This window comes from Mixta mediterraneensis, from assembly GCF_030283135.1.
Classification (GTDB): Bacteria; Pseudomonadota; Gammaproteobacteria; order Enterobacterales; family Enterobacteriaceae; genus Pantoea; species Pantoea mediterraneensis.
Genome location: NZ_JASUAZ010000007.1, coordinates 57,672 through 140,011, shown reverse-complemented (window position 1 = coordinate 140,011; position 82,340 = coordinate 57,672). Strand labels below are relative to the sequence as shown.

Genomic DNA, 82,340 nt, shown 5'->3' with positions numbered 1-82,340 from the left:
GATGACAGCAACCCGCCAGGTTATTAATGATGGGGCATTCGGCGCCGTCATCGCCCGGACAGGCTTCTGCCAGCGCTAATAAACGTGCACGCATGGCGTGGAGTTCTTCAATGTGCACCGCAATTTCGTCTGCCTTTTGCAACGTGCGCGCTTTCACATCCGCGCTATGACGTGCGGGATCGTTGAATAACGTGACCAGTTCGCGGCACTCGTCAAGCGTAAAGCCCACCTGACGCGCCTGGCGCAATAAATTCAGCTCTTCGACGTGATGCGGATTGTAGCTACGGTACCCGTTCTCACTGCGCAACGGTGGTGTGACAATGCCCTTCTCTTCATAAAATCGAATTGCTTTGCTGGTAAGCCCGGTTGTTTTCGCTACATCGCTGATATTCATTTTCTCTTTCCCCTCCCCTCCCGAAGGCGGGTAACTGAATGACGCAACCCATAAAGGCGCTATGCCCGTTTAATTATTTACCTGCTGAATGTCTCCTGAAATCTCCCGATTTGCCACGCTTAAGTGAGCGCAAGGTAGACATACGACTAAAAAGGATTGTAGCCCACTATGCCTTGTAAACAGCAGGTGCAGCGTGAATACAGCTCCTGGCTTCCGATATAGCGGAGTGGTCGTTCGTTGCAGTGCAATATTGTTCCCGCCCTGCGATGAAACGAGTTGCGAACGGGTATTGCTATCCCGCGCTGCCTCCGTCTGGTAAGCCCGATGTAATTACTCAGAGGAACCGGGTATGCCCAATGCGAAACCCTTTACCCGGTTCGCCGTAATGTATATTCATTGCGCTGCCCCCAATGTTAACGCATCTGCCAACCTTGCAAGCTTCCGCCGAATGCGTTTTCCTTCGCACTCTCGCCGCCCTGTTTGCATTTCATCGCTATTCTTACGTTTTTTAACAGGTGTGCGGAAAGCCTCCAGCAGCCAGCCAGTTAAATGCTTGACCTTCCCCTTGATGGAAGGTCTAACCTTTAACACTCATCGAAAATGACCACACGGTCAAATAGCATGAAACGAGGAGTTGAATATGTCACAGACCATTTCCCTGACGCTGGACGGATTGTCTTGCGGTCATTGCGTCAAGCGCGTGAAAGAGGCGCTGGAACAGCGTAGCGATGTCGAACAGGCAGAAGTTACCCAGCAGGAAGCGCAAATTGTGGGCGATGCTGAGGCCGCTGAACTGATTGCGACGGTTGAGCAAGCGGGCTATCACGCCAGTCTGAAAGCAGATAACAGCCACCCAAAGTCTGAGCCGTTGACAGCAGCAGAGCCGCTGCCGGAGGCGCTGACAACGGAATTTACTTCTCAACCGGCAGAAAAAACGTTGCCGGCCCATTTTCTGTTAATTGATGGCATGAGTTGCGCCAGCTGCGTCAGTCGGGTTGAGAAAGCGCTGCAACAGGTAGAGGGAGTGAGCCAGGCGCGCGTCAATTTAGGTGAACGCAGCGCGCTGGTGCTGGGTAACGTCGAACCACAACAGCTGGTCGCCGCAGTTGATGGTGCCGGTTATGGCGCGCAGATCATAGAAGACGAGCAGGAACGCCGCAAGAAACAACAAAGCAGCGCCCGTAAAGCCATGCGCCGTTTCAGCTGGCAAGCTGCGGTTGCGCTGCTGTTTGGCATCCCGCTGATGCTTTGGGGCATGCTCGGTGACAATATGATGTTGACCGGGAATAACCATACGCTCTGGCTGACGCTGGGTATTGTTACGCTGCTGGTGATGATCGTTACCGGCAACCATTTTTATCGTAGTGCCTGGCGCAGCCTGATGAACGGCAGCGCCACAATGGATACGTTGGTCGCGCTTGGCACAGCCGCTGCGTGGATCTACTCCTTCAGCGTAGTGCTGTGGCCGGATTTTTTCCCGATGCAGGCACGCCACCTCTACTTTGAAGCCAGCGTAATGATTATCGGCCTGATAAATCTTGGCCATGCGCTGGAACAGCGAGCGCGTCAGCGTTCATCGAAAGCGCTTGAGCGCCTGCTCGATTTAACGCCGGACCAGACACGCGTCATCACCGATGATGGCGAAAAATTACTGCCCGTTAGCGCAGTGCAACCAGGCATGATACTGCGATTAGTTACCGGCGATCGCGTACCGGTTGATGGCGAAATTCAGGACGGCGAAGCCTGGTTAGACGAAGCCATGCTGACCGGCGAAGCCGTGCCACAAAGCAAATCTGCGGGCGATACGATTTTTGCCGGTACGCTGCTGCAAGATGGCGCGGTGCGCTTCGTTACCAGCGCGACCGGCAATCACACCACACTGTCGCGCATTATTCGTCTGGTTCGTCAGGCGCAAAGCAGTAAGCCAGACGTTGGTCGTTTAGCCGATCGGATTTCAGCTGTCTTTGTCCCGGTCGTTGTTGCTATTGCCGTTATTAGCGGGCTGCTCTGGTATTTGTTTGGGCCACAACCGCAAATTGCCTACACGCTGGTGATTGCGACCACGGTATTGATTATCGCCTGCCCCTGCGCCCTGGGTTTAGCGACGCCAATGTCAATTATTGCCGGTGTGGGTCGCGCTGCGGAACTGGGCATACTGGTGCGTGATGCCGATGCGCTTCAACGCGCCAGTAAAATCGACACGCTGGTATTCGATAAAACCGGTACGTTAACCGCCGGTACGCCACAGGTAACTGACGTTATCCCCCTCGGTCCTGCTGACCGTCAGGCTGTTTTGCAGGCCGCCGCCGCACTTGAGCAGTCAGCCAGCCATCCACTGGCGAAGGCGATTGTCGCAGCAGCGGGTGAGGCAAAACAATCGGAGGTAGAGCAGTTTCGTACCCTACGCGGTAAAGGCGTCAGCGGCCTACTCGACGGCAAAAAAATGCTGTTGGGCAATGCGATGCTAATGCACGAGCAAGGCATTGATTGCCCGTCTGTACAGGCCGACATCGATCGGTTGACACAGCAAGGCGCAACGCCCGTTTTACTGGCGCAGGATGACAAACTGACGGGCTTAATTGGCTTGCGTGATCAGTTACGTGACGAAAGCCACGCGGCTCTCCAGCGGCTGCATCAAGCCGGTTATCGGCTGGTTATGTTGACAGGCGATCATGAAAAAACCGCGCGCGTTATTGCCGCTGAAGCTGGAATTGACGAAGTGATTGCCGGGGTATTACCAGAAGGCAAAGCCGATGCGATAGCAAAAATGCAGCAGCAGGGCCGCGTAGTGGCAATGGTCGGCGATGGCATTAACGATGCCCCTGCGCTGGCACAGGCCGATGTGGGTATTGCGATGGGTGGCGGCAGCGATGTCGCCGTGGAAACCGCGGCCATTACCTTAATGCGTGCCGATTTAAACAGCGTTGCTGATGCCTTAGCCCTCTCCTCTGCGACCTTACGCAATATTCGGCAGAATTTATTCGGTGCGTTTGTTTATAACAGCATCGGTATTCCGGTCGCGGCGGGAGTGCTTTATCCGCTGACCGGCACGTTGCTAAGCCCCATTGTGGCGGGCGCAGCAATGGCACTGTCATCCATTACCGTGGTAAGCAATGCTAACCGACTGTTGCGTTATCATCCGCCGCGTCAGTAATCGCCACTACAACGCTATTTTTCACGTTCTGAAATCGCTAGCATGGCGTTTTAAGCGAATTAAGGACAGGGAATGACAGGTAGCGCTTGGCATACTTTGCGCAGATTAATGAGCCGACTGTTTCCCGTCAGCTATCGTTGGCCTGCCATCGATGTGCGGCTTGGCAATCGCACACTGCATCTGGTAGGCAGTATTCATATGGGCACCCGCGATATGCAGCCGTTGCCCGATCGTTTACTACGCCAGCTGCAACAGGCTGATGCGCTGATTGTCGAGGCGGATATTACTCAGGGCGGCTCGCCTTTTGAAAACAGCGGTGAGCGCGCGCCCTTAGCCGAACGTATTGATACTGACGCTCTGGCAAAGCTTGACGCTCTGTGTAACGAACTTAATCTTACTGTCAGCGTCTTTGACACCCTACCCGCCTGGCAAATAGCGCTAATGTTACAGGCGCAGCAGGCTCAACGATTAGGGCTTCGACCCGATTACGGCATCGATTATCAGCTCTTACAGGCAGCAAAAAACTGGCAGAAGCCGATAATTGAACTGGAAGGCGCGGAGACGCAGATTGCGCTGCTAAAAACGCTGCCGGACGATGGCATGATGTTGCTGCAGGATACGTTAATGCACTGGCACACCAATGCACGGCTGCTACAGATGATGGTGAGCTGGTGGCTGGATGCGCCGCCGCGTCAGTCACACATTGCCCTGCCGACCACCTTTAGTCAGGCGCTTAACGACACGTTAATCAGCCAGCGTAATACCCAGTGGCGCAGCACGTTACAGGCTCTGCCTGCCGGGGAATACATTGTCGCCGTGGGCGCGTTGCATCTCTACGGCGAGGATAATTTGCCGGATCTGCTTAAGATTTTATAAAAAAAGAGAGCCGATAGTTTTATCGGCCCGTCAAAGAGGAATTTGTTTATGATTTTGGTTATCGCTCAGCAATTGCGTTGCTGGCGCGGGGCCAATTTTCACCCAAAGAACAAACTTTCGCCATCTTTATTCACTATTTTTTGCCATAAGATTATGGTGATCACCTCAGCAAAACAGGTACAGCTATGACACCCGCAGTAAAACTACTTGAAAAACAAAACGTCAGCTTTACATTGCATCCTTATGATCACGACAGCCAGGAAACGCATTTTGGTGATGAGGCGGTCCGAAAACTCAATCTAAATGCACAACAGGTTTACAAAACGCTGCTGGTGGCGTTAAACGGTGATGCAAAACAGCTGGCGGTTGCGGTCACACCGGTTGCCAGCCAGCTTGATTTAAAGAAGGTCGCTAAAGCGTTCAAGGCAAAAAAAGCCGATATGGCCGATCCGCAAATGGCACAGCGCATTACCGGCTATTTGGTGGGGGGGATCAGCCCGTTAGGCCAAAAAAAGCGTCTGCCAACGGTGATCGATCATTCAGCCGCTGAATTTGCCACCCTGTTTATCTCTGGCGGCCGACGGGGTTTAGACATTGAGTTAGCTCCGCAGGATCTTTCTCGTCTGTTGGATGCGCCGCTCGCCGATATTGCTCGCCGCGACTAAACGCGCGGCTGAGCGCAGAGTTGATCGATCATCCAGCGTCCGGCGGGTCCTGGCGGATTGCGCCGCGACCAGATCACTTCTATCGCAATATGTTGCGGCCAACCCGCTAAAGGTAGCTCTTGTAAAACCCCATGACCAAACTGGTTTACCAGCCAGCGCGGTAAAATACTCCAGCCAAACCCCTGCTCAGCCATTTCCAGTAATAAAAGATAATTGGGTGCCGACCATACACGCCCCAGCGGCAGCGTCTCACGCTGATCAACCCAGGTGTTCAGGCGCAAATGACGCACTTCTTCTAGCTGGCTTTCGCGAAGAGTGGCTTGTTGCGCCAGAGGATGATCGCGATGCAGGTAAATCGCCATCTGCGCTTCAACCTGTAAACGTGCCATCGCAATATCCGCAGGCAAGCGTGGCTGGGTGCGAACCACGCCTAAATGCACCCGGCCAGTTTGTAACAGATCGAGCACATCTTCGTCTTCCGCCATCATGCATTCCAGCTCAATCTCCGGGTAACGTGCATCAAACTGCCTGAGAAGTTGTTCATGATGATCGGTTTGCCAAAAATCAGATACGGCAAAACTCAGACGAGGCTCAACGCCTTGCGCCAGCTGCACCGCCAGCGTATCCAGACGTTCACTGGCGGCCAAAATCTGCTGCACCTGCGGTAACGTCCGCCGTCCTTGTTCGGTAAGCAGCGGCTGCCTGCCGCTGCGATCAAACAGCATAAAACCGAGATCGTCCTCCAGATTCGCCACCGCCGTACTGATTGTTGACTGACTTTTACCTAGGATACGCGCAGCAGCAGAAAACGATCCGCTGTTCACGGTTTGCACAAAAGCTTCAAGAGATTCGGGGGAATATCGCATTTTATCCATCGCTTTTATCGATAGTTATTCATTTTATCCTGGCATTTTTTCGTGAGAAGCTGCACGGCTAATTAAGAGGAGATCATTATGCGTACCCGCTCAATGAAAGAACGTTTTTTACATGCCGCTGGATTTGAGATTTTAGCGATCCTTACGGTATCGCCGCTTGCCGCCTGGGTAATGGAAAAGCCGCTGTTTCAAATGGGCACGCTGGCAATAATGCTGTCGAGCGTCGCTATGCTGTGGAACATGGTCTATAACAGCGGCTTTGACCGCCTTTATCCGCCCGATCAGACTCGCCATTTCTCCTTACGTGCCCTACATGCGCTGGGTTTTGAGGGCGGATTTATCCTGATTGGTTTACCGATTGCCGCGTGGATGCTAAGCATTACGCTGTTACAGGCGTTTCTGGTGGAGGTGGCATTTTTCCTGTTTTTTCTGCCCTATACCCTTGGTTACAACTGGCTATGGGATAAGCTACGTCAGCGCTGGATAGTGCGTAAATCTTGCGAAGCCCGCTAAAAAGGAGGCGCTTACGCCTCCTTAAGTTCAATACGTTGACCCGTCCTTACGACCAAATCCACGCCAGGATCATCTTTGGATAGCTGCGTTTACGTGACTTTTCCGCCGCTTTGTCGCGTGCTTTAATCTGCGACTCCGTTAAATGAATAATCTCATCTTCCGGCATGTAATCGCTGGCTTTGATCGGTGAATGTGCGTTAATCCACGCGCGTAAGACTTGCGCATCGACATCGCCGCTATTCACATAACCGGCATGGTTATCCAGACGCGGATAGCCATCGCCGCCAGCCGCATTAAAGCTGTTAGTTGCCATGCGATAGGTTTGTTTATCATCGATCGGCTGGCCGTTAATCTGCACATCACTTACCGTGCTGCCGTCAGCAACCAGACTCACATTAGCAAACTGGGCAAAGCCACCAGAATCAGGTTTGAGGTTGGCAACCACCGCCAGGTACTTTTTAATCTCAGCCCCAGTCAGGGGGACCGACACCACCTGATTACCAAACGGCTGCACCTGCAACAAATCACGCCAGGTCAGCTTGCCCGGCTTCAGAGAAGTGCGAATGCCTCCGCCGCTCATCACGGCAAAATCGGCGTGAGTATGCGCCATCTGCGCCCGCAAAATAAGCTGCCCAAGATTGGTTTGTTCAAAGCGCACTTTTTCGTTTTCACCCTCGAATACGCCTTCAGCGCTGCCCACATTAATCTTCAGCTTCGTCTCTGCGCGTTTCTGGTACGGCATCAACAGCTTCATCATGGCGGTGTTTTTCGGGATCGCTTCCTGCCAGGTCAGCCAGGTTTCGCTGCCATCCATATTCTTAATTTTATGCTTAAGATTCACCGACACCAGTTGATACGACTCTAGCGAGATCTCACCATTTCGATAGGTAAAGTCGCCGCGACCCACATATTTGCCCCATTTATCGGCCTGCATAATCCAGACCCCGTTTTGTTTATCGGGCTGGCAGGGCTGGCCCGGCTGATAATTTTTGACGCTGACATTCTCTTTTTCCATGCACACTGCATCATGTGAATGACCGCCCACAATCATATCAATCGTGCCTTTCGGCAGGCTACGCGCCAGCGTCACATCGCCAGGCGCGTTGCTGCCGTGCTTGCCATCGGCGTAGTAGCCAAGGTGCGTCAGTGCGACGATCACATCGGGCTTTTCACTGGCACGCAGTTCAGCCACCGCTTTTTGGGCTTCGCTAATGGGATCGCGGAATTCGATGTCGTTCAGACCCGCCGGATTCGACAGCCGCGCGGTGTCTGGTGTAATCAAACCGAGCACGGCAATTTTTAATCCCATACGTTTAAACACCGCCCACGGCTTAAACATCCTTTGCCCACTGCTTTTCTGATAAACATTTGCCGCTAAAAACGGGAATTTCGCCCATTTCTCCTGCTTGCGTAGCACATCAAGTGGTTTATCAAATTCGTTTTTACCTAACGTCATGGCATCGTAGCCAATCAGGTTCATGCCACGAATATCAGGTTCGGCGTCTAATTCATCGGATTCAGGCACACCAGTATTCACGTCACCGGCAGACAGGATCAGCGCGCCACCGCCTTTGGCCTGTATGTCGTAACGCAGCGTATCCATTAACGTCTTTTGTGCAGCCAGACCGTATTCGCCCTGATCGTTAAACCAGAAATGGCCGTGTTCATCGTTGGTGTGAAGGATGCTGAAACGGTAAGTGCGATCCGGCACAGCCGCCTGAGAAAGCATCGGTGTCAGCGCCAGCAGCAGCGCGATTCCTTTTTCTGACCAGCGTGGTAACAACAAAGCCACTCTCCTTATTCACCCATTTGGCCCGTTTATCTGCGGGCTAGCTTGCTAAATCGACCTTCTGTTTCGCACATTCCTCTCTTTAACTCAAGGCCAAACGCGATCAGAAACCATTCAGCCCGTTATATCTTCACTGGCCGAAACAGCGCGAGCGTTAACAGATATTTGCCTTTATGCTGGGGCGACCAGGCGGGTGTTTACATGGCGGGCGATGGGGAATATGCGTTATTTATTTCTTACCGGCAGTCTGGACGCGGCAGCGCCTGCGTGCCAGCACATAGTTTTTACATTTACGGCTGACAGCCAGTAACGAGACGTACAACACCTTTCCTGCCTGTTAATCGTCGCAATTATCGCTTTTCCGACAGGAATATTTTTTCATTCCCTTCCTTTATAAACCCGGCTTACGGCCGATATTAGAGATAATGCGTTAAAACAGGCGTTAGATTGCGCTTTCATCTTAATTAATCACTTTTTTACCTTAAACCCATAAATTATTCAGCGAACGGCTGCGGGTTGCATTAAACTCAGTTGTTACAAGCGGATACATTTGCATACAAGGAGACAACCATGCATCACACCACACCGTTGATCACTACCATTGTCGGGGCATTGGTTCTGGCTTTTCTCCTTGGCATGCTGGCAAACCGCCTGCGAATATCACCGTTAGTGGGCTATCTGCTCGCGGGCGTGCTGGCCGGTCCGTTTACGCCCGGCTTTGTAGCCGATACCAATCTGGCGCCCGAACTGGCTGAATTAGGTGTGATTTTGCTGATGTTTGGCGTCGGCCTGCACTTCTCCTTAAAAGATTTGATGTCGGTAAAATCGATCGCCATACCCGGCGCCATCGCGCAAATTGCGGTGGCAACGTTATTAGGTATGGGCTTGTCGTGGGCGATGGACTGGTCATGGATGACCGGTCTGGTATTTGGCCTGTGTCTTTCTACCGCCAGTACCGTGGTGTTGCTGCGCGCGTTAGAAGAACGTCAACTTATTGATAGTCGGCGCGGTCAAATTGCGATTGGCTGGTTAATTGTCGAAGATCTGGTGATGGTACTGACGCTGGTCCTGTTGCCCGCAATTGCCGGAATGCTGGAACAGGGCAACGCCAGCGCGGGGTTGCTGGTCTGGGATCTGCTGCTGACCATCGGCAAAGTCGCGGCGTTTATGGTGTTAATGATGGTGGTTGGGCGCCGTGCGGTGCCGTGGATCCTTGCCAGAAGCGCCGCCACCGGTTCGCGTGAACTTTTTACGCTGGCGGTGTTGTCGCTGGCGCTGGGCATCGCTTTCGGTGCCGTTGAATTCTTTGACGTGTCTTTTGCCCTTGGCGCATTTTTTGCCGGGATGGTGCTCAACGAATCTGAACTGAGCCACCGCGCCGCACACGATACCTTGCCGCTGCGCGATGCCTTTGCCGTGCTGTTTTTTGTCTCAGTCGGCATGCTGTTTGATCCGATGATTCTGCTAACGCAGCCATTAGCGGTGCTTGGCGCCCTGGTGATTATCGTGGTGGGTAAATCCGTCGCCGCCTGGCTGCTGGTATCGCTGCTCGGTCATTCACGTCGCACCGCCTTAACCATTTCCGTTAGCCTGGCGCAGATTGGCGAGTTTGCGTTTATTCTTGCAGGCCTGGGCATCTCTTTGGGCCTGCTGAGCGCGGAAGGACGCAATCTGGTGCTCGCCGCAGCGATTCTTTCCATTATGCTCAACCCGATTCTGTTTACGCTGCTTGAGCGGTATCTGGCGAAAACCGAGACCATAGAAGAACAGACGCTGGAAGAAGCCATTGAGGATGAGAAACAGATCCCGGTGGACATATATAATCATGCGGTCATTGTTGGCTATGGCCGCGTGGGCAGTTTGATTGGTCAGAAACTGCTGGAAGCCAATGTGCCGATGGTAGTGGTGGAGAATTCTCGTCCCCGGGTTGAAGCGTTGCGTGAAAAAGGAATTAAAACCGTGCTGGGCAATGCCGCCCGGGCCGATACCATGGAGCTGGCGCGTCTGGATTGTGCTCGCTGGCTGCTGTTGACCATTCCCAATGGCTATGAAGCAGGTGAAATTATTGCGGCGGCACGCGAAAGGCACAAAAGCATTGAGATTATCGCACGGGCGCATTATGACGACGAAGTAGACTACATCTTAGAGCGTGGTGCTACGCGCGTGGTGATGGGGGAACGTGAGATCGCCAATAGCATGTTGCATATGCTGGCAGAAGAAATGGCGCAGGATCGCCAGGATCTGGCGGGTTAAGGCACGCCGTAGCCCGCTTTTGCACCAAAGCGGCCCCTGCACTTTCCCTTCTCCCGCTTCGGGAGAAGGAAAGGCTCGCACAACGTTATCGATCCCAATAAGACTCTTCCAGGCTGTCTTCTCGCTCTGGCAAGCCACGCATCAGGCGCGGTGAATGCTGATTTAGCACCTGATAACTTACGCGGTTGGCGTATTTACACACCTGGGCCAGCGAAGAGTAAGTCAGATAAGGCCGGGCGTGTTTACTGGAGTTCGGCACTTTCAGGCGGTGATAATTGTTTGCGGTGATGTCATGCAGCAACGCGGCCAGTGCGCCATCTCCTGCCCCGTTGGTATTCATAATTTTCTCCGGACCGCCCATGTAAGGTGCAATATGGGAAAAAATACGCAACGGTTGCTGGCAGTCTTGCTGGCGCATCACCCGACTGAATTCATACTGGTTAAATTCTGCAATCGCCCCCGGCAATAGTGGATGATTAGTTATGCGCTTGAATTCGTCTTCAGTGTAGCCTGCCATGTATAAGCCGGTCGGACCGGCGGTACACAGCACCACATCCACCCAATTCAGTGCCATATTGGCAGCTAACAGTGGATCCGCTTCACCGGTCAGCGCGAACGCTTCTTCTTCATTCATGGCGACAATTGAAACGTGATCGCGTAAGAAATCGCGCCAGAACGGCGGATTGGCGCCAATCACATGTTTCGTCCCCAGCGTCAGCACCACCGGCACGTTGTGTCGTTTGGCGTATTCAATCGCCTTGAGCGTAGCCTGCGGCATCGGCTCGCTGTCGTGGCAGCGCACCAGATACGATGTCAGCACCAGCGCCGAGGCCCCTGCAATCACCTCTTCAGGGATGCTGGCAGGCTGCAACTGGTTCATCTGCCCTGGACTGATGGCGAAGGTGCGCTCTCCCTGCTCGCTAATCAGTGTAAAGCAGCGACCGATTGCGCCATCAATTCCCTGCAGATAGTTGAGATCCATGCGGCTGGAGGTATTGCACAAATAACGATAAGCGTAGCCACCAATCTGAATGTTATTGCACATCACGCCCAGCAAGACTGAGCGATCATCGGCCAGCACCGAGTAGTTATGCAGCGTATTGCCGATAGTGCCGCCTGCAAACTGATGACTGATCAACGCGTCACGCATCAGCTCTGTATACAGCGCCTCAGCAACAGCATCCTCGATCACTGATGAATGGCCGGCGCTTAAACCGTAGCGCGCCAGAAAGGTGTCATCTACTTTGGCTTCAATATCGACCAGGGTCTGATCGATACCCACTACCCAGCAGCCCTCCTCAACTTCATGCTGAGTCGGCTGCAATAAGGGATCGCGTGCGCTTACGGGAAAATAGTGTTTGGATTTGCGTTTGCCAGGGAATTTCATGGAGGCTGCCGTAGGGGAAAAACAGGCAGAGAATGATACCACATTCTCTGCCTGTGCTTTAGCGGCGTGCGGTAATCAGTTGCACCATCATGTCGATATGCGCTTCATCATCATTTAAAGCCGGGATGTACTCAAATTTCTCACCGCCGGCATGCATAAAGAACTCACGGTTCTGCTCACTGATCTCTTCCAGCGTTTCCAGACAATCAGCGGAAAAGCCCGGACTCATCACCTGCACATGCTTCACGCCTTTGGCTGGCAGACCTTGCATGGTTTCGTCAGTGTACGGCGTTAACCAGGGTTCGCGACCAAAACGTGACTGGAAGGTCAGCTTAACTTGATCGTTGCGCAGCCCGAGCGCTTTTGTCAGAGCGGCGGTAGTATCGGCACAACGCTGCGGATAATCATCGCCTTCATCGGCAAAGCGCTGTGGAATGCCGTGATAAGACATGACCAGCAAATCTGGCTGCCCGTGCTTAGCAAAAGCGCGTTCGACCGAGGCTTTCAGCGCCGCAATATAAGCCGGATGATCGGCATAATCGCGAATAAATTCAACATCCGGCAGCGAGCGGTAATTTTTGAATACAGCCGTTAAGCCATCCCACACCGCAGCAACGGTGGAGCAAGAGAATTGCGGATAAAGCGGCAGAACGATCAAGCGTGTGACGCCTTGCGCCATCAGGCTGTCAACCGCGCTTTTCAGGCTGGGATTACCGTAGCTCATACCCAACGCTACCGGCATATCAAGTTGCGCGGCGAGCGCATCTCGCTGACGCTGGCTATAAACCATCAGCGGCGAGCCGCCTTCCATCCAGACCGATGCATACAGTTTTGAGACGCGCGGCGATCGGAACGGCAAAACAACGCCAGTGAGAATCGGCCACCAAAGCCAGCGCGGTGTATCGACTACGCGCGGATCGCTCAGGAACTGTTTCAAATAACGTTTAACTGCAGGTGTGGTTGGGGCGTCTGGCGTACCTAAATTTACCAGTAACACGCCGGGCTTATCTTGCCTCATTGTTATTCCTTGCTGACGACGGGGGTGCGTGAAAACGAGGGAAATTGTAGCGGAAATAAGAAGTGGTAACAGCGATTACTGCAAGAGGGGCCAGTTAAACCAGCCCCAACGCGCTTAACCGAGGATGTCGGCCAGTTCTGCGCTTACTTCAGATACGCTACGCGTACCGTCAATTTTGCGATAGGCGGTGTTGCCCGCTTTGGCTTCTTTGCTGTAGTAAGCAATCAGTGGCGCGGTCATCTGATGGTATTCCACCAGGCGCTTGCGCACGGTTTCTTCCTGATCGTCTTTACGGGTGGTCAGATCTTCCCCGGTCACGTCGTCTTTACCTTCCACTTTTGGCGGGTTGAAGGTGACGTGATAGACGCGGCCAGACGGCGCATGAACGCGACGACCCACAATACGTTCAACGATCAGTTCATCCGGTACGGCGAATTCCAGCACGTAATCCACGTTAATCCCGGCTTCCTTCATCGCATCTGCCTGAGGAATGGTGCGTGGAAAACCGTCTAACAGGAAACCTTTTTTGCAGTCGTCCTGCGCGATACGTTCTTTTACCAGCGCAATAACTAACTCATCGGTAACCAGCTTGCCCGCATCCATAATGGCTTTCGCCTGGTTACCAAGATCAGAACCTGCTTTCACTGCAGCACGTAACATGTCGCCGGTGGAGATTTGCGGAATGCCATATTTCTCCATGATGAATTGGGCCTGAGTCCCCTTACCTGCGCCCGGAGCACCGAGCAGAATAATACGCATTGCGTAAATCCCCTTGCGAATCGCATTGATCAATCTGAGAAGGCGAAGAACATACCATTATGATCCGCGCATCACAAGGAAGGCACGGATCCTGTTGCGGCTACTTTACTGGCTTTCTGGTCAGATACCAGTCTGCCGGTTCAGGGTGACGCCCTTTTCGGATTTGTGGCCAGCGGCAAACAAGTTTTGTAGCTGCTTACTGACATCATGCGTGACGTTAATGCTTTTTTTGCCGCCACCACGTACATTCGCGTTAATCTGTAAACTCTCGTGGTTCGGCCATATCACCAGTTCTTCTGAACTTTTTAGCGTGGCCAGCAGCGAGGCCGGTAAGGTAAAACTGGCAAACGGTAAGCCGGGCTGGTGGCTGGAATTTAGCATGACCGGTGAAGTAAGCGAGATAGTATCAATAATGGCCGTGTTATAGGGTCGCCAGTCATCTTCATCCAGACGTTTGAGCGTATTTTGAATGGCTGTTCCCAGCGTCAGGCCGTGTTCGAACAGGCGTAATTCGCTGCGCACCAGCGTGCTGAAATCCTGCGTGCGTAACGCCACCAGCACCAGCTCATTGCCCAGCTCAGCATGACGATCAAGGCGTGTAACAAACAGCTGTGCTTCATTTATCAACCGATGGTGCAACATGCTGGCGAAGCTTTCGCTGGCGTCGGTAACGCCCCGCTGCTGGCAATCGCTTAAGGATCGCACCATACCCTGTGGCACATCAATATGCGGCACCAGCGTAATGTTACCCGCCATCAGCGGTATCGCGGGCAGTACGTTAAGTTCGGTGACAGGATAATGAGAAGCATAACGTGTCTGATTGCGTGCCTGTTCCTGACGTAAAAAAAGTTGAGAGAGCAGGACGCGCGCCACATGTAACGATGGTGTGAAGAACAGATCAAAATGTTCCAGCTTGTACAGTCGTGACAATATGAGACGCAACCTATCTCGTGCCTCTGAAGTACTTTCAGATGAAGAAGATAAGGGAGCCATCGTATTTTTTTCTCATAATAATTGCGGTGTGATGGCAAGCGACTCGTCCTAAGCCAGGCGGAGCAAAGCCGAATAAAGGCACAAACAAACTTATCGGTCAACCCGCCAAAATTTGCTCAGAAGGGTAGGCCAATGCGACTAGACTTTAAAATGATATAAACTGACAATCCCTGTTAGGTTTTTACACAGGGGCTGAGTATGACCGGACTACCACCGCTGAGAGCGCTGCACTATTTTCACCAGGCAGCTTTAAACAGCAGCTTTAGTCTGGCGGCCGAACACCTGCACGTCACACACAGCGCCATCAGCCACCAAATACGCCAGCTTGAAAACTGGATGGGCAAACCGTTATTTATCCGTACTCATGGGCGCGTCAAATTAACCTCACACGGTGAACGCTTACTTATCAGCTGTCAGAAAGCCTTCAGTGAGTTGCACACTACCAGTGAAAGCATTCGTACCGGGATGCGTCACCATTTAAACGTGTCATGTTCACCCAGTTTTTTGTCGCAATGGCTGATCCCGCGTATTGCCACCTTTTATCAGCGCCATCCTGAAATCGAAGTTCAGTTTCAGGCGCTGGCAGAAATCGATCAGCTACGCAGTGAACATATCGATGTGTTAATTCTCAGCTACGAACGGCCCCCGGATGGCGATATTGATGCCACGCTGGTAAGCGAAGATTATATTGGCCCACTGTGTTCGCCGCACTTCGCGCAGCGTTTTCGCAATGTACATGACCTGGTGGAGTTACCGCTGCTGCATGCTGACACCCGCCTGCACGCCTGGTCAGAGTGGGCAAGCAGCGCCGGGGTGCGAGGAAATTTTCTTGCGGGTAAGCATTTTGAGAATCTGACGTTAGGTATTCAGGCGGCACGTAATGGGCTGGGCGTAATCATGGCGCCGCGTTTGCTGGTTCGTCAGGAGCTGGAGGATGGCACGTTGATAGCACCCATTGGTTTTGTCCAGGTTGCGCGCGCAACCTGGATGATGACCAAAGAGAGTCGGCGACACAACGCGGAGATAAGCCTGTTTCGCCACTGGCTACGCGAAGCGGCGCAGCCATAAAAAAAGCCGGTGAACCTTGTCACCGGCTTTTTTTTAGGCCGTCAGCAGCTGATTCATGCGACGGATAAACTGGTTCGGATCATCCAGCGTGCCACGCTCAGCCAGCAGCGCCTGATCCAGCAACAATTCGACCCATTCGCCGAAACGCGCTTCGTCCGGCGTATCAGCAACACGTTTCACCAGTTGGTGATCCGGGTTGAGTTCAAAGATGTACTTCACTTCCGGCACTTCCTGACCCGCCGCCGCAAACAGCTTCGCCATCTGCGTGGTCATTTCATTCGCGTCGGTGGTGACAATCGCTGGCGTATCGGTCAGACGATGCGTTAAACGCACCTCTTTCACGCGTTCGCCCAGCAGCGTTTTCACCCGCTCAACGAACGGTTCCAGCGCCTTTTCAGCTTCTTTCTGCTCTTCGGTCTCTTCATCTGCCAGCTTGCTCAGCGACTCATCCGCTTTGCTCACCGACTGGAAAGCATGTCCGTCGAACTCGGTCAGATAGCTCATCATCCATTCGTCAATGCGATCAGACAGCAGTAAAACTTCAATGCCTTTTTTGCGGAACAGTTCCAGATGCGGGCTGCTCTTCGCGGCGGCATAGCTGTCGGCGGTGATGTAATAAATCTTCTCCTGACCTTCAACCATACGGCTGACATAGTCTTCCAGCGAAATAGTCTGTTCTGCACCTTCGCTTTGCGTCGTTGCGAAACGGAGCAATTTGGCGATAGTTTGCTGGTTGGCATGATCTTCCGCCGGGCCCTCTTTCAGCACCAGACCAAACTCTTTCCAGAAAGTTTGATATTTATCGCTGTCATCCTTCGCCAGTTTTTCCAGCATTTGCAGTGCACGCCGGGTCAGCGCACCACGCAGGCTTTGGGTCACGCGGCTATCCTGCAAAATTTCACGCGATACGTTAAGCGGCAGATCGTTGGAATCAATCAGTCCCCGCACGAAGCGTAGGTAATTCGGCATAAACTGCTCAGCATCATCCATGATGAATACACGCTGCACGTACAGTTTCAGACCGTGTTTATGGTCGCGGTTCCACATATCAAACGGGGCGCGCGCCGGGATATAAAGCAAGCTGGTGTATTCCTGCTTACCTTCTACGCGGTTATGGCTCCAGATGGCCGGATCGCTGAAGTCATGCGCAATGTGCTTATAAAACTCGGTGTACTCTTCATCACTGATGTCAGCTTTATTACGCGTCCACAGCGCCTGGGCTTTGTTGATCTTTTCCCAATGAGTGGTGTCGTTTTCTTCGTCTTTGCTTTCGATTTCCACTGGCAGTGCAATATGGTCGGAATATTTACCGATGATATTGCGCACGCGCCAGGCATCAAGAAACTCATCTTCGCCTTCACGCAGGTGCAGCGTAATTTCAGTGCCGCGATCGTCTTTAGTGATGTCTGCGATAGTGTAGTCACCCTCGCCCGCCGATTCCCAGAATACTCCTTCGTCGGCTGATGCACCCGCCGCGCGGGTACGCACGGAAACTTTGTCCGCGACGATAAACGCTGAGTAGAAACCGACACCAAACTGACCAATCAGCTGGCTGTCTTTGACCTGGTCGGAACCCAGCGACTCCAGAAACGCTTTAGTACCGGATTTCGCAATAGTACCGAGATTCTCGATCACCTCGTCACGGCGCATCCCAATGCCGTTATCGCTTAGCGTGATGGTGCGGTTGTCCTTATCAACAGAGAGACGCACGCGCAAATCGCCATCGCCTTCATATAAGCTGGCATCAGACAGCGCACGAAAACGCAGCTTATCTGCCGCATCCGAGGCATTGGAAATCAGCTCACGCAGAAAAATCTCTTTGTTTGAATAGAGAGAATGGATCATCAAGTGCAGAAGTTGTTTTACTTCCGATTGAAAACCACGTGTCTCTTGTCCTTTCATGGTCATTGCTACCTCAACAAAACAGGTTGAACAAACGTTGAGGAAGATGTGGGGATGGGAGCGAAAATTTCAAGCCGGTGTCAGAGATAACACCGGCAAGCGTTTAAAATTTAATCTTGTGACGACCGGCCAGCGAATGCGACAGCGTGGTGCCATCCACCATTTCAAGCTCGCCCCCCACCGGTACACCATGTGCAATGCGGCTGGCATCAACACCATACTGCCCGCACAGCTCAGCGATGTAGTTAGCGGTTGCTTCGCCTTCCACGGTTGGATTGGTGGCGAGGATTACTTCCTGAATGGTTTCTTTTTCCAGACGCTGTTCAAGCCGATCCAGACCAATATCGGCCGGGCCAATGCCATCAAGCGGCGAAAGATGGCCCATCAGTACAAAGTAGCGACCAGCGAACTGCCCGGTTTGCTCAATGGCATGAATATCTGCCGGGCTTTCTACTACGCAGATCAGACCATTTTGCTGACGCCGGGGATTGGCGCAAATCGTACAGATTTCCTGTTCAGTGAAAGTACGGCAATCAGCACAATGACCGATTTCCGACATTGCCCGCGTCAATGCCTGCGCCAGCCGCATGCCACCGCTGCGATCGCGCTGCAATAGCTGAAAAGCCATACGCTGTGCCGATTTCGGCCCAACGCCAGGCAAACAGCGCAGCGATTCCATCAAAGATTCAAGCAGTGGACTGGTTTGCATCAGAACGGCATCTTAAAGCCAGGCGGCAGTTGCATGCCGGAAGAGACGTCTGCCATTTTTTCTTTCTGCGTTTCATCAATGCGGCGTGCTGCATCGTTGAAAGCCGCAGCGATAAGATCTTCCAGCATCTCTTTGTCGTCTTCCAACAGGCTTGGATCGACTTCCACACGACGGCAGTTGTGCGCGCCGTTGATCGTCACCTTCACCAGACCTGCACCTGATTCACCGGTGACTTCCAGTGCGGCGATCTCTTCCTGAACTTTGGCCATTTTGTCCTGCATTTGCTGGGCCTGCTTCATCAGGTTGCCCAATCCGCCTTTACCAAACATAGTTTTCTCTCTCAGCTGTGGCCACAACGCTATCTCCCGGACAGCGGCAGCGTGATCAAACGGGTCGGATACTCTCTTCATCCAGATCAGCGTCAAAAAAGCGACGCAGCGTCTGAATATGAGTATCACTAGTGATCGACTGGCGCGCCTGCGCCAGCTTCTCTTCATAAATGGCCTGACGCCACTCCAGTGGCGTCAACACCGTCGAATTATCATCTTCAATGACCGACAGTTCAACTGCCAGCCCGGCGGCCTGACTTAATGCTGCACTTAATGCCTGTTGCGCGGCGGACGAATTCAGATGTCGCTGGCTGGAACGCAGGTGCAAACATATGCCGTTGGCCGTGGTTTCTTTCCAGGCGTTTAACGCCAGCTGCTGCACCAGTTTTGGTAGCTGCAGCGCCGCAATTTCGGCGGCCCAGGCGTCGCGCTGTTGCGCCTCTTCCGCCAGCCGTGCCGCCAGCTCAGGGGTTTTCTCATGCTCTAGCGCAGAACGCAAGGCTTTTGGCGTCGCCACTGGTTCGGGGGTATTCACTGGCTGGGTTTGCGCTTTCCAGCGGTAGGCTTCTTTTTTTACCGGCGTCGTGGATGCGTTATCGCGAATGCGCTGTTGGCTACGCTCGGTAACCGAGGCCAGCCGCTCCAGCGCGGAGTTGGCCGGCCGCGCTCCAGGCGCCGCCGGCTCACTCTTTTTTAGTTTGTTCGCTCCCCGGCGCAGCAGCTGCGTGCGCGCCTGCAACAGCTGACTGGTGGAACTGGGTAACGAAGGATCCGGTGCAGCCACAGGCGATGTTTCATGATGCTGAGTAACGGATGCCGCATCATCGGGAGGGGCCATTTGCGGTTGTGCCGCTTGTGGCTGCGCAATGTTTGGTTGTGCCTGGGCCGTTTGCGGCTGCGTAGCGGCGAGTTGCTGCAGTAACGCCGGACGTGCTAATGGCTCAGCTACCTGCGCTTTTGGATGAAACGCGAGCGCACGCAGCAGCGTCATTTCAACCCCCATGCGGCGATCGGGCGCCATGGGCAGTTCTTTGCGCCCCATTAACAGCGTTTGGTAATAAAGCTGCACATCCGTGGGCGGGACTACACGCGCTAATTCGCGCAACCGTAATGCATTGCTCTCTTCATCATCATTTAAGGAGGTTGGCAGCAGTTGCACCATCGCAATACGGTGTAGCAAACGCAGCATTTCAACCAACAGGGCTTCCCATTCCACGCCGCGTGATGCGGCCTGACTGAGCAACGCCATCACCTGTTCACCGTTACCATCCACCACCGCTTCGATCAGGCCCAGCGGCTGTTCATCATCCAGCGTGCCCAGCATGGCGCTAACGGTTGCGCTACTGACCGCACCCTGCCCCATCGCGATGGCCTGATCGGTCAGACTTAACGCATCGCGCATACTGCCATCCGCGGCGCGTGCCAAAAGTTGCAGTGCTCGCGATTCGCTCTGAATCTGCTCCTGCTGTAAGACGTACTCAAGCTGCTGGCGGATTTGATCGACATCCAGCGCTTTGAGATGGAATTGTAAACAGCGAGAAAGAATGGTCACCGGCAGTTTTTGCGGATCGGTGGTTGCCAGCAGGAATTTGACGTGCGACGGCGGTTCTTCCAGCGTTTTCAAGAGGGCATTAAAGCTGTGGCGCGACAACATATGCACTTCATCAATCAAATAGACTTTGAATCGACCTCGTGCGGGCGCGTATTGCACGTTATCAAGCAGATCGCGCGTATCTTCCACTTTGGTACGCGAAGCCGCATCGATCTCAATCAGATCAACGAAACGGCCTTGTTCAATCTCACGGCAGTTGTCGCACTGTCCGCACGGCGTAGCGGTAATGCCGGTTTCGCAGTTAAGCCCTTTGGCCAGCAGACGAGCAATAGTGGTTTTCCCTACCCCGCGCGTGCCGGAGAAGAGATAAGCATGATGGATTCGTCCCAGAGACAATCCATTCGCCAGCGCCGTCAGAACATGTTCCTGACCGACTACGTCAGCAAAAGCCTGGGGACGCCATTTTCGCGCAAGTACCTGATAGCTCATGTGGATTCGACGAATTTAGATGGAAAGGTGAGCGCAGATGTTTTGCAACTCCTGTATAGCGTTGCAGTAGTCTAACAGCGAGAAATGTATCTGCCTATCACTGGTTATCTCGATGACCCGCAAGAAAGCCCTACCTTACGATAAGGCGCGCAAAATAGCTTAGTGGCCTGGAAAATTGACCAGGCTATAGCACTCAAGACCGAGCGCTTTCAGACGTGTTTCACCCGTCAAATCAAACAGGTTGATAATAAAAGCGGCATGTTTAACTTCACCACCTGCGCGACGGATCAGTTTTACCGTCGCTTCAATGGTGCCGCCGGTTGCCAGCAGATCATCCACCACCAGCACCACGTCGCCCGGCTGGATAGCATCTTTATGCAGCTCCAGCTGATCGGTGCCATATTCCAGCTCATAAGTTTCGCTGAAGGTTTCGCGCGGCAGCTTACCGGGTTTTCGCACCGGAACGAATCCTACGCCCAGGCCTAACGCTACCGGCGCACCAAACAGAAAACCACGCGCTTCGGTGCCCACCACTTTGGTGATGCCTTTATCGCGATAACGCTCCACCAGCAGCGCAATGGCCGTGGCATAGGCTTTTGGATCTTCCAGCAGACTGGTTACGTCACGAAACAGAATGCCTGGCTTTGGATAATCAGAAATACTTTTGATGCTGTTTTTAATGTATTCAAGCTGCTGCGCAGTGTCGGTCATAATGATACGCCTGGTAAAAAATTCTGTTTTGCGCAGCTCTCATAGCGCCAGTCTCTGATAAAAGGCTCAGCGGGAGAGTATTCACAAGGGAAAGCCACGCACGAAGAGGCCCAAATCTAAGCAAATGATCGCATAAATGCAACTTTATCGCGGCGGCTGGCGCGGCTCTGGCGTTTCAGCGACGACCGGGATGCGCCACATAAATGCCACCAGCAAAGCTAACATTGCCAGCAGCATGCTGCGAACCCAAAGGATCTTGACCAACGCAATCGAAATAGTAAAGGTAAGAATAATCAATGCGATAGCACGTCCTTTCGTCCTGGGCGGCATAGCGCGATGCTGCTGCCAGTGACGAAGATAGCGACCAAACGGCGAGCGCCACAGCAGCCATTCATGAAAACGCGGAGAGGAACGGGCAAAGCACCAGGCTGCCAACAGCATAAATGGCGTGGTAGGTAATAAAGGTAATACAATACCTAACGTGCCCAGCACAATTGCCAGCCAGCCGAGGATTAATAACACAATGCGTTGCATGAATATCGCCCAGAAATTTTCTTTTCCGCACACGTTAGCACAAATGACAGACGCGTTATGAGCCTCAGTTCCATTCAGTTACGACTGCAGCAGCGCATTCTTGGTTTGCATCAGGAGATTGCCGGTCACCCTGATGGACGCTGCCGCCAGCCCCGCTTCGATAGTCAGCTGTTTCGTTGTAAAGGCACACGACTAACGGATTATCTGCAGGAAATTGAGCAAAATTTTCAACGATTATGCGCCCACGCAAACGATTTGTCGCGCATCACCTGGCTGGCTGAACATCTTGTTGACCAAATCGCAGCCCTGCAACGGGAAGCCAGTACGCAACAGTTACGGCTCCCGCGTGAACAGCCGCACAGCAATCCGCGGGAAGCGAAGCTGCAGGAATATCGCGAATACGAGCGGCGCTTACAGGCAATGCTTGATCAGCGTGAACAGCGGCTGGCGCTGGCTGAAACGCTGGCGGTACAGCAGCAGTTAAAGCAGGATCTGGAGATCCTTGAAGGTCGTATGATGCGCTGTCGACAGGCAATTCGTTCCGTAGAATGGGGGTTATCGCTGCGCGCCAGCAATGAAAGGGAATAAGCGCAACAGCGGGCGCTGCTGTCTGTAAATAATGATGCGTTTGTGCTAATGAAAGTGCCGTGACGTAAAAACGTCTTAAAAGGAGTGGTTATGGCTTTAGAAAATGCCCCTGACGATGTCAAGCTGGCGGTGGATTTGATTCAGCTGCTGGAAGAACATCAGCTGCCTGTGGAAACGGTGCTTTCGGCGTTAGCAATGGTACAGCGAGATTATGAAAAGAAACGCGACGCCAGCCACACGGACTAATCATGAGCGGTTAAGGTCGGACTCAACCGTAACATATCAATAAAAGCGTTGACTAATTCCGGCGCATCGCCAGCTAAATCGAAACTTTCAGGCGTAAATAGCCAGCTTTCCATCATGCCATTGACATAACCGCGCATGATGAGCGCCGCCTGGCGCGTATTGAGGCGCGGCGACAACTGTGCTGCTTCAATACACTGGCGCAGGACATCTTCAATTCTGTCGTAACATTCAAGCAGTAAATTTTGCTGAATGTTTTTCAGCGTCGCCATTTCACCCACAAATTCACATTTATGGAAAATGATTTCCATTAAAGCGCGACGTTGCGGATCGTTTGCTGTTGCTTCAAAGATATAGACTAGCATGGCACGTAACACTGAAAGTGGATCGCCGGGATATTTTGTTTGATACTCAAGTTCCACGTTATCTAGCCCGGCGTCGCAACGTAGCCAGATTTCATGCAAAACGTCAGCTTTATTTTTGAAATGCCAGTAGATAGCGCCCCGCGTAACGCTGGCCGCAGCAGCAATATCTGCCAGTGAAGTGGCTGAAACGCCCTGTTGTGAGAACAGGATGATGGCGGCATCAAGAATTTGATGTCGGGTTTCAAGTGCTTGCGCTTTGGTTTTTCGTGCCATAGGGTACTTTTTTTACAAACGGGAAAGTTTACATACATTTGTGAATGTATGTACCATAGCACGACCCGCGATTTGACGCAGCAATGGGTTCTTCGGTTTGTGAGCCATTGATCATTTGTTATCGGACTCTAGAGGTTTATTTATGAATAAAATCAGAGGATTATCGCCTCTGGCGGCCGTCCTGATGCTTTCAGGCAGCTTTATGTTAACAGGATGTGATGATAATAAATCCCAACAAGCCGCCCAGCAACAGCCGCCAGAAGTCGGCGTTGTCACGCTAAAAAACGCGCCTTTAAAGATTTCCACCGAATTACCCGGCAGGACTTCCGCGTATCGCGTGGCCGAAGTGCGTCCTCAAGTTTCCGGTATCATTCTGAAACGTAACTTTGTCGAAGGCAGTGATGTAAAAGCAGGACAATCTCTTTACCAGATCGATCCGGCCACTTATCAGGCGGCCTACGACAGTGCTAAAGGCGACCTCGCGCAGGCTGAAGCTAATGCGCGCATTGCTCAGCTCACGGTCAAACGTTATAAGCCGCTGCTGGGTACTAAGTACATCAGTCAGCAGGACTATGACACCGCCGTTGCTACCGCCGCGCAAAACGATGCTGCAGTACAAGCCGCAAAAGCAAATGTCGAAACGGCTCGCATCAATCTTGCCTACACTAAAGTCACTTCGCCAATTAGCGGACGGGTGGGTAAATCTTCTGTCACAGAAGGCGCGCTGGTGCAAGACGCGCAAACAACTGCACTGGCCACCGTGCAGCAGCTTGATCCAATGTATGTGGACGTGACTCAATCCAGCGACGATTTTTTACGTCTGCGCCAGGAGCTGGAGTCTGGCAAGCTGAAACAGAATGATGGTAAAGCCAATGTCACTCTGCTGATGCAGAACGGCAAAAGTTATGCTCAGCCTGGTACGCTGGAATTCTCCGATGTAACCGTTGATGAAACCACCGGTTCTATCACTCTGCGCGCTATTTTCCCGAACCCCGACCACGCTCTGCTGCCTGGCATGTTTGTACGTGCACGTCTGGATGAAGGAACCAACCCAGACGCGCTGCTGGTGCCGCAGCAGGCTGTTGCCCGGACGCCAACCGGTCAGGCGACGGTGATGGTTGTTGGTGCGGACAACAAAGTAGAATCCCGCAACATAAATGCAGCGCAGGCTATCGGCGACAAATGGCTGGTGACCGAGGGTGTGAAAGCGGGTGAGCGTGTCATTAGCACCGGTTTACAGCGTGCTAAACCGGGTGCGAAGGTTACGCCACAAGAAGTCTCAGACGATGCTAAGTCCGCGCCAGAGTCCCAATCGCAGGCCCAGTCTGAAAAATCATCGTCATAACAGGAGCCGTTGATACATGGCTAAGTTCTTTATCGATCGTCCCATCTTTGCGTGGGTCCTCGCCATCATTATTATGATGGGTGGCGTGCTATCGATTATCAATCTACCGATTGAGCAATACCCCAACGTTGCGCCGCCGTCAGTTGAAATCCAGGCCACCTATCCGGGAGCGGATGCAAAAACGTTGCAGGATTCCGTGACGCAGGTCATCGAGCAAAACATGAATGGCATCGATGGGCTGATGTATATGTCCTCGAGCAGTGATTCATCCGGCACGCTGACGCTGACCATCTCTTTCGAATCGGGAACCGACGCAGATATTGCCCAGGTACAGGTGCAAAACAAACTGCAACTGGCAATGCCTCTGCTACCGCAGGAAGTGCAGCAACAGGGGATTCAGGTTAAAAAATCCTCTAGCAGCTTCCTGATGGTGGCAGGTTTCATCAGTGAAGATGGCAGCATGACGCAGAATGATATTTCTGACTATGTTGCGTCAAACATCAAAGATCCGATCAGCCGTACGCCAGGTGTAGGTGATACGCAGGTATTTGGTGCGCAATATGCGATGCGAATCTGGATGGACCCGCATAAGCTGAATAACTATCAGCTCACGCCGGTGGATGTCATTAGCGCCCTGGATACGCAGAATGCTCAGGTTGCGGCAGGCCAGTTGGGTGGTACCCCTCCTGCGCCAGGTCAGCAACTCAACGCATCGATTATTGCACAAACGCGTCTGACGTCTACTGAAGAGTTCGGCAACATTCTGCTAAAAGTGAATTCGGATGGCTCACAGGTACGTTTGCGTGACGTGGCGAAAATTGAACTCGGCGGTGAGAACTATGAGATCATTGCGCGTTACAACGGCAAGCCAGCATCCGGTATCGGTATCAAACTGGCCACGGGTGCCAATGCGCTGGATACCGCAGACGCGGTAAAAGCTGAACTGGCTAAGCTGCAGCCCTTCTTCCCTGCCGGGATGAAAGTGGTTTATCCCTACGACACGACCCCGTTCGTTAAGATCTCTATCTTCGAAGTGGTGAAAACCCTGCTGGAAGCGATCGTGTTGGTGTTCCTGGTAATGTACCTGTTCCTGCAAAACTTCCGCGCCACGCTGATTCCGACAATCGCCGTGCCGGTCGTGCTGTTAGGCACCTTTGCCATTATCAGCGCCTTTGGCTATTCGATAAATACCCTGACGATGTTCGGGATGGTGCTCGCCATCGGCTTACTGGTGGATGACGCCATCGTGGTGGTTGAGAACGTTGAGCGCGTCATGGCGGAAGAGGGGTTACCGCCCAAAGAAGCGACCAAACGCTCGATGGAGCAAATTCAGGGTGCGCTGGTCGGTATCGCGCTGGTGTTATCAGCGGTGTTTGTGCCGATGGCGTTCTTTGGCGGCTCGACTGGGGTTATTTATCGTCAGTTCTCCATCACCATCGTTTCTGCAATGGCGCTGTCAGTATTAGTGGCGTTGATTCTGACGCCTGCGCTTTGTGCCACCATGCTGAAGCCAATTGCAAAAGGCGACCACGGTAAAACCACCGGTTTCTTCGGCTGGTTTAACCGCCTGTTTGACAAGAGTACAAACCACTACGTTGACAGCGTGGGCCATATTGTCCGCAGCACCGGTCGCTATTTAGTGATTTATCTGGTGATTGTGGTCGGCATGGCTTACCTGTTCCTGCGATTACCCTCCTCCTTCCTGCCGGAAGAAGATCAAGGCTTACTGCTGGCTCAGGCACAGCTGCCCGCCGGCGCAACGCAAGAACGTACTCAGAAAGTGTTGGATCAGGTAACGGATTACTTCCTCACCAAGGAAAAAGACAATGTTAACTCAGTATTTACCGTAAACGGCTTCGGTTTTGCCGGTCGCGGCCAGAATACCGGTATTGCATTTGTCAGCCTTAAACCGTGGGATGAGCGTGCGGGTAGCGATATGAAGGTGCCGGCAATTGCCGGTCGTGCTATGAAAGCGTTGGGCAAGATCAGAGATGCGATGGTTATCCCGTTTAACCTGCCAGCGATTATCGAACTGGGTAATGCCACCGGCTTCGACTTCGAACTGATCGATCAGGGCAACCTGGGCCATGCCAAACTGACCGAAGCGCGTAATCAGCTGCTGGGTATGGTGGCGCAACATTCAGACTCGCTGGCGGGCGTGCGCCCGAACGGTCTGGAAGATACGCCACAGTACAAACTGATCATCGATCAGGAGAAAGCGCAGGCGCTGGGCGTGTCGCTAAGTGACATCAATACTACGCTGGGCGCCTCCTGGGGCGGATCCTACGTTAACGATTTTATCGACCGTGGACGTGTGAAAAAAGTGTATGTCATGGGCAAAGCAGATTCGCGTATGTTGCCGGATGATATTGGGAAATGGTACGTGCGCAACAGCAGCGGAACTATGGTGCCCTTCTCTGCCTTCTCGTCGGCGAAATGGCAATATGGTTCTCCGCGCCTTGAACGCTACAACGGCTTACCTTCTATGGAGATTCTGGGCCAACCCGCAGCAGGCAAAAGCTCCGGTGACGCGATGAATCTGATGGAACAACTGGCCTCGAAGCTGCCAACCGGTATTGGCTACGACTGGACCGGCATGTCTTATCAGGAACGTCTGTCAGGTAACCAGGCGCCAGCGCTGTACGCCATCTCGCTGATTGTGGTGTTCTTGTGTCTCGCTGCACTGTATGAAAGCTGGTCCATTCCGTTCTCAGTCATGCTGGTTGTTCCGCTCGGGGTAATTGGCGCATTGATCTTTACCACGCTACGTGGACTGAGCAATGATGTTTACTTCGTGGTGGGATTACTGACTACCGTTGGCCTCTCAGCGAAGAACGCCATTCTAATCGTTGAATTTGCGAAAGATTTGATGGAGAAAGAAGGCAAAGGTTTGATAGAGGCAACGCTGGAAGCATCACGTATGCGTCTGCGTCCTATTCTGATGACATCGCTTGCCTTTATTCTTGGCGTGTTGCCACTGGCAATTAGTTCCGGTGCGGGTTCCGGCGCGCAAAACGCCGTGGGTACAGGCGTGATGGGCGGTATGGTGACCGCAACAGCGCTGGCTATTTTCTTTGTTCCGGTGTTTTTTGTCGTGGTACGTCGCCGCTTCAGTAAGAACAAAACGGAGCTGGAAAAAGGCCATCCGGTTGAACACGACCAGTCACACTAAAGTGTGATGCCTGAAAGGCCGCGCAAGCGGCCTTTTTTATTGCCTGTCTGTCTTCATTTCTGCCTTGTTCCGAATCCCTTCCCCTTTATTTCCGGCCTTCCTTACGGTTGCATTCATCAGGAAGGAGGTGCATACTATTGTAATATTATAACATTACATTAAGGTGGGAATATGAAACCCCATCTCCATCCGCATTATCGGCAGGTTGTGTTCCACGACACTTCTGCCAACGCCTGGTTCAAAATCGGTTCAACTATCAAAACCGATCGCACCGTGGAATTTGAAGGAGAAACGCTGCCCTATGTCCCGCTTGACGTTTCATCAGCCTCCCATGTGCATTACACCGGTAAACAAAAAGATTTCACCAAAGAAGGCAGTACCGCACGCTTTAATCAACGTTTTGGCCGCTTTCTGGGCCGTAAATAGAGAGGGAAACATGCAAGTATTGAGCTCGTTGCGTTCAGCTAAAAATCGCCATAAAGATTGCAAAATCGTCCGTCGCCACGGGCGCGTTTATGTGATCTGTAAATCGAATCCGCGCTTTAAAGCGGTACAGGGAAGGAAATAAAAAGTCAGGACGTGTCGTGATGATATTGGCCGGGAAAATTCCCGGCTTTTTTTATGCTTAACGCATGCTGCCTAACATGGCGTTGACGTTGTGTTTGAACGCGGTTACATAGGTTGCTGCCGGCTCCGATGCGTCAGACAGTGCTTCAGGATAAAGCTCGCCGCCCGGTTGCGCACCGGTTGCGCTGGCAATCTGCTTCACTAAACGCGGATCGGTTTGGTTCTCAATAAAGTAACGGTTGATATGTTGCTGCTTCAGCTGTTTGATCAACCCCCCAACGTCGCTGGCACTGGCCTCAGCTTCAGTAGAGAAGCCAACGGGCGCCAGAAAATTCACCTTATAACGCTGACCGAAATAGCCAAACGCATCGTGGCTGGTTAATACTTTACGTTTAGCGGGTGGAACAGCTTCGAAAGCGGTTTTTGCCCAGCTATCCAGATTTTTGAGCTGTTGAATATAATTTTCGCCACGCAGACGAATATCGGTCGCATCCTCGGGATCGGCTTTAATTAATGCATTCATGATATTAGTCGCGTAGATCACGCCATTTTGCAGGTTGTTCCAGGCATGTGGGTCAGTGATATTTTTACCGTCCTCTTCCAGGGTGCGCGTGGTCACCCCTGTGGAAGCAATAACGGGTTGATTTTTGTATCCTGATGCCGTGACCAGACGATTCATCCACCCTTCCAGCCCCAGGCCGCTAACAAATACCACGTCGGCTTTCGCCAGCGCCTGGCTGTCCTGCGGCGTGGGCTCGAAAGTATGCGGATCACCATTCGGCCCGACCAGACTTTTTACGTGCACATGATCACCACCGACTTGTTTAACCATGTCCGCCAGTACAGTAAAGCTGGCTACCGCTTCCACGGTTTTCGCCATGGTTAAGGGACTAACCAACATCGCACCAAGCGCCAGACTAACCGGTAACTTTTTCATAAAAACTCCTTAATTTAATGGCGGCGTAAAAGACCGCCGCACGGCCCTGTCAAAATTGAGAGAAAGAACAGAACAGCAGCACTCAGTACCACCGCAGGTCCGGCTGGTAATGAGAAATGCCAGGAAAGGATTAAACCGATAAATGACGACGTTCCCGCCAGCAACATGGCTATGCCGAGCATGGCGGCAAGATGGCGACTCCAGAAGCGTGCGCTTGCGGCGGGTAACATCATCAACCCGACTGACATCAAGGTGCCTAACACCTGGAAGCCCGCCACCAGGTTCAGCACCACCAGCATCAGAAAAAGTCCATGCACCAGCGGCGCACTCCATTTGCCCTGGGCGCGCAAAAAGTCCGGATCAAATGCGTCAATGACTAAAGGCCGGTAAATAAGCGCCAGCATCAGCAAGGTAAAAGCAGCAATACCAGTCACCAGCAGCAGCGCCGGGTTATCCACCGCCAATAGTGATCCAAACAGCACATGTAAAAGATCTACGCTTGAACCGCGCAACGATACTAACGTCACACCCAATGCCAGCGAGCCGAGATAGAAACCGGCAAAACTGGCATCCTCTTTTAACGGCGTATAGCGGCTGACGGCACCGGATAACAGCGCAACGGCTAAACCCGCGATCAATCCGCCAATCCCCATCGCCACCAGCGAAAGTCCTGAAATGAGATAACCAATGGCGGCGCCCGGCAGCACCGCATGTGATAACGCATCGCCAATCAGGCTCATGCGACGTAGAGAGAGAAATACGCCAAGCGGCGTGGCGCTAACGGCTAAGGCGATACAGGCCACCAGCGCGCGTCGCATAAAGCCAAACTCTATGAAAGGGTGTATCACTATCACGACGCGACTCTCCGCAGCGGGGTGGGAGCTATTTGCGTCTGGCGATGAGATGCATCGTCCATTGACAGTACATCGTTAAAATAACGGGCAACCAGAGGACGATCGTGTAACACTACCAGCAGAGTCGTTCCCGCATGCTGCTGTTGTTGCAGGATCGACATTAATAGCGTGACGGTTTGGCTGTCGATCCCATTAAATGGCTCATCCAGCAGCCAAAGGCGGCTGCGCTGTAACATCAGGCGAGCAAACAATACGCGCTGTAGCTGGCCGCCTGATAATGTGGCAGGTTGCGCATCGGCATGCTCTGTCATGTGCACCGCTTCAAGCGCCTGCCAGATTTCTTTCCGCAAAGCGCGAGTGATGCCGCCGAACCAGCCGCAGCGCGGCCAGCAACCTATCGAAACCAGCTCAAAAACAGTCAGCGGAAATCGCGTTTCCAGCTCAGTACGTTGTGGTAACCAACCCAGTTCTTTGCGTGGTAAAAAAAGATCGCAATGCCCGGCGATGGGAGGCAATAAGCCAGCGATAGTCTTTAATAACGTCGACTTCCCGCTGCCATTAGCGCCCACCAGCGCTGTCATACTGCCTGAAGCTAACTGGCCATTGATGACAGGCGTTACCGTCTGACCCTGATAGCCGACACAGAGATCGCTGAATTTGATCATTTTTGCATTCCCCACCACACCGCTAACCCCAGCAATACACTCAGTGTCAGGGCGACACATAATCTGCCGCTTAGCGACAGTAGTAGTCCGCTGTGATTCATCACTGCACCTTATAATGTTATAACATAACACTAATCATACCTGTTTTTATGAGCAGCGAGAGGGAGTAAAATGTTTCAAAAAATAACGTTGCAGCAATAAAAAGGCGGGAGACATAATGATAAAATTAGGATAATCAACAAGTTAACGCATTGCGAATCCCAATGACAGGTCAAAGCAATCGTAAGTTACTTGCAAACTCCTTGCAGAACACTAATGATAGGATTATCAATTATTATTACAAACATCTGATATGCTACATCTTGAATGTGATATTGCGCCGGGTGAAAATGACTGCGCAAAATTAGAATCAATTATTCAGCGGAATATTCTCAAAATAGCAGAACCGTTAGCGGGCGATTTACAGTGGTATTCACAAAATGCCCGGATAGTTCCTGAAAGTTTTAAAATTATTTCTGTTGAGAATGGTGGGCCTAATAGATTTAAAATGCTTTACCATTTTGAGTGGAATGTATTTAACCCCTGCCTGGATCTAAACGAGACAGTAACGCAAAAAGAACAGATAACGTTTCGCGTTGTGCCTGGTGCGCTTGCGTTTGACGTCATCGATAATACACGCCCTTCTCCAGGCGATGAATTGTAATATTTAGTAATGGAGGTGAGCGTAACTAATGGTTTTACTCTATATTTAAAGCACTCCGTTTATTAATAGCTCTAATTATCGCTTCCTGGCCGCTTTACCTTATCTCGCCGCATCGCGGTACCTGTGCTAGCTACGGAGGGGAAAAAGATGGACGAATACTCACCGAAACGGCATGATATTGCCCAGCTTAAATACCTGTGTGAGAACCTGTTTGACGAGAGTATGGCGGTATTAACTGATAGCCATCACGGCTGGGTTAATGACCCGACTTCTGAAAGCAACTTGCAACTTAATGATCTGATTGAGCACATCGCTTCTTTCACGATGAATTACAAAATTAAGCATGTTGAAGATGAAGCACTGATTTCGCAAATCGATGAATATCTTGATGATACCTTTATGCTATTTAGTAATTACGGTGTCAATCCGCAAGACCTTCAACGATGGCAACGTTCAGCTAAACGCTTATTTAATCTGTTTACTGAAGAGTGCGCTTTTCTCCAGCAACCAAGCCATTCGTTATAGTACTTATGTGAGAACGGTTTATTTATGAACAAAGCCTTAACCAAAACGGATTATTTGATGCGACTGCGTCGTTGTCGCTCAATCGATACCCTTGAAAGGGTTATTGAAAAAAACAAGTATGAATTATCTGACAACGAATTAGCGGTTTTCTATTCTGCGGCTGATCATCGTTTAGCTGAGCTGACGATGAATAAGCTTTATGACAAAGTTCCCGGTTCGGTATGGAAATTCGTCCGTTAGTCCGTCAATACACTACGTCTTTTCGCGGTAATGCCTTTAATCAGCTAAAAAATCTCGCCTGCATACAAGGGATTGATCTCAGGCGAGCTTCGCCTGTCTGTCGTTTCTGAAGGGATTGTTTGAGGAAGCAGAAATGGTGGAGGCCCTGCCAGCTACATCCCGGCACACGCGTCACCTGCTGCGGCTGCTTCCTTCCGGACCTGACCGAGTTCACAAGCTAGCATTGCGGGAGAACCAACAGGGCCTCCATTGACAAGCCCTCATCACAAGAGCGCAGGCATTATCGGGGAAGGCTCCGGCAATTGCAAGTAAAGGCCGGATGACCGTTGTTTTCTTGAACAACAGACCTTTCCGCGCTTTCTACCCGCCCCGGCCATGCTAAAGTTGCAGCCATTTACTGAGACAGGATCAGCCGATGGATCAACCTGACAGCTTTCAACAACGTATCTGGCAAATCGTCGCTGCCATACCCCGCGGTAAAGTCACCACCTATGGTGAAATCGCGCAACTGGCAGGCTCTCCGCGCGCGGCGCGTCAGGTTGGTGGAGTATTAAAACGTTTACCTGCGGGCAGCACGCTTCCCTGGCATCGGGTGGTAAACCGCCATGGTTCAATTTCTTTGCAGGGAGAGGATTTATTTCGTCAACGTGATGCGCTGGAAGCTGAAGGCATTGAAGTCAGCGATGACGGGCATATTGAGCTGGAGAAGTATCGCTGGAAAGGTTAAGCGATGAAAAGGGGCGAACCCGTCGCCCCGAAATCATTACATATTAGTTGGTGCAGGTACTGAAGATGATGGCGTAACCTGCGTTGGGGAGGTAGAGGGCACGGTTGTTGCCGCTCCCGGCTGCGTTGGTATCGCCCTTTGTGGAACCGGAACCAGCAACAGCTCAGCCTTGGTGCCGCCCTGGTTGATAACCGGCTTCACGTTATCAGTGATAAAGGCCAGCTTACCGTCAACAGCAATCGCTGCGCTTAGCAGGATTCGTGCGTTAGGTTGAACATCGGCGGGGTTAAACGGCAGCACAAACTGGAACGGGGCCTGTTTACCTTCGGTACGCACAACGCGCTGCGACAGCACTTTCGAGGGTCCGCCCGCTACGGAAGCATCCGACAGCGTGACGGTTAAAACCGCATCCGGTGGCAACGCAACGCGTTGACGAATATACACCGAACCGCTAACGTTTGGCTGGGTAATGGCCGCTTGCTGCCCTGCTACTGCGGCACCTAAAGTTGGCGTCGGAACCGGCCTGCCTTTGTCGGCACACCCCCCGACAGCCACCGCCAATGCTAATCCACTGAACACTTGCCAGAGTTTCATTGATGTCGTCTCCATTTGATCAAAATGATTATCAGCAGCGAATCTGCGATACAGCGCTTCATTCGCTGTATGTTCCTAATACTGGCACAAATCTCGAAAACCTGCCTGGCTGGCACCAGCGTTAAAGACTGATTGACGACAACTGGTCGGATCTTTCAAACTGAACCAGACATTATTTTGAGGAATACGCGATGAGCCAGGCACTGCAAAATCTGCTGAATTTATTGAATCTGGAAAAACTCGAAGAAGGTTTATTCCGTGGTCAGAGCGAAGATCTGGGTCTGCGCCAGGTATTCGGCGGTCAGGTGGTAGGCCAGGCGCTGTACGCTGCGAAACAAATGGTGCCGGAAGACCGCATAATCCATTCATTCCACAGCTATTTTCTACGTCCTGGCGATAGCAAAAAAGCTATCATTTACGATGTTGAAACTTTACGTGACGGCAAAAGTTTTAGTGCCCGCCGCGTCAGTGCGATACAAAACGGGCAGCCTATTTTTTATATGACCGCCTCGTTTCAGGCGCCTGAAAGTGGTTTTGAGCATCAGAATCAAATGCCAGCCGTTCCCGGCCCGGATAATTTATTGTCCGAGCAGTTTATGGCGCAAAAAATGGCGCATATGTTGCCAGAAAAGGTACGCGAAAAATTTATTGCTGAGCGTCCGCTGGAGATTCGACCGATACAAATACACAACCCGTTAAAGGGACACGTAGATGAACCGGTGCGTCAGGTCTGGATCCGCGCGAATGGCGCTTTGCCGGACGATTTACGGCTGCATCAATATGTTTTGGGCTACGCATCCGATCTGAATTTCTTACCTGTTGCGCTTCAACCGCATGGCAAAGGTTTTTTAGAATCCGATATGCAGGTTGCTACCATCGATCATTCGATGTGGTTCCATCGCCCGTTTGATTTTAGCGAATGGCTGCTTTACAGCGTGGTCAGCACCTCGGCGTCTGGCGCGCGCGGGTTTGTTCGTGGGGAATTTTATAATCAGCAGGGAGTGTTGGTGGCATCAACGGTGCAGGAAGGAGTAATGCGTCAGCGCAGCGAGTAAAAAAGGAGGGCGATTCCTCGCCCCCCTTTTATGTTTTCGCGCACAGCTCTTTTTGAGCGGATGTATTATTGATTGTAAGCGTTTTCGCCGTGGCTGTTCACGTCCAGACCTTCGCGTTCCTGCTCTTCCGGTACACGCAGCCCGACAATCATGTCAGCCAGTTTAAAGCCGATAAATGCTGCCACACCTGACCAGACGATGGTGACGCCAACGCTGAAGATTTGTACCCAAACCTGATGGCCCATGGTTACACCTTCTGCATAGCCCACACCGCCCAGTGAAGAAGAGGCAAACACACCGGTCAGAATACAACCTACGATACCACACACGCCATGCACACCGAACACATCACAGGGATCATCAACGCGCAGCCATTTTTTCAACGTCGTTACGCCCCACAGGCCAGCCAGGCCCCCGACCAGACCAATGATCAATGCCCCGCCGACACCCACATAACCACAAGCCGGGGTGATTGCAACCAGACCACCAATGAAGCCAGAACATGCTCCCAGCAGGGAAGGTTTGCCACGCAGCGCCCATTCACCGAAAGTCCATGACAATACCACACCCGCGGTAGCCATTACCGTATTCAGGAATGCCAGCGCAGCGATTTCGTTAGCGGCTGAAGCAGAACCGGCATTGAAGCCAAACCAGCCGACATACAGAATGGCAGTACCGGTGAAAACCATTGGCAGGTTATGGGGTTTAAACGCTTCTTTACCGAAACCGGCACGCTTACCCACCAGATAAGCACCCACCAGGCCAGCAATGGCCGCGTTGATATGCACCACGGTGCCACCAGCAAAGTCCAGCGCGCCGTCCTGTGCCAGATAGCCGCCTCCCCATACCATGTGAGCGATGGGCAGATAAGCCAGCGTCAACCATACCACCACAAAAATCAGTACCGCTGAGAAACGAATACGTTCCGCTATCGCACCAACAATCAGGCCGACGGTGATACAGGCGAAAGAGGCCTGAAACGCAACGTGAATGTATTGATAGAAGCTGCCCATTACCGCAGTCAGCTGGATATTTTTCAGCATCGCCCACTCAAAGCCACCAAAGAAAGCGTTACCTTCGCTGAAGGCGAGCGAGTAGCCGTAAACCATCCACAGCACACAAACCAGAGAGAAAGTCACTGCAACCTGCGTTAACATTGACAGCACGTTTTTGGCACGAATCAAACCGCCGTAAAACAATGCTATTCCTGGAATCGACATAAACAGCACCAGCGCGGTGCAAATCATCATAAATGCATTATCAGCCTTGTCCGCAACGGCAGGTGCAGCCATCGCGAGCGATGGTAACAGTGCCAGGCTGGTCAGGCCCAACTTCGTTAAAATTTTATTCATTTTTTCCATCCCATCACATTACTGAATCTGGTTTACAGCGCTGCTTCGTCGGTTTCGCCGGTACGAATACGGATTACGCGCTGCAGTTCAGCGACGAAAATTTTACCGTCGCCAATTTTACCGGTGTACGCCGCCTTGCTGACTACATCCACGACTTCATCAAGCTGATCGTCAGCGATAGCGACATCAATTTTCACTTTTGGCAGAAAATTCACGCTGTATTCAGCGCCACGATAAAGCTCGGCGTGCCCTTTTTGACGCCCAAAACCTTTAACTTCGGAGACGGTAAGTCCCTGAATACCAATAGAGGATAAAGCTTCACGTACATCCTCCAGCTTGAATGGTTTAATCACGACGGTAACCAGCTTCATAGGATCCCCTCCAGCTATTAAATGAATGAGTCTTTCGGACACGCAGTGATATAAGCAAAGCGCGTGCCATAAATAAAAAAAGCGATGAATCAGTAAGGCAAGCGCGCTACAACTTGCTTCGTTTTGGGATGGATAAGACGGAGGATAGATGAAGCGGATTGAGAATGGGTGACTGTCGCACCTCTTTGGTGCTTCAGACCTCAAAGAAGTGCATTTATACAGAATATTCCGATAAAGACGGGCTAAAAAGGTGCAATTTACCCTTCTGTTGTTAAGGTTATGCCCGAAGCAAGTTCATCTCCCGCTTGCTGAAGTTGATACATTTGCCAGTAGCGGCCTTGCTGCGCAAGCAGCTGTTGGTGATTGCCCTGCTCCACTACTTGTCCACGATGCAGGACTAAAATGGTATCGGCCTCAATAATAGTTGAGAGACGATGCGCGATAACCACCAGCGTGCTGTGCTGGCGTAAGGCGCGCAGTGTTTGCTGGATCGCCTGTTCAGTGCCGGAATCAATATTTGCAGTGGCTTCGTCGAGGATCAAAATTTTTGGCAGCTCGACCAACACGCGTGCCAGTGCCAGTAACTGTTTTTGCCCGACAGAAAGATTATTGCCCTGCTCGCCCAGCCGGGTATGGATGCCTGCCGACATACTGCGGGCTAAAGGTGCGAGCTGGACCTGCTCCAGTACCTGCCAGACAGCCTCTTCGCTAATAGCGCGCCCTAAGCGCACATTCGCTAACAGCGTGTCGGCCAGTACCACCGGGTCCTGCTGTACCATGGCGATACCACGTCGCAATACCGCATGGGTTAACTGACTTATCGGACGTTCATCAAGGCGAATTTCACCGCGCGTTACTGGATAATATCCCATCAATAAGTTTGCCAGCGTACTTTTGCCGCTGCCGGTATGCCCCACCAGCGCGACAAATCCACGGGAAGGCACATCCAGATTGATTTCACTCAGCACATCACGATCTTCACGGTAGGCAAAACTCAAATGGTTCAGCGTGATGCGGCCTGAAGCCAGCGGACGATTATCCTCCCCGTATTGCTGCTGCGCAGCGTCCATCAGCTCAAAGATACGCTCGCCGGAAACCACCGCCTGTTGCAGCATTGATTGCTGCGTGGTGAGCTCAATCAACGGCTCATTCAGACGCCCCAGATAAGTGATAAAAGCGTAAAGCACGCCAACTTCAAAGGCGCCCGGCACCGAAAAGCTAAACAGCAGCAGCAGGCCGCACAGCACCAGCGCTGAAAACAGGCTTAACAAGGGTCGCAACAGAAAACCATCTAACCGCAGCGTTTCCATGCGCGCCAGATAGTGCGAGCGGCTCGCCTCCCCCATACGTCCACCAAAACGCGCCTGCTGGCGGAATTGCTGAATTACGCTCATGCCGCTGATCACTTCGTTGAAACCATTATTGATTTCGGCGAGATAGCTGCGCACGCGTCGTGCAATTGGCGTGCTGTAGCGCTGATAGATCAGCATGACCACCAGCACCATTGGAAATATCAGCATTGCCACCAGTGCCATGCGCCAGTCGAGGCTAAACATCGCTACCATCATCGCGCCAACTAATGCCGCGCTGCGCAGTACTGTTGCAACGACGGTAACGTAAAGATCACGGATCACTTCGGTATCGTTAGTGACACGCGAGATGATCTGGCCAACCGGCTGAGTATCGAAAGCGCTCAGTGGCTGGCGCAGCGCTGCATTCATCACGTCGCTGCGAAGCCGCTGCACTACGCCAATCGCGGCACGGTTAAATAGCAGCGCCTGCCCATAATGCAGCGCCGCAGCCAGCAGTTGTAACAGAACAAAACTCACCACCAGACCGGCCACCAGCGCCCACGGCATCTGATGTTTCGTCACCAAATTATCGATAAAGTAGCTGACCAGAACCGGGCCTGTGACTTCGGCGGCCGCGGCGATCCACAACATCGCCACCGCTAACGACAGCGATCTGCGCCAGGGTTTGCCGTAACTCAACAAGCGTTTTAAGGTTGGCCACAAGTGCCGCGACTTAGTCATGTGGCACTCCTTTTTCATGCTCATCCTCATCCAACGCGGCTTCCAGCTGCTGATAACGATACATATCGCGATACCAGCCAGGCTCTGTGGCCAATGCATCGTGGTCGCCGCGTTGTGTGACCGCACCGTGTTGTAACACTAAAATTTCGCTGGCTTCGGTTAAAGCGGACAAGCGATGAGCGCTGATAATCAAGGTGCGGCCCTGGCCCCAGATCCGCAGGTTATGCAGAATTTCATGTTCCGTTCGCCCGTCAACCGCCGACAGCGCATCGTCAAGGATAAGCATCTCCGCGTTAAGCAATAACGCATGGGCAATGGAAATACGCTGTTTCTGCCCGCCCGATAACATCACGCCACGCTCACCGACTTCGGTTTCATAGCCTTGCGGCAGACGCAAAATATCATCATGAACGCAGGCCATTTTTGCCACGCGCTCAAGCTCTGCCTGAGTGGCACTGGGTTTGCCTAGGGCAATATTATGCGCCACGCTATCCGAGAACAGGAACGGCGTTTGACTCACCACCGCCAGACGACTGCGCCAGCTATCAATGCGTAGCTGAGATAACAGTGTGTCGTGATAGCGAATATCGCCTTGCTGAATATCAAAGTGGCGCTGAATAAGGCTGAGCAGCGTGCTTTTTCCGCTGCCCGTTGGCCCACACAACCCCAACATTTCGCCCGGCTTTAGCTGAAAATTCAGATGGCTTAACACCGGGCCAGAACTGGCTGGATAGCGAAACTCGCGAATGGCGGCCTGAAGAATGCCCGGCTCTGAAGGCAGGGTTTTTTGACCGTCCTCTACCGCAGGCGCTTCCGCCAGTAAGGTGCGAATACGGCTCCACGCTGCGCTACCGCGTTCAACAATATTAAACATCCAGGCCAGCGCCAGCATCGGCCAAATCATCAGGCCAAGATACATGACAAAGCTGGTAAGCTGGCCCAGGGTCATCTGATCATGCCAAACCAGCCAGCTTCCACCGCCGACGGCCAACAAATTAGAAAAGCTAATGGCAATGTAAATGGTGGGATCGAAACGCGCATCAACGCGCGCCACGCGCAGATTTTTTTCTCCCGTATCACGTGCGATGTCGGAAAATTGCTGCGACTGATGTTCTTCGAGGCCAAAAGATTTGATCATGCGGATGCTGGTCAGGCTTTCCTGCGTCTGATCATTGAGGCTGGAAAAAGCGGCCTGTGCCCGTTTGAAACGTTGATGAAGCTGATTACCGTAACGATGGATCACCAGCGCCATAATGGGCATTGGCACCAAAGAGAGCAAAGTGAGTTGCCAACTGATTTGCGTGCTCATCACCAGTAATACCACGCAGCCCATCACCAGTGAGTCTACCAGGGTTAAGACGCCTTCACCCGCGGCAAAGACTACGCGATCAACGTCATTTGTGGCACGCGCGATTAAATCCCCGGTACGATGACGCAGGTAAAAGGCCGGGTGCTGACGGCTTAGCTGGCGATAAAAATCCTCTCGCAACTCAACAGCAAGCTGATAGGAGGCGCCAAATAACAGCACCCGCCAGACGTAGCGCAACAGATACACCACAACCGCCGTGAGTAACATAATGCCAATCCACATGATAATTTGACCGGCACTCATACTGCTGCGCGTTACGCCATCTACGATGATGCCTACCACACGCGGTGGCAACAGTTGCAGGACAGCAATGATGATCAATAAGGTGACGGCACCGAGATAGCGTCGCCATTCACGGATAAAATACCAACTTAACTGGCTGAATAATCGCACAACGCTGTTCTCAATCTTTTGCCCTTACGGGGCGACAGGTAAAGCCGTGGTGTATTTAATCTCTTCCATGGCAAAGCTGGAGGTGACGTCAATCAAGCCCGGCACGCCGTTAACTAAGCGCTTATAAAAGTTGTCATAACTTTTCATATCTGCAACCTGCACGCGTAACAGGTAATCGTGTTCTCCAGCCATACGATAAAAGGCCATCACCTCGGGCATGCTTTGCACTACCGAGACAAAAGTCTGATACCAGTCGCTGCTATGCTGCTGGGTTTTAACAAACATAAAAGCAGTTAAGGATAAGCCGAGCTTCTCGCCATCAAGCAACGCGACGCGTGCGCGAATAATGCCATCAGCTTCAAGCTTTTTCAGGCGTTTCCAGCATGGCGTTGTGGTGAGGTTTACCGCATCTGCCAGCTCCTGCAGCGATAATGTACAATCCTGCTGCAGCAGCGCCAGCATTTTAAGGTCAGTTTTATCTGGCATTGGTGAATTCCGGAGAAAGGGTTTCTCTATTAACGCCATTTTAGCGGCAATATAGCCAACCCTTTTTTCCGTGCGTGCCTTAAACTAACTTTGCTGAATGCGCACAGGGTGCGCTTACTGGGCTCACGAGGTCATAAAAGAGACGAATATGGATCGTTAACGTCTTGCTGAAACACATTCGATTCGCCTGGATCAGACAGATGTTAACAGCAAGAGGTAAGCGTCCATCCGCGCGAAGACTGAAACAGAGCCTGGCGCGTAATCAACAGATCGCTGGCGCAGTTTTAATCATGGCTCATCGTCTTTTCACAATCTTCGTTTATCCTTGCGCCATAACAGTAAATTGATCCGCAATGATAACCATGCTGGCGGCCTCAACAAGGCAAAGCATACATCGGCGACTCATCAGTACCCTGCCGACTTTTTCTGTGGCAATAAGCCCGCTCGCGCTTTTATAGCAACGTAAGCAACAGCTGATGACCTGTGGCTTATAGTTGCTGCGATGTAGCTCTCGCTAGCAAATTTTTGCGCCACCGGATATTGAGAAGCTCCGGCTTACTTCCCTGGGCTGGTTCGATTTCAGCCGCGCCTGGTTTCCGCCGTCGATTAACGCTTCACACAGCTGTTCAGCAGCGAACGGAAGCATTACCATACGCACAAATTGCTTAACAGGAAAACACCATGAAACGCGCTGTCGTCGTTTTCAGTGGTGGACAAGATTCCACCACCTGCTTAATTCAGGCGCTTCAGCAATATGATGAAGTACATTGTGTGACCTTCGATTATGGTCAGCGCCACCGCGAAGAGATCGAAGTTGCGCATCAACTTTCGCTGCAGTTAGGGGCTTGTGCGCATAAAGTGCTGGATGTCACCATGCTAAACGAACTCGCGGTTAGCAGCCTGACGCGCGATAATATTCCGGTTCCCAGCTATGATCCCCATGCCAGTGGCTTACCCAGCACCTTTGTTCCCGGACGCAATATTTTGTTTCTGACCCTGGCGTCAGTTTATGCCTACCAGGTAGAGGCTGAAGCGGTTATTACGGGGGTTTGCGAAACCGATTTTTCAGGCTACCCCGATTGCCGCGACGAATTCGTTAAAGCGCTCAATCATGCTGTGAATTTAGGTATGGCGCGCAATATCCGTTTTGAGACGCCTTTAATGTGGCTCAACAAAGCCGAAACCTGGGCGCTGGCTGATTACTGGCAACAGCTGTCACTGGTGCGTAAACAAACCCTGACCTGCTATAACGGCATTAAAGGTGATGGCTGTGGCGACTGTGCGGCCTGTCATTTACGCGCTAATGGTCTCAACGCTTATCTCAATGATCAGGCCGGTGTTATGGCATCCATGAAAAGTAAAACCGGTTTGAACTGATTTATTTCGAACAGATGACAAGCGGCGAGATTTCGGTTTTGCCGTCTTATCATCGTTCCATTAAATCGTGTAAGCGTTGACGCAATTCGCCATTAAGCGGCACCGCTTTCTGACTATGCAAATCAACGCATACAAAGGTCAGCGCCGCGTCTGCAATCACTGTTTCATGTCCGGCTAACAGTACACGCTGCGCGAGAATACCGCTTTTACCGTTCAACTGCGTTAACTCACTTTCAATTTCTAATACGTCACCCAGCACGGCCGGGCGACGATAATTGATATTAATATTGACCACGACAAAAGCCAGCTTCTGCGTTACCAGCCAGTTGAAAGCGTTGACTTCCTCCAGCCATTGCCAGCGCGCCTCTTCCAGGAACTCCAGATAGCGCGCATTGTTAACATGTTGATAGACATCCAGATGATAGCCACGTACTTTAATAGCGGTTCGCATTTTCTGCTCCTGTCACAGCGAATAACTGGTTGGACCTGCTCACTCTAGCAAAGTCCAACCGCTGCGGCTGGCTATATCGTCAAGATGTGTATCACCTCACAATTTCAGACGCGAAGCATTTCTTTCTACTAAGGCATTGCCGATACCGGGCACTTCTTTTAGCTGCTCAATCGCCGTAAAGGCGCCATATTGTTCGCGATAATTCACAATCGACTGCGCTTTTTTCAAACCGATACCATTCATCCCGGCTGACAGCTGTTCTGCCGTAGCGTCATTGATACTGATTTTTTCCTGCTGCGGCACTGAAACCTGAGCTGCCTGATCTTCGCTTGTGGTTTCTGCGGCCTGCAGTGCAGTTTGAAACAGGGCACCGCCAAGCGCCAGTGAAAGACAAAGTGCATATAAAGTAGGTTTTGCCATGCTGTGTTTCTCCTTGTGTTTAACAGCAGGCTCAGAATGTCACGGCGAAAAGACAGGCTCAAAAGGCGAAGTTTAAAAATGGAAAAGGCCGCGAAAGCGGCCTTTGTTTATTTCAGCGATTACTGATTTTTTGCGAGGCTTACTGCATTTGTGCCGCGGCACCGTATTTAATTTTTGCCTCTTTACGCAAGTTTTGCAGCAGCGCTTCGAAGGCTAACTGAGCATTATTTTGCGTCACGCCTTTAACCATTTCGGTAATCTGTGGCTGAGGCATACTGCCGGCGCTGACTTTATCGACAGCCACCAGTACTACATTGCCTTGCATATCTTCGCTAACGCCCCAGGAGGGTTTGTTATCGGCAGGCTGTGGCAGATTGAAAGCTGCCTGCGCAACGGGATCTTGCGCGTTACGGTCCACCGTTGTCACGCCGCTCAGCGTTAAGCCAGCGACAGATAACGCATCCTGCTTACCGGCTTTCAGGTCTGCCAGTAATTTATTCGCCTGCGCTTTCGCCTGCTGTTGCGCTTTATCGTGCTTCAGCGTATCGGTGATTTGCGCTTTAACCTGTTCTAATGGCTTCACCGCTTCTGGTTTATGCTCGCTGATACGCAGCACAAACGCGCGATCGCCCTCAACACTGATAATGTCAGAGTTATTGCCCGGCGCACCGTTTTGACCAACCAGACCGCCGTTAAAGATGGCCTGTTTTACCGCATCGAAGTTAAGTTCTTTCGGTAGATCGTCATGGCTGAACCAGCCCGTTTCAGTGGCTTTTATACCTGACGCTTGTTCAGCACCTGCCAGCGATTCATTGTCATTGCTGGCTGCTTCACTGACTTTCTGCTGCAGTTTATAGAAGGCATCAACGCCTTTTTCCTGCTTCACTTTGTCTGCCACGCTATCGCGTACGTCAGCCAGCGATTTAACCTGCTCTGGCTGCACGTCATCAAGACGTACGATCAGGAAGCCAACCGATGATTTGATTACGCCGGATAGCTGGCCTTTTTGCGTCAGCGCGGCATTTTTTAGCTCATCAGGTGTGGTTACGGGTTCCAGCCAACCCATATCGCCGCCTTTGCGGGCTGAAATGGGATCGATAGATTTGCTTTTCGCCAGTTCGGCGAAGTCAGCGCCGCCTTTCAGCTGCGCTAAAAGCGCATTCGCATCAGCTTCAGTTTTGGTCTGAATCACGCTATAGCGATTACGCTGCGGCTGAGAATAATCAGCTTTGTGTTGATCATACCAGCTCTGGATTTCTGCCTCGCTGGCGGCTTGCTGCATACTGGCTGCATCAAGTTTGATATAGCTGACACGGAACTGCTCAGGCGCCATAAAATTGCTTTTATTTTGCTGGTAATACTGACTTATTTCCTCATCAGTAGCGGCCTGCTTAGCGGCAAGGGCATTTACATCGATTGTCGCCTGGCGGATAGCACGCTTCTGTGAGACCAGATCTACCAGCTTGCTGGTTTCGCCTTTCAGCATAAAGTCGGTATTCGCTACTGCATTGATCAGCTGCTGATTCGATAACTGTTTGCGCAACGCTTCCGCATATTGATCGGCGGTATAACCCATGCTGGAAATCAAACCGTTATATTTGCCGTTATCGAATTTGCCATTGGTCTGGAAAGCCTTCTGATTAAAGATGGCTTGTTTAACCTGGTCATCACTGATGTCGATATGAAGATCTTTGATATATGCTTCAAGCAACGCCTGATCGACCAGCTGAGACAGCGCCTGTTGACGTATCTGCTGCATATATCCATCGTTGCTTGCCAACTGAGAAAACTGATCGCCCAACATTTGCTGTTGACGATTACGCTCATTATTGAACGCCTGCTCCAGCTGTCCCCGACTGATCTCCTGACCATTAACTTTGGCCGCATAATCATTGTTGCCGCCAATCAGGTAGTTGCCAACCCCCGTCAGCACAAAGGAAAAAATGATCAATCCCAAAATAATCTTGAGCACGACATGGTTCGACGCCGCGCGTAAATTGTCCATCATGGTATGACAGCACTCCGCTATAGTGTGAATATAAAGCTCGGCCATAATGCACCGTTTTGCTGGCACATTACGAAGCTGCAAGTTTAGCTGGCAGCATTAATCCTGCTGAGATGCGTCTCACGACCTTTTTCTGCGCTACAAAATAAAAAAGCACATCTCAAAGATGTGCCCGTATATTACATGAGAACGCGTTAACCGTCCTCTAATCCACTGAAGAAAATGCTTCAATGAATGGATTCGTTAACATTAATTGACCGCGTCTTTCAATGCTTTACCCGCACGGAAACCCGGTACTTTACCTGCTGGAATGGTGATTTCTTTACCCGTTTGCGGGTTGCGACCGGTACGTGCAGCACGCTCGCGCACAGAGAAGGTTCCGAAACCAACCAGCGCCACTTCATCGCCGCCTTTCAGCGCGTCAGAAACAGAACCCATGAATGCATCTAAAACACGTCCCGCTGCTGCTTTAGAAATATCAGCGTCCGCAGCAATTTTGTCGATCAATTGTGACTTATTCACTCTCTTCATCCCCTCTTTATTATTTCACTTCGTATCCGTGCTTCCCGCCGGGTACGAACGCGCAGCAAGTTATATCAAGCCTGTTGAGCCGAAACAACGGTAATTCTCTTAGAACGTTGCTCCTGCAACCACCTAAAGTAGCGGCACAAAAAAAAGCTGGCAAGCGCCAATTGCCTTGCCAGCTCTGCTTTTTAACGGTTTTTGCCGTTAATCACTATTTCGCGGTTGCGACCTGCATACCATAAGGCGCATTTTCCAGTGCCAGGTTAAGCACTTCTTCAATACGTTTCACCGGATGAATATCCAGATCGGCAATGACGTTTTGCGGGATCTCTTCCAGGTCGCGCTTATTGTCATCCGGGATCAGCACAGTTTTAATGCCGCCGCGGTGCGCTGCCAGCAGTTTTTCTTTCAGGCCGCCAATAGGGAGCACCTGTCCACGCAATGTGATTTCACCCGTCATCGCAACATCAGCACGCACCGGGTTGCCGGTCAGACAAGAAACCAGTGCGGTGCACATAGCGATACCGGCGCTCGGGCCATCTTTCGGTGTCGCGCCTTCAGGTACGTGAACGTGAATGTCACGTTTCTCATAGAAGTCGCCGTTGATTCCCAGTTTTTCTGCGCGCGCTCGCACCACCGTTAAGGCTGCCTGAATGGATTCCTGCATAACTTCACCCAGCGAACCGGTGTAGGTCAGCTTACCTTTGCCCGGTACGCAGGCAGTTTCAATCGTCAGCAGATCGCCGCCTACTTCTGTCCATGCCAGACCCGTTACCTGACCAACCCGATTTTCGCTGTCAGCACGACCATAATCGAAGCGCTGTACCCCGAGGAAATCCTTCAGGTTCTCACCATCAATGGTGATGTGCTTCGTGGCTTTATCCATTAATAGCGATTTCACTGCTTTACGGCAAAGCTTTGATAATTCGCGCTCAAGGCTACGCACACCGGCTTCACGCGTGTAGTAACGAATAATGCCAACGATAGCGCTGTCTTCAACGGTAATTTCGTTTGCTTTTAAAGCGTTACGTTCAATTTGTTTCGGCAGCAAATGCTGTTTGGCAATGTTAAGTTTTTCATCTTCGGTATAACCCGACAGACGAATCACTTCCATACGGTCCAGTAAAGGCGCCGGAATGTTCATTGAGTTCGATGTTGCCACAAACATAACGTCTGAAAGATCGTAATCAACTTCCAGATAATGATCGTTAAACGCAATGTTCTGTTCTGGATCAAGGACTTCCAGCAGTGCGGAGGCGGGATCACCACGCATATCCGAGGACATTTTATCGATTTCATCCAGCAGGAATAGCGGGTTTTTCACCCCAACTTTCGCCATTTTCTGGATCAATTTACCCGGCATTGAACCGATGTAAGTACGACGGTGCCCACGAATCTCTGCTTCATCACGTACGCCGCCCAATGCCATGCGCACATATTTACGGCCGGTTGCTTTTGCTATCGACTGGCCCAGTGAGGTTTTACCTACCCCCGGTGGTCCAACCAAACACAAAATTGGCCCTTTGATTTTGCTAACACGGCTTTGCACTGCAAGGTATTCAAGGATGCGATCTTTCACACGCTCAAGGCCGTAATGATCGATGTCCAGCGTTTCCTGGGCTTTACGCAGGTCTTTTTTCACTTTGCTGCGTGCGTTCCAGGGAACCTGAACCATCCAGTCGATATAGCCACGCACAACGGTCGCTTCGGCTGACATCGGTGACATCATTTTCAGCTTTTGCAGTTCAGCTTCCGCTTTTTCACGCGCTTCTTCCGGCATTTTTGCTGTATCAATTTTACGCTTCAGCGCTTCGTACTCGTCTGGCGCGTCATCCATTTCGCCCAGCTCTTTCTGAATGGCTTTCATTTGCTCATTCAGATAATACTCACGCTGGCTTTTTTCCATCTGCTTTTTAACACGGTTGCGAATGCGCTTCTCAACCTGTAACAGATCGATTTCAGATTCCATCATTGCCATCAGATATTCCAGACGCTCGTTCACGTCTGACATCTCCAGCACTGATTGTTTATCCGCTAATTTCAGTGGCATATGCGCAGCGACGGTATCGGCAAGACGGGCCGCATCGTCAATATTGTTTAGAGAAGTAAGGACTTCAGGCGGGATCTTTTTATTGAGTTTGATATAGCCTTCAAACTGGTTGATCGCCGTGCGTACCAGAACTTCTTGCTCACGCTCTTCAATTTCTGGCGAAGCCAGATATTCAGCCTGAGCAACAAAATGATCGCCATTGTCTGCCAGCGTCGTGATGTGCGCACGCTGTAAACCTTCGACTAATACTTTAACCGTGCCATCAGGCAGCTTCAGCATCTGCAAAACAGATGCAACGGTCCCTACCGAAAAGAGATCGTTAATGCCAGGTTCATCCGTTGAAGCCTCTTTCTGCGCGACCAGCATGATCTTCTTATCATGATCCATTGCGGCTTCAAGGCACCGAATCGATTTTTCCCGACCGACAAACAACGGAATTACCATGTGCGGATAAACCACCACGTCGCGCAGCGGCAACACGGGGATTTCAATGCGTTCAGAACGCTCAGGATTCATAGAGCTCTCTCTTAGTTTAGTGTCCGCCAGGTGATGGGAACCGCATCATGCAGGAAGTATGCAATTACCCACAGGTAACTGAGTATATGGGGTTGATCGTCCGACATTCAACGTCACGGAGGCGAGAAAAACAAAAGGGGAAAGAATTTTCCCCTTTTTTAAGATAACAACGTGGACGGATTGTTTATTTATTCACCAGAAGCCTGGGCTTCGTGCTTACCATAAATCAGCATCGGGTCTGACTGCCCCTCAATAACTGACTCATCAATGACCACTTTTTCAACGTCATCCATTGAAGGCAGGTCATACATGGTTTCCAGCAAAGCCCCTTCAACGATGGAACGCAGACCACGTGCGCCGGTTTTACGCGACATCGCTTTTTTAGCGATAGCGGTTAACGCCTCGTCACGGAATTCCAGCTCAACGCCTTCCAGGTTAAACAGCGCCTGGTACTGTTTAGTTAATGCATTTTTCGGCTCACGCAGAATCTGAATCAACGCTTCTTCGCTCAATTCGCTCAGCGTAGCAACGACCGGCAAACGACCAATAAACTCAGGAATCAGACCGAACTTGATCAAATCCTCTGGTTCACATTGAGCCAGGAGTTCGCCTTCGGTTGCTTTCTGCGATTTGCCTTTCACCGTTGCGCCAAAACCGATGCCTGATCCGGTTTCTACACGCTGTGAAACCACTTTATCCAGCCCTGCGAACGCACCGCCACAGATAAACAGAATCTTTGAGGTATCAACCTGCAAAAACTCCTGCTGTGGGTGTTTACGACCACCTTGCGGTGGCACCGCAGCGACAGTGCCTTCAATCAGCTTAAGCAAAGCCTGCTGGACACCCTCGCCGGACACGTCACGCGTGATAGATGGATTGTCAGACTTCCGTGAAATTTTGTCGATTTCATCAATGTAGACAATACCGCGCTGGGCTTTTTGCACATCGTAATCACATTTCTGCAGCAGTTTCTGGATGATGTTCTCAACATCTTCACCCACATACCCGGCCTCTGTCAGGGTCGTTGCATCGGCCATGGTAAATGGCACATCAAGCAGACGCGCCAGGGTTTCCGCCAACAGCGTTTTACCGCTACCGGTTGGACCAATCAGTAGAATGTTACTTTTACCCAACTCAATGCCGTTGCTGGTGTCACCGTTACGCAGACGTTTGTAGTGGTTATACACCGCCACAGCCAGCACTTTTTTCGCCCTTTCCTGACCGATAACGTAATCGTCGAGGTGATGGCGGATTTCATGCGGCGTAGGCAATGCGCTACGTTCGCGATGCGGGGCGACTTCTTTAATCTCTTCGCGAATGATGTCGTTACACAGATCAACACACTCATCGCAGATATACACTGACGGCCCGGCAATCAGCTTACGGACTTCATGCTGGCTTTTGCCGCAAAAAGAGCAGTACAGCAACTTTCCTGAACCGTCTTTGCGCTTATCTGTCATCAGTTAACCTCTTCTAGTTCTCAGGCCATACCGGCGTACGGCGCTGGCCGTGTAGTCACGGCCGAAATTCATTCAACCCATAATATAACCGTTATCCTGATAACTATAGCGTAAGGATAAGGGTAAGTTGGGTCTTATTGGCGATGCGTCAGAATAGAATCGACTAATCCATACTCTACCGCTTCACTCGCTGAGAGGAAACGGTCACGCTCAGTATCGCGCTCAATTTGTTCCAGCGATTTGCCGGTGTGCTCTGCCATCAGCTCATTCATGCGCTGTTTTACTTTAAGAATTTCGCGCGCATGAATTTCAATATCCGTTGCCTGGCCCTGATACCCACCTAAGGGCTGGTGAATCATGACGCGTGAATTTGGCAGACAGAAGCGTTTACCTTTTGTCCCTGCCGTCAGCAGAAAGGCCCCCATTGAGCACGCCTGACCCATACAAATGGTACTGACGTCCGGCTTGATAAACTTCATGGTGTCATAAATTGACATGCCAGCGGTAATAACGCCACCCGGAGAGTTGATATACAGGTAGATATCTTTTTCTGGGTTCTCTGCTTCCAGAAACAGCATCTGCGCAACAATCAGGTTCGCCATATGGTCTTCAACCTGGCCGGTCAAAAAAATCACACGCTCTTTGAGCAGACGGGAATAGATGTCGTAGGAGCGCTCGCCACGCGAGGTTTGCTCGACCACCATTGGCACCAGCGCATTTTGCGGTGCAGTAAATTCACGATCGCCACTGTATGACATTACCGTCTCCTGATTAAATTTCATTGGCAACATTCTGTACCGATTTTACGTAAGACGAGCAGGGAAAACGATGCTCCGTCTCTTTCCGACACCTTCAGGACGGTTAATCAGCCAGCTCAACTGTTTTATTTGCATACTCCCTCAATCTGGGGATGCTGCCCAGTTGTTTCAAGCATAACAACCTTTTCCTTAATCGCTAACCCGGAAAAAGCAATGCGCGAATAATTTGCCGGTTAATTAGACAAATAGCGATAAACTCTGTGCGCTCAATCGCTAAAAACAAAAAACCCGCGACTTTACAGCCACGGGTTTAGCACGTCCGGTTAAATCTGAAATCAGGCTGTTTGAGTCTGATTCATCAGATCCTGGAAGTTAGCGGCTTTTTCGGTCACTTTGGCTTTCGCCAGAACCGCTTCAACCGCTTGCTCTTCCAGCGCAACGTTGCGCATATTGTTCATCAGCTCATTATTTTTGCTGTAGAACTCGATCACTTCCTGTGGATCTTCGTAAGCAGATGCCATTTCTTCGATCAGCGTGTTTACGCGTGCTTCATCAGCTTTCAGCTCATGAGTACGGATCACTTCGCCTAACAGCAGGCCAACAACAACACGGCGTTTTGCTTGTTCTTCAAACAGTTCGCGTGGCAGTTCCAGCGCTTGCTGCTCGTTGCCACCAAAACGCTGGGCAGCCTGACGACGCAGAACATCAATTTCGCTGTCGATCAGCGCAGCGGGTACGTCGATTTCGTTGGCATCAACTAAGCCATCAATGACCTGGCTCTTAATGCGGTTACGGATTGCACCTTTCAGTTCACGATCCATATTTTTACGTACTTCAGTACGCAGACCAGCAACCGAACCATCTTCAACGCCGAAACGCTTGATGAACTCTTCAGTCAGTTCCGGCAGTTCGCGCGTTTCAACTTTCTTCAGCACGATCTCGAACTTCGCCTCTTTACCTTTCAGGTTTTCAGCGTGGTAATCGTCCGGGAATTTCACGTCAATGGTGAACGTTTCGCCCGCTTTGTGGCCCACAACGCCTTCTTCGAAACCAGGGATCATGCGGCCCTGGCCCATCGCCAGCACAAAGTCAGACGCCTTGCCGCCTTCGAACTCTTCGCCGTCAACAGAACCGGTGAAATCGATGGTTGCGCGATCTTCAGCTTCTGCGGCAGCTTCTGTTTCGATCCAGTTAGCCTGCTGCTTACGCAGGGTGTCCAGCATGGTATCAACATCAGCGTCGGTCACTTCAACCAGCGGTTTTTCAACTTCGATGTTTTCCAGGCCTTTCAGTTCAACTTCCGGGTATACTTCAAATTCAACCGAGTAGGTGAAATCCTGGCCTTCTTTATATTCACCCGGCACGTAGTTAGGCGCGCCAGCTGGATTGATTTTTTCTTTAATGATGGCATCAACGAAGTTGCGCGTCATCAGATCGCCCAGCACATCCTGACGTACAGACGCACCGTAGCGCTGTGCCACGATGTTCATTGGCACTTTGCCTTTACGAAAACCATCGATACGGACTTTTTTTGCCACATCAACCAGTTCTTTTTTTACAGCGCTTTCGATGCTGTCAGCAGCGACAGTGATCGTAATGCGACGGCCCAGGCCTTGGGTGGTTTCTACTGAAACTTGCATCTTGTTACCTCAAAAATCACGTGCTCGGTCAACTTCAGACACTACACATTGTAAAATGCACCGTATCTAACAACCGGGACGGCTTCCGTGAAGAGTACCTAGTCCCTGTTACCAAAAGCATCCCGAAGACATTACGGAAAAATAGACGCAGCATTATAGCGACATCGCTGAGGTGAGTCGAGGCTGCTAACTCACCACTTTTTATCAGGTTTGCTGCTTTTTTGCGCTGGAGATCGCGTTTATGTCTAAACCGAAAAGAAAAACGACCCGCAGGCCGTTTTTATTAGGAAGGAATTAAGCGAGGGTTCCGGCTCCGCGACAGTTCGGTGAAGCAAGCACCGTGTCTTGTAAACCTTCCCACTCTTTAACTGTGTAAGTATGTAATGCTAACGCATGAACGCTACCCGCCAGTTCCGCCGCCAGTTCACTGTAAATGACACGGTGGCGAGCCAGAAAACGTTGCCCCGTAAAACAGTCGCTGACGATCACCACCTTGAAATGGCTTTCGGAGCCGGCAGGGACATTGTGTCGATAACTTTCATCGTGTACTTCCAGATGAGCCGGCTCGAAGGCCAGGCGCAGCTTTTCTTCTATTTGTTCGCGAATCATTGTTTTATTCCTCAATGGCGAGCGCTGTGCCCCATCTGTTTAAATATTAGTAGGTTTTTCGACGCTTTTTGTAGCGAAGCGCGGAAATATTCCCGTTAACAGCGGCATCTTAACGTAGCTTGTGTCCAGAACAAATGGGCATAATAATCAGACACAATGAAAAAAGCCTTTACAATCAACTTCCCGCTGACCGGGGCTTTTTTCACTGCCGCGCAATGCTATGATGGCGACAGTTTTTGCAATCCAACCCACTATGCTAATGAGAACAAGTATGTTGAAAAAACTGTTATTCCCGCTGCTGGCTGCGTTTATTTTGGCCGGCTGTGCCTCCAGTAATAATACATTAACTATTCAACCAAAGATTCAGTTGCCACAGCAAGATCCAAGCCTGATGGGCGTCACAGTAAGTATTAATGGTGCCGATCAGCGCAGCGATCAAGCCCTGGCAAAAGTGAATCGTGATGGCCAGCTCGTCACCTTAACGCCTTCACGTGACCTGCGTTTCCTGCTACAGGAAGTGCTGGAGAAGCAAATGACCGCACGCGGTTATATGGTTGGTCCAAACGGGGTCGTTGACCTGCAAATCGTTGTAAACAATCTCTACGCCGACGTAACGCAAGGCAGTGTGCGCTACAGCATCACCACTAAAGCGGACATCTCGATCATCGCTACAGCCAAAAATGGTAACAAACAGGTTAAAAATTATCGTCAAACCTATAGTGTAGAGGGTGCCTTCAGCGCAACGAACCAGAAGATCACCAATGCCGTTAACGCCACCATGAGTGATGTCATCGCCGATATGGCCCAGGACACCAGCGTGAATAGTTTCATCAAGCAAAATTCGCATTAATTCTGTTCTTCCCCTGCCCGGCTTATCGCCGGGCAACGCCTTAAGGTCAGCATGAATCACTATCTCCGCATCTTTACCCAACGAAATGCCGCCGTGTTGTTGCTGCTCGGATTCGTCTCCGGTCTGCCGCTGGCGTTAACCGCAGGCACGTTACAGGCATGGATGACGGTCGAAAATGTTGATCTGAAAACAATCGGTTTTTTCTCGCTGGTTGGTCAGGCTTACGTCTTTAAATTTCTCTGGTCGCCGATGATGGATCGCTACACGCCGCCATTCCTGGGCCGTCGACGCGGCTGGTTGCTGGTGACACAACTGGCGTTAATTGCCGGTATCGTGGCCATGGGTTTTATGCAGCCGAGCCGCGACTTAACCTTAATGGCCGCGCTGGCGATGCTGGTCGCCTTCTGTTCGGCTTCGCAAGATATTGTTTTTGACGCCTGGAAAACCGACATTTTACCCGCAGAAGAACGCGGCAGCGGCGCGGCAATCACCGTTCTGGGCTATCGCCTGGCGATGCTGATTTCCGGCGGGCTGGCGCTGTGGCTGGCTGACCGTTATTTAGGCTGGCAAATGACCTACTGGTTGATGGCGCTCATGATGCTGCCTGGCATTATCGCCACCTTTATTGCCAAAGAGCCTGACACGCGTATCTCAACGCCACACTCTTTGCGTCAGGCCGTCGTTGATCCACTAAACGATTTCTTTCAACGTAATAATGCCTGGCTGCTGATTACGCTGATTATTCTTTATAAGCTCGGCGATGCCTTTGCTGCCTCGCTGACGACGACGTTTCTCATTCGCGGCGTTGGTTTTAACGCCGGTGATGTTGGTTTAGTCAACAAAACGCTTGGCCTGACGGCCACTATCGCTGGCGCCTTATACGGCGGAGTAGTGATGCAGCGTCTCAGCTTATTTCGTGCGCTGATGATTTTTGGGTTACTGCAGGCGGTGTCCAACTTCGGCTACTGGTTACTGGCAATAACCGATCAACATTTGTGGAGCATGGCCAGTGCAGTGTTCGTTGAGAACTTATGCGGCGGCATGGGAACGTCAGCCTTTGTCGCATTGCTGATGACGCTGTGTAATAAATCTTTCTCAGCGACTCAGTTTGCGCTGTTGTCAGCGCTATCGGCTGTAGGCCGTGTTTATGTGGGTCCGGCGGCAGGTTGGTTAGTGGAGCTTTGGGGCTGGCCGACGTTTTATGCCTTCACCGTTTTAGCTGCCCTGCCTGGCTTGCTGCTGTTAGCATTTTGCCGTCAAACGCTGGATGCGATGCAGCATAGCGGCGAATTTTTACCGCGCAGCGGGTATCGAAATGGGTATCGCTGGGCGCGCCGTTTGTTTTCCACGGGTTGCCTGCTGTTAGCGGTTTGGCTGGTAGCACTGGCACTAAAAGCGGCAGGTTTGCAGCTTGTACCGCACCTTTTATCGCATCTGTTTGAGCCTAGTATCGCCCTAATTTTACTGGGTGTATTGTGTGGCGTGGTGCTGGATTGCCGGGCGATGAAAAAATCATCCATTAGTGAGGCCGCGTTACGTTAAGAAATAATCATTTCTGACTTCACTGGCTTAATTTTCATCAAAAATGGCGAATGTGCTATTTTACACATGCGTGTTATTTTTTTAATACAGGCAAGAGATGAGGAAATTAATACTCATCAGGAATATTAAAAACCCGGCCGCAATTACATTGTTTCTTTTTGGTCTATAAAATGATGCGTATTTGTTAAATAATTGAGAGGTAAAAGTAAGGGTTATTCCTTTCCCTGTTTTTTTTACGGATACCTCCATCATCTTTTGTTATATTAGAGCCAACTACTTGTCTGCGTTAATAATTTATCACCTTAAGTAACATCTGTGACCCCCTTAGCAAAAGGTGTCAACATACCTCTGACACATCCTTAAGCTGGTTTACACTATCTAAACCTTCCCGTAAAATGCGCGCACACTTAAACGACAATAGAGCCCTTTGTCATTGAGGTCGTTAAATGAGACTCAGGAAATACAATAAAAGTTTGGGGATTTTGTCATTAATTGCAGGCACTTTATTAATGAGTGGCTGCAATAGTGCATTGTTAAATCCCAAGGGACAGGTTGCACTGGAGCAACGTTCGCTGATACTGACCGCCTTCGGCCTGATGTTGATCGTCGTTATTCCCGCAATCTTGATGGCGGTGGTGTTTGCCTGGAAATATCGGGCTTCCAACACTAATGCGAAGTATAGCCCTAACTGGTCACACTCTAATAAAGTGGAAGCTGTGGTTTGGACCATTCCAATCCTCATCATTCTCTTCCTTAGCGTATTGACCTGGAAATCAACTCACTCACTCGAGCCCAGCAAACCGCTGCAGTCCGATGTGAAACCGATTGAGATCGATGTGGTCGCGCTGGACTGGAAATGGCTGTTCATCTACCCGGAACAGGGTATTGCAACCGTGAACCAGATTGCCTTCCCGGCAAACACGCCAGTGAGCTTTAAAATCACGTCTAACTCCGTCATGAACTCCTTCTTTATTCCGACGCTCGGAAGTCAGATCTACGCAATGGCTGGCATGCAGACTAAATTGCACCTGATTGCCAACGAACCGGGAATTTTCGACGGTATCTCTTCGAACTTTAGTGGTCGCGGTTTCTCTGGTATGAAGTTTAAAGCCATTGCAACCCAAAACGAGGCGGAATTCCAGCAGTGGGTCGCCAAAGTTAAAGCAGCCCCTAACACGCTGACGACTATGGATGATTTCGAGAAAGTGGCTGTGCCAAGCGAAAACCATCCGGTGGAATATTTCTCTACAGCGAATCCAGACCTGTTCTTGCAAGTCATTGACAAGTTTAAGATGAGCCACGGGAAAATGGACATGCCTGAGCACGAAGGCATGGACATGAGTCACGCCGCTTCCGCGGGAGCCGAGGAATAATACGATGTTCGGAAAATTAACACTGGATGCAGTGCCGTATCATGAACCGATTATCATGGTTACGGTCGCCGGTATCATCTTAGGTGGTCTGGCGCTGATTGCGGCCATTACCTATTTTGGTAAATGGCAATATCTCTGGTCTGAATGGCTGACGTCTATCGACCACAAACGACTGGGTATCATGTACATCATCATGGCATTCGTCATGCTGTTGCGTGGCTTTGCTGATGCAATCATGATGCGTACTCAACAGGTGATGGCTTCGGCTGGTGAAGCCGGTATCCTACCGCCGCATCACTACGATCAGATCTTTACCGCGCACGGCGTGATTATGATCTTCTTCGTGGCGATGCCTTTCGTGGTCGGTCTGATGAATATCGCCGTTCCGTTGCAGATTGGTGCGCGCGACGTTGCGTTCCCATTCCTCAACAACCTGAGCTTCTGGTTTACCGCAATCGGTGTGATTCTGGTTAACCTGTCGCTGGGTCTGGGCGAGTTTGCACAGACGGGTTGGCTGGCTTATCCACCCCTTTCCGGCGCGGAGTACAGTCCTGGGGTCGGGGTCGATTACTGGATCTGGAGTCTCCAGCTATCCGGTATTGGTACGACCTTAACCGGTATTAACTTCTTCGTGACCATTCTGAAGATGCGCGCTCCAGGCATGAGCCTGTTCAAAATGCCCGTCTTTACCTGGACTGCACTTTGCACCAACGTCCTGATCATCGCTGCGTTCCCGGTACTGACCGTTACGCTGGCGCTGTTGACACTTGATCGTTACCTCGGCTTCCATTTCTTTACCAATGATATGGGCGGTAACATGATGATGTACGTCAACCTGATCTGGGTTTGGGGTCATCCGGAAGTGTATATCCTGGTTCTGCCGGTCTTCGGTGTGTTTGCAGAAGTCACTGCAACTTTCTCGAAGAAGCGTCTGTTTGGTTATACCTCACTGGTTTGGGCAACCATCGCCATTACCGTTTTGTCGTTTATCGTTTGGCTGCACCACTTCTTCACCATGGGTGCAGGCGCTAACGTTAACGCCTTCTTCGGTATCATGACGATGATCATCGCTATTCCGACCGGGGTTAAAATCTTTAACTGGCTGTTCACTATGTATCAGGGCCGCATTGAGATGCACTCTGCCATGTTGTGGACGGTTGGCTTCCTGGTCACCTTCTCTGTGGGTGGTATGACCGGCGTTCTGCTGGCCGTTCCGGGCGCTGACTTCATTCTGCATAACAGCCTGTTCCTGATTGCGCACTTCCATAACGTAATTATCGGTGGTGTGGTGTTCGGTTGTATGGCGGGTGTGACCTACTGGTTCCCGAAAGCGTTCGGCTTCACCCTGAACGAAACCTGGGGTAAACGCGCTTTCTGGTTCTGGATTATCGGCTTCTTCGTTGCCTTTATGCCGCTGTACGCACTGGGCTTCATGGGTATGACCCGTCGTATCAGCCAGGACATCGATCCACAGTTCCATCCGCTGCTGGTTGTTGCTGCATGTGGTGCTGGACTGATTGCACTGGGTATTATTTGCCAGCTGACAATGTTCTACGTCTCTGTGCGCGATCGCGATCAGAACCGCGATCTGACCGGTGACCCATGGGGCGGTCGTACGCTGGAGTGGTCAACTTCTTCTCCACCACCGTTCTATAACTTTGCTGTTATTCCGCACGTGCATGAGCGCGACGCTTTCTGGGAAATGAAAGAGAAAGGCGAAGCGTACACACAACCGGAGAAATATGAAGAAATTCATATGCCGAAAAACAGCGGCGCTGCGATTGTTATCGCTGCCTTCGGTACCATCTTTGGTTTCGCGCTGATCTGGCATATCTGGTGGCTGGTGGGGCTTTCTTTCCTCGGCATGATCGTTACCTGGATCGTGAACAGCTTCGACGAAGACGTGGATTACTACGTACCGGTTGCCGAAGTCCAGAAGATTGAGAAGCAGCACTTTGACGAAGTCAGCAAAGCAGGTCTGAAATAATGTCAACTGAAACTGTGATTAAAAACCACCACGACGCCCATGCGGAGCATGGGCATCACGATACAGGAGCCAATAAAGTCTTTGGTTTCTGGATCTACCTGATGAGTGACTGCATTATTTTCGCAACGCTGTTTGCAACCTATGCAGTTATGGTCAACAACACTGCCGGTGGTCCGGCAGGTAAAGACATCTTTGAACTGCCGTTTGTTCTGGTAGAAACCGCCCTGCTGCTGTTAAGTTCCATCACTTACGGCATGGCTGTTATCTCAATGAATAAGGAAAACAAAGGCGCCGTTATCGGTTGGCTGGCGTTAACCTTCCTGTTCGGCCTCGGCTTTATCGGGATGGAAATCTTTGAATTCCATCACCTGATTGAAGAAGGGTTTGGCCCGAACCGCAGCGGCTTCCTGTCTGGATTCTTTACGCTGGTCGGCACGCACGGTCTGCACGTGACCTCTGGTCTGATTTGGATGCTGGTACTGATGTTCCAGATTTCCAAACGCGGTCTGAGCGCCACTAACCGCACCCGTATCATGTGTCTGAGCCTATTCTGGCACTTCCTGGACGTGGTTTGGATTTGCGTATTTACCGTTGTTTATCTGATGGGAGCCATGTAATGAGTCATTCTGTTAACGAACATGGCGCGTCACACGGTAGCGTGAAGTCATACATGATCGGTTTCATCCTTTCTATTATCCTGACCGGTATTCCGTTCTGGATGGTAATGGATGGCAGTGCATCTCACGGTACCATTCTCGGTGTAGTTCTGGTGTGTGCAATCGTCCAGGTGCTGGTTCACCTGGTGTACTTCCTGCACCTGGACAGCAAGTCTGAGGGTGGCTGGAACATGGTGGCCATTGTGTTCTCGGCAATCATTATCCTGATTGTCGTTGTAGGCTCGCTGTGGATTATGTGGAACCTCAACTACAACATGATGGCCCACTAAAGAGTCGCTCGTAATGATTAAGCAATACCTGCAAGTAACAAAACCAGGAATTATTTTCGGGAATTTAATTTCTGTCATTGGCGGATTTCTGCTGGCATCCAAAGGCAGCATTGATTACGCCCTGTTCTTCACCTCGCTGGTTGGCGTGTCATTAGTGGTTGCATCAGGTTGTGTATTTAACAACGTGATCGATCGCGACATCGACATCAAGATGGAGAGGACTAAGAATCGAGTGCTGGTAAAAGGCCTCATTTCCGCGAAAGTAAGCCTGGTTTATGCCGCTGCGCTGGGTATTGCTGGCTTTGCGTTACTCTATTTCGGCGCCAATCCGCTGGCCATGTGGCTGGCGGTGATGGGCTTCGTGGTATACGTTGGCATTTACAGCCTCTACATGAAGCGTCATTCAGTCTATGGTACGCTGATTGGTAGCCTGTCTGGCGCCGCGCCGCCAGTGATTGGCTACTGTGCAGTAACCAATGAGTTTGATGCTGGCGCGCTGATCCTTCTGGCGATCTTTAGCCTGTGGCAGATGCCGCATTCGTACGCGATTGCGATCTTCCGTTTCAAAGATTACCAGGCAGCGAACATTCCGGTTCTGCCGGTAGTGAAAGGCATTTCCGTGGCGAAAAATCATATTACGCTCTATATTCTGGCGTTCATGATTGCCACGCTGATGCTGACGCTGGGCGGTTACGCTGGCTATAAATATCTGGTTGTTGCTGCGGCAGTTAGCGTGTGGTGGTTGGGTATGGCGCTCTCAGGTTACAAAACGTCAAACGATCGCGTTTGGGCGCGTAAACTGTTCGTCTTCTCGATTGTTGCCATCACCGCGCTGAGCGTAATGATGTCGGTAGATTTCATGGCTCCGGCATCCAAAGACCTGCTGACCTACGTGTGGTAATCAGCACCGCTACAGCATGAAAAGGGCGCGATTTTCGCGCCCTTTCTTTTTGTTACCCTTACTTAAAAACTATTGTTTTACCCGCCCTGCCCCGCTCCTTAGAATGACTGCAGCACATTAACAGAGGTTGGAATGAACGATAATAAAATGACGTCAGTGGAGCTGCGCGCCACATGGGGTCTTGGTACGGTATTTTCCCTGCGCATGTTGGGAATGTTTATGGTCTTGCCGGTACTGACGACTTACGGCATGGCGTTACAGGGTGCAAACGAAACCTTAATTGGCCTGGCGATTGGTATTTACGGTCTGGCCCAGGCAATTTTCCAGATTCCCTTTGGTTTGCTGTCCGATCGTATAGGGCGTAAGCCGCTGATTGTCAGCGGTTTGCTGCTGTTTGTTTTGGGTAGCGTGATCGCCGCTAACAGCGATTCCATCTGGGGCATCATTCTGGGTCGCGCCTTACAAGGTTCCGGTGCTATCGCCGCCGCAGTGATGGCGCTCCTGTCCGACCTGACGCGTGAACAGAACCGTACTAAAGCGATGGCATTTATCGGTATCAGTTTTGGTATCACCTTTGCGATTGCGATGGTGCTTGGTCCGATTGTCACTCATGCTTTAGGGCTGCATGCACTGTTCTGGATGATTGCTCTCCTCGCATCACTCGGCATTGTTATCACCTTGCTGGTGGTACCAACAGCCACACATCATATATTGAACCGCGAATCAGGCATGGTGAAGGGCAGCTTCAGCAAAGTGTTGGCTAATTCGCGCTTGCTGAAGCTGAACTTTGGTATTTTCTGCCTGCACGTTCTGTTGATGTCGAGCTTTGTGGCGCTGCCCGGCCAGTTTGAGCAGGCAGGTTTACCGGCGGCAGAACACTGGAAAGTCTATCTTGTCACCATGCTGATTGCTTTTGTGGGCGTGATCCCCTTCATCATTTACGCCGAAGTGAAACGCCGCATGAAGCGCGTGTTCACGGGCTGCGTGGGCATGATTGTAGTAGCAGAAATTGTACTGTGGGGCGCAGAGGGACATTTCTGGACGTTAGTCGTCGGCGTACAGCTCTTTTTCTTCGCCTTTAACCTGATGGAGGCCATCCTGCCTTCGTTGATCAGTAAAGAATCCCCGGCGGGTTACAAAGGCACCGCCATGGGACTTTACTCCACCAGCCAGTTTCTTGGCGTTGCCATTGGCGGCAGTATGGGCGGTTGGGTATTCGGTCATTTCGATGCACAGACCGTATTTTTAGTCGGCGCGCTGGTTGCCGCGCTCTGGCTGTTTGTCAGCATGACAATGCAGGAACCGCCCTATGTCAGCAGTTTACGCATTGTGTTGAGCGATGCCGCTTTGGCTACTTCAAATCTGGAAAAACGGCTTAAAGCCCAGCCCGGCGTTTCATCGGTATTTATCGTGCCAGGGGAAAAAAGCGCTTACATCAAAATCGACAGTAAGATCACCAGTCGTCCAGAGATTGAAGCGTTAATCGCCAGCAGTTAACTGAAACCCGGCTTCCGCCGGGTTTTATTTTTACAGTGACATATCGACCACGATACGCCCTTCGATTTTGCCTGCATGCATACGGGCAAAAATGTCATTGATATTAGTTAACGGCTCAACGGCAATATTGGCTTTCACCTTATGGCGATCAGCGAAATCCAGTGCTTCCTGCAGATCCTTACGCGTGCCGACAATCGAACCGCGCGCCGTAATACCATCCAGCACCATATCAAAAATCGACAAGTCAAATTTGCCCGGTGGCAAACCATTCAGCACCATGGTGCCACCGCGACGCATGGTGCCAATGGCTTGCTCGAATGCTTTAGGTGAAACCGCCGTTACCAGCACGCCATGTGCACCAACGCCATTGGCACCGCGCTGGTAATTGACGATGGCTGCGAAATCGAAGGCGATCTGCACTTTCTTACCAGTAATCACGGGCTTTATTGCGTTGCCATGCTGCTCCAAACGCCAAATGGTCAGATTGCAGGTGTGCTGGATATTTCAGGCCCGGCTCACTTTCCCCATTACCGGTGCTAATAAAAATGGCTACATTGGAAAAATACGTGAAGTTGACGGTGGCGTACTGTTTTTGGATGAGATAGGTGATATGCCGCTGGCGCTGCAAACACGCCTGCTGCGTGTGTTGCAAGAAAAAGAAGTCGCGCCGCTCGGCTCCAGTCGCAGCTGGGCGGTGAATTTTGCCGTGATTTGTGCCACTCATCGCAATTTATCCCAGCGTGTGGCCGACGGTGAATTTCGTGAGGATTTACTGTATCGCTTGCAGGAATATGCATTAACCATCCTGCGGCAGTGGCCGGCATTGCCTGCTTTTATCGCCCAGCTATGGCATGAGTTAGGTGGACAACAACGTGGCATCCAGCTTTCGCCCGACCTGCTTACGGCCCTGGCCCGTTATTCGTGGCCGGGAAATGTCCGGCAACTACGCAGTGTAATGAACGTCTTGCTGGCGCTGGCAGACGATGGCGAAACGCTCACTGTGGAACAGCTTCCCGTGGAATATCGTCAGTCACAAGCGGAACCAAACACAGCATTGCAGCAGCATGATGAGCAGATCATTGCAGACACACTGCAGCGATTTAACGGTAATATCAGTAAAACCGCGCAGGCATTAGGCGTCGCGCGCAGCACATTGTATCGTCGTGCTGCACGCGAAAAATAGCGATTAGTCGCGGAAATTTTTGAACTGGAACGGCTGTCCCAGGTTACCACCGCGCACCAGCGCCATCGCCCCTTGTAAATCGTCGCGCGATTTACCGGTGACGCGCAGTGATTCGCCCTGAATTTGTGTCTGCACTTTCAGCTTGCTGTCTTTAATCAGCTTCACCAGCTTTTTCGCCACATCAGTCTCAATGCCTTTTTTCATTTTGGCATCCAGACTCCAGTTTTTTCCACTGTGTTCGATCTCTTCAGGAACATCTAGCGCCGCGCCTTCAATACCGCGCTTAAGCATTTTCTCGCGCAAAATATCGACCAGCTGTCTTACCTGAAAATCAGATTCGCTGAGCACTTTGATGGTTTCATTTTTTTCGTTGAGCTCGAAACTGGCGCTCACGTTGCGAAAATCGAAACGGGTAGATAATTCACGGTTAGCATTTTCTACCGCGTTACGAACTTCCTGCATATCGATTTCTGAAACAATATCGAAAGATGGCATCTCTTCTTCTCCTGACGCTAAAGTGGCATGCATAATACCCGTCTCAGGGCGCTAAATAAAATCACGCTACGCACGACGCTATACTGAAGTGTGACAGTAAAGACTAAAACGATAAGCCCGCCAGCGGGAGGCAGTATGAAAATTACCGTGTTAGGTTGTGGGGCATTGGGCCAGGTCTGGCTTTCCGCGCTCGCTCGCCAGGGATACGACGTTCAGGGTTGGCTGCGCGTGCCACAGCCATATTGCTCGGTGAATGTGGTTGATCCTCAGGGTAATGTGACAAATAAAACCTTTATTGCTAATGATCCACTGTTTCTGGCAGAAAGTCAGTTGTTGCTGGTAACGCTTAAGGCGACCCAGGTCTCTCCGGCGGTAAAAAATCTTGAAAGCGTGCTGCCGGAAGATTGCCCGATTCTGCTATTACACAATGGTATGGGCACGCTTGAAGAACTGAAAGGCCTGACACAACCGCTGCTGCGCGGTATTACTACACATGCAGCAATGCGCGATGGCACCGTGATCAAGCATGTCGCGAACGGCATCACCCATATCGGCCCAGGCAACCGTAAAAGTGCCGCTTACAGCACGATTGCCGACATCCTGCATCTTGCGCTGCCAGATGTTGCCTGGCATGACAACATCCGCGCCGCCTGCTGGCGTAAGCTGGCCGTCAACTGCATCATTAATCCGCTTACGGTAGAATATGACTGCCAAAACGGCGCGCTGCGTACGCATATCAGGCAGATCGAGACGTTGTGTGAAGAAATTAGCTGGGTCATGGAGCGTGAAGGCCAGAGCATCGCCAGCGAGAGTTTAAAAGACATTATCTTTGATGTGGTTGAAAGTACCGCTGCCAATACCTCCTCCATGCTGCAGGATGTACGCGCTCAACGGCGAACCGAGATTGATTACATCAGCGGTTTCCTGCTGCGTCGCGCTCGTACCCATGGTCTGGCGCTGCCAGAAAATACCCGTTTGTTTGAAATGATTAAACGCAAGGAGTCACATTATGACCGCGAACGCATCGGTACTGGTTTGCCTGGCACATGGCAGTGAAGAAACCGAAGCCGTTACCACTATCGACTTACTGGTACGCGACGGCCTGAAGGTTGTCACCGCCAGCGTTGAGAGTGATGGCTCGCGTGAAATTGTTTGTTCACGTGGCGTGCGCCTGCTGGCCGATGCCGCGTTAGTCGATGTGGCTGATAATGATTACGCCGCGATTGTGTTGCCAGGCGGCCTGAAAGGGGCTGAAAATTTCCGTGACAGTCCGCTACTGGTAGAAACCGTGCGCCAGTTTCAACTTTCTGAGCGCATCGTTGCGGCGATTTGCGCGGCGGCAGGTACGGTTCTAATCCCGCATAACCTTTTCCCGGTCGGGAATATGACCGGTTTTCCCGGCTTAAAATCGACCATCCCGGCGGATAAATGGATGGAGCGCCGCGTCGTCTGGGACCCACGCGTCAGGCTGTTAACAAGTCAGGGGCCAGGTACGGCAATGGATTTCGCCCTGAAACTGATTGATTTACTGGCAGGAAAAGAGAAAGCGCGCGAAGTCGCTTCTCAACTGGTGCTGGCGGCAGGCATTTATGATTACCAGGCAAGCTAACGCTCCCACACGCCGCAGCCAGGCGGGTACTGTCGGCGTTCAGCCCCCGTCACAGAGTGGAATACGTGACGGGGACGAGGTTCAGAATGGCAGGTAAATGCGCGGGTTACGGTCGGTAGACCTTCACATTTCTGAACCCTTGCTCATGGAGATAAAGCGCCTGCAAACGACTCATTACGCCGCGATCGCAGTACAACAGCCAGGTTTTGTTCTGGTCGAGATCGCCAAACTGCGTGCTGAGCTTGTAGAATGGCATCGACTTCACTTCCGTCTCCGGCAGTTGCAGCGGCTTATCTTCCTGCTCATCACTGGCACGAATATCCAGCACAATATCATTAGCGCCCAGCAGGGCCACTGTTTCAACTTCCACGACGTCTTCTACCGCTTTTTCAGCGATGTCGCGTATATCAACGTTGGTCGCCTCTTCCACGACGCGGTCCAGAATACCAAAATCGAAATGACTTTCTTCTGTTTCAATCTTCGATTTCACCGCTTTGATGGTTGGGCTTTTGGAAATCACGCCGCAATATTCCGGCATTGTGCTGGCAAAATCTTCAGTGCCAATTTCACGGGCCACGTTGATGATGTGCTCTTTGTCGTGTGAAATCAGCGGCCGCAAAATCAATGTGTCTGAGGCGTTATCGATTAAGCGTAAGTTGGTTAACGTCTGGCTGGAAACCTGTCCCAGCGCCTCGCCAGTAACCAGCGCCTGCACGCCGTAGCGTTCGGCAATCCGGGACGCAGCACGCACCATCATACGTTTCAGCACGACGCCCATCTGGCCATCATCCACTTTTTCGAGAATTTCACCTACTACTGGCTCAAAGTTGATTGCCACAAAACGCACACGATGCGAGCGACCAAAGCGACTCCACAGATAGTAGGCAACCTGACGGACGCCAATTTCATGGGCCGCGCCGCCGAGGTTAAAGAAGCAATAATGCACGCGGCTGCCACGGCGCATCAACATATAGCTGGACACGCCGGAATCGAACCCGCCAGAAATCAGCGACAGCACATCTTCCTGCGTGCCGACCGGGAAACCGCCCAGCCCCTCGTAGCGCGCCGTCACCAGCGTCAGGCGGTTCTCTTCAACTTCAAGATTTACCGTTACTTCCGGCTTAGTCAGCTGCACTTTTGCCGTTTCAATATGCTGATTGAGGCCGCCACCCACGTAGCGTTCTACATCCTGCGAACTGAAGCTGTGCTTACCGCGACGCTTCACGCGCACGCAAAAGGTTTTGTTTTCCAGGCTGTCGCGATACTGCGCCAGCGTCTGTTCAAAAATATTATGGATGTCGGTATATTCACGCTCTTCTACAGCCAGCACGTGGTGAATACCTGGGATGCGCGTTAACTCATCGGCAATCGTTGCTCTCAACATCTCGTCTTTTGAGCGCACTTCAATATGATCCCAGTGACGCACCACCGCGATGTCTTCACTGATCGTTTTCAGGACGTTGCGAATATTGCTGGCAAGAATCTTAATACAGCGCAAACGCACCGACGGACTCTTGATGGTGATTTCAGGAAATAACTTGATGATAAACTTCATGGCGACACAGCTTCGTTGGGCAAATAAGTGCTAAAACAGGCGGCACTTAGCTGGTAAAATCATAATAATTGCGGGCTGCGAGGCGCATCCGCATCCGAGGCGCGAGAGTATATCACCTTTGACTGATGACTGCTTCTGCAACCGCAGTCACATTGATTATTTTGCTAATCATTTCGTCTCAGCTACCATGTCCGATTGCGAGATGATTCTTAACCGCGAGTCGACACCTAATTATGCCGAAAAAAGCCGAAAAGCCAGCCAGTTTCGAAACTTCATTACAGCAGCTGGAACAGATTGTCAGCCGCCTGGAAAGTGGCGAGCTGCCGCTGGAAGAGGCGCTGAATGAGTTTGAGCGTGGCGTGCAACTGGCACGTGCCGGACAACAAACGCTACAGCAGGCAGAACAGCGCGTACGCATTTTACTGAACGATGATAAAGACGCCGATCTCACCTCTTTCACGCCGGAACAAGACTAATGGATTTTGCCAACCTGCTCAGCGCTTATCACCACCGGGTGAATGCTGCGCTGACGTGCTTATTAGATCCACTCCCTTTTCAGAGTTCTCCTCTGGTGAACGCCATGCAATATGGGGCATTATTAGGCGGTAAACGTCTGCGCCCCTTTTTGGTTTATGCCACCGGCAAAATGCTTAACGCCGATCCGGCAAGTCTGGATGCGCCCGCTGCGGCAGTTGAATGCATTCATGCGTACTCTCTGATTCATGACGATCTTCCTGCGATGGATAACGATGCGTTACGCCGTGGGCAGCCAACCTGCCATATTCAATATGGCGAAGATACGGCCATTCTGGCGGGTGATGCGTTGCAAACGCTGGCGTTTTCGATTCTTGCTGATGAGCCGATGCCGGGCGTAAGCGCAGAATATCGCCTCGCGATGGTATCCGAGCTGGCTAAGGCCAGCGGCGTGGCAGGCATGTGCGGCGGCCAGGCGCTTGACCTGGCGGCCGAAGGGAAAGCTGTCGATTTGGCCCAGCTGGAACAAATACATCGCCACAAAACGGGTGCGCTCATCCGTGCCGCGGTGCGTATGGGCGCCCTGGCAGCCGGTGAAAAAGGCCGTGCGGCGCTGCCAGTCCTTGATCGTTATGCCGATGCCATCGGCCTGGCATTTCAGGTACAGGATGACATTCTCGACGTGATCGGCGACAGCGCCATTACCGGCAAGCGTCAGGGTGCCGATCAGGATTTAGGTAAAAGTACCTATCCTTCTCTCATGGGGTTGGATAATGCCCGCGCTAAAGCCTGGGATCTGTATCAGGAAGCGCTTGATGCGCTGGAAATTCTCGCCGCACAATCCCATGACACCGCAGCTTTGCAGGCACTGGCGAGCTTCATAATTGAACGCGACAAATAACCTCCATAATGAGTCTCTGATGAGTTTTGATATTGCTAAATACCCGACAATGGCGCTGGCGAACACGGTTCAGGAGCTACGCGCTCTACCGAAGGACAAACTGCCTGTGCTGTGCGATGAGCTGCGTCAGTATCTGTTAGACAGCGTTAGCCGCTCCAGCGGTCATTTTGCTTCGGGGTTGGGCGTCGTTGAACTGACGGTTGCGCTGCATTATGTCTATAACACGCCGTTTGATCACCTGGTGTGGGATGTGGGTCACCAGGCCTATCCGCACAAAATCCTGACCGGCCGCCGCGATCGCATCGGTACGATTCGCCAAAAAAATGGTGTGCATCCGTTTCCGTGGCGCGGTGAGAGTGAATACGACGTGCTGAGCGTCGGCCATTCATCCACTTCAATCAGTGCCGGTCTCGGCATGGCCGCAGCGGCAGAGCGAGAAGGCAAAGGCCGTCGCACTGCCTGCATCATTGGCGATGGCGCCATTACCGCCGGCATGGCATTTGAAGCGATGAATCACGCCGGCGATATTAAGCCGGACTTGCTGGTGATCCTCAACGACAACGAGATGTCGATCTCGGAGAATGTCGGTGCATTAAATAACCGGCTGGCGCAAATTCTGTCGGGTAAAACGTATGCGCGCCTGCGCGAAGGCGGCAAACGTGTTTTAACCGGCCTGCCGCCCATCAAAGAGCTGGTGAGACGTACCGAAGAGCATCTGAAAGGGATGGTGGTGCCGGGTACGTTGTTTGAAGAGCTGGGCTTCAACTATATCGGTCCGGTTGACGGGCACGATGTGCTCACGCTGGTTAACACCTTAACGAATATGCGTAGCCTGAAAGGGCCCCAGTTCCTGCACATCATGACCAAAAAAGGCAAAGGCTACGCACCTGCCGAGGAAGATCCTATCACCTGGCACGCCGTACCCAAATTTGATCTGGCTAACGGCGCGCTACCTAAAAGCGCCGAAGGTTTGCCGAGCTATTCGAAAATCTTTGGTAACTGGTTGTGCGAGATGGCTGCTGACGATCCGCAATTAATGGCGATTACGCCTGCGATGCGCGAAGGGTCGGGCATGGTGGCTTTTTCACGTGAATACCCAAATCAGTACTTTGACGTGGCGATTGCCGAGCAGCATGCGGTGACGTTTGCAGCAGGCATGGCGATTGGCGGTTACAAACCGATCGTAGCGATCTATTCAACCTTTTTGCAGCGCGCCTACGATCAGGTGATCCATGATGTAGCGATCCAGAAGCTGCCGGTATTGTTTGCTATCGATCGCGGCGGCATTGTTGGCGCAGATGGACAAACGCATCAGGGCGCATTCGATCTCGCTTATCTGCGCTGCGTGCCAGACATGGTGATTATGACGCCAAGTGACGAAAATGAATGCCGCCAAATGCTCTATACCGGCTATCACTATCAGGATGGTCCCAGCGCGGTGCGCTATCCACGCGGCACCGGTATTGGCACTGAACTGACCCCGCTTAAATGTTTACCGCTCGGCAAGGGCGTGGTGAAACGGGAAGGCGAGCAGCTGGCCATTCTCAACTTCGGGACGTTGCTACCGGAAGCCGCCGCCGCCGCTGAAGCGCTGAACGCGACGCTGGTGGATATGCGCTTTGTGAAGCCGCTGGATGAAGAATTAATTGCTGAACTGGCGAGCCAATACGAAGCCCTGATTACGCTGGAAGAAGGCGCGATCAAAGGCGGCGCGGGCAGCGGCGTCAATGAATTTGTTATGGCAAAACGGCTGCGTGTGCCGGTATTGAACCTGGGACTGCCCGATGAGTTTATCCCGCAGGGTACGCAGGAAGAAGTGCGTCACGATTACCAGCTGGACGCAGAAGGCATCCAGCAGCAAATCACGACCTGGCTCGCACAGTAAATAGCGCCCTTCCCTTTCGCTCCCCAACTGGGGAGCGATGCGCCTGCTATGCTTTATGATTCTTCGAATCATCAGTTACTTTGCGCAGGAGCCATCATGAAAACCATCCAATTAGGTAACACCGATCTCCAGGTTTCGCGTCTTTGTCTGGGCTGCATGACCTTTGGCGAGCCGGAGCGTGGTAAACATGCCTGGACTCTGCCGGAAGAGAGCAGCCGTCCACTCATTCGTCAGGCGCTGGATGCCGGCATTAATTTCTTTGATACCGCCAATAGTTATTCCGATGGCAGCAGCGAAGAGATCGTCGGTCGCGCGTTAAAAGAATATGTTCCCCGCGATAAGGTTGTCGTTGCTACCAAAGTCTATTTCCCCATGAGTAATTTATCGCAGGGTCTCTCGCGTAAAAATATTCTGCAATCCATTGATGACAGCCTGTCTCGCCTCGGCATGGACTATGTCGACCTGCTGCAAATCCACCGTTGGGACTATGACACGCCACTGGAAGAGACACTGGAAGCGCTGCATGACGTAGTGAAGGCAGGTAAAGCGCGTTATATTGGCGCGTCATCCATGCATGCCAGTCAGTTTGCGCAAGCCCTCGAAACACAGGAACGCAATAACTGGGCAACTTTTGTCAGTATGCAGGACCAGTACAACCTGATTCAGCGTGAAGAAGAAAATGAAATGCATCCACTGTGTCTTGATAAGCAGATCGCGGTGCTGCCGTGGAGTCCACTGGCACGCGGTAAACTGACGCGTCCGTGGGGCGAAACGACGGCACGTTCGGTATCGGATGAATTTGGCAAAACGTTGTATAGCGCAACGGAAGAGAATGACGCTGCAATCGCTAAGCGAGTTGAAACAATTGCGGCGGATAAAAATATTAGCCGTGCGCAGGTGGCGCTGGCGTGGCTGTTGCATAAACCCGCCGTCACTGCGCCGATTATTGGCGCATCGCGGGCAGAGCAGTTAAAGGATTTGACCAAAGCGGTGGAAGTCGAACTGGAGCCAATGGAAATTGCCGAACTGGAAAGCGTTTATCAGTCGCATCCAACGGTAGGGTTTGAATAAAGCATTGGTTATAAAACAGCCTGAGCCAGCACCGCAACGTTCCCTCTCCTGTTGGCGAGGGAATATTTATTACGGAGTTTAATACCCCAACCAGTAATGCCCCGCCCCGTACAATATCGCCGCCGAAATCACCCCGGCGATAATATCGTCAACCATAATACCCATGCCGCCATGGACGTTGCGGTCAAACCAGCGAATCGGCCACGGTTTCCACATATCCAGAATGCGAAACAGCACAAATCCCGCGAGCACCCATTGCCAGCTGTTAACCGGGATCGCCATCAGGGTGATCCACATACCAATGAATTCATCCCAGACAATGCTGCCGTGATCGTGAACGCCCATATCTTTAGCGGTGCGATGGCAGAGATACACGCCAACGCTAACACCCAGCAGCACGACCAGTGAATAGAGATCATGCGGCAACCGGGTCATCAGCCACCAAAATGGGATAGCGGCCAGCGACCCCATGGTGCCTGGCACAAAGGGGCTTAAACCGCTGCCAAAACCTGTCGCCAGCAGATGCCATGGATTGCTCATACGCAAACGACTTTTCGCTACGTCTTTATCAAGCGTCAAAATGGTCAAATCCTTTATGACTGAAGGTTGCCGGTTTGCCATTATCCAGCAGCGTCAGGCCGTCTGATTCCGGTGACATCTGACCGATACAGGTGAAAGGCACGCCAAGGTGACCTAGCGCCACATCCAGCGCACCACGATGCACTTCCGGCACGGTAAAGCACAGCTCGTAATCTTCGCCGCCACTTAATGCCCAGCGCAAAACCTGCTCTGGCTCGAAATGATCGCGCAGCGCAGACGACAGGGGCAGCGCATCCAGATTGATCCGCGCGCCGCAGCCGCTGGCTTTCAGTATATGGCCGAGATCGGAAATCAAACCATCGGAAAGATCGATTGCCGATGAAGCCAAAGGACGCAGTGCCTGGCCCTGCAAAATGCGCGGCATCGGGCGTAAATGGCGCTTAATCAGCGCTTCATACACTACCGGATCGTCAATGCGCTTGTGATGCTGCAACAGCGCCAGTCCTGCCGCGCTGTCGCCTAATGTGCCGGTCACATAAATCCAGTCGCCCGGCTTTGCACCGGAACGTTTTAATGCGCGGCCTTGTGGAACCAACCCGTGAATGCCGAGCGTCAGGCTGAGTGGTCCGCGCGTGGTATCGCCGCCAATCAGCTGCATATCGTAGTATTCCAGCAGTTCGAACAAACTTTCGCTAAACGCCGCCAGCCAAGATTCATCCACTTCAGGCAACGTCATTGCTAGCGTCAACCATGCCGGATCGGCGCCCATTGCGGCAAGATCGCTAAGATTTACCGCCAGCGCTTTGTAGCCTAAATCGGCAGGATGAATATCGCGCAGGAAATGTATGCCAGCCACCAGCGTATCGGTGCTGATCGCCAGCGTCTGTTTTTCTGGCACGCCCAAAAGCGCACAATCATCACCAATGCCGGTTTCGACATCACGGCGGCTGCGCGTTCTGCGATTGAAATAGCGTGCGATGAGTTCAAATTCACCACAAGACATGTTTGCGTTCCGCTTAACCATTAAAGAAAAAAGGCCGGCAAGCCGGCCTTTTTATTTACTTACGATTGGGTCGAATCTGTGGAGCTGCTTTATCCAGCACGCCGTTGACGAACTTATGGCTGTCTTCAGCACCAAACACTTTCGCCAGCTCAATACCTTCGTTGATGGCCACTTTATAAGGCACATCGGAACGTTTGCTTAGTTCGTACAGCGAAATCCGCAGAACAGCTTTTTCTACCTGGCCCAGCTCTTCCAGCTGACGCGACAGGTAAGGTTGCATCAGCCCATCCAGATACGCGCTGTTGGTCGCCACACCGGACAGCAGTTCGCGGAAATACGCAATATCGACGTCTTTGACGTCTTGTTCCGCCAGGAACTGGTATTCCACATCGGCAATGTCGTTGTTAGACAACTGCCAGGAGTAAAGCGCCTGGACAGCGCACTCACGGGCGCGACGACGAGCAGCAGGTTTCACAAAATTCCCCTTACAAAAATCAGGCTTTGATGGCTTTCAATACATTAATCATTTCGAGCGCGGTCAGGGCTGCTTCGGCGCCTTTATTACCGGCTTTGGTGCCAGCACGCTCAATGGCCTGCTCGATATTTTCGGTGGTCAGTACGCCAAACGCGACAGGAATATCGCTGTTCATGGCCACGCTGGCAATACCGGAGCTGGCTTCGCCTGCAACATATTCGAAATGTGCAGTGCCGCCACGAATGACCGTTCCCAGCGCAATAACGGCGTCATATTTGCCGGTTTTTGCCAGTGCACGCGCCGCCAGTGGCAGTTCGTAAGCACCTGGAACCCAGACGACGGTGATATTGTCATCTTTAACCTGGCCGATACGCTTCAGGGCATCGACCGCGCCATCCAGCAGGCTGTCATTAATGAAGTTGTTAAAACGCGCAATAACGATGGCAATATTGGCCTCTGGCGTTGCAACAGCAGCTTCGATAACTTTCATACTTATCCTTTCAGGGGTTTGTTTGGCCCCGCGCAGGGGGGCGGATTCTATCATACTCTTCGGCGACGTGCTCTCGCTTTTCCATCGGCGTTATTGGGGTATCAGCGTCAGGCGCAAATCACTGCCAACCTGCCGGACATCGCTGAATGAAAAGGCAGGTGCATCAGCAAGTTGATGTAAGCCGGGTAACTGGCACAAGCCACGTCCGCTATCACCCAATAGCTTCGGCGCCACATACACAATCAGCTCATCGACCAACCCGGCTTGCAGTAACGCTCCGGCCAGCGCTGCGCCCGCTTCGACCCAAACGCTGTTAATCTGGCGCTGGCCCAGCAACATCATCATTGCAACCAAATCAAGTTGCTGCTCACGCAGCGGGGCAGCAATTTGCGTCACGCTTCCAGGCCAGACCTGCTGGTCTGGTGTGTGTCGCATCAGCCAGGTTTCACCCGGCTGGTTGATAACGTTATGGTGCGGCGTGACGCGATTTTGACTGTCAACGATCACCCGCAGCGGCTGACGCAGTGAATTCTTATCAAGCAGCGATCGCGTTTCTTCATTAAGTTCTGACCAGCGCACCGTGAGCGAAGGATCATCGGCTAACACTGTAGCGCTGCTACTGAGAATAGCCGCGCTTTGCGCCCGCAGTCTTTGCACATCGCGCCGTGCATGCGCCGACGTAATCCACTGACTTTCACCGCTGGCCATCGCAGTACGACCATCCAGCGAGGCGCCTGATTTAAGCTGCACCCAGGGAAAACCGGTGCGCATACGTTTTAGGAAGCCGCGGTTGAGCGCTTCCGCTTCACTCATCATTAAGCCGTGGCTGACGTCAATTCCTGCCTGATGTAAACGCTGTAAACCACGTCCCGCCACTTGTGGATTGGGATCCTGCATCGCAGCGACAACACGCTTAACGCCCGCAGCAATTAACGCATCGCAACATGGCGGCGTGCGCCCATGATGGCTGCAAGGTTCCAGCGTGACGTAAGCTGTCGCGCCACGCGCTTTATCCCCGGCCATCCGTAATGCATGTACTTCAGCGTGCGGTTCACCGGCGCGCTGGTGCCAGCCTTCGCCGACGATGTTGCCATCACGCACGATCACGCAACCCACATTGGGATTGGGCAGAGTAGTAAAACGACCACGCCGCGCCAGTTCCAGCGCGCGTGCCATATAGCGTTCATCGGTCATGCTTTAATCCTGTAAGCGTGCGATCTCTTCGCCAAAATCACGAATATCTTCAAAGCTGCGATAGACCGAAGCAAAGCGAATGTAGGCGACTTTATCGAGCTTTTTCAGCTCATCCATTACCAGCGCACCAATCAGTTTACTGGGAATTTCACGCTCACCGGTGGCGCGCAATTGGGTTTTGATATGGTTAACCGCACTCTCAACGGCATCAGCGCTCACTGGACGTTTCTCCAGCGCCTTCATCATGCCGCTGCTGAGTTTGTCCTCATTGAAGGGCTCGCGTACATCGTTGCTTTTTACCACGCGCGGCATCACTAATTCAGCCACTTCAAACGTGGTAAAACGTTCATGACACACCAGACACTGACGACGACGACGCACCGACGATCCTTCACTAACCAGACGAGAATCAATCACTTTGGTGTCCACAGCGGAGCAGAATGGGCAATGCATGACGTTACCTGACGCAAGATAAATAAGTCATACAGTGTAGCGCGAACTGCAATTCAACAAAATCTATTCCCGTGCCTTTCCGTTGCCCAACGCACAGCCAGGCAATGCCTGCCTTACATTTTCTGAAAAACCACTACGCTTATAAAGCTGCATAGCAGCACACAACCACTAACAATCGGAGGTTTTATGGGTCTGTTTAATTTTGTGAAAGAAGCTGGAGAAAAGTTGTGGGATGCGGTCAGTGGCAGTGGCGATGACCAAAGCAAAAAACTGCAAGATCACATTAACAAATTAGGGCTACCAGACAGCGATAAGGTCAACGTCAAGGTGGATGGCGATACTGTAACCGTCAGCGGTGAGGGCGTTTCCCAGGAGCTCAAAGAGAAAATCATGGTAGCGGCCGGTAACGTAGCCGGTATCACCAAAGTCGATGATAAAGTTACCGTGAAAGACAGCGCACCAGAAGCCGAGCTGTATACGGTGAAAAAAGGCGATACCCTGAGCGCGATTTCCAAACAGGTTTACGGAAATCCTAATGAATACAATAAGATTTTTGAAGCGAACAAGCCAATGCTGTCGCATCCTGATAAGATCTATCCTGGCCAGGTTTTACGTATTCCAAAATAACTGACAAGGATAATTTATGAACAGGACGGTTTGGGCGCCGATGGCGATGTCACTGATCATTCTCAGCGGCTGTAGCACGCCTTCGGCACCTAAAGTGAACGCGCTGCATCAGGAGGTGAGCCAGCTGAATCAACAGATGCAGCACTTGACCACCCAGGCCAGCGCGCTGGAAATTCAGGGCCAACTGAATAGCCACTCGCAACAGGGCGCATGGCTGGTTCCTCAGGCGAACACGCCGGTGGAACTGCAAACCCAGCTCGGCACATTGCGCTTATCCCTGTCACGGGTAGAAAGTGAAGCCAACGGTTCACGCGCTAATCTCAATATCCGTGCAACTGGCGATCAGCCCCTTTCCGCGCTGCGCGCCACAGTGGTATGGGGCGAGCTGGATCCGGCCAGTGGGAAACCGCTGAATGCCGATAGCCTGAATCAAACCATTGAGGTGCCCGCCTCGCTGTTGCCCCAGGCCTCGGTCAGCGTTCCGTTGCGTCTTAGCGGCATCACGCCTGAACAATTAGGTTACGTGCGCGTGCACGATGTCACGGGCGAAAGCGCCACTTCTACCGTTCCTGCTGCGCAATAAGCGCAAAAAAAATGGGCTGCCACTGGCAGCCCATTTCATTTTACATGCCATGTTTAAGGCAGGATTGAAGGCTGATCGGCGCCCTCTTTCTCCACTTTCTGCACCAGCATATGTTCACGCTTCATGCCCAGTTTCAGCGCCAGCGCTGAAGAGACATAAATCGACGAAATCGTACCAATCGTCACACCGATCAACATGGTCAGCGAGAAGCCTTTCAGCAACGCTCCCCCAAAAATGAACAGGATCAGAATCATGGCCAACGTTGTCAGCGAGGTAATTAAAGTACGGCTCAGCGTTTGGGTCAGCGACACGTTGGTAATATCGTAAGGCGAACCGCGACGGATTTTGCGGAAATTTTCACGAATACGGTCGGATACCACGATCTTATCGTTGAGTGAGTAACCAATTACCGACATCAGCGAGGCGACAATGGTCAAATCGATTTCGATGTGGAACAGCGCCAGCAGGCCGCAGGTAATAATAACGTCATGCGCCAGTGCCAGTACCGTACCGAGCGCCAGACGCCACTCAAAGCGAAAACCGATATAGAGCAGAATCGCTATCAAGGCTGACAGCAGAGCCATCGCCCCCGCTTGCGCCAGATCGCTGCCCACACTTGGACCGACGAACTCAATGCGCTTGACGGTGGCGTTTTGCTGAGTGGTCTGGTTAATGACCGAGACCACTTTATTGCCTAACTCGGTGCCCGCTGGACCTGAAACGGGCGCCATGCGCACCATCACATCGCGGCTGCTGCCAAAATTCTGCACCAGCGGCTCATCAAAGCCCGCCTTCACCAGATCACTACGCAGCATATCGAGATCGGCGGGTTTTTCCAGGTTGATCTCAATCACCGTACCGCCGGTAAAATCGAGACCCCAGTTGAAACCACGCACGCCAACAATCGCAATCGCGGCAACAATCAGTAGCCCCGAAATGATAAACGCCAGCGTGTCCCAGCGCATAAAGTCAACGACTTTACGACCGTGGTTCAACTGTTCAATATTATAATCCTGTGCCACAACGCACTCCTCAGATAGACAGCTTGTTGATGCGTTTGCCACCGTAAACCAGGTTAACAATGGCACGGGTTCCAATAATCGCAGTGAACATGGAGGTTGCGATACCAATTGCAGTGGTAATTGCAAAGCCTTTGATCGAACCCGTACCAACCGCGTAAAGAATGATCACTTTGATGAGCGTGGTAACGTTCGCATCGACAATACTTGAAAAGGCGCCTTTGTAGCCTTCATGGATTGCCTGCTGAACGGAACGCCCGTTGCGCAGTTCTTCTTTAATACGTTCGTTAATCAGTACGTTGGCATCGACCGCCACTGCCAGCGTCAACACAATCCCGGCAATGCCTGGCATAGTCAGCGTCGCACCCGGCAACAGGGACATGATACCGACAATCAATATCAGGTTAACCAACAGCGCACTGGTCGCAATCAGGCCGAACTTTTTGTAGAACACCACCATAAACAGGATAGAGGCGAGCAGGCCCCACAAACAGGCTTCCAGCCCCTGGGTTATGTTTTGCTGACCCATGGTTGGACCGATGGTGCGCTCTTCAACGATCTGAATTGGCGCTATCAACGCACCGGCACGCAGCAGCAGCGACAGCTGACGGGCTTCGTTAGGGTTGCTGATACCGGTAATGCGGAAACTGTTACCCAGTCGGGACTGGATATTGGCAACGTTAATCACCTCTTCCTGTTTCACCAGGATTGAGCGACCGTTTGCATCTTTTTTGCCGCTGTCTTTATATTCCACAAACAAGGTCGCCATCGGCTTGCCGATATTGTCCTTAGTGAAGTTAGACATCAGGTTACCACCCGCACCATCCAGTGAAATATTCACCTGCGGCTGGTTGTACTCATCCATGCTCGACGTCGAATCGGTAATGTGATCACCGGTCAAAATCACGCGTTTATACAGGACAACGGGCTGGCCATCACGCATGTTTTTCACTTCAGAATCGCCTGGCACGCGTCCGTTAGCCGCAGCGCCTGGATCAACGCTGGTATTCACCAGACGGAACTCCAGCGTTGCGGTTGCGCCTAAAATCTCTTTGGCGCGAGCGGTGTCCTGAATACCCGGTAACTCAACCACGATACGGTCAGCGCCCTGACGCTGCACCAGCGGCTCGGCAACACCTAACTGGTTTACACGGTTACGCAGAATCGTGATGTTCTGCTGGACAGCATACTCACGTGCTTCGCTGAGACGGGCATCGCTCATCGTGGCGCGCAGTGAATCTGCCCCGCTGTTATTAATCACCAGGTCCTGATGACGTGAGCTCAGCCAGCTTACCGCAGCATCGCGGCTTGCAGCATCACGGAAACGAATTCCCACACCGTAATTAGCGAGTTTATTAACGTTGGTATAAGGGATATTTTTCTCGCGCAGATCGCTGCGCAGGGTATCGGCGTTCTGCTCTTGCAGTTTGCCTAACGCGGTATCCATATCCACTTCCATCAGGAAGTGCACGCCACCACGCAGATCGAGGCCAAGTTTCATTGGCTCTGCCGCCAGCATAGACAGCCAACGCGGCGTCGCAGGCGCAAGGTTTAACGCAACAACATAGTTCTCGCCAAGCGCTTTCGTAATGGCTTCACGGGCACGTAACTGGACATCCGTATTAGCAAAAAGCGCAGTGATTGCACCGTTTTCCAGCGCAACCGATTTGCTCTGAATATTATTTTGTTTTAATGCGGTCTGAATCTGATCCAACGTTTGCTCACTGGCGGCGCTTCCGCGCGCACCAGTGATTTGAACGGCCGGATCCTCACCATACAGGTTGGGAAGTGCGTACAGCAGGCCGACAATAAAGACGACGACCAGCATGATGTACTTCCACAAAGGATAACGATTTAACACGGCAGTTCCCTTAGGGAAGTAAAAATTACAGCGCCTTCATAGTACCTTTCGGCAGGACGGCAGCCACGAAATCACGTTTGATCACTACTTCAGTCGTGTCGTTCAGCGCGATAGCAACATAGCCCGTTTCCGCCACTTTCGTCACACGTCCCACTAAACCACCACTGGTCAGCACTTCGTCACCCTTAGAGATGGAATCCATCAGCTTCTTGTGCTCTTTTGCACGTTTCTGCTGCGGACGCAGGATCATGAAATAGAAAATCAGACCAAACACTACCAGCATGATCACCAGAGAATACGGACTTCCCTGAGACGGTGCGCCTGCTGCAGCTACAGCGTCAGAAATGAAAAAGCTCATTAAATTTCCCTCATTGATGAATTATCAGACGTTAAAGGCGGAACTTCTTTGCCCGTCCGTTGGTAGAACTCGTTAACAAAGCGCTCTAATTTACCCTCTTCGATGGCCTGGCGTAAACCTGCCATCAGGCGCTGGTAATAGCGCAGATTATGGATAGTATTCAGTCGCGCGCCCAGTATTTCGTTACAGCGATCCAGATGATACAAGTACGCACGGCTGTAATTGCGACAGGTGTAACAATCACACTCGGCATCCAGCGGTGAAGTATCATCTTTATGCTTAGCATTGCGAATTTTTACTACACCGTCGGTCACAAACAGGTGGCCATTACGTGCGTTGCGCGTTGGCATGACGCAATCGAACATATCGATACCGCGACGAACGCCTTCCACCAAATCTTCAGGCTTGCCGACGCCCATCAAATAGCGCGGCTTATCGTGCGGAATTTGTGGACAAACATGCTCAAGGATGCGGTGCATATCTTCTTTCGGTTCACCCACCGCCAGGCCGCCCACAGCGTACCCATCAAAGCCGATCTCTACCAGACCTTTCACCGAGACATCTCGTAAATCTTCGTAAACAGAACCCTGGATAATGCCGAACAGTGCATTTTTATTGCCCAGGCTGTCGAAGCGGTCGCGGCTGCGTTGTGCCCAGCGTAGCGACATTTCCATCGAACGTTTCGCGTAATCCCAGTCGGCAGGATACGGCGTACATTCATCGAAAATCATGACGATGTCAGAACCGAGATCAAACTGAATCTCCATGGATTTTTCGGGATCGAGGAAAATCGCATCGCCATTGATCGGATTACGAAAATGTACGCCCGCTTCGGTTATTTTACGAATATCGCCCAGGCTGAATACCTGAAAGCCACCGGAATCCGTAAGAATCGGCCCTTTCCACTGCATAAAATCATGCAGATCGCCGTGCAGCTTCATGATCTCCTGGCCCGGACGCAGCCAGAGATGGAATGTATTACCCAGGATAATCTGCGCCCCGGTAGCCTGAACTTCTTCTGGCGTCATGCCTTTCACGGTGCCGTAAGTGCCAACCGGCATAAAGGCCGGGGTTTCTACCACGCCGCGATCAAAAATCAGACGGCCACGGCGCGCGCGCCCGTCTGTGGTATCCAGTTCAAATTTCACATAGCCTCCACCAGAGATACAGTCTGATGATTGGGTTAAATAATCAGGCGCCGACTGTTTCCTGCGGTGCCTGCGGGTTTTTACTGATGAACATCGCATCGCCATAACTGAAGAAACGATATTGCTCAGCCACAGCGGCGCGATACGCCGCCATAGTGTGCTGATAACCGGCAAAGGCCGAGACCAGCATAATCAGGGTTGATTCGGGCAGATGGAAATTAGTGATCAACGCATCGATCACCTTATAGTGATACCCTGGGTAAATAAAAATTTGCGTATCATCAAAGAACGGGGCAATTAGCGCGTCCTGGCTGGCTTTGGCCGCGCTTTCCAGTGAACGGACGGAGGTGGTGCCCACCGCAACCACCTTGTTGCCGCGTGCTTTACAAGCCAGCACCGCATCCACCACGTCCTGCGGCACTTCAGCATATTCGGCGTGCATGTGATGCTCTTCAATGGTCTCGACACGTACCGGCTGGAAGGTGCCCGCCCCCACATGCAACGTGACGAAGGCCATCTCAATGCCCTTATCCTTCAAAGCCTGAAGCAGCGGTTCATCAAAATGCAGGCCAGCAGTGGGTGCAGCAACCGCACCGGGACGTGCACTGTAAACCGTTTGATAAAGCTCACGGTCAGCGTCTTCGTCAGGCCGATCGATATACGGCGGCAGCGGCATATGGCCCACGCTGTTCAGTATATCCAGCACAGCACGATCATCTGCAAAGGCAATTTCAAACAGCGCATCGTGGCGCGCTACCATGGTCGCCCTGACGCTCTCGTCATCCCCTAACAGCAGCTCCGTGCCAGGCTTAGGCGCTTTCGAAGCGCGCACATGCGCCAGTACACGTTTATCGTCGAGCATGCGCTCCACCAGCATTTCGATTTTGCCACCGCTCGCTTTACGGCCAAAAACGCGCGCCGGAATAACGCGCGTATTATTGAATACCAGCAAATCGCCGGGGTTCAGCTTATCCAGCACATCGGTGAAAACGCCATGCGTCAGCGCGCCACTTGGGCCATCCAGCGACAGCAAACGACAGCCGCTGCGCTGCGCCTGTGGGTAATGGGCGATAAGGGATTCGGGCAATTCAAAAGCAAAATCGGCAACACGCATGCAAGACTTCTTTCTCAGGCAAAAACAGGCGGCACAGTTTAGCGGAAAATCGACCAATTCTGAACAACTGGCTGTGCAAAGGCAGTTCAGCCTATAATGCGCCATGAACTTTCTTGCCCATCTTCACCTGGCCCAACTGGCTAACAGCTCATTGCTTGGCAATTTGATGGCCGATTTCGTGCGCGGAAACCCGTATCAACACTGGCCAACGCCGGTGGCTGACGGTATTCTGCTGCATCGTCGCCTCGACGTCATGACCGATTCATTGCCGGAAGTGCGCGAAGCGCGTCAGCTGTTCCGCCCTGAGACTTATCGCGTGGCGCCTGTCACACTTGATATAATCTGGGATCATTTCCTGGCGCGTCACTGGACAACATTCCACCCTACGCTGACGCTGGCACAATTTTCTGCCATAGCAGAGAAAGAGATCGTGCCGCAGCTGGCGCCAACGCCTGAAGCATTCAAAACGCTGAACGCCGTGATGTGGCGCGAACGCTGGTTTGAACATTATGCGACTCCCGCACGGCTGGAAGGCGTGTTGAATAACATGGCGAGGCGTCGTCCACGC

Annotated in this window: 80 protein-coding genes, 1 other RNA gene, 2 pseudogenes and 1 other annotated feature (1 of these 84 only partly in view); of the genes and pseudogenes, 36 read left to right on the top strand and 47 right to left on the bottom strand. The window is 51.8% G+C overall.

The window, feature by feature from the left end; genetic code table 11:
* A partial coding sequence (gene cueR / locus QRY16_RS07305) for a Cu(I)-responsive transcriptional regulator (protein ID WP_289776139.1) occupies window positions 1–394 on the bottom strand: 394 nt, incomplete at its 3' end.
* A gap of 640 nt (window positions 395–1,034) precedes the next feature.
* On the opposite strand from cueR, the gene copA reads away from it, so the two are divergent.
* The 3 genes from copA (at window position 1,035) to ybaK (ending at window position 5,089) form a co-directional block, all read left to right on the top strand.
* Window positions 1,035–3,548: a copper-exporting P-type ATPase CopA gene (gene copA, locus QRY16_RS07300; RefSeq protein ID WP_289776138.1), complete on the top strand. Its 2,514-nt coding sequence runs from the start codon at window positions 1,035–1,037 to the stop codon at window positions 3,546–3,548.
* 72 nt (window positions 3,549–3,620) lie between these two features.
* Window positions 3,621–4,424, top strand: coding sequence for a TraB/GumN family protein (locus QRY16_RS07295; protein WP_289776137.1), 804 nt, complete (start codon window positions 3,621–3,623; stop codon window positions 4,422–4,424).
* Between the two features lie 185 nt (window positions 4,425–4,609).
* Window positions 4,610–5,089, top strand: a complete 480-nt coding sequence (ybaK, locus tag QRY16_RS07290; protein ID WP_193403543.1) for a Cys-tRNA(Pro)/Cys-tRNA(Cys) deacylase YbaK — start codon at window positions 4,610–4,612, stop codon at window positions 5,087–5,089.
* On the opposite strand, the gene QRY16_RS07285 is transcribed toward ybaK, so the two are convergent.
* Entirely contained in the window at window positions 5,086–5,955 is an 870-nt protein-coding gene (locus QRY16_RS07285; RefSeq protein ID WP_193403544.1) for a LysR family transcriptional regulator, read from the bottom strand. The genes ybaK and QRY16_RS07285 overlap by 4 nt on opposite strands.
* Before the next feature lie 87 nt (window positions 5,956–6,042).
* Between QRY16_RS07285 and QRY16_RS07280 the strand changes: the two genes are divergently transcribed.
* Window positions 6,043–6,477, top strand: coding sequence for a multidrug/biocide efflux PACE transporter (locus QRY16_RS07280; protein ID WP_289776136.1), 435 nt, complete (start codon window positions 6,043–6,045; stop codon window positions 6,475–6,477).
* Window positions 6,478–6,523: 46 nt separating this feature from the next.
* Here QRY16_RS07280 and ushA read toward each other — a convergent pair whose 3' ends face one another.
* The gene (ushA, locus tag QRY16_RS07275) at window positions 6,524–8,206 is read right to left on the bottom strand and encodes a bifunctional UDP-sugar hydrolase/5'-nucleotidase UshA (RefSeq protein ID WP_419776116.1); all 1,683 of its coding nucleotides are present in this window, start codon (window positions 8,204–8,206) and stop codon (window positions 6,524–6,526) included.
* Between the two features lie 630 nt (window positions 8,207–8,836).
* Here ushA and ybaL point away from each other — a divergent pair.
* Window positions 8,837–10,519 carry a YbaL family putative K(+) efflux transporter gene (gene ybaL, locus QRY16_RS07270; protein ID WP_289776134.1) on the top strand — a complete coding sequence of 561 codons (1,683 nt, stop codon included), beginning with the start codon at window positions 8,837–8,839 and terminating at the stop codon, window positions 10,517–10,519.
* Between the two features lie 85 nt (window positions 10,520–10,604).
* Here ybaL and QRY16_RS07265 read toward each other — a convergent pair whose 3' ends face one another.
* The 4 genes from QRY16_RS07265 to QRY16_RS07250 all read right to left on the bottom strand — a co-directional run bounded on the left by QRY16_RS07265 (window position 10,605) and on the right by QRY16_RS07250 (window position 14,676).
* A complete protein-coding gene (locus QRY16_RS07265) occupies window positions 10,605–11,906 on the bottom strand; it encodes an inosine/guanosine kinase (protein ID WP_289776133.1) in 1,302 nt (433 codons plus the stop codon).
* 58 nt (window positions 11,907–11,964) lie between these two features.
* Window positions 11,965–12,924, bottom strand: a complete 960-nt coding sequence (hemH, locus tag QRY16_RS07260; RefSeq protein WP_193403551.1) for a ferrochelatase — start codon at window positions 12,922–12,924, stop codon at window positions 11,965–11,967.
* Window positions 12,925–13,038: 114 nt separating this feature from the next.
* Entirely contained in the window at window positions 13,039–13,683 is a 645-nt protein-coding gene (adk, locus tag QRY16_RS07255; RefSeq protein ID WP_193403552.1) for an adenylate kinase, read from the bottom strand.
* 120 nt (window positions 13,684–13,803) lie between these two features.
* Entirely contained in the window at window positions 13,804–14,676 is an 873-nt protein-coding gene (locus QRY16_RS07250; RefSeq protein ID WP_289776132.1) for a DUF6024 family protein, read from the bottom strand.
* A gap of 198 nt (window positions 14,677–14,874) precedes the next feature.
* Here QRY16_RS07250 and QRY16_RS07245 point away from each other — a divergent pair, with 198 nt between their 5' ends.
* Window positions 14,875–15,744, top strand: coding sequence for a LysR substrate-binding domain-containing protein (locus QRY16_RS07245; RefSeq protein ID WP_289776131.1), 870 nt, complete (start codon window positions 14,875–14,877; stop codon window positions 15,742–15,744).
* Window positions 15,745–15,777: 33 nt separating this feature from the next.
* On the opposite strand, the gene htpG is transcribed toward QRY16_RS07245, so the two are convergent.
* The 6 genes from htpG to QRY16_RS07215 all read right to left on the bottom strand — a co-directional run bounded on the left by htpG (window position 15,778) and on the right by QRY16_RS07215 (window position 21,970).
* On the bottom strand, window positions 15,778–17,646 hold the full coding sequence (htpG, locus tag QRY16_RS07240; RefSeq protein ID WP_289776130.1) for a molecular chaperone HtpG: 1,869 nt from the start codon (window positions 17,644–17,646) through the stop codon (window positions 15,778–15,780).
* Between the two features lie 103 nt (window positions 17,647–17,749).
* The gene (gene recR, locus QRY16_RS07235) at window positions 17,750–18,355 is read right to left on the bottom strand and encodes a recombination mediator RecR (RefSeq protein ID WP_193403556.1); all 606 of its coding nucleotides are present in this window, start codon (window positions 18,353–18,355) and stop codon (window positions 17,750–17,752) included.
* Window positions 18,355–18,684: a YbaB/EbfC family nucleoid-associated protein gene (locus QRY16_RS07230; RefSeq protein ID WP_193403935.1), complete on the bottom strand. Its 330-nt coding sequence runs from the start codon at window positions 18,682–18,684 to the stop codon at window positions 18,355–18,357. Before QRY16_RS07230 ends, recR begins: the two co-directional genes overlap by 1 nt.
* Window positions 18,685–18,739: 55 nt before the next feature.
* Window positions 18,740–20,725: a DNA polymerase III subunit gamma/tau gene (gene dnaX, locus QRY16_RS07225; RefSeq protein ID WP_289776129.1), complete on the bottom strand. Its 1,986-nt coding sequence runs from the start codon at window positions 20,723–20,725 to the stop codon at window positions 18,740–18,742.
* Window positions 19,337–19,398 (bottom strand) — a sequence feature (DnaX frameshifting element). (Overlaps the previous gene by 62 nt.)
* A 159-nt stretch (window positions 20,726–20,884) precedes the next feature.
* A complete protein-coding gene (gene apt, locus QRY16_RS07220) occupies window positions 20,885–21,436 on the bottom strand; it encodes an adenine phosphoribosyltransferase (RefSeq protein ID WP_289776128.1) in 552 nt (183 codons plus the stop codon).
* A gap of 144 nt (window positions 21,437–21,580) precedes the next feature.
* Window positions 21,581–21,970: a DUF454 family protein gene (locus tag QRY16_RS07215; RefSeq protein WP_289776127.1), complete on the bottom strand. Its 390-nt coding sequence runs from the start codon at window positions 21,968–21,970 to the stop codon at window positions 21,581–21,583.
* 57 nt (window positions 21,971–22,027) lie between these two features.
* Between QRY16_RS07215 and priC the strand changes: the two genes are divergently transcribed.
* Both priC and rsmS read left to right on the top strand, forming a co-directional pair.
* On the top strand, window positions 22,028–22,558 hold the full coding sequence (priC, locus tag QRY16_RS07210; protein ID WP_193403560.1) for a primosomal replication protein PriC: 531 nt from the start codon (window positions 22,028–22,030) through the stop codon (window positions 22,556–22,558).
* Window positions 22,559–22,648: 90 nt separating this feature from the next.
* On the top strand, window positions 22,649–22,804 hold the full coding sequence (rsmS, locus tag QRY16_RS07205) for a pleiotropic regulatory protein RsmS (RefSeq protein ID WP_193403561.1): 156 nt from the start codon (window positions 22,649–22,651) through the stop codon (window positions 22,802–22,804).
* Here rsmS and acrR read toward each other — a convergent pair.
* Window positions 22,801–23,439 (bottom strand): multidrug efflux transporter transcriptional repressor AcrR, encoded by a 639-nt coding sequence (gene acrR, locus QRY16_RS07200; RefSeq protein WP_193403562.1) that lies wholly within the window; start codon window positions 23,437–23,439, stop codon window positions 22,801–22,803. The genes rsmS and acrR overlap by 4 nt on opposite strands.
* Before the next feature lie 142 nt (window positions 23,440–23,581).
* Here acrR and QRY16_RS07195 point away from each other — a divergent pair, with 142 nt between their 5' ends.
* The 4 genes from QRY16_RS07195 (at window position 23,582) to ykgO (ending at window position 28,524) form a co-directional block, all read left to right on the top strand.
* Window positions 23,582–24,784 (top strand): efflux RND transporter periplasmic adaptor subunit, encoded by a 1,203-nt coding sequence (locus tag QRY16_RS07195; protein ID WP_289776126.1) that lies wholly within the window; start codon window positions 23,582–23,584, stop codon window positions 24,782–24,784.
* A gap of 16 nt (window positions 24,785–24,800) precedes the next feature.
* Window positions 24,801–27,956 (top strand): efflux RND transporter permease subunit, encoded by a 3,156-nt coding sequence (locus QRY16_RS07190; RefSeq protein ID WP_289776125.1) that lies wholly within the window; start codon window positions 24,801–24,803, stop codon window positions 27,954–27,956.
* Between the two features lie 171 nt (window positions 27,957–28,127).
* Complete coding sequence (locus QRY16_RS07185; RefSeq protein WP_289776124.1) at window positions 28,128–28,382, top strand: type B 50S ribosomal protein L31; 255 nt, start codon at window positions 28,128–28,130, stop codon at window positions 28,380–28,382.
* A gap of 10 nt (window positions 28,383–28,392) precedes the next feature.
* On the top strand, window positions 28,393–28,524 hold the full coding sequence (gene ykgO, locus QRY16_RS07180; protein WP_193403566.1) for a type B 50S ribosomal protein L36: 132 nt from the start codon (window positions 28,393–28,395) through the stop codon (window positions 28,522–28,524).
* A gap of 57 nt (window positions 28,525–28,581) precedes the next feature.
* Here ykgO and QRY16_RS07175 read toward each other — a convergent pair whose 3' ends face one another.
* Genes QRY16_RS07175 through QRY16_RS07165 form a run of 3 tightly spaced genes read right to left on the bottom strand, consistent with a single transcriptional unit; the run spans window position 28,582 to window position 30,979 of the window.
* Complete coding sequence (locus tag QRY16_RS07175; RefSeq protein WP_289776123.1) at window positions 28,582–29,460, bottom strand: metal ABC transporter solute-binding protein, Zn/Mn family; 879 nt, start codon at window positions 29,458–29,460, stop codon at window positions 28,582–28,584.
* Between the two features lie 14 nt (window positions 29,461–29,474).
* Complete coding sequence (locus tag QRY16_RS07170; protein ID WP_289776122.1) at window positions 29,475–30,314, bottom strand: metal ABC transporter permease; 840 nt, start codon at window positions 30,312–30,314, stop codon at window positions 29,475–29,477.
* On the bottom strand, window positions 30,311–30,979 hold the full coding sequence (locus QRY16_RS07165) for a metal ABC transporter ATP-binding protein (RefSeq protein WP_289776121.1): 669 nt from the start codon (window positions 30,977–30,979) through the stop codon (window positions 30,311–30,313). The genes QRY16_RS07170 and QRY16_RS07165 overlap by 4 nt, the downstream gene beginning before the upstream one ends.
* 352 nt (window positions 30,980–31,331) lie before the next feature.
* Between QRY16_RS07165 and QRY16_RS07160 the strand changes: the two genes are divergently transcribed.
* From QRY16_RS07160 to QRY16_RS07150, 3 genes are all read left to right on the top strand, one after another.
* Entirely contained in the window at window positions 31,332–31,682 is a 351-nt protein-coding gene (locus QRY16_RS07160) for a hypothetical protein (RefSeq protein ID WP_289776120.1), read from the top strand.
* 147 nt (window positions 31,683–31,829) lie between these two features.
* On the top strand, window positions 31,830–32,207 hold the full coding sequence (gene tomB / locus QRY16_RS07155; protein ID WP_289776119.1) for an Hha toxicity modulator TomB: 378 nt from the start codon (window positions 31,830–31,832) through the stop codon (window positions 32,205–32,207).
* Between the two features lie 24 nt (window positions 32,208–32,231).
* Window positions 32,232–32,447 (top strand): hemolysin expression-modulating protein Hha, encoded by a 216-nt coding sequence (locus QRY16_RS07150; RefSeq protein ID WP_193403572.1) that lies wholly within the window; start codon window positions 32,232–32,234, stop codon window positions 32,445–32,447.
* Window positions 32,448–32,590: 143 nt separating this feature from the next.
* Here QRY16_RS07150 and ffs read toward each other — a convergent pair.
* Window positions 32,591–32,687: signal recognition particle sRNA small type (gene ffs, locus QRY16_RS07145), an RNA gene on the bottom strand.
* A 175-nt stretch (window positions 32,688–32,862) separates the two neighbouring features.
* On the opposite strand from ffs, the gene QRY16_RS07140 reads away from it, so the two are divergent.
* Window positions 32,863–33,174, top strand: a complete 312-nt coding sequence (locus tag QRY16_RS07140) for an MGMT family protein (protein ID WP_289776118.1) — start codon at window positions 32,863–32,865, stop codon at window positions 33,172–33,174.
* 36 nt (window positions 33,175–33,210) lie between these two features.
* Here the strand turns inward: QRY16_RS07140 and QRY16_RS07135 are convergent, their stop codons facing one another.
* Entirely contained in the window at window positions 33,211–33,768 is a 558-nt protein-coding gene (locus QRY16_RS07135; protein ID WP_289776117.1) for a YbaY family lipoprotein, read from the bottom strand.
* Window positions 33,769–33,959: 191 nt separating this feature from the next.
* Here QRY16_RS07135 and tesB point away from each other — a divergent pair, with 191 nt between their 5' ends.
* The gene (tesB, locus tag QRY16_RS07130) at window positions 33,960–34,823 is read left to right on the top strand and encodes an acyl-CoA thioesterase II (protein ID WP_289776116.1); all 864 of its coding nucleotides are present in this window, start codon (window positions 33,960–33,962) and stop codon (window positions 34,821–34,823) included.
* A gap of 65 nt (window positions 34,824–34,888) precedes the next feature.
* Here tesB and amtB read toward each other — a convergent pair whose 3' ends face one another.
* The 5 genes from amtB to QRY16_RS07105 form a co-directional block, all read right to left on the bottom strand.
* Window positions 34,889–36,175, bottom strand: a complete 1,287-nt coding sequence (gene amtB / locus QRY16_RS07125; RefSeq protein WP_289776115.1) for an ammonium transporter AmtB — start codon at window positions 36,173–36,175, stop codon at window positions 34,889–34,891.
* 32 nt (window positions 36,176–36,207) lie between these two features.
* Window positions 36,208–36,546, bottom strand: a complete 339-nt coding sequence (gene glnK, locus QRY16_RS07120) for a P-II family nitrogen regulator (RefSeq protein ID WP_193403577.1) — start codon at window positions 36,544–36,546, stop codon at window positions 36,208–36,210.
* 257 nt (window positions 36,547–36,803) lie between these two features.
* Window positions 36,804–38,579 carry a SmdB family multidrug efflux ABC transporter permease/ATP-binding protein gene (locus tag QRY16_RS07115; protein ID WP_289776114.1) on the bottom strand — a complete coding sequence of 592 codons (1,776 nt, stop codon included), beginning with the start codon at window positions 38,577–38,579 and terminating at the stop codon, window positions 36,804–36,806.
* Window positions 38,572–40,341 (bottom strand): SmdA family multidrug ABC transporter permease/ATP-binding protein, encoded by a 1,770-nt coding sequence (locus QRY16_RS07110; RefSeq protein ID WP_289776113.1) that lies wholly within the window; start codon window positions 40,339–40,341, stop codon window positions 38,572–38,574. Before QRY16_RS07110 ends, QRY16_RS07115 begins: the two co-directional genes overlap by 8 nt.
* 24 nt (window positions 40,342–40,365) lie before the next feature.
* Window positions 40,366–40,827 (bottom strand): Lrp/AsnC family transcriptional regulator, encoded by a 462-nt coding sequence (locus QRY16_RS07105; RefSeq protein ID WP_193403580.1) that lies wholly within the window; start codon window positions 40,825–40,827, stop codon window positions 40,366–40,368.
* A 681-nt stretch (window positions 40,828–41,508) separates the two neighbouring features.
* On the opposite strand from QRY16_RS07105, the gene queC reads away from it, so the two are divergent.
* On the top strand, window positions 41,509–42,204 hold the full coding sequence (queC, locus tag QRY16_RS07100) for a 7-cyano-7-deazaguanine synthase QueC (RefSeq protein WP_289776112.1): 696 nt from the start codon (window positions 41,509–41,511) through the stop codon (window positions 42,202–42,204).
* Window positions 42,205–42,253: 49 nt separating this feature from the next.
* Here the strand turns inward: queC and QRY16_RS07095 are convergent, their stop codons facing one another.
* From QRY16_RS07095 to bolA, 9 genes are all read right to left on the bottom strand, one after another.
* Window positions 42,254–42,655, bottom strand: coding sequence for an acyl-CoA thioesterase (locus QRY16_RS07095; protein ID WP_289776111.1), 402 nt, complete (start codon window positions 42,653–42,655; stop codon window positions 42,254–42,256).
* Between the two features lie 96 nt (window positions 42,656–42,751).
* A complete protein-coding gene (locus tag QRY16_RS07090) occupies window positions 42,752–43,075 on the bottom strand; it encodes a ComEA family DNA-binding protein (RefSeq protein ID WP_193403583.1) in 324 nt (107 codons plus the stop codon).
* A gap of 139 nt (window positions 43,076–43,214) precedes the next feature.
* Entirely contained in the window at window positions 43,215–45,083 is a 1,869-nt protein-coding gene (ppiD, locus tag QRY16_RS07085; protein ID WP_289776110.1) for a peptidylprolyl isomerase, read from the bottom strand.
* A 246-nt stretch (window positions 45,084–45,329) separates the two neighbouring features.
* On the bottom strand, window positions 45,330–45,602 hold the full coding sequence (gene hupB, locus QRY16_RS07080) for a nucleoid-associated protein HU-beta (RefSeq protein WP_014606441.1): 273 nt from the start codon (window positions 45,600–45,602) through the stop codon (window positions 45,330–45,332).
* Between the two features lie 214 nt (window positions 45,603–45,816).
* Window positions 45,817–48,171, bottom strand: coding sequence for an endopeptidase La (gene lon / locus QRY16_RS07075; RefSeq protein WP_289776109.1), 2,355 nt, complete (start codon window positions 48,169–48,171; stop codon window positions 45,817–45,819).
* Between the two features lie 188 nt (window positions 48,172–48,359).
* Complete coding sequence (gene clpX / locus QRY16_RS07070) at window positions 48,360–49,631, bottom strand: ATP-dependent protease ATP-binding subunit ClpX (protein ID WP_289776108.1); 1,272 nt, start codon at window positions 49,629–49,631, stop codon at window positions 48,360–48,362.
* Window positions 49,632–49,765: 134 nt separating this feature from the next.
* The gene (gene clpP, locus QRY16_RS07065; protein WP_193403588.1) at window positions 49,766–50,389 is read right to left on the bottom strand and encodes an ATP-dependent Clp endopeptidase proteolytic subunit ClpP; all 624 of its coding nucleotides are present in this window, start codon (window positions 50,387–50,389) and stop codon (window positions 49,766–49,768) included.
* 335 nt (window positions 50,390–50,724) lie between these two features.
* Window positions 50,725–52,029 (bottom strand): trigger factor, encoded by a 1,305-nt coding sequence (tig, locus tag QRY16_RS07060; protein WP_289776107.1) that lies wholly within the window; start codon window positions 52,027–52,029, stop codon window positions 50,725–50,727.
* 294 nt (window positions 52,030–52,323) lie between these two features.
* Window positions 52,324–52,638, bottom strand: a complete 315-nt coding sequence (gene bolA / locus QRY16_RS07055) for a transcriptional regulator BolA (RefSeq protein WP_289776106.1) — start codon at window positions 52,636–52,638, stop codon at window positions 52,324–52,326.
* A 271-nt stretch (window positions 52,639–52,909) separates the two neighbouring features.
* Here bolA and QRY16_RS07050 point away from each other — a divergent pair, with 271 nt between their 5' ends.
* The 8 genes from QRY16_RS07050 to QRY16_RS07015 all read left to right on the top strand — a co-directional run bounded on the left by QRY16_RS07050 (window position 52,910) and on the right by QRY16_RS07015 (window position 61,734).
* Entirely contained in the window at window positions 52,910–53,488 is a 579-nt protein-coding gene (locus QRY16_RS07050; protein WP_193403591.1) for a lipoprotein, read from the top strand.
* A 51-nt stretch (window positions 53,489–53,539) separates the two neighbouring features.
* Entirely contained in the window at window positions 53,540–55,030 is a 1,491-nt protein-coding gene (gene ampG, locus QRY16_RS07045; RefSeq protein WP_289776105.1) for a muropeptide MFS transporter AmpG, read from the top strand.
* Between the two features lie 446 nt (window positions 55,031–55,476).
* Window positions 55,477–56,403: a cytochrome o ubiquinol oxidase subunit II gene (gene cyoA, locus QRY16_RS07040; protein ID WP_193403593.1), complete on the top strand. Its 927-nt coding sequence runs from the start codon at window positions 55,477–55,479 to the stop codon at window positions 56,401–56,403.
* Between the two features lie 4 nt (window positions 56,404–56,407).
* A complete protein-coding gene (gene cyoB, locus QRY16_RS07035) occupies window positions 56,408–58,390 on the top strand; it encodes a cytochrome o ubiquinol oxidase subunit I (RefSeq protein ID WP_289776104.1) in 1,983 nt (660 codons plus the stop codon).
* Entirely contained in the window at window positions 58,390–59,007 is a 618-nt protein-coding gene (locus QRY16_RS07030; protein ID WP_193403595.1) for a cytochrome o ubiquinol oxidase subunit III, read from the top strand. Before cyoB ends, QRY16_RS07030 begins: the two co-directional genes overlap by 1 nt.
* Entirely contained in the window at window positions 59,007–59,336 is a 330-nt protein-coding gene (locus QRY16_RS07025; protein ID WP_193403596.1) for a cytochrome o ubiquinol oxidase subunit IV, read from the top strand. The genes QRY16_RS07030 and QRY16_RS07025 overlap by 1 nt, the downstream gene beginning before the upstream one ends.
* Before the next feature lie 13 nt (window positions 59,337–59,349).
* Window positions 59,350–60,237, top strand: a complete 888-nt coding sequence (gene cyoE / locus QRY16_RS07020; RefSeq protein ID WP_193403597.1) for a heme o synthase — start codon at window positions 59,350–59,352, stop codon at window positions 60,235–60,237.
* 132 nt (window positions 60,238–60,369) lie between these two features.
* On the top strand, window positions 60,370–61,734 hold the full coding sequence (locus QRY16_RS07015; RefSeq protein WP_289776103.1) for an MFS transporter: 1,365 nt from the start codon (window positions 60,370–60,372) through the stop codon (window positions 61,732–61,734).
* A gap of 30 nt (window positions 61,735–61,764) precedes the next feature.
* On the opposite strand, the pseudogene QRY16_RS07010 reads toward QRY16_RS07015, so the two are convergent.
* A pseudogene (locus QRY16_RS07010) lies at window positions 61,765–62,094 on the bottom strand (zinc-binding dehydrogenase); the annotation flags it as partial.
* On the opposite strand from QRY16_RS07010, the pseudogene QRY16_RS07005 reads away from it, so the two are divergent.
* Window positions 62,092–62,917 (top strand): annotated as a pseudogene (locus QRY16_RS07005) (sigma-54-dependent Fis family transcriptional regulator); the annotation flags it as partial. The pseudogenes QRY16_RS07010 and QRY16_RS07005 overlap by 3 nt on opposite strands.
* Window positions 62,918–62,920: 3 nt before the next feature.
* On the opposite strand, the gene QRY16_RS07000 reads toward QRY16_RS07005, so the two are convergent.
* Window positions 62,921–63,412 carry a YajQ family cyclic di-GMP-binding protein gene (locus QRY16_RS07000; RefSeq protein WP_193403599.1) on the bottom strand — a complete coding sequence of 164 codons (492 nt, stop codon included), beginning with the start codon at window positions 63,410–63,412 and terminating at the stop codon, window positions 62,921–62,923.
* Between the two features lie 135 nt (window positions 63,413–63,547).
* On the opposite strand from QRY16_RS07000, the gene panE reads away from it, so the two are divergent.
* Both panE and yajL read left to right on the top strand, forming a co-directional pair.
* Complete coding sequence (gene panE, locus QRY16_RS06995) at window positions 63,548–64,468, top strand: 2-dehydropantoate 2-reductase (RefSeq protein ID WP_289776102.1); 921 nt, start codon at window positions 63,548–63,550, stop codon at window positions 64,466–64,468.
* Complete coding sequence (yajL, locus tag QRY16_RS06990; protein ID WP_289776101.1) at window positions 64,422–65,021, top strand: protein deglycase YajL; 600 nt, start codon at window positions 64,422–64,424, stop codon at window positions 65,019–65,021. The genes panE and yajL overlap by 47 nt, the downstream gene beginning before the upstream one ends.
* A gap of 106 nt (window positions 65,022–65,127) precedes the next feature.
* Here yajL and thiI read toward each other — a convergent pair whose 3' ends face one another.
* Window positions 65,128–66,576, bottom strand: coding sequence for a tRNA uracil 4-sulfurtransferase ThiI (gene thiI / locus QRY16_RS06985; protein ID WP_289776100.1), 1,449 nt, complete (start codon window positions 66,574–66,576; stop codon window positions 65,128–65,130).
* 233 nt (window positions 66,577–66,809) lie between these two features.
* Here thiI and xseB point away from each other — a divergent pair, with 233 nt between their 5' ends.
* From xseB to QRY16_RS06965, 4 genes are all read left to right on the top strand, one after another.
* The gene (xseB, locus tag QRY16_RS06980; protein WP_289776099.1) at window positions 66,810–67,052 is read left to right on the top strand and encodes an exodeoxyribonuclease VII small subunit; all 243 of its coding nucleotides are present in this window, start codon (window positions 66,810–66,812) and stop codon (window positions 67,050–67,052) included.
* Entirely contained in the window at window positions 67,052–67,951 is a 900-nt protein-coding gene (ispA, locus tag QRY16_RS06975; RefSeq protein ID WP_289776098.1) for a (2E,6E)-farnesyl diphosphate synthase, read from the top strand. Before xseB ends, ispA begins: the two co-directional genes overlap by 1 nt.
* Window positions 67,952–67,970: 19 nt before the next feature.
* Window positions 67,971–69,836, top strand: coding sequence for a 1-deoxy-D-xylulose-5-phosphate synthase (gene dxs, locus QRY16_RS06970; protein ID WP_289776097.1), 1,866 nt, complete (start codon window positions 67,971–67,973; stop codon window positions 69,834–69,836).
* A 96-nt stretch (window positions 69,837–69,932) separates the two neighbouring features.
* The gene (locus QRY16_RS06965) at window positions 69,933–70,907 is read left to right on the top strand and encodes an aldo/keto reductase (protein ID WP_193403606.1); all 975 of its coding nucleotides are present in this window, start codon (window positions 69,933–69,935) and stop codon (window positions 70,905–70,907) included.
* A 78-nt stretch (window positions 70,908–70,985) separates the two neighbouring features.
* On the opposite strand, the gene pgpA is transcribed toward QRY16_RS06965, so the two are convergent.
* The 6 genes from pgpA to nrdR all read right to left on the bottom strand — a co-directional run bounded on the left by pgpA (window position 70,986) and on the right by nrdR (window position 75,062).
* Window positions 70,986–71,528: a phosphatidylglycerophosphatase A gene (pgpA, locus tag QRY16_RS06960; RefSeq protein ID WP_419776115.1), complete on the bottom strand. Its 543-nt coding sequence runs from the start codon at window positions 71,526–71,528 to the stop codon at window positions 70,986–70,988.
* Complete coding sequence (thiL, locus tag QRY16_RS06955) at window positions 71,476–72,450, bottom strand: thiamine-phosphate kinase (protein WP_289776095.1); 975 nt, start codon at window positions 72,448–72,450, stop codon at window positions 71,476–71,478. The genes pgpA and thiL overlap by 53 nt, the downstream gene beginning before the upstream one ends.
* Window positions 72,451–72,505: 55 nt before the next feature.
* Window positions 72,506–72,925, bottom strand: coding sequence for a transcription antitermination factor NusB (gene nusB / locus QRY16_RS06950; RefSeq protein ID WP_193403609.1), 420 nt, complete (start codon window positions 72,923–72,925; stop codon window positions 72,506–72,508).
* A gap of 19 nt (window positions 72,926–72,944) precedes the next feature.
* Entirely contained in the window at window positions 72,945–73,415 is a 471-nt protein-coding gene (ribH, locus tag QRY16_RS06945; protein ID WP_193403610.1) for a 6,7-dimethyl-8-ribityllumazine synthase, read from the bottom strand.
* 90 nt (window positions 73,416–73,505) lie between these two features.
* On the bottom strand, window positions 73,506–74,609 hold the full coding sequence (gene ribD, locus QRY16_RS06940) for a bifunctional diaminohydroxyphosphoribosylaminopyrimidine deaminase/5-amino-6-(5-phosphoribosylamino)uracil reductase RibD (protein WP_289776094.1): 1,104 nt from the start codon (window positions 74,607–74,609) through the stop codon (window positions 73,506–73,508).
* Between the two features lie 3 nt (window positions 74,610–74,612).
* A complete protein-coding gene (gene nrdR, locus QRY16_RS06935; RefSeq protein WP_289776093.1) occupies window positions 74,613–75,062 on the bottom strand; it encodes a transcriptional regulator NrdR in 450 nt (149 codons plus the stop codon).
* A 186-nt stretch (window positions 75,063–75,248) separates the two neighbouring features.
* Here nrdR and lysM point away from each other — a divergent pair, with 186 nt between their 5' ends.
* Both lysM and QRY16_RS06925 read left to right on the top strand, forming a co-directional pair.
* Window positions 75,249–75,689, top strand: a complete 441-nt coding sequence (gene lysM / locus QRY16_RS06930; protein WP_193403613.1) for a peptidoglycan-binding protein LysM — start codon at window positions 75,249–75,251, stop codon at window positions 75,687–75,689.
* A gap of 16 nt (window positions 75,690–75,705) precedes the next feature.
* Complete coding sequence (locus tag QRY16_RS06925; protein ID WP_289776092.1) at window positions 75,706–76,272, top strand: SadB/YajI family lipoprotein; 567 nt, start codon at window positions 75,706–75,708, stop codon at window positions 76,270–76,272.
* Window positions 76,273–76,325: 53 nt separating this feature from the next.
* On the opposite strand, the gene secF is transcribed toward QRY16_RS06925, so the two are convergent.
* The 5 genes from secF to queA are packed head-to-tail and all read right to left on the bottom strand — an operon-like array spanning window position 76,326 to window position 81,772.
* Window positions 76,326–77,294 (bottom strand): protein translocase subunit SecF, encoded by a 969-nt coding sequence (gene secF, locus QRY16_RS06920; protein ID WP_193403615.1) that lies wholly within the window; start codon window positions 77,292–77,294, stop codon window positions 76,326–76,328.
* 10 nt (window positions 77,295–77,304) lie between these two features.
* The gene (gene secD / locus QRY16_RS06915) at window positions 77,305–79,152 is read right to left on the bottom strand and encodes a protein translocase subunit SecD (protein ID WP_193403616.1); all 1,848 of its coding nucleotides are present in this window, start codon (window positions 79,150–79,152) and stop codon (window positions 77,305–77,307) included.
* A gap of 25 nt (window positions 79,153–79,177) precedes the next feature.
* Window positions 79,178–79,510, bottom strand: coding sequence for a preprotein translocase subunit YajC (gene yajC / locus QRY16_RS06910; RefSeq protein ID WP_193403617.1), 333 nt, complete (start codon window positions 79,508–79,510; stop codon window positions 79,178–79,180).
* Entirely contained in the window at window positions 79,510–80,658 is a 1,149-nt protein-coding gene (tgt, locus tag QRY16_RS06905) for a tRNA guanosine(34) transglycosylase Tgt (RefSeq protein ID WP_193403618.1), read from the bottom strand. Before tgt ends, yajC begins: the two co-directional genes overlap by 1 nt.
* Window positions 80,659–80,701: 43 nt before the next feature.
* Window positions 80,702–81,772 carry a tRNA preQ1(34) S-adenosylmethionine ribosyltransferase-isomerase QueA gene (gene queA / locus QRY16_RS06900; protein ID WP_289776091.1) on the bottom strand — a complete coding sequence of 357 codons (1,071 nt, stop codon included), beginning with the start codon at window positions 81,770–81,772 and terminating at the stop codon, window positions 80,702–80,704.
* Between the two features lie 103 nt (window positions 81,773–81,875).
* Between queA and QRY16_RS06895 the strand changes: the two genes are divergently transcribed.
* Window positions 81,876–82,340: the 5' portion of an acyl carrier protein phosphodiesterase gene (locus QRY16_RS06895; protein WP_289776090.1), read on the top strand. The gene runs 117 nt beyond the window's last position; 465 of the gene's 582 nt are visible here — the first part of the coding sequence; it begins with the start codon at window positions 81,876–81,878; the stop codon falls past the right edge of the window.

Bases quoted from the DNA above. Each gene is read 5' to 3' on its own strand.
- copA (WP_289776138.1), top strand. From the start codon at position 1,035: ATGTCACAGACCATTTCCCTGACGCTGGACGGATTGTCTTGCGGTCAT.
- QRY16_RS07295 (WP_289776137.1), top strand. From the start codon at position 3,621: ATGACAGGTAGCGCTTGGCATACTTTGCGCAGATTAATGAGCCGACTG.
- ybaK (WP_193403543.1), top strand. From the start codon at position 4,610: ATGACACCCGCAGTAAAACTACTTGAAAAACAAAACGTCAGCTTTACA.
- QRY16_RS07285 (WP_193403544.1), bottom strand. From the start codon at position 5,955: ATGCGATATTCCCCCGAATCTCTTGAAGCTTTTGTGCAAACCGTGAAC.
- QRY16_RS07280 (WP_289776136.1), top strand. From the start codon at position 6,043: ATGCGTACCCGCTCAATGAAAGAACGTTTTTTACATGCCGCTGGATTT.
- ushA (WP_419776116.1), bottom strand. From the start codon at position 8,206: ATGCTTTCTCAGGCGGCTGTGCCGGATCGCACTTACCGTTTCAGCATC.
- ybaL (WP_289776134.1), top strand. From the start codon at position 8,837: ATGCATCACACCACACCGTTGATCACTACCATTGTCGGGGCATTGGTT.
- QRY16_RS07265 (WP_289776133.1), bottom strand. From the start codon at position 11,906: ATGAAATTCCCTGGCAAACGCAAATCCAAACACTATTTTCCCGTAAGC.
- hemH (WP_193403551.1), bottom strand. From the start codon at position 12,924: ATGAGGCAAGATAAGCCCGGCGTGTTACTGGTAAATTTAGGTACGCCA.
- adk (WP_193403552.1), bottom strand. From the start codon at position 13,683: ATGCGTATTATTCTGCTCGGTGCTCCGGGCGCAGGTAAGGGGACTCAG.
- QRY16_RS07250 (WP_289776132.1), bottom strand. From the start codon at position 14,676: ATGGCTCCCTTATCTTCTTCATCTGAAAGTACTTCAGAGGCACGAGAT.
- QRY16_RS07245 (WP_289776131.1), top strand. From the start codon at position 14,875: ATGACCGGACTACCACCGCTGAGAGCGCTGCACTATTTTCACCAGGCA.
- htpG (WP_289776130.1), bottom strand. From the start codon at position 17,646: ATGAAAGGACAAGAGACACGTGGTTTTCAATCGGAAGTAAAACAACTT.
- recR (WP_193403556.1), bottom strand. From the start codon at position 18,355: ATGCAAACCAGTCCACTGCTTGAATCTTTGATGGAATCGCTGCGCTGT.
- QRY16_RS07230 (WP_193403935.1), bottom strand. From the start codon at position 18,684: ATGTTTGGTAAAGGCGGATTGGGCAACCTGATGAAGCAGGCCCAGCAA.
- dnaX (WP_289776129.1), bottom strand. From the start codon at position 20,725: ATGAGCTATCAGGTACTTGCGCGAAAATGGCGTCCCCAGGCTTTTGCT.
- apt (WP_289776128.1), bottom strand. From the start codon at position 21,436: ATGACCGACACTGCGCAGCAGCTTGAATACATTAAAAACAGCATCAAA.
- QRY16_RS07215 (WP_289776127.1), bottom strand. From the start codon at position 21,970: ATGCAACGCATTGTGTTATTAATCCTCGGCTGGCTGGCAATTGTGCTG.
- priC (WP_193403560.1), top strand. From the start codon at position 22,028: ATGAGCCTCAGTTCCATTCAGTTACGACTGCAGCAGCGCATTCTTGGT.
- rsmS (WP_193403561.1), top strand. From the start codon at position 22,649: ATGGCTTTAGAAAATGCCCCTGACGATGTCAAGCTGGCGGTGGATTTG.
- acrR (WP_193403562.1), bottom strand. From the start codon at position 23,439: ATGGCACGAAAAACCAAAGCGCAAGCACTTGAAACCCGACATCAAATT.
- QRY16_RS07195 (WP_289776126.1), top strand. From the start codon at position 23,582: ATGAATAAAATCAGAGGATTATCGCCTCTGGCGGCCGTCCTGATGCTT.
- QRY16_RS07190 (WP_289776125.1), top strand. From the start codon at position 24,801: ATGGCTAAGTTCTTTATCGATCGTCCCATCTTTGCGTGGGTCCTCGCC.
- QRY16_RS07185 (WP_289776124.1), top strand. From the start codon at position 28,128: ATGAAACCCCATCTCCATCCGCATTATCGGCAGGTTGTGTTCCACGAC.
- ykgO (WP_193403566.1), top strand. From the start codon at position 28,393: ATGCAAGTATTGAGCTCGTTGCGTTCAGCTAAAAATCGCCATAAAGAT.
- QRY16_RS07175 (WP_289776123.1), bottom strand. From the start codon at position 29,460: ATGAAAAAGTTACCGGTTAGTCTGGCGCTTGGTGCGATGTTGGTTAGT.
- QRY16_RS07165 (WP_289776121.1), bottom strand. From the start codon at position 30,979: ATGATCAAATTCAGCGATCTCTGTGTCGGCTATCAGGGTCAGACGGTA.
- QRY16_RS07160 (WP_289776120.1), top strand. From the start codon at position 31,332: ATGCTACATCTTGAATGTGATATTGCGCCGGGTGAAAATGACTGCGCA.
- tomB (WP_289776119.1), top strand. From the start codon at position 31,830: ATGGACGAATACTCACCGAAACGGCATGATATTGCCCAGCTTAAATAC.
- QRY16_RS07150 (WP_193403572.1), top strand. From the start codon at position 32,232: ATGAACAAAGCCTTAACCAAAACGGATTATTTGATGCGACTGCGTCGT.
- QRY16_RS07140 (WP_289776118.1), top strand. From the start codon at position 32,863: ATGGATCAACCTGACAGCTTTCAACAACGTATCTGGCAAATCGTCGCT.
- QRY16_RS07135 (WP_289776117.1), bottom strand. From the start codon at position 33,768: ATGAAACTCTGGCAAGTGTTCAGTGGATTAGCATTGGCGGTGGCTGTC.
- tesB (WP_289776116.1), top strand. From the start codon at position 33,960: ATGAGCCAGGCACTGCAAAATCTGCTGAATTTATTGAATCTGGAAAAA.
- amtB (WP_289776115.1), bottom strand. From the start codon at position 36,175: ATGAATAAAATTTTAACGAAGTTGGGCCTGACCAGCCTGGCACTGTTA.
- glnK (WP_193403577.1), bottom strand. From the start codon at position 36,546: ATGAAGCTGGTTACCGTCGTGATTAAACCATTCAAGCTGGAGGATGTA.
- QRY16_RS07115 (WP_289776114.1), bottom strand. From the start codon at position 38,579: ATGACTAAGTCGCGGCACTTGTGGCCAACCTTAAAACGCTTGTTGAGT.
- QRY16_RS07105 (WP_193403580.1), bottom strand. From the start codon at position 40,827: ATGCCAGATAAAACTGACCTTAAAATGCTGGCGCTGCTGCAGCAGGAT.
- queC (WP_289776112.1), top strand. From the start codon at position 41,509: ATGAAACGCGCTGTCGTCGTTTTCAGTGGTGGACAAGATTCCACCACC.
- QRY16_RS07095 (WP_289776111.1), bottom strand. From the start codon at position 42,655: ATGCGAACCGCTATTAAAGTACGTGGCTATCATCTGGATGTCTATCAA.
- QRY16_RS07090 (WP_193403583.1), bottom strand. From the start codon at position 43,075: ATGGCAAAACCTACTTTATATGCACTTTGTCTTTCACTGGCGCTTGGC.
- ppiD (WP_289776110.1), bottom strand. From the start codon at position 45,083: ATGATGGACAATTTACGCGCGGCGTCGAACCATGTCGTGCTCAAGATT.
- lon (WP_289776109.1), bottom strand. From the start codon at position 48,171: ATGAATCCTGAGCGTTCTGAACGCATTGAAATCCCCGTGTTGCCGCTG.
- clpX (WP_289776108.1), bottom strand. From the start codon at position 49,631: ATGACAGATAAGCGCAAAGACGGTTCAGGAAAGTTGCTGTACTGCTCT.
- clpP (WP_193403588.1), bottom strand. From the start codon at position 50,389: ATGTCATACAGTGGCGATCGTGAATTTACTGCACCGCAAAATGCGCTG.
- tig (WP_289776107.1), bottom strand. From the start codon at position 52,029: ATGCAAGTTTCAGTAGAAACCACCCAAGGCCTGGGCCGTCGCATTACG.
- bolA (WP_289776106.1), bottom strand. From the start codon at position 52,638: ATGATTCGCGAACAAATAGAAGAAAAGCTGCGCCTGGCCTTCGAGCCG.
- QRY16_RS07050 (WP_193403591.1), top strand. From the start codon at position 52,910: ATGTTGAAAAAACTGTTATTCCCGCTGCTGGCTGCGTTTATTTTGGCC.
- ampG (WP_289776105.1), top strand. From the start codon at position 53,540: ATGAATCACTATCTCCGCATCTTTACCCAACGAAATGCCGCCGTGTTG.
- cyoA (WP_193403593.1), top strand. From the start codon at position 55,477: ATGAGACTCAGGAAATACAATAAAAGTTTGGGGATTTTGTCATTAATT.
- cyoB (WP_289776104.1), top strand. From the start codon at position 56,408: ATGTTCGGAAAATTAACACTGGATGCAGTGCCGTATCATGAACCGATT.
- QRY16_RS07030 (WP_193403595.1), top strand. From the start codon at position 58,390: ATGTCAACTGAAACTGTGATTAAAAACCACCACGACGCCCATGCGGAG.
- QRY16_RS07025 (WP_193403596.1), top strand. From the start codon at position 59,007: ATGAGTCATTCTGTTAACGAACATGGCGCGTCACACGGTAGCGTGAAG.
- cyoE (WP_193403597.1), top strand. From the start codon at position 59,350: ATGATTAAGCAATACCTGCAAGTAACAAAACCAGGAATTATTTTCGGG.
- QRY16_RS07015 (WP_289776103.1), top strand. From the start codon at position 60,370: ATGAACGATAATAAAATGACGTCAGTGGAGCTGCGCGCCACATGGGGT.
- QRY16_RS07000 (WP_193403599.1), bottom strand. From the start codon at position 63,412: ATGCCATCTTTCGATATTGTTTCAGAAATCGATATGCAGGAAGTTCGT.
- panE (WP_289776102.1), top strand. From the start codon at position 63,548: ATGAAAATTACCGTGTTAGGTTGTGGGGCATTGGGCCAGGTCTGGCTT.
- yajL (WP_289776101.1), top strand. From the start codon at position 64,422: ATGACCGCGAACGCATCGGTACTGGTTTGCCTGGCACATGGCAGTGAA.
- thiI (WP_289776100.1), bottom strand. From the start codon at position 66,576: ATGAAGTTTATCATCAAGTTATTTCCTGAAATCACCATCAAGAGTCCG.
- xseB (WP_289776099.1), top strand. From the start codon at position 66,810: ATGCCGAAAAAAGCCGAAAAGCCAGCCAGTTTCGAAACTTCATTACAG.
- ispA (WP_289776098.1), top strand. From the start codon at position 67,052: ATGGATTTTGCCAACCTGCTCAGCGCTTATCACCACCGGGTGAATGCT.
- dxs (WP_289776097.1), top strand. From the start codon at position 67,971: ATGAGTTTTGATATTGCTAAATACCCGACAATGGCGCTGGCGAACACG.
- QRY16_RS06965 (WP_193403606.1), top strand. From the start codon at position 69,933: ATGAAAACCATCCAATTAGGTAACACCGATCTCCAGGTTTCGCGTCTT.
- pgpA (WP_419776115.1), bottom strand. From the start codon at position 71,528: ATGGCAAACCGGCAACCTTCAGTCATAAAGGATTTGACCATTTTGACG.
- thiL (WP_289776095.1), bottom strand. From the start codon at position 72,450: ATGTCTTGTGGTGAATTTGAACTCATCGCACGCTATTTCAATCGCAGA.
- ribH (WP_193403610.1), bottom strand. From the start codon at position 73,415: ATGAAAGTTATCGAAGCTGCTGTTGCAACGCCAGAGGCCAATATTGCC.
- ribD (WP_289776094.1), bottom strand. From the start codon at position 74,609: ATGACCGATGAACGCTATATGGCACGCGCGCTGGAACTGGCGCGGCGT.
- nrdR (WP_289776093.1), bottom strand. From the start codon at position 75,062: ATGCATTGCCCATTCTGCTCCGCTGTGGACACCAAAGTGATTGATTCT.
- lysM (WP_193403613.1), top strand. From the start codon at position 75,249: ATGGGTCTGTTTAATTTTGTGAAAGAAGCTGGAGAAAAGTTGTGGGAT.
- QRY16_RS06925 (WP_289776092.1), top strand. From the start codon at position 75,706: ATGAACAGGACGGTTTGGGCGCCGATGGCGATGTCACTGATCATTCTC.
- yajC (WP_193403617.1), bottom strand. From the start codon at position 79,510: ATGAGCTTTTTCATTTCTGACGCTGTAGCTGCAGCAGGCGCACCGTCT.
- queA (WP_289776091.1), bottom strand. From the start codon at position 81,772: ATGCGTGTTGCCGATTTTGCTTTTGAATTGCCCGAATCCCTTATCGCC.